This is a genomic window from Bacillus sp. LBA3-1-1.1 (assembly GCF_040676495.1).
Taxonomy (GTDB): Bacteria; Bacillota; Bacilli; order Bacillales; family Bacillaceae_G; genus Bacillus_A; species Bacillus_A nitratireducens.
Genome location: NZ_JBEGIB010000002.1, coordinates 55,438 through 170,780 on the forward strand (window position 1 = coordinate 55,438; position 115,343 = coordinate 170,780).

The 115,343-nt window shown below is 35.9% G+C and carries 123 protein-coding genes, 3 pseudogenes, 2 riboswitches and 3 other annotated features (1 of these 131 running past the window's edge); of the genes and pseudogenes, 43 read left to right on the forward strand and 83 right to left on the reverse strand.

Going from position 1 to position 115,343, the window contains the following annotated elements; all coding sequences use genetic code 11:
* Both MRBLBA3_RS03510 and MRBLBA3_RS03515 read right to left on the reverse strand, forming a co-directional pair.
* On the reverse strand, positions 1-297 hold the 5' portion of the coding sequence (locus tag MRBLBA3_RS03510) for a helix-turn-helix transcriptional regulator (protein ID WP_212088398.1). Its footprint begins 336 nt before the window's first position; only the first 297 of its 633 coding nucleotides appear in the window; it begins with the start codon at positions 295-297; its stop codon lies beyond the left edge, outside the window.
* A gap of 79 nt (positions 298-376) precedes the next feature.
* The gene (locus MRBLBA3_RS03515) at positions 377-817 is read right to left on the reverse strand and encodes a DUF86 domain-containing protein (protein WP_097809378.1); all 441 of its coding nucleotides are present in this window, start codon (positions 815-817) and stop codon (positions 377-379) included.
* A gap of 147 nt (positions 818-964) precedes the next feature.
* On the opposite strand from MRBLBA3_RS03515, the gene glpX reads away from it, so the two are divergent.
* The 3 genes from glpX to MRBLBA3_RS03530 all read left to right on the forward strand — a co-directional run bounded on the left by glpX (position 965) and on the right by MRBLBA3_RS03530 (position 3,090).
* The gene (gene glpX / locus MRBLBA3_RS03520) at positions 965-1,936 is read left to right on the forward strand and encodes a class II fructose-bisphosphatase (RefSeq protein ID WP_000439096.1); all 972 of its coding nucleotides are present in this window, start codon (positions 965-967) and stop codon (positions 1,934-1,936) included.
* Positions 1,937-1,952: 16 nt separating this feature from the next.
* The gene (locus MRBLBA3_RS03525) at positions 1,953-2,219 is read left to right on the forward strand and encodes a DUF3055 domain-containing protein (RefSeq protein WP_000392612.1); all 267 of its coding nucleotides are present in this window, start codon (positions 1,953-1,955) and stop codon (positions 2,217-2,219) included.
* Positions 2,220-2,592: 373 nt separating this feature from the next.
* Positions 2,593-3,090: a cytoplasmic protein gene (locus MRBLBA3_RS03530; protein WP_363379765.1), complete on the forward strand. Its 498-nt coding sequence runs from the start codon at positions 2,593-2,595 to the stop codon at positions 3,088-3,090.
* A 133-nt stretch (positions 3,091-3,223) separates the two neighbouring features.
* Here MRBLBA3_RS03530 and MRBLBA3_RS03535 read toward each other — a convergent pair whose 3' ends face one another.
* A complete protein-coding gene (locus MRBLBA3_RS03535) occupies positions 3,224-3,526 on the reverse strand; it encodes a YutD family protein (RefSeq protein WP_000435944.1) in 303 nt (100 codons plus the stop codon).
* 118 nt (positions 3,527-3,644) lie between these two features.
* Between MRBLBA3_RS03535 and MRBLBA3_RS03540 the strand changes: the two genes are divergently transcribed.
* Positions 3,645-4,223, forward strand: a complete 579-nt coding sequence (locus MRBLBA3_RS03540; RefSeq protein ID WP_363379768.1) for a YhcN/YlaJ family sporulation lipoprotein — start codon at positions 3,645-3,647, stop codon at positions 4,221-4,223.
* 30 nt (positions 4,224-4,253) lie between these two features.
* On the opposite strand, the gene MRBLBA3_RS03545 is transcribed toward MRBLBA3_RS03540, so the two are convergent.
* Positions 4,254-4,985, reverse strand: a complete 732-nt coding sequence (locus MRBLBA3_RS03545) for a MerR family transcriptional regulator (protein ID WP_016130789.1) — start codon at positions 4,983-4,985, stop codon at positions 4,254-4,256.
* Between the two features lie 108 nt (positions 4,986-5,093).
* Here MRBLBA3_RS03545 and MRBLBA3_RS03550 point away from each other — a divergent pair, with 108 nt between their 5' ends.
* The gene (locus MRBLBA3_RS03550) at positions 5,094-5,909 is read left to right on the forward strand and encodes a YhfC family intramembrane metalloprotease (RefSeq protein ID WP_363379770.1); all 816 of its coding nucleotides are present in this window, start codon (positions 5,094-5,096) and stop codon (positions 5,907-5,909) included.
* A gap of 23 nt (positions 5,910-5,932) precedes the next feature.
* On the opposite strand, the gene MRBLBA3_RS03555 is transcribed toward MRBLBA3_RS03550, so the two are convergent.
* Complete coding sequence (locus tag MRBLBA3_RS03555; protein WP_363379772.1) at positions 5,933-6,376, reverse strand: hypothetical protein; 444 nt, start codon at positions 6,374-6,376, stop codon at positions 5,933-5,935.
* A 133-nt stretch (positions 6,377-6,509) separates the two neighbouring features.
* On the opposite strand from MRBLBA3_RS03555, the gene MRBLBA3_RS03560 reads away from it, so the two are divergent.
* Together MRBLBA3_RS03560 and MRBLBA3_RS03565 are read left to right on the forward strand one after the other, a co-directional pair.
* On the forward strand, positions 6,510-7,064 hold the full coding sequence (locus MRBLBA3_RS03560; protein ID WP_363379773.1) for a histidine phosphatase family protein: 555 nt from the start codon (positions 6,510-6,512) through the stop codon (positions 7,062-7,064).
* Positions 7,065-7,147: 83 nt separating this feature from the next.
* On the forward strand, positions 7,148-7,627 hold the full coding sequence (locus MRBLBA3_RS03565) for a YbaK/EbsC family protein (RefSeq protein WP_363379775.1): 480 nt from the start codon (positions 7,148-7,150) through the stop codon (positions 7,625-7,627).
* Between the two features lie 19 nt (positions 7,628-7,646).
* Here MRBLBA3_RS03565 and lipA read toward each other — a convergent pair whose 3' ends face one another.
* Positions 7,647-8,543 (reverse strand): lipoyl synthase, encoded by an 897-nt coding sequence (lipA, locus tag MRBLBA3_RS03570; protein WP_000166375.1) that lies wholly within the window; start codon positions 8,541-8,543, stop codon positions 7,647-7,649.
* A 189-nt stretch (positions 8,544-8,732) separates the two neighbouring features.
* Between lipA and MRBLBA3_RS03575 the strand changes: the two genes are divergently transcribed.
* The gene (locus MRBLBA3_RS03575; protein ID WP_363379776.1) at positions 8,733-9,716 is read left to right on the forward strand and encodes a M23 family metallopeptidase; all 984 of its coding nucleotides are present in this window, start codon (positions 8,733-8,735) and stop codon (positions 9,714-9,716) included.
* Positions 9,717-9,760: 44 nt separating this feature from the next.
* On the opposite strand, the gene yunB is transcribed toward MRBLBA3_RS03575, so the two are convergent.
* The 3 genes from yunB to MRBLBA3_RS03590 form a co-directional block, all read right to left on the reverse strand.
* Positions 9,761-10,492, reverse strand: coding sequence for a sporulation protein YunB (gene yunB, locus MRBLBA3_RS03580; protein WP_363379778.1), 732 nt, complete (start codon positions 10,490-10,492; stop codon positions 9,761-9,763).
* 55 nt (positions 10,493-10,547) lie between these two features.
* Entirely contained in the window at positions 10,548-10,850 is a 303-nt protein-coding gene (locus MRBLBA3_RS03585; protein ID WP_000248472.1) for a YunC family protein, read from the reverse strand.
* Positions 10,851-10,915: 65 nt separating this feature from the next.
* Complete coding sequence (locus MRBLBA3_RS03590) at positions 10,916-12,331, reverse strand: bifunctional metallophosphatase/5'-nucleotidase (RefSeq protein WP_363379890.1); 1,416 nt, start codon at positions 12,329-12,331, stop codon at positions 10,916-10,918.
* 347 nt (positions 12,332-12,678) lie between these two features.
* On the opposite strand from MRBLBA3_RS03590, the gene MRBLBA3_RS03595 reads away from it, so the two are divergent.
* Positions 12,679-13,008 (forward strand): PadR family transcriptional regulator, encoded by a 330-nt coding sequence (locus MRBLBA3_RS03595; protein ID WP_363379780.1) that lies wholly within the window; start codon positions 12,679-12,681, stop codon positions 13,006-13,008.
* Positions 13,008-13,754, forward strand: coding sequence for a VanZ family protein (locus MRBLBA3_RS03600; RefSeq protein ID WP_363379782.1), 747 nt, complete (start codon positions 13,008-13,010; stop codon positions 13,752-13,754). Before MRBLBA3_RS03595 ends, MRBLBA3_RS03600 begins: the two co-directional genes overlap by 1 nt.
* Before the next feature lie 84 nt (positions 13,755-13,838).
* On the opposite strand, the gene sufB is transcribed toward MRBLBA3_RS03600, so the two are convergent.
* From sufB to MRBLBA3_RS03675, 15 genes are all read right to left on the reverse strand, one after another.
* Positions 13,839-15,236 carry a Fe-S cluster assembly protein SufB gene (gene sufB / locus MRBLBA3_RS03605; protein WP_001118829.1) on the reverse strand — a complete coding sequence of 466 codons (1,398 nt, stop codon included), beginning with the start codon at positions 15,234-15,236 and terminating at the stop codon, positions 13,839-13,841.
* Between the two features lie 48 nt (positions 15,237-15,284).
* Positions 15,285-15,716: a Fe-S cluster assembly sulfur transfer protein SufU gene (sufU, locus tag MRBLBA3_RS03610; RefSeq protein WP_002089369.1), complete on the reverse strand. Its 432-nt coding sequence runs from the start codon at positions 15,714-15,716 to the stop codon at positions 15,285-15,287.
* Positions 15,706-16,926 carry a cysteine desulfurase SufS gene (gene sufS, locus MRBLBA3_RS03615; RefSeq protein WP_001020757.1) on the reverse strand — a complete coding sequence of 407 codons (1,221 nt, stop codon included), beginning with the start codon at positions 16,924-16,926 and terminating at the stop codon, positions 15,706-15,708. The genes sufU and sufS overlap by 11 nt, the downstream gene beginning before the upstream one ends.
* Complete coding sequence (sufD, locus tag MRBLBA3_RS03620) at positions 16,926-18,218, reverse strand: Fe-S cluster assembly protein SufD (protein WP_000152177.1); 1,293 nt, start codon at positions 18,216-18,218, stop codon at positions 16,926-16,928. Before sufD ends, sufS begins: the two co-directional genes overlap by 1 nt.
* A 15-nt stretch (positions 18,219-18,233) precedes the next feature.
* Entirely contained in the window at positions 18,234-19,019 is a 786-nt protein-coding gene (gene sufC, locus MRBLBA3_RS03625; protein WP_000929162.1) for a Fe-S cluster assembly ATPase SufC, read from the reverse strand.
* 238 nt (positions 19,020-19,257) lie between these two features.
* Positions 19,258-20,064, reverse strand: a complete 807-nt coding sequence (gene metQ, locus MRBLBA3_RS03630) for a methionine ABC transporter substrate-binding lipoprotein MetQ (RefSeq protein WP_016130793.1) — start codon at positions 20,062-20,064, stop codon at positions 19,258-19,260.
* A gap of 80 nt (positions 20,065-20,144) precedes the next feature.
* Positions 20,145-20,957 carry a methionine ABC transporter substrate-binding lipoprotein MetQ gene (gene metQ, locus MRBLBA3_RS03635; protein ID WP_363379786.1) on the reverse strand — a complete coding sequence of 271 codons (813 nt, stop codon included), beginning with the start codon at positions 20,955-20,957 and terminating at the stop codon, positions 20,145-20,147.
* Positions 20,958-20,979: 22 nt separating this feature from the next.
* Positions 20,980-21,645 (reverse strand): methionine ABC transporter permease, encoded by a 666-nt coding sequence (locus tag MRBLBA3_RS03640; protein WP_002129754.1) that lies wholly within the window; start codon positions 21,643-21,645, stop codon positions 20,980-20,982.
* Positions 21,638-22,663: a methionine ABC transporter ATP-binding protein gene (locus MRBLBA3_RS03645; RefSeq protein ID WP_000601785.1), complete on the reverse strand. Its 1,026-nt coding sequence runs from the start codon at positions 22,661-22,663 to the stop codon at positions 21,638-21,640. Before MRBLBA3_RS03645 ends, MRBLBA3_RS03640 begins: the two co-directional genes overlap by 8 nt.
* A gap of 311 nt (positions 22,664-22,974) precedes the next feature.
* A riboswitch (SAM riboswitch) is annotated at positions 22,975-23,082 on the reverse strand.
* 125 nt (positions 23,083-23,207) lie between these two features.
* Positions 23,208-23,552, reverse strand: a complete 345-nt coding sequence (locus MRBLBA3_RS03650) for a hypothetical protein (protein WP_363379788.1) — start codon at positions 23,550-23,552, stop codon at positions 23,208-23,210.
* A 154-nt stretch (positions 23,553-23,706) separates the two neighbouring features.
* Positions 23,707-24,015: a thioredoxin family protein gene (locus MRBLBA3_RS03655; protein ID WP_080120005.1), complete on the reverse strand. Its 309-nt coding sequence runs from the start codon at positions 24,013-24,015 to the stop codon at positions 23,707-23,709.
* Between the two features lie 3 nt (positions 24,016-24,018).
* Entirely contained in the window at positions 24,019-24,363 is a 345-nt protein-coding gene (locus MRBLBA3_RS03660; protein WP_000640865.1) for a toprim domain-containing protein, read from the reverse strand.
* A 375-nt stretch (positions 24,364-24,738) separates the two neighbouring features.
* A complete protein-coding gene (gene gcvH / locus MRBLBA3_RS03665) occupies positions 24,739-25,122 on the reverse strand; it encodes a glycine cleavage system protein GcvH (protein ID WP_000026895.1) in 384 nt (127 codons plus the stop codon).
* A gap of 41 nt (positions 25,123-25,163) precedes the next feature.
* Positions 25,164-25,529 (reverse strand): arsenate reductase family protein, encoded by a 366-nt coding sequence (locus MRBLBA3_RS03670; protein ID WP_000218970.1) that lies wholly within the window; start codon positions 25,527-25,529, stop codon positions 25,164-25,166.
* 501 nt (positions 25,530-26,030) lie between these two features.
* Positions 26,031-26,558, reverse strand: coding sequence for a hypothetical protein (locus MRBLBA3_RS03675; RefSeq protein WP_000830433.1), 528 nt, complete (start codon positions 26,556-26,558; stop codon positions 26,031-26,033).
* A gap of 144 nt (positions 26,559-26,702) precedes the next feature.
* Here MRBLBA3_RS03675 and MRBLBA3_RS03680 point away from each other — a divergent pair, with 144 nt between their 5' ends.
* Entirely contained in the window at positions 26,703-27,350 is a 648-nt protein-coding gene (locus tag MRBLBA3_RS03680; protein WP_363379790.1) for a phosphatase PAP2 family protein, read from the forward strand.
* 55 nt (positions 27,351-27,405) lie between these two features.
* Here MRBLBA3_RS03680 and MRBLBA3_RS03685 read toward each other — a convergent pair whose 3' ends face one another.
* The 10 genes from MRBLBA3_RS03685 to MRBLBA3_RS03730 all read right to left on the reverse strand — a co-directional run bounded on the left by MRBLBA3_RS03685 (position 27,406) and on the right by MRBLBA3_RS03730 (position 38,495).
* Positions 27,406-28,419 (reverse strand): PTS transporter subunit IIC, encoded by a 1,014-nt coding sequence (locus MRBLBA3_RS03685; protein ID WP_000666164.1) that lies wholly within the window; start codon positions 28,417-28,419, stop codon positions 27,406-27,408.
* A gap of 22 nt (positions 28,420-28,441) precedes the next feature.
* On the reverse strand, positions 28,442-29,392 hold the full coding sequence (locus MRBLBA3_RS03690) for an L-lactate dehydrogenase (protein WP_002079696.1): 951 nt from the start codon (positions 29,390-29,392) through the stop codon (positions 28,442-28,444).
* 244 nt (positions 29,393-29,636) lie between these two features.
* A complete protein-coding gene (locus MRBLBA3_RS03695) occupies positions 29,637-29,885 on the reverse strand; it encodes a spore coat protein (RefSeq protein ID WP_002015950.1) in 249 nt (82 codons plus the stop codon).
* Positions 29,886-29,898: 13 nt separating this feature from the next.
* Positions 29,899-30,084 carry a hypothetical protein gene (locus MRBLBA3_RS03700; protein WP_002089398.1) on the reverse strand — a complete coding sequence of 62 codons (186 nt, stop codon included), beginning with the start codon at positions 30,082-30,084 and terminating at the stop codon, positions 29,899-29,901.
* 143 nt (positions 30,085-30,227) lie between these two features.
* The gene (locus tag MRBLBA3_RS03705; RefSeq protein WP_363379792.1) at positions 30,228-30,944 is read right to left on the reverse strand and encodes a CPBP family intramembrane glutamic endopeptidase; all 717 of its coding nucleotides are present in this window, start codon (positions 30,942-30,944) and stop codon (positions 30,228-30,230) included.
* A gap of 469 nt (positions 30,945-31,413) precedes the next feature.
* Positions 31,414-31,971, reverse strand: coding sequence for a TetR/AcrR family transcriptional regulator (locus MRBLBA3_RS03710; RefSeq protein WP_363379794.1), 558 nt, complete (start codon positions 31,969-31,971; stop codon positions 31,414-31,416).
* A 3-nt stretch (positions 31,972-31,974) separates the two neighbouring features.
* Positions 31,975-32,697: an MBL fold metallo-hydrolase gene (locus tag MRBLBA3_RS03715; protein WP_363379796.1), complete on the reverse strand. Its 723-nt coding sequence runs from the start codon at positions 32,695-32,697 to the stop codon at positions 31,975-31,977.
* A 137-nt stretch (positions 32,698-32,834) separates the two neighbouring features.
* Positions 32,835-34,619: an acyl-CoA dehydrogenase family protein gene (locus MRBLBA3_RS03720; RefSeq protein WP_088008554.1), complete on the reverse strand. Its 1,785-nt coding sequence runs from the start codon at positions 34,617-34,619 to the stop codon at positions 32,835-32,837.
* 300 nt (positions 34,620-34,919) lie between these two features.
* Positions 34,920-36,092 (reverse strand): acetyl-CoA C-acetyltransferase, encoded by a 1,173-nt coding sequence (locus MRBLBA3_RS03725; protein WP_001206340.1) that lies wholly within the window; start codon positions 36,090-36,092, stop codon positions 34,920-34,922.
* Positions 36,093-36,113: 21 nt separating this feature from the next.
* Complete coding sequence (locus MRBLBA3_RS03730; protein WP_363379799.1) at positions 36,114-38,495, reverse strand: 3-hydroxyacyl-CoA dehydrogenase/enoyl-CoA hydratase family protein; 2,382 nt, start codon at positions 38,493-38,495, stop codon at positions 36,114-36,116.
* Between the two features lie 237 nt (positions 38,496-38,732).
* On the opposite strand from MRBLBA3_RS03730, the gene MRBLBA3_RS03735 reads away from it, so the two are divergent.
* Together MRBLBA3_RS03735 and MRBLBA3_RS03740 are read left to right on the forward strand one after the other, a co-directional pair.
* Positions 38,733-38,879: a YuzL family protein gene (locus MRBLBA3_RS03735; protein ID WP_363379801.1), complete on the forward strand. Its 147-nt coding sequence runs from the start codon at positions 38,733-38,735 to the stop codon at positions 38,877-38,879.
* An 87-nt stretch (positions 38,880-38,966) separates the two neighbouring features.
* On the forward strand, positions 38,967-39,806 hold the full coding sequence (locus tag MRBLBA3_RS03740; protein WP_000831720.1) for a D-alanyl-D-alanine carboxypeptidase family protein: 840 nt from the start codon (positions 38,967-38,969) through the stop codon (positions 39,804-39,806).
* Between the two features lie 22 nt (positions 39,807-39,828).
* On the opposite strand, the gene MRBLBA3_RS03745 is transcribed toward MRBLBA3_RS03740, so the two are convergent.
* The 4 genes and pseudogenes from MRBLBA3_RS03745 to MRBLBA3_RS03760 all read right to left on the reverse strand — a co-directional run bounded on the left by MRBLBA3_RS03745 (position 39,829) and on the right by MRBLBA3_RS03760 (position 43,733).
* Complete coding sequence (locus tag MRBLBA3_RS03745) at positions 39,829-40,746, reverse strand: proline dehydrogenase (RefSeq protein WP_363379803.1); 918 nt, start codon at positions 40,744-40,746, stop codon at positions 39,829-39,831.
* Between the two features lie 310 nt (positions 40,747-41,056).
* Positions 41,057-41,302, reverse strand: a complete 246-nt coding sequence (locus MRBLBA3_RS03750) for a YusU family protein (protein ID WP_001290599.1) — start codon at positions 41,300-41,302, stop codon at positions 41,057-41,059.
* Positions 41,303-41,349: 47 nt separating this feature from the next.
* Positions 41,350-41,652, reverse strand: a complete 303-nt coding sequence (locus tag MRBLBA3_RS03755; RefSeq protein WP_001018862.1) for an MTH1187 family thiamine-binding protein — start codon at positions 41,650-41,652, stop codon at positions 41,350-41,352.
* Between the two features lie 79 nt (positions 41,653-41,731).
* Positions 41,732-43,733, reverse strand: a pseudogene (locus tag MRBLBA3_RS03760) (methyl-accepting chemotaxis protein).
* Positions 43,734-43,941: 208 nt separating this feature from the next.
* Here MRBLBA3_RS03760 and MRBLBA3_RS03765 point away from each other — a divergent pair.
* Entirely contained in the window at positions 43,942-44,700 is a 759-nt protein-coding gene (locus MRBLBA3_RS03765; protein ID WP_363379806.1) for a TrmB family transcriptional regulator, read from the forward strand.
* 34 nt (positions 44,701-44,734) lie between these two features.
* On the opposite strand, the pseudogene MRBLBA3_RS03770 reads toward MRBLBA3_RS03765, so the two are convergent.
* The 6 genes and pseudogenes from MRBLBA3_RS03770 to MRBLBA3_RS03795 form a co-directional block, all read right to left on the reverse strand.
* Positions 44,735-46,565, reverse strand: a pseudogene (locus MRBLBA3_RS03770) (SpaA isopeptide-forming pilin-related protein).
* Between the two features lie 551 nt (positions 46,566-47,116).
* Positions 47,117-48,361: an MFS transporter gene (locus MRBLBA3_RS03775; RefSeq protein WP_414645933.1), complete on the reverse strand. Its 1,245-nt coding sequence runs from the start codon at positions 48,359-48,361 to the stop codon at positions 47,117-47,119.
* Positions 48,362-48,412: 51 nt separating this feature from the next.
* Positions 48,413-49,726 carry an APC family permease gene (locus MRBLBA3_RS03780; protein WP_363379810.1) on the reverse strand — a complete coding sequence of 438 codons (1,314 nt, stop codon included), beginning with the start codon at positions 49,724-49,726 and terminating at the stop codon, positions 48,413-48,415.
* Positions 49,727-49,791: 65 nt separating this feature from the next.
* Positions 49,792-50,028, reverse strand: a binding site (T-box leader).
* 292 nt (positions 50,029-50,320) lie between these two features.
* The gene (locus MRBLBA3_RS03785; protein WP_363379812.1) at positions 50,321-51,136 is read right to left on the reverse strand and encodes a hypothetical protein; all 816 of its coding nucleotides are present in this window, start codon (positions 51,134-51,136) and stop codon (positions 50,321-50,323) included.
* Between the two features lie 129 nt (positions 51,137-51,265).
* Complete coding sequence (locus MRBLBA3_RS03790) at positions 51,266-52,048, reverse strand: membrane protein insertase YidC (protein WP_000920515.1); 783 nt, start codon at positions 52,046-52,048, stop codon at positions 51,266-51,268.
* A 28-nt stretch (positions 52,049-52,076) separates the two neighbouring features.
* Complete coding sequence (locus MRBLBA3_RS03795) at positions 52,077-52,361, reverse strand: hypothetical protein (protein ID WP_000394940.1); 285 nt, start codon at positions 52,359-52,361, stop codon at positions 52,077-52,079.
* A gap of 274 nt (positions 52,362-52,635) precedes the next feature.
* Here MRBLBA3_RS03795 and MRBLBA3_RS03800 point away from each other — a divergent pair, with 274 nt between their 5' ends.
* Together MRBLBA3_RS03800 and MRBLBA3_RS03805 are read left to right on the forward strand one after the other, a co-directional pair.
* Positions 52,636-53,529: a YitT family protein gene (locus MRBLBA3_RS03800; protein WP_000530031.1), complete on the forward strand. Its 894-nt coding sequence runs from the start codon at positions 52,636-52,638 to the stop codon at positions 53,527-53,529.
* A 342-nt stretch (positions 53,530-53,871) separates the two neighbouring features.
* Positions 53,872-54,258: a DUF3938 domain-containing protein gene (locus tag MRBLBA3_RS03805; RefSeq protein ID WP_212088439.1), complete on the forward strand. Its 387-nt coding sequence runs from the start codon at positions 53,872-53,874 to the stop codon at positions 54,256-54,258.
* Positions 54,259-54,308: 50 nt separating this feature from the next.
* Here MRBLBA3_RS03805 and MRBLBA3_RS03810 read toward each other — a convergent pair whose 3' ends face one another.
* From MRBLBA3_RS03810 to MRBLBA3_RS03825, 4 genes are all read right to left on the reverse strand, one after another.
* The gene (locus MRBLBA3_RS03810; RefSeq protein WP_000404198.1) at positions 54,309-54,449 is read right to left on the reverse strand and encodes a DUF3985 family protein; all 141 of its coding nucleotides are present in this window, start codon (positions 54,447-54,449) and stop codon (positions 54,309-54,311) included.
* Positions 54,450-54,545: 96 nt separating this feature from the next.
* Positions 54,546-55,628 (reverse strand): M50 family metallopeptidase, encoded by a 1,083-nt coding sequence (locus MRBLBA3_RS03815; RefSeq protein WP_363379892.1) that lies wholly within the window; start codon positions 55,626-55,628, stop codon positions 54,546-54,548.
* A gap of 13 nt (positions 55,629-55,641) precedes the next feature.
* Positions 55,642-56,355 (reverse strand): DUF3169 family protein, encoded by a 714-nt coding sequence (locus MRBLBA3_RS03820; protein ID WP_363379815.1) that lies wholly within the window; start codon positions 56,353-56,355, stop codon positions 55,642-55,644.
* Complete coding sequence (locus tag MRBLBA3_RS03825) at positions 56,339-56,560, reverse strand: helix-turn-helix transcriptional regulator (RefSeq protein WP_000776149.1); 222 nt, start codon at positions 56,558-56,560, stop codon at positions 56,339-56,341. Before MRBLBA3_RS03825 ends, MRBLBA3_RS03820 begins: the two co-directional genes overlap by 17 nt.
* Before the next feature lie 263 nt (positions 56,561-56,823).
* On the opposite strand from MRBLBA3_RS03825, the gene MRBLBA3_RS03830 reads away from it, so the two are divergent.
* A complete protein-coding gene (locus tag MRBLBA3_RS03830; RefSeq protein ID WP_363379817.1) occupies positions 56,824-57,516 on the forward strand; it encodes a hypothetical protein in 693 nt (230 codons plus the stop codon).
* Between the two features lie 42 nt (positions 57,517-57,558).
* On the opposite strand, the gene MRBLBA3_RS03835 is transcribed toward MRBLBA3_RS03830, so the two are convergent.
* Entirely contained in the window at positions 57,559-58,173 is a 615-nt protein-coding gene (locus MRBLBA3_RS03835; RefSeq protein ID WP_000455363.1) for a DedA family protein, read from the reverse strand.
* 414 nt (positions 58,174-58,587) lie between these two features.
* Here MRBLBA3_RS03835 and MRBLBA3_RS03840 point away from each other — a divergent pair, with 414 nt between their 5' ends.
* From MRBLBA3_RS03840 to MRBLBA3_RS03860, 5 genes are all read left to right on the forward strand, one after another.
* On the forward strand, positions 58,588-59,031 hold the full coding sequence (locus MRBLBA3_RS03840; protein ID WP_328022395.1) for a DUF3978 family protein: 444 nt from the start codon (positions 58,588-58,590) through the stop codon (positions 59,029-59,031).
* A 29-nt stretch (positions 59,032-59,060) separates the two neighbouring features.
* Positions 59,061-59,522, forward strand: a complete 462-nt coding sequence (locus tag MRBLBA3_RS03845; protein WP_000735646.1) for a L,D-transpeptidase — start codon at positions 59,061-59,063, stop codon at positions 59,520-59,522.
* A 359-nt stretch (positions 59,523-59,881) separates the two neighbouring features.
* Positions 59,882-60,547 (forward strand): response regulator transcription factor, encoded by a 666-nt coding sequence (locus MRBLBA3_RS03850; RefSeq protein WP_000148841.1) that lies wholly within the window; start codon positions 59,882-59,884, stop codon positions 60,545-60,547.
* The gene (locus tag MRBLBA3_RS03855; protein ID WP_363379819.1) at positions 60,525-61,967 is read left to right on the forward strand and encodes a sensor histidine kinase; all 1,443 of its coding nucleotides are present in this window, start codon (positions 60,525-60,527) and stop codon (positions 61,965-61,967) included. Before MRBLBA3_RS03850 ends, MRBLBA3_RS03855 begins: the two co-directional genes overlap by 23 nt.
* A 206-nt stretch (positions 61,968-62,173) precedes the next feature.
* Positions 62,174-63,076: an EamA family transporter gene (locus MRBLBA3_RS03860; RefSeq protein WP_363379821.1), complete on the forward strand. Its 903-nt coding sequence runs from the start codon at positions 62,174-62,176 to the stop codon at positions 63,074-63,076.
* Positions 63,077-63,119: 43 nt separating this feature from the next.
* Here MRBLBA3_RS03860 and metG read toward each other — a convergent pair.
* Positions 63,120-64,753, reverse strand: a pseudogene (gene metG, locus MRBLBA3_RS03865) (methionine--tRNA ligase).
* Between the two features lie 50 nt (positions 64,754-64,803).
* Positions 64,804-65,076, reverse strand: a binding site (T-box leader).
* Between the two features lie 115 nt (positions 65,077-65,191).
* Here metG and MRBLBA3_RS03870 point away from each other — a divergent pair.
* Together MRBLBA3_RS03870 and MRBLBA3_RS03875 are read left to right on the forward strand one after the other, a co-directional pair.
* On the forward strand, positions 65,192-66,010 hold the full coding sequence (locus tag MRBLBA3_RS03870; RefSeq protein ID WP_363379823.1) for a class I SAM-dependent methyltransferase: 819 nt from the start codon (positions 65,192-65,194) through the stop codon (positions 66,008-66,010).
* 474 nt (positions 66,011-66,484) lie between these two features.
* Positions 66,485-66,802 (forward strand): metal-sulfur cluster assembly factor, encoded by a 318-nt coding sequence (locus MRBLBA3_RS03875; protein WP_002124161.1) that lies wholly within the window; start codon positions 66,485-66,487, stop codon positions 66,800-66,802.
* 43 nt (positions 66,803-66,845) lie between these two features.
* Here MRBLBA3_RS03875 and MRBLBA3_RS03880 read toward each other — a convergent pair whose 3' ends face one another.
* From MRBLBA3_RS03880 to MRBLBA3_RS03910, 7 genes are all read right to left on the reverse strand, one after another.
* Positions 66,846-68,495, reverse strand: coding sequence for a M4 family metallopeptidase (locus tag MRBLBA3_RS03880; RefSeq protein ID WP_363379826.1), 1,650 nt, complete (start codon positions 68,493-68,495; stop codon positions 66,846-66,848).
* Positions 68,496-68,701: 206 nt separating this feature from the next.
* The gene (locus MRBLBA3_RS03885; RefSeq protein ID WP_016130809.1) at positions 68,702-69,400 is read right to left on the reverse strand and encodes a pirin family protein; all 699 of its coding nucleotides are present in this window, start codon (positions 69,398-69,400) and stop codon (positions 68,702-68,704) included.
* A 51-nt stretch (positions 69,401-69,451) separates the two neighbouring features.
* Positions 69,452-69,862 carry a MarR family winged helix-turn-helix transcriptional regulator gene (locus MRBLBA3_RS03890; protein ID WP_000642652.1) on the reverse strand — a complete coding sequence of 137 codons (411 nt, stop codon included), beginning with the start codon at positions 69,860-69,862 and terminating at the stop codon, positions 69,452-69,454.
* A gap of 114 nt (positions 69,863-69,976) precedes the next feature.
* Positions 69,977-70,411 (reverse strand): DUF3920 family protein, encoded by a 435-nt coding sequence (locus MRBLBA3_RS03895; RefSeq protein ID WP_000422809.1) that lies wholly within the window; start codon positions 70,409-70,411, stop codon positions 69,977-69,979.
* Between the two features lie 138 nt (positions 70,412-70,549).
* Positions 70,550-71,143 (reverse strand): DedA family protein, encoded by a 594-nt coding sequence (locus tag MRBLBA3_RS03900; protein ID WP_363379894.1) that lies wholly within the window; start codon positions 71,141-71,143, stop codon positions 70,550-70,552.
* Positions 71,144-71,224: 81 nt separating this feature from the next.
* Complete coding sequence (locus MRBLBA3_RS03905; protein WP_002129832.1) at positions 71,225-72,424, reverse strand: cation:proton antiporter; 1,200 nt, start codon at positions 72,422-72,424, stop codon at positions 71,225-71,227.
* Positions 72,425-72,922 (reverse strand): cation:proton antiporter regulatory subunit, encoded by a 498-nt coding sequence (locus MRBLBA3_RS03910; protein ID WP_001026076.1) that lies wholly within the window; start codon positions 72,920-72,922, stop codon positions 72,425-72,427.
* A 410-nt stretch (positions 72,923-73,332) separates the two neighbouring features.
* Here MRBLBA3_RS03910 and MRBLBA3_RS03915 point away from each other — a divergent pair, with 410 nt between their 5' ends.
* The 3 genes from MRBLBA3_RS03915 (at position 73,333) to MRBLBA3_RS03925 (ending at position 75,966) form a co-directional block, all read left to right on the forward strand.
* Positions 73,333-74,766, forward strand: a complete 1,434-nt coding sequence (locus MRBLBA3_RS03915) for an alanine/glycine:cation symporter family protein (RefSeq protein ID WP_363379829.1) — start codon at positions 73,333-73,335, stop codon at positions 74,764-74,766.
* A 193-nt stretch (positions 74,767-74,959) separates the two neighbouring features.
* Positions 74,960-75,400 (forward strand): Dps family protein, encoded by a 441-nt coding sequence (locus tag MRBLBA3_RS03920; protein WP_071734618.1) that lies wholly within the window; start codon positions 74,960-74,962, stop codon positions 75,398-75,400.
* A 368-nt stretch (positions 75,401-75,768) separates the two neighbouring features.
* Positions 75,769-75,966 (forward strand): hypothetical protein, encoded by a 198-nt coding sequence (locus MRBLBA3_RS03925; RefSeq protein WP_098777796.1) that lies wholly within the window; start codon positions 75,769-75,771, stop codon positions 75,964-75,966.
* A 106-nt stretch (positions 75,967-76,072) separates the two neighbouring features.
* Here MRBLBA3_RS03925 and MRBLBA3_RS03930 read toward each other — a convergent pair whose 3' ends face one another.
* The 3 genes from MRBLBA3_RS03930 to MRBLBA3_RS03940 all read right to left on the reverse strand — a co-directional run bounded on the left by MRBLBA3_RS03930 (position 76,073) and on the right by MRBLBA3_RS03940 (position 77,958).
* Positions 76,073-76,576, reverse strand: coding sequence for a DinB family protein (locus MRBLBA3_RS03930; protein WP_363379896.1), 504 nt, complete (start codon positions 76,574-76,576; stop codon positions 76,073-76,075).
* A 418-nt stretch (positions 76,577-76,994) separates the two neighbouring features.
* On the reverse strand, positions 76,995-77,276 hold the full coding sequence (locus MRBLBA3_RS03935; RefSeq protein ID WP_363379832.1) for a hypothetical protein: 282 nt from the start codon (positions 77,274-77,276) through the stop codon (positions 76,995-76,997).
* Between the two features lie 118 nt (positions 77,277-77,394).
* Entirely contained in the window at positions 77,395-77,958 is a 564-nt protein-coding gene (locus MRBLBA3_RS03940; RefSeq protein ID WP_363379898.1) for a TIGR00730 family Rossman fold protein, read from the reverse strand.
* An 88-nt stretch (positions 77,959-78,046) separates the two neighbouring features.
* Here MRBLBA3_RS03940 and MRBLBA3_RS03945 point away from each other — a divergent pair, with 88 nt between their 5' ends.
* The 3 genes from MRBLBA3_RS03945 (at position 78,047) to MRBLBA3_RS03955 (ending at position 80,247) form a co-directional block, all read left to right on the forward strand.
* Positions 78,047-78,370, forward strand: a complete 324-nt coding sequence (locus MRBLBA3_RS03945; RefSeq protein WP_000355746.1) for a MazG nucleotide pyrophosphohydrolase domain-containing protein — start codon at positions 78,047-78,049, stop codon at positions 78,368-78,370.
* Between the two features lie 53 nt (positions 78,371-78,423).
* Complete coding sequence (locus MRBLBA3_RS03950) at positions 78,424-78,930, forward strand: ferritin (protein ID WP_000949403.1); 507 nt, start codon at positions 78,424-78,426, stop codon at positions 78,928-78,930.
* A gap of 147 nt (positions 78,931-79,077) precedes the next feature.
* The gene (locus MRBLBA3_RS03955) at positions 79,078-80,247 is read left to right on the forward strand and encodes a DUF418 domain-containing protein (protein ID WP_212088458.1); all 1,170 of its coding nucleotides are present in this window, start codon (positions 79,078-79,080) and stop codon (positions 80,245-80,247) included.
* A gap of 43 nt (positions 80,248-80,290) precedes the next feature.
* Here MRBLBA3_RS03955 and MRBLBA3_RS03960 read toward each other — a convergent pair whose 3' ends face one another.
* From MRBLBA3_RS03960 to MRBLBA3_RS03975, 4 genes are all read right to left on the reverse strand, one after another.
* On the reverse strand, positions 80,291-81,472 hold the full coding sequence (locus tag MRBLBA3_RS03960) for a NupC/NupG family nucleoside CNT transporter (RefSeq protein ID WP_000706849.1): 1,182 nt from the start codon (positions 81,470-81,472) through the stop codon (positions 80,291-80,293).
* A gap of 501 nt (positions 81,473-81,973) precedes the next feature.
* On the reverse strand, positions 81,974-83,155 hold the full coding sequence (locus tag MRBLBA3_RS03965; RefSeq protein ID WP_000673865.1) for a NupC/NupG family nucleoside CNT transporter: 1,182 nt from the start codon (positions 83,153-83,155) through the stop codon (positions 81,974-81,976).
* A gap of 302 nt (positions 83,156-83,457) precedes the next feature.
* The gene (locus MRBLBA3_RS03970) at positions 83,458-84,900 is read right to left on the reverse strand and encodes an alanine/glycine:cation symporter family protein (RefSeq protein WP_097809415.1); all 1,443 of its coding nucleotides are present in this window, start codon (positions 84,898-84,900) and stop codon (positions 83,458-83,460) included.
* 333 nt (positions 84,901-85,233) lie between these two features.
* Complete coding sequence (locus tag MRBLBA3_RS03975) at positions 85,234-86,664, reverse strand: alanine/glycine:cation symporter family protein (protein WP_001022946.1); 1,431 nt, start codon at positions 86,662-86,664, stop codon at positions 85,234-85,236.
* Positions 86,665-86,966: 302 nt separating this feature from the next.
* On the opposite strand from MRBLBA3_RS03975, the gene MRBLBA3_RS03980 reads away from it, so the two are divergent.
* Positions 86,967-87,605 carry an NAD(P)-dependent oxidoreductase gene (locus MRBLBA3_RS03980; protein WP_097809416.1) on the forward strand — a complete coding sequence of 213 codons (639 nt, stop codon included), beginning with the start codon at positions 86,967-86,969 and terminating at the stop codon, positions 87,603-87,605.
* 41 nt (positions 87,606-87,646) lie between these two features.
* Here MRBLBA3_RS03980 and MRBLBA3_RS03985 read toward each other — a convergent pair whose 3' ends face one another.
* From MRBLBA3_RS03985 to MRBLBA3_RS03995, 3 genes are all read right to left on the reverse strand, one after another.
* The gene (locus MRBLBA3_RS03985) at positions 87,647-88,585 is read right to left on the reverse strand and encodes a thioester domain-containing protein (protein ID WP_098218726.1); all 939 of its coding nucleotides are present in this window, start codon (positions 88,583-88,585) and stop codon (positions 87,647-87,649) included.
* Between the two features lie 122 nt (positions 88,586-88,707).
* Positions 88,708-89,547, reverse strand: coding sequence for an aldo/keto reductase (locus MRBLBA3_RS03990; protein ID WP_414645931.1), 840 nt, complete (start codon positions 89,545-89,547; stop codon positions 88,708-88,710).
* A gap of 15 nt (positions 89,548-89,562) precedes the next feature.
* Positions 89,563-90,726, reverse strand: a complete 1,164-nt coding sequence (locus MRBLBA3_RS03995; protein WP_363379901.1) for an MFS transporter — start codon at positions 90,724-90,726, stop codon at positions 89,563-89,565.
* 394 nt (positions 90,727-91,120) lie between these two features.
* Here MRBLBA3_RS03995 and MRBLBA3_RS04000 point away from each other — a divergent pair, with 394 nt between their 5' ends.
* The 3 genes from MRBLBA3_RS04000 to MRBLBA3_RS04010 all read left to right on the forward strand — a co-directional run bounded on the left by MRBLBA3_RS04000 (position 91,121) and on the right by MRBLBA3_RS04010 (position 93,563).
* Complete coding sequence (locus MRBLBA3_RS04000) at positions 91,121-91,468, forward strand: winged helix-turn-helix transcriptional regulator (protein WP_002016005.1); 348 nt, start codon at positions 91,121-91,123, stop codon at positions 91,466-91,468.
* 431 nt (positions 91,469-91,899) lie between these two features.
* Positions 91,900-92,340: a DUF1641 domain-containing protein gene (locus tag MRBLBA3_RS04005; protein ID WP_001115309.1), complete on the forward strand. Its 441-nt coding sequence runs from the start codon at positions 91,900-91,902 to the stop codon at positions 92,338-92,340.
* Positions 92,341-92,384: 44 nt separating this feature from the next.
* Positions 92,385-93,563, forward strand: a complete 1,179-nt coding sequence (locus MRBLBA3_RS04010) for an NAD(P)/FAD-dependent oxidoreductase (RefSeq protein WP_000043193.1) — start codon at positions 92,385-92,387, stop codon at positions 93,561-93,563.
* A 265-nt stretch (positions 93,564-93,828) separates the two neighbouring features.
* Here the strand turns inward: MRBLBA3_RS04010 and tyrS are convergent, their stop codons facing one another.
* From tyrS to MRBLBA3_RS04030, 4 genes are all read right to left on the reverse strand, one after another.
* Positions 93,829-95,091, reverse strand: a complete 1,263-nt coding sequence (gene tyrS / locus MRBLBA3_RS04015; RefSeq protein ID WP_363379837.1) for a tyrosine--tRNA ligase — start codon at positions 95,089-95,091, stop codon at positions 93,829-93,831.
* Positions 95,092-95,143: 52 nt separating this feature from the next.
* Positions 95,144-95,360: a binding site (T-box leader), on the reverse strand.
* 107 nt (positions 95,361-95,467) lie between these two features.
* The gene (murB, locus tag MRBLBA3_RS04020) at positions 95,468-96,382 is read right to left on the reverse strand and encodes a UDP-N-acetylmuramate dehydrogenase (protein ID WP_363379838.1); all 915 of its coding nucleotides are present in this window, start codon (positions 96,380-96,382) and stop codon (positions 95,468-95,470) included.
* Between the two features lie 509 nt (positions 96,383-96,891).
* Positions 96,892-97,287 (reverse strand): SET domain-containing protein, encoded by a 396-nt coding sequence (locus tag MRBLBA3_RS04025; protein ID WP_000573656.1) that lies wholly within the window; start codon positions 97,285-97,287, stop codon positions 96,892-96,894.
* A gap of 202 nt (positions 97,288-97,489) precedes the next feature.
* Entirely contained in the window at positions 97,490-98,548 is a 1,059-nt protein-coding gene (locus tag MRBLBA3_RS04030; protein WP_033658549.1) for an endonuclease/exonuclease/phosphatase family protein, read from the reverse strand.
* 298 nt (positions 98,549-98,846) lie between these two features.
* Positions 98,847-98,906: riboswitch (Fluoride riboswitch) on the forward strand.
* 54 nt (positions 98,907-98,960) lie between these two features.
* On the opposite strand from MRBLBA3_RS04030, the gene crcB (MRBLBA3_RS04035) reads away from it, so the two are divergent.
* Positions 98,961-99,365, forward strand: coding sequence for a fluoride efflux transporter CrcB (gene crcB / locus MRBLBA3_RS04035; protein ID WP_000874015.1), 405 nt, complete (start codon positions 98,961-98,963; stop codon positions 99,363-99,365).
* A complete protein-coding gene (crcB, locus tag MRBLBA3_RS04040; protein WP_000606274.1) occupies positions 99,362-99,718 on the forward strand; it encodes a fluoride efflux transporter CrcB in 357 nt (118 codons plus the stop codon). Before crcB (MRBLBA3_RS04035) ends, crcB (MRBLBA3_RS04040) begins: the two co-directional genes overlap by 4 nt.
* A 32-nt stretch (positions 99,719-99,750) precedes the next feature.
* Here the strand turns inward: crcB (MRBLBA3_RS04040) and MRBLBA3_RS04045 are convergent, their stop codons facing one another.
* The 5 genes from MRBLBA3_RS04045 to MRBLBA3_RS04065 form a co-directional block, all read right to left on the reverse strand.
* On the reverse strand, positions 99,751-99,990 hold the full coding sequence (locus tag MRBLBA3_RS04045; protein WP_000980974.1) for a DUF3947 family protein: 240 nt from the start codon (positions 99,988-99,990) through the stop codon (positions 99,751-99,753).
* 133 nt (positions 99,991-100,123) lie between these two features.
* A complete protein-coding gene (locus MRBLBA3_RS04050; protein WP_044738054.1) occupies positions 100,124-100,333 on the reverse strand; it encodes a DUF3955 domain-containing protein in 210 nt (69 codons plus the stop codon).
* A gap of 172 nt (positions 100,334-100,505) precedes the next feature.
* Entirely contained in the window at positions 100,506-101,021 is a 516-nt protein-coding gene (speG, locus tag MRBLBA3_RS04055) for a spermidine N1-acetyltransferase (protein WP_000076836.1), read from the reverse strand.
* A 141-nt stretch (positions 101,022-101,162) separates the two neighbouring features.
* Positions 101,163-101,567 carry a phosphate-starvation-inducible protein PsiE gene (gene psiE, locus MRBLBA3_RS04060; RefSeq protein WP_000834468.1) on the reverse strand — a complete coding sequence of 135 codons (405 nt, stop codon included), beginning with the start codon at positions 101,565-101,567 and terminating at the stop codon, positions 101,163-101,165.
* A 71-nt stretch (positions 101,568-101,638) separates the two neighbouring features.
* A complete protein-coding gene (locus MRBLBA3_RS04065; RefSeq protein WP_000712644.1) occupies positions 101,639-101,995 on the reverse strand; it encodes a winged helix-turn-helix transcriptional regulator in 357 nt (118 codons plus the stop codon).
* Between the two features lie 164 nt (positions 101,996-102,159).
* Here MRBLBA3_RS04065 and MRBLBA3_RS04070 point away from each other — a divergent pair, with 164 nt between their 5' ends.
* From MRBLBA3_RS04070 to MRBLBA3_RS04080, 3 genes are all read left to right on the forward strand, one after another.
* Complete coding sequence (locus MRBLBA3_RS04070; protein WP_071734630.1) at positions 102,160-102,807, forward strand: nitroreductase family protein; 648 nt, start codon at positions 102,160-102,162, stop codon at positions 102,805-102,807.
* A gap of 96 nt (positions 102,808-102,903) precedes the next feature.
* Positions 102,904-103,143, forward strand: a complete 240-nt coding sequence (locus MRBLBA3_RS04075) for a DUF896 domain-containing protein (protein ID WP_000895223.1) — start codon at positions 102,904-102,906, stop codon at positions 103,141-103,143.
* A 296-nt stretch (positions 103,144-103,439) separates the two neighbouring features.
* Positions 103,440-103,997 carry a cysteine hydrolase family protein gene (locus MRBLBA3_RS04080; protein WP_001001096.1) on the forward strand — a complete coding sequence of 186 codons (558 nt, stop codon included), beginning with the start codon at positions 103,440-103,442 and terminating at the stop codon, positions 103,995-103,997.
* 41 nt (positions 103,998-104,038) lie between these two features.
* Here MRBLBA3_RS04080 and MRBLBA3_RS04085 read toward each other — a convergent pair whose 3' ends face one another.
* Positions 104,039-104,473: an Lrp/AsnC family transcriptional regulator gene (locus MRBLBA3_RS04085; protein ID WP_141534460.1), complete on the reverse strand. Its 435-nt coding sequence runs from the start codon at positions 104,471-104,473 to the stop codon at positions 104,039-104,041.
* 428 nt (positions 104,474-104,901) lie between these two features.
* On the opposite strand from MRBLBA3_RS04085, the gene MRBLBA3_RS04090 reads away from it, so the two are divergent.
* Positions 104,902-105,867: a DUF4822 domain-containing protein gene (locus MRBLBA3_RS04090; protein WP_363379843.1), complete on the forward strand. Its 966-nt coding sequence runs from the start codon at positions 104,902-104,904 to the stop codon at positions 105,865-105,867.
* Between the two features lie 271 nt (positions 105,868-106,138).
* Here the strand turns inward: MRBLBA3_RS04090 and MRBLBA3_RS04095 are convergent, their stop codons facing one another.
* Positions 106,139-106,570 (reverse strand): Lrp/AsnC family transcriptional regulator, encoded by a 432-nt coding sequence (locus tag MRBLBA3_RS04095; RefSeq protein ID WP_363379844.1) that lies wholly within the window; start codon positions 106,568-106,570, stop codon positions 106,139-106,141.
* Positions 106,571-106,737: 167 nt separating this feature from the next.
* On the opposite strand from MRBLBA3_RS04095, the gene MRBLBA3_RS04100 reads away from it, so the two are divergent.
* From MRBLBA3_RS04100 to MRBLBA3_RS04110, 3 genes are all read left to right on the forward strand, one after another.
* Complete coding sequence (locus MRBLBA3_RS04100; protein WP_000926490.1) at positions 106,738-107,319, forward strand: beta-class carbonic anhydrase; 582 nt, start codon at positions 106,738-106,740, stop codon at positions 107,317-107,319.
* Positions 107,320-107,350: 31 nt separating this feature from the next.
* Positions 107,351-107,800 carry a cyanase gene (gene cynS / locus MRBLBA3_RS04105; RefSeq protein WP_001081563.1) on the forward strand — a complete coding sequence of 150 codons (450 nt, stop codon included), beginning with the start codon at positions 107,351-107,353 and terminating at the stop codon, positions 107,798-107,800.
* A gap of 125 nt (positions 107,801-107,925) precedes the next feature.
* Positions 107,926-109,206: a purine/pyrimidine permease gene (locus MRBLBA3_RS04110; protein WP_098401644.1), complete on the forward strand. Its 1,281-nt coding sequence runs from the start codon at positions 107,926-107,928 to the stop codon at positions 109,204-109,206.
* A gap of 51 nt (positions 109,207-109,257) precedes the next feature.
* Here MRBLBA3_RS04110 and alo read toward each other — a convergent pair whose 3' ends face one another.
* From alo to MRBLBA3_RS04135, 5 genes are all read right to left on the reverse strand, one after another.
* Positions 109,258-110,796 (reverse strand): anthrolysin O/cereolysin O family cholesterol-dependent cytolysin Alo, encoded by a 1,539-nt coding sequence (gene alo, locus MRBLBA3_RS04115; RefSeq protein ID WP_363379847.1) that lies wholly within the window; start codon positions 110,794-110,796, stop codon positions 109,258-109,260.
* Positions 110,797-111,319: 523 nt separating this feature from the next.
* On the reverse strand, positions 111,320-112,072 hold the full coding sequence (locus MRBLBA3_RS04120; RefSeq protein ID WP_000590054.1) for an ABC transporter ATP-binding protein: 753 nt from the start codon (positions 112,070-112,072) through the stop codon (positions 111,320-111,322).
* Entirely contained in the window at positions 112,069-113,133 is a 1,065-nt protein-coding gene (locus MRBLBA3_RS04125; RefSeq protein ID WP_000631119.1) for an iron chelate uptake ABC transporter family permease subunit, read from the reverse strand. The genes MRBLBA3_RS04120 and MRBLBA3_RS04125 overlap by 4 nt, the downstream gene beginning before the upstream one ends.
* Positions 113,130-114,146, reverse strand: coding sequence for an ABC transporter permease (locus tag MRBLBA3_RS04130; RefSeq protein WP_000042059.1), 1,017 nt, complete (start codon positions 114,144-114,146; stop codon positions 113,130-113,132). Before MRBLBA3_RS04130 ends, MRBLBA3_RS04125 begins: the two co-directional genes overlap by 4 nt.
* Positions 114,147-114,165: 19 nt before the next feature.
* Positions 114,166-115,179 carry a siderophore ABC transporter substrate-binding protein gene (locus MRBLBA3_RS04135; RefSeq protein WP_000753449.1) on the reverse strand — a complete coding sequence of 338 codons (1,014 nt, stop codon included), beginning with the start codon at positions 115,177-115,179 and terminating at the stop codon, positions 114,166-114,168.
* Between the last annotated feature and the right edge of the window lie 164 nt (positions 115,180-115,343).

Genomic DNA, 115,343 nt, shown 5'->3' on the forward strand with positions numbered 1-115,343 from the left:
TATTTTTTCATCGCCCATTCGAGCTAAATCATCTAATATTTCAATAGCAAACTGCTTATATTCTTTCGGGAATGTATCTTCTCCCTTTTGACTTAGTCCATACAAATATGTTGGGCGTCCAACATGCTGCCTTACCATCTTTGAATAAATTAGCTCATCATTTTCTAGTTTACTTAAATGTCGACGAATCGCCATCTCTGTAATCTCTAAAGCTTCGGCTAATTCTGCTACAGTATGCTCGCCCTTCACCTTCAATAATTGTATAATTTCTTCTTTCGTAGTACGTGCTTCCCCCATAGCTCACCCTTCTCCCTTTTCTCTCTCATATACAATATAAGATCCCCAAAAAGTATTCCCGGGGATCTTATAAGCATAATTATTCTGGTACAAATGCAGATACAGGTCCTAATTCCTTTTCTAAATAACTGCGAATATTCGCTGGGTATTTCTCTACCACTGCGATATGTTTTTGAATCGTCTTATATAACTCATCATGATTCATTTGAATGTAATCTTGCGTAAGCATTTTTCGAAGAAGGATAACTTCCTTCATTCCTTTTCCTTCTTCTGCACTTATGACTCTCTCGTCAATTAAAATATCGATAATATCTTCGTAACTTCCTGGATCGCGCATAATAAATCCATCAATCATCGCATTTCCTACATCTAATACACAATCAATAATTAGATGAGCTATGCGCTCTAATGCGTAAAACTCAAACTCGGTTTCATATATCTTTTTCTCTTGAAATGTATTTGTTGCTCGTTCTAAACATACTAGCATTTGTTCTATTTTCTTTCTGTCTACAAAATACATGAATGTCACCTACCTGGAAATTAAAGCATTTACATTTTAATTGTAACGCTTTCTTCTGAAAAAATCGACAATTTTTCGAATTCACCTTTTCTCCGTTATTTGTTATAGTTATATTTGTATGATTTTTGAAATTGGAGGAATGCAATCTTGGAACGTGAACTCGCACTAGAAATTGTCCGTGTAACAGAAGCAGCAGCCTTAGCATCCGCACAGTGGATGGGCCGCGGAAAGAAAAATGAAGCAGATGATGCAGCAACTACAGCTATGCGTGATATGTTCGATTCAGTAAACATGGCAGGTACAGTTGTAATTGGTGAAGGAGAACTTGATGAAGCACCGATGTTATATATTGGTGAAGAACTAGGAACAGGTAACGGTCCAGAAGTAGATATCGCCGTTGACCCATTAGAAGGCACAAACATCGTTGCAAAAGGTCTTGCAAATGCAATGGCAGTTATTGCAATCGCGGATAAAGGAAACCTTCTTCATGCTCCTGATATGTACATGGAAAAAATCGCGGTTGGTCCAAAAGCAGCTGGTAAAATTAGCTTAGATGATCCAATTGAAAAAACAATTGAAATTGTAGCAGAAGCTAACAATAAAAAGATTCGTGATCTAACAGTTATCGTTCAAGAACGTGAACGTCATCAAGATATTATTGACCGTGTTCGTGCAAAAGGTGCACGCGTGAAATTATTTGGTGATGGCGATGTTGGTGCATCAATCGCAACAGCTTTACCTGGAACAGGTATCGACTTATTCGTAGGTGTTGGCGGAGCTCCAGAAGGCGTTATTTCTGCAGCAGCATTAAAATGCCTTGAAGGTGAAATGCAAGCTCGCTTAGTTCCAATGAACGAAGAAGAAGAAGCTCGTTGTCGTGAAATGGGATTAGAAGATCCTCGTCAACTTCTTATGTTAGATGACTTAGTATCTGGTGATGATGCAATCTTCTCAGCAACAGGTGTTTCTGCTGGTGAGTTATTAGACGGCGTGAAATTCCTTGGCGGAGATTTAGCTGAAACATATTCTATCGTTATGCGTTACAAAACAAGAACAGTACGTTTCATTAAAACGCATCACCATTTAGATCATAAACCACACTTAAACTTAGATATTTAATAAAGGAGCCATGTGTATGGAAGAACGTTTCTTTCTGTACGACGATACAGTCGCTACAAAAACTCGTTTCGTTAGCTTTATGGGGGAAAATGAGCGTCATGATTTAGCGCTTCTATACTCCGATCGTCATTACGGTAAAACGATAGTCCTTGATATGCAGAGCAACAAATTTGCTATCATCGGTCCTGACGATTTAAACGAACCAGGCTACTTAGAGCATGCATTTTCTATGTCTGAAGAAATTGCAGAAGAATTACGCTCATTTTTATTTGAACTTATATAATTTATCTTGTGCACCAGCTATTTTAGCTGGTGTTTTTTTATGGTTTATATTTTGAATTTTCAATCTTATATGTTATACTTATGAACAAATCTATTTGGATAGAAAGGACGTTATCTACGTATGCCAACATATACTTTGTAATGGACCAGCAATTGGATAGCATTACTCTCAAAAAAGCACCGTGCTTTTTCAAGGGAGTAGTCTGCCCATTCCCATTACAAAGGAACGTAACGCATCTGTAGTATGATGTTTACGGAGGTTCCTCTTGGGGGAACCTCTTTTTATTTTTGTCTACTTCTTATGTCTTCATACTACAAGATATCCAAATAGCTGTATTACGTTCCTTTACCACTAATATAAGAGGTGAAGGAAAATGCAGAAAGTACAACTTTCTTGGAGTTTATATGAAAACGAACTAGCAACAATCGAAAAATATTGTAAAAATTGCAGGCGTACTACCCTTTTTACCGACACGAACATTCGCAGGCATAACGCAAACGGAAAGAACATATACCGATTTGCAATTTATAAATGTCCGAAAAATCATACGTGGAATCAAAAACTTCATATTTATAAATCATTTACTGATCACGTCGAAACTGTCGATATGACTCAGCAAGAACAAACGGAAACAAGTACTACCATTTCCATTACACAATACAAAGAAAGTGGTATAGCCGGAATAACGATCGTATTAGACATAGTTTTCGGTTCCCACCGGATTGATAAAGTGTTATCCACATATATTTCAGATTGGAGCCGTGCACTCATTGTGGAGAAAATTAAAGATGGGTATATCCAATTGAATGGACAACAAATGAAACCAAACAAAACGCTTTCTGAAGGTGATCACATTTCAATTTGTTTGTAAGGAGGACTCCCATGTTAACGGTGAGAAAAGGTACGATTGATTTATTGAATGACTTAGATGTACTGTATACAGCCTCCTCATAATTGGTATAATTGCTATAAAAAAATCCTCTTACAATCGTAAGAGGATTTTTTTATTTCTTCACTTTTCGTAATACAAAATGTGCACAACCGAAGTTACAGTACTCGTATAAATACTCTGATAAAGTACTAATTTTCGTATCATATGTCGAACGTTGATTACTATCATCAAAGAATCCGCGCAATCTAAGTTGCTCATAACCCCAGTCTCCAACGATATAATCATATTTATTTAAAATTTCTGCATAGCGCTCTTTAAATGCTTCTTCACTAAAACCGTCACGAAAGTTTTTAATTACTTCGTACTGAACATTATTAACGCTCACCGTAGTATGAATCTCTTGCTTTTGCTCCATTATGAACTTCCTCTCTAAGCATTCTTCTTTTTATCGTATCACAAAGCATAACAACCAACAATTTCAAATACAAAAATTTGCAAATTAGTGCATGCTATGGAGAAGGAGGTGATACATCGTGAAAAAGCAAATTATACTCTCTCTCCTCACTCTTTCCTTATTTGCAGGCTGCCAATCAACTAATAAAGCCGAAATGGAGCGTGAAGAAGGAAGTCGTGTTCTTGTTTCCAATAAAAACGACATGTATCATACGGAAAATACAAATACACGGCTCACAAGGGTTGGCTATTCATCTAAACAAAAACATGAAGTATCTAACAAACAAGTAGGAGCAATTAACCGTGAGAAAGTCGCTGAAATGATTACAAGCATGACAGTTAAACTTCCTGACGTTGCAAATGCTGCTACGCTCGTTACTGACGACGAAGTATTCGTTGTATACCGTGCCAACACAACGGATCCGAAACTAGTAGCGGATCAAGTATATAAAACTGCTTTGTCCATCATTCCTCGCTATTATAAAGCATATGTATCAACAAACCAAAAGTTGATTTCTCAAATTCAAGGCCTTCAATCCGGTAGCTTAAACGATACAGAATATGAACAAAGTCTTGATATGTTAAAACGTGAAATGAGTAAAAACCCTCATTTGAACAATACAGGGGATCAAACTTTAAATGATATGATAAAAAAATAAAAAGGTGGAAAAAACCTCCACCTTTTTTTACTATTTCTTACGATCCGCATAAGCCTCCATCGCATCACACATAAACTGCGCTAAACCTTCACCAAACTTATCAATATTTTTCGTGAAGCGCTCATCAGCGACATACATTTGGCCTAGTCCTTTAAAAGCATCTAATGAATATTCACCAAAGTTTTGCAAGTAATCGTACCAGACTCCAATTGCTTCTTGCGCCTCTTTAGAATCAGGTGCTCCATTTCGAAGTGTTGCTAGCTTTCTGTAAATATTATTAAACTCCTCCTGTTTCTCTGTAGACATACCCTTCGCTGTTTTATTCGCTTTATCTACAGCCTCATCTCCCCATCGTTCACGTGCTTCTTCTTCGTATGGGTTATGACTAAAATCAAATCCTTCAAATTTCTCTTTGTTCGTCATTTCAATCTCTCCTTTTGTATGCTGAATTGTTTTATTAATCGTCGCTATCACCTTATCCAATCTAGCGCGCTTTTCAAGAAGCATTTTCTTATGAAGCTGTAATGCCTCTTCACGGTCGAATGAAGGACTCATGATAATTTCCTTAATTTTCTTTAAAGGGAAGCCAAGCTCTTTAAAAAATAAAATTTGCTGCAATGTTTCTAAATTTTCATTGGAATACAGACGATATCCAGACTCTGTCGTCTCATCTGGGGTTAACAACCCAATTTCATCGTAATGATGCAGTGTGCGCACACTAATTCCAACTAAATTAGCTACTTCTTTTACCCTCATTGTCATGCGTATCTCCCCCTCAATATATACGATAAAGTATGACGCAACGTTAGAGTCAACAAAAAATTCATTTATTTTTTGAAAGATTCATCTCTCCACATTCTCCTACATTTCATGCATAATATATATGTACATACATTAGAAAGCGGTGAAAGTATGGTTTCAAATACTGTAATTGCCAGCATCATATTTCAACTCGTTGTTTCGATTCTGGTCCCAATTATTGTACTCGTTTATTTCCGTAAGAAATATAATATTAATTTGAAAATAGTTGGCGTTGGTGTCCTTATCTTTATCGGGTTTACCCAAATTCTCGAAACACCATTCCAATTATTCATGCGTGGTAATCCCACAACAGCTGAGTTTTTAGAGAACCCATTTATCTTTTCGATTTTCGGCGGACTAACTGCTGGTATTTTTGAAGAACTAGGTCGTTTCGTTGCCTTTTACTACTTACTGAAAAAATATCGAGATTATAAAGACGGTCTTGCGTACGGAATTGGGCACGGCGGTATTGAATCGATTTTAGTCGGCGGATTTGCTGGGCTTCAAACTCTTACCTTTGCAACATCTATTAACAATGGTAGCTTCGCTCAAATGGTTGAACAATACCCACAGTTGAGCCATATCAAGGACTTGTTAATAGAGCAACCTGCCTATTTATACTTACTTGGTAGCCTAGAAAGAATTATGGCATTAGTACTGCAAATTGCCTTCACAATGCTTGTCGTATACGCGGTAAAACAAAAGAAATACATTTTCCTCGCATACGCTATACTATTCCACGCACTTGTAGACTTTTTCGCAGCACTTTATCAAACAAAAATGATTAACATCTTTGTCGCAGAAGGAATTACTCTTCTCTTCGCGATTGGTGGTTTCATTCTTATTCGTAAAATGAAAGAGAAATTATTGAGTATGCCAGAGTAAAAAATAACCCACCAATTGGTGGGTTATTTTTTATATAGATTGTCGTAGCGATGATAGCTCTTCCCCCCTCGCAGCTCCCTCTTTGTTTCTGCATCTATAACGATGTACTTATGAAACTCATCTACTTCATCTTGAGAAAAGGAACCAAAAAAATAAACTTGGCGATCTGGATGAACAAACGAATCTTGAATCACCACTCTACTACGACAGCCGACAGCTGTTTTTTGCCGGAAGGTAAATTCTGCATCTTGTACTTCTTTCCATAAAATTTTCTTTCGAACGCTATACGCCGCATTTTTGTATTCTTTATATACCTTCTTATCCAACTGTTTATAAAACACATCTTCATTCACAAACGATTTATTTCGATTGCTCGGATATTCTAATTTTTGATTTGATTGTGCATATGCTGTGGACAATTGTACGAGAAAACAAATACTGAATACAATACATATCATTTTTTTCATAATTGCACCTCGATTTTCTATTATCCACATTACTTTTCCACATACTTAGATCACTATGCCCTTTCCAAGAAAAAGGAATCTTTTCCACATTTGTCGAAGTATATATGGTCAACTTGAAAGATGGGGATGAAATATGAAAAAAATTATTGTAATACGACATTGTTCAGCAACTGGACAAGAGCGTGATGCCGAATTAACAAACGCAGGAAGAGACCAAGCAAACACCCTTGCTACATTCCTCATAGAAAATAATCTACAAATAGATCGTATTATTTCAAGCCCTTTTGTCCGCACTATCGATTCTATTCGGCCCTATGCACTCCAAGCTAATTTACCTATTCAAGAAGATGAACGGTTAGCAGAGCGCATATTAAGCAACGTTCCAATGGATGATTGGATGCAAAAACTAGAATCCACTTTTACAAACATAGATATTGCCTTTTCGGGCGGAGAGTCAACAAAACAAGCGATGGATCGCGCCATCTCACTTATTCAGGAAGTTTTAAAACTAGAGCATGACACAACATTACTCGTTACACACGGCAACCTACTCACATTAATTTTAAAGCACTTTGATCATACTATTGGCTTTGATGAATGGAAAACTTTAACTAATCCTGATATTTATGAAATTACACTTGATGAACAATCTATCATAAAACGATTATGGGAAGCGTCATCCAAGTAATATCCCTTTCCAATACATTCAGTTGACACTGCGAGAAGATATGGCAAGACTGCAGTAAAACATAGAGAGGGGTATCATTCAATATGTACGAAGACGTACTTTCTTTACTACATAAAACAAATGCTTCTTATGAAAAATTTGAACACGAACCAGTACTCGATTATGAGACAGATCGCATCGTTCGTGAAAGGCTCGGCTTACAAGGTACTCCAAGTAAAAGCCTATTTTTAAAATCAAAATCCAGGGAGTACTACGTATTCTTTACGTTAGAGGGAACTCGTCTCAACCGAGGAGAGATGAAAGAAATAACAGGAAAAAACTTATCTCTCTGTTCTCCTGATGAGCTAAGAGAAGAGACTGGCTGTACTCCAGGATGTGTAGCTCCTTTCGGTTATTCACAAGATGTAACGATTATTGTGGACAGTTCAATTTATACTTACAATAAAATTTTAATCACACCTGGTGTACCTGAATTTACAATTGAATTATCCACAGAGGAATTAAAAAGAATCTTATCAACATGTCAAAATACAGTTTTAGAGTATAAACAAAAAGAGAGCTAATATTAGCTCTCTTTTTTCATTATTTCGCTTCTGCTGTTTTTTCTTTTGCAGAACGTACTTGCTCGTCCGCATGGTAAGAAGAACGCACAAGTGGGCCAGCTTCACAGTGACTAAATCCTTTGCTAAGCGCAATTTCTTTAAGCTCTGCAAATTCTGCTGGTGGATAATATTTAAGAACTGGTAAATGCTTCTTAGATGGTTGTAGGTATTGTCCAAGAGTTAAAATATCCACATTGTTTGCACGTAAGTCATCCATTGCTTCAATTAAATCTTCTCTCGTTTCACCTAAGCCCACCATAATGCTCGATTTAGTTGGAATATCAGGCTGCATTTCTTTTGCTCGACGTAAAAACTCTAATGAACGGTCATATTTTGCTCTAGCGCGAACTCGGTTAGATAATCGACGTACTGTTTCAATGTTATGGTTCAAAATATCTGGTTTTGCATCCATTAACATTTTTAAGTTTTCTTCTACCCCACCCATATCAGATGGTAATACTTCGATTGACGTAAATGGATTTTTGCGACGAACAGCGCGTACTGTTTCAGCAAAAACAGCTGCTCCGCCGTCCTTTAAATCATCACGTGCAACCGCTGTTATAACAACGTGCTTTAAGCCCATTTGTACTACTGAATCTGCTACGCGTTCTGGCTCTTGTAAATCAAGCTCAGTTGGCAAGCCTGTTTTAACCGCACAAAAACGACAAGCACGTGTACAAACCGCACCTAAAATCATAAATGTTGCTGTTTTCCTTACAGCCCAGCATTCATGAATATTCGGACATTTCGCTTCTTCACAAACGGTATGAAGATTCTTAGAACGCATCATTTTCTTTAAGCCTGTATAGTTTTCATTCGTGTTTAACTTAATTTTCAACCATTCGGGCTTGCGCTTATACTCTGTTTGTTTTGTCATGGTTATCAACTCCGCACAATATGAAATAGTTTACCGTGTTCGCTTCTTTCAATGTAACATATCTATTCTAACGTATGAAAGCGATTTGCTCAAATGAAGATTCTAAGATTTTTTCCAATCGTTCCCTATAATGAAATACTCCGTATATCCCACACTAAAAAGAGTGATGTTGTGAAAGGAGTCTATTTCATGCTTCGAAAAATTTCTCTTTTGCTTTCGATTTGCTTTCTTCTCCACCAAAACATCGCTTACGGTGAAGATAATCAGCAAAGCATATATGAAAAGCGCATGGCACTATATAAAGAAACTGAGCAATCTTCAGGCATTCCGTGGTATTACTTAGCTGCAATGGATCAATACGAAAGAAACATACGGAGCGTAAGAAAGGATATTCCGAAAAAACCAGATGCCATCATTTCCCTTTATTTCAAACCTGAAATATGGGCTGGACCTGTTAATAGTAACGATACTCTCCCCCATACGATTTCTCTATTTGGCGGAATGGGTTTAGATGGTGACAAAGATGGATTTGCAAATTCAAATAACGACCGTGATCTTCTGCATACAGCAGCAACTATTTTAAAGAAACAAGGAACGTCAGAAGACCATATTAACATTATGCTTTGGGAATATTATAGACGTGCAAAAACAGTTGAATTAATTACAGAATACGCCCGAATTTATAAACATTATGGACGTATTAATTTAGAAGGAAATGCTTTCCCTCTCCCGATCCGCAGTGACAATAGCTACCGTAGTACTTTTGGAGCTGGAAGAAGTTTTGGCGGGAGACGAATTCATGAAGGAACCGATATCTTTGCCGGATATGGCGTACCCGTAAAATCCACTTGCTATGGCGTCATTGAAACAAAAGGATGGAATCGTCTTGGCGGATGGCGCATTGGTATTCGTGACCTTCATAATAATTATCACTATTACGCTCATTTAGGCGGGTTCTCTAAAGAAATACAGCTCGGACAAATTGTCGAGCCAGGAAAAGTAATCGGATTTGTCGGTAGTACTGGCTACGGTCCTCCTGGCACAGCTGGAAAATTCCCGCCCCACTTACATTTCGGCATGTATAAAGACAATGGCTACACAGAATGGGCTTTCGATCCGTACATGCATTTAAGCCTCTGGGAACGAAAAGAACGAGCAAATACAAAACGATAACCGTAGCGAATTGCTACGGTTATTTTTTTATTTTTTTATATTCGCTAACTATCCGTTTTCTTTTTATCTGGTACAACAACCCCGCCACTTCCGTAATAAGTAGGCACCTCACCTTGAACGATGCGCGTTGCAATCGGAATGTTTTGCTTCACCTTAATTTCTTTCGTGCGTAACGGAATCATAACTTGTAACGTCACTTCCACTTCCATAATAATTTTGATCGCTGTATTATTAATTCCTTGTGGCTCAACTAACTGTTTAATATCCGTATTCACATGACCAATTGGCGTAAAATTAATCGGAATATCCGGTCCTATATTACCAAGAAGCACATTATCAGTTATGCGCCCAAAAGGAACTGACATAGATACCCCATTCTCTTCAAAAATACCAAGTGCTTTCGTATCCCCTTTTTCTACTTGTTGTAAATATTTTTCTATGTATGCAGTAGTCGATGTTAATATTTCATTTACTTGTTTTGTATTTAGATCAATTGTAGATACCTTCCCGTTCCTATCCGTTTGTACTTTCATTAATGAATCTACATCAAACCCTTCATTAATTCTATCTTTTACCGCTTTCGTCATAACTGCTGTTGCCATTTTATGCGTCTCTGTTTCTCCATACTTAATTAATGTTGGCTGAATACTTTTATTTACAATCCATAAACCTTGAACTATCATTATGATAAAAATGATAAACGAAATAAGCAGTATATACCGAAAGGAAATCGGTCCCCTTCGAAACCGCGAATTTTTCGAACGAAATATGCCCATAAGAAAACCCTCCTTCTTATATTATTTCTATGCAAGAAAGAGGGACGATATATGCTTATCTCATTTTTAATAGTGCATCTTTTCCGATTGTGCCGGCCGTAATACCTAAAGCTTCGGCTTCAATCGTTACTGATTCTAGCGGTGCTTCAAGAAGCTGTTCAATCGTTCTTACACCAACCGCACGGCCAGCAATAATTCCTCGATCACCTAACTTCTCATTTAAAAGACCTACATCTAATGCACCGCACATAATATATCCTTTATCGCTCATTACAGCTAGCAAATTTGTCTTTGGAAGTTTGACGCTAACCGCAATAAACGTATAATTATTGATTATAATTGGCTCCACATTAACCATAGTGCACACTCCTCTCTTTCTTATCTGTATGACAAGAGAAAAATGAGTGTTACAAGTTAACTAGCCTATAGTTTGACGGAAGATGTATGAGTTATCAACACGTCTGTTAACACATCTCTAAGTAGTTCTGGCATATAATATTGTTTGTCAGAAAGTGTGGATAGCTCTGGGTATAAGTATCCGAATGTAAACATATCAATCGTTCCTACCGTATATATACGATCTAATTCCAGCGATTCCCCGTTAATCGATACATCTTCCAGTAAAATTTTATTCCCAGGAATCGTATCTGGAATAACTTCTACACCAGCGTAAATCATTTTCCCCATCACTTTTCCACGAAATCCGAATCCTTTTACCTCAAGGTTCTCCATATTCGGGCGACGTGCTTTCAAAATAACTTCTCTTAACGTTTTCCCTGGTACTTTTAATAAACATGGATTAATGGGATGTGGACAAATTCTGTGAATATCTCCGCGCGTCACAACACCTTCTTCTAATCCTTCAAGAAGTACCCCAGCGTTCACCATTCCAATCTCTGCACCGCACCACGTTTTCAGCGCATTTGCTAACATATGCGAAAACGATGTCTCCTGAAACCAATCGACCGGTAATGATTCCTTTAAATGAACGACAGGCTCTGCCATAATATGTTTACTTTCTTCCTGCAGCAATTCAATTGTGGATAACGGTTTGCTATAAGCACCTAAACGTTCGGTCTTAATCGCCCTACCGTCCTTTTTCAACAGCTTCTTCGTCTCTTTATCCACAGTGAGTTGAACGTGCCCAACGTAACGTCCCCACTTTTCACAACAACAAAGTAAAGTATTATTCATAAGAACACCACGCTCAAATAAATGATGCGTATGTGCCCCTAAAATAACATCTATATCATAATGCTCCGCCATATACTCATCCATGCTTTTTCCAAGATGAGAAAGGACGACTGTAATATGAGCCTCATCTCGCACTTCTTCTAAAATAGACTCTAAATGGATAAGTGGATCTTCAATATGCCAATCGAGCATATGATAAAACTCTGGATACGCAACCGTTAATCCGATAAAGGCAATCGTAATCCCATCTGTCGTTGTATGTAATTTATAAGGCTTTGCCCACGCTGGACGTACACCTTCTTTTTCAAATAAGTTCGCGACAAGCACCTCAAATCCAGCATCATCATATAGACGATTCAAATGCTCTTTCGCTAACGTAATTCCTTCATTATTTCCGATCGTTACATAATCATATAACGCCTCATTTAATAATTTTGTATTCCCAAGTCCATTTGTCGCCTCCGAAATACTATGAAAACGATCCACATGATCGCCAATATCCACAGTTAAAACAGTCTCTCCCGCTTCCTGTCTTCGCCTTTTCTCCCCTTGTACAAACCGAGAAATTTGCGGCCAATTTTCAAAATGACTATGTATATCGTTTGTATGATAAAGGTGGATGATTGTTTCTTTATTTATATTCAGAGAAAAAACCTCCTCTCAGTTCCTTACTGCCATTTACGCTATACGTACGCAATAATCCTGTAAATACTTTTCGTCTTTTCTTGCTATTTTACATTGTACTCGCATTATAAGAAAAAGCCAAAGATTGCCCTTTTAATATGGAAAACTTTATTTTTTCTAATCTGTGGATTAGTTGGAGGAGGATTTTCTTTGTAGTCGGTGGTGGGGACCTATTTGTCAGGAAGTTTGTTGGATTGATTGGCGAAGAGCTTTTTGCTGCCTCCTAGATGGAGTATTACCCTACACATATACCTTGTAATACGACATATGTCGTGTTACAATCTCATCATAAGGTGGTGAACCATAAAATGGATAAAGAGATATTAAAAGGAAGTATTGATATTTTACTTCTCTCCATCATTAAACAGCACGATACGTACGGATATGAAATTATTCAAAGGCTAAAAGAAAACAGCAATGATCTATACACAATGAGCCAAGGTACACTCTATCCAGCACTCAAACGTTTGGAACAAAAGGATTTAATAAATTCATACTGGGGTGAATCTGAAACTGGTATGAAACGAAAATTTTATCGCATTACTACGAACGGAAAGAAAAGTTTAGAAGAAAAACTAACAGCATGGGATTCAGTTACAGCTCTTATTAAAACTTGTCAGAAAGGAGCTTTAAATTAATGACGATTGAAGAATACATAAAAAGTATTGTTCAAAAAACAAACCTATCGCAATCTGATAGAGACGAACTATACTTTGAAATTTATGATCATCTTACAAGCTTAAAGCAAGAATTTCTCGATCAAGGAAAATCTGAAGAAGAAGCTACTACATTAGCCATTCAAAATTTTGGAGAAGCCTCTACTTTAGGAACTGAAATTGAAAAAGCGATGCAATCTTCCACGCAAAAATATGTACAGTGGATTGGCTGGGGATTATTTTTACCGTATTCTTTTATTTTATTATTTAAACTGTTGCTCGGGAGGCCAGCCGTTTACTTTGATAGTCTGAAGTACTTCTTTGAAACAGGCGACTGGCACTTTATACACGGCGGATTAATAAACTTAGTTCCGCTCAAAAGTACAATCCGCTATTTAAATGGATTCGATCTAACACATCTACTAGATCCTTATAATATAGACATCGTACTTATGAATACATTAGGAAACGTCATCATATTCATCCCATTCGGATTCCTTCTACCTTTATTATTTAAACAAATAAACAATGTAAAAATGGCATCCAAAATTTTTATTAAGTTTATTTTATTAATCGAATCGTTACAACTCCTTACTTTTAGTGGTATTTTCGATATCGATGACATCATACTGAATATGCTAGGTGCTTTAATTGGATATGGTTCTTTCGTTGGGATGAAACATATTTGGGAGCGTATTAAATCTGTGGATAAGGTGGATACGATTTAGGTTCGAGGGTATCCCAGCCTGCCCTGAACCCAGCACAACATAAAAAAGCGCCCCGCACAGCAGGGCGCTTTCTTCATACATATATTAGCCGATAGAACCTTCCATCTCAAACTTGATTAGGCGGTTCATTTCAACTGCGTATTCCATTGGAAGTTCGCGAGTGAATGGCTCGATGAAGCCCATTACGATCATTTCTGTAGCTTCTTGCTCAGAAATACCGCGGCTCATTAGGTAGAATAATTGTTCTTCTGATACTTTAGATACTTTCGCTTCGTGCTCAAGTGAAACGTAATCGTTTTTGATTTCGTTATAAGGAATTGTATCAGATGTAGATTGGTTATCCATGATTAACGTGTCACACTCGATGTTAGAGCGAGAGTTTTTCGCTTTTGGTCCGAATTGTACGATACCACGGTAAGTTACTTTACCACCATGCTTCGCAATCGATTTAGAAACGATTGTTGAAGATGTGTTTGGTGCTAAGTGAATCATTTTCGCGCCAGCATCTTGGTGTTGGCCTTTACCAGCAATCGCGATAGATAATGTTAAACCACGAGCGCCTTCGCCTTTTAAGATAACTGCTGGGTATTTCATCGTTAATTTAGATCCGATGTTACCGTCAATCCATTCCATCGTTGCGTTTTCTTCACAAACCGCACGTTTTGTAACTAGGTTATATACGTTGTTCGCCCAGTTTTGGATTGTTGTATAACGGCAATATGCATCTTTCTTAATGATGATTTCTACTACCGCACTGTGAAGTGAGTTAGTAGTGTAAACAGGTGCTGTACAACCTTCTACGTAGTGTACGTGTGCGCCTTCGTCTACGATGATAAGCGTACGCTCGAATTGTCCCATATTTTCAGAGTTAATACGGAAATACGCTTGAAGTGGTGTATCAACTTTAATACCTTTAGGAACGTAGATGAATGATCCACCAGACCAAACTGCAGAGTTTAATGCAGAGAATTTGTTGTCTGTTGGTGGGATTACTTTTCCGAAATGCTCACGGAAAATATCTTCGTTCTCTTTTAATGCGCTATCTGTATCTTTGAAGACGATTCCTAGAGCTTCTAGGTCTTCTTTCATGTTGTGGTATACAACTTCAGATTCGTACTGTGCAGATACACCAGCTAAATATTTTTGCTCAGCTTCAGGAATACCTAATTTATCAAATGTCGCTTTAATTTCCTCAGGTACTTCATCCCAAGACTTCTCAGATTTCTCAGATGGTTTTACGTAGTACGTAATTTCATCGAAATCTAAGTCGTTTAAGTCGCCGCCCCATTGTGGCATTGGCATTTCATAGAACTTATCCAGTGATTTTAAACGGAAGTCTAACATCCACTGTGGTTCTTCTTTCATACGTGAAATCTCTTCAACGATTTCTTTTGTTAAACCGCGTCCAGCACGGAAAATCGAAACGTCTTTGTCTTTGAAACCATATTTATAATCGCCGATATCTGGCAGTTGCTTCGCCATGTTGGTGTGTCCCTCCTTAGATAACCTCGTTTTTAGGAACCTTTAACATTACTTATCTTCGTTTAAGCCCTTTTCTAACGCTTTCCACGCTAATGTTGCACATTTAATACGTGCAGGGAACTTGCATACGCCTTGTAATGCTTCAATATCTCCTAAATCAATGCTGTCATCATACTCTTTTCCTAGCATCATGTCAGAGAAAATTTTAGAAAGCTTAAGAGCCTCTTCAATTTTCTTTCCTTTTACTGCTTGTGTCATCATTGAAGCTGAAGACATTGAAATTGAACATCCTTCGCCTTCAAACTTCGCTTCTTGTACAATACCCTCTTCTACTTTCATCGTAAGTTGAATACGATCGCCGCAAGTTGGATTGTTCAAGTTAACGGTAACACTATCTTCTAGCACGCCATGGTTACGAGGATTTTTATAATGATCCATAATAACTTGACGATATAACGTATCTAAATTATTAAATGACATTTGTGAAATACTCCTTTGTCTTGATTAGCGATTCAACAAATGTATCAATTTCTTCTTTTGTATTATATAAATAGAAGCTTGCACGTGCTGTAGAAGAAGCTTTTAGCCACTTCATAAGCGGTTGTGCACAGTGATGTCCTGCGCGAACCGCAATGCCTTCTACATCTAATACAGTTGCTACATCGTGAGGATGTACGTCTTCAATATTAAATGTAACTAGACCAGCGCGATGCTTTGGACCATAAATTGTAACGCCATCTACTTCTGATAGTCTTTCTAAAGCGTATTGCGCTAATTCATGTTCATGCTTTTCAATATTATGAAGACCGATTTCTTCTAGGAAATCAATTGCCGCACCAAGTCCGATTGCATTACCGATAATCGGTGTACCTGCTTCGAACTTCCACGGAAGCTCTTTCCAAGTAGACTCTTGTAAGTCTACGAAATCAATCATTTCACCACCAAATTCAATTGGTTCCATATTGTTTAGCAATTCTTTCTTACCATATAATACGCCGACACCTGTTGGTCCGCACATCTTATGAGCAGATAATGCGTAGAAATCACAGTTTAAATCTTGTACATCCACTTTCATATGAGGTGCACTTTGTGCTCCATCAACGATCATGATTGCACCGTTTTCATGTGCGATTGCTCCGATTTCTTTTACAGGGTTAATCGTTCCAAGTACGTTTGACACGTGCATAATAGAAACGATTTTTGTATTCGGTGTAACTGTTTGACGAACATCTTCTAAAGAAATTGTACCGTCTGGTTGAAGCGGAAGGTATTTTAAAGTTGCGCCAGTTTTCTTCGCAACTTGTTGCCACGGAATGATGTTACTGTGGTGCTCCATGTAAGAGATGACGATTTCATCGCCTTCTTTTACATTATCAAGACCATAGCTAGCTGCTACTGTATTTAATGCAGTTGTCGTTCCGCGCGTGAAAATAATCTCTTCCATTGATTTCGCGTTAATAAACTTGCGAACTTTCTCACGTGCACCTTCATACGCGTCGGTAGCTTTCGTACCGAGCGTATGAACACCGCGATGCACGTTAGAATTATATTCTTTATAGTAACGTTCTAACGTTTCAATGACTTGAATTGGTTTTTGAGAAGTTGCTGCACTATCGAAATAAACAAGTTGTTTGCCGTTCACTTTTTGATCAAGAATTGGAAACTGTTTGCGTATTTCATGAATATTCATTAGCGAACTTTCCTTTCAATTACCTCAACAAGCTGTGCTTTTACTCCTTCAATTGGAAGCTCATTTACTACAGGTGCTAAGAATCCATGGATGACTAAACGTTCTGCTTCGCGTTTTGGAATACCACGGCTCATCAAGTAGTATAATTGGTACGGATCTACGCGGCCTACTGAAGCTGCGTGACCTGCCATTACATCATCTTCGTCAATTAAAAGAATTGGGTTTGCATCCCCGCGAGCTTTCTCGTCTAACATAAGAACGCGAGAAGATTGTTGTGCATTTGATTTAGATGCACCGTGTTCAATCTTACCAATTCCGTTAAAGATAGATGTTGCACTATCTTTTTGTACACCGTGTTTTAAGATCCAACCTTCAGAGTGTTTACCGAAGTGAACAACTTTAGTTGTAAAGTTTTGTGTTTGGTTACCACGGCCAATTGTTACTGTTTTCGTATCAGCATATGAACCGTCGCCCATTAAGTTCGTAACGTTCTCTGAAATTGTGTTTCCATCATTCATAAGGCCTAAAGCCCAATCAATACGGCCGTCGCGTCCAACAACACCGCGGCGGTTAACGTAAGTTGTTACGTCTTTTGCTAATAGATCAACCGCACCGAATTTCACTTGTGCGCCTTGTTCCACGATTACTTCTGCTACGATATTTGCAATACCTTTAGCATTTTCATTTGCAACGTAGTTTTCTACATAAGTTGCAGTACTGTTCGCATCAGCTACGAATAATACGTGGTTATATACATTAGCTTCTTCGCCGTCTACTAAGAATACAGCTTGAAGTGGAGTTTCAAGAACAACGTTTTTCGGAACATATACGAATGCACCGCCGTTGATTAATGCAGCATGAAGTGCAGTTAGACGATGCTCGTCTACTTTCACGCCATCTTTCATTAAATACTTTTGTAATAATTCAGCATGCTCTGTTGCAGCTGTTACGATGTCTGTAAAAATAACACCTTTTTCTTTTGCTTCGTCTGCTAAAGAAACGAAAGCAGTTGTACCAGTACGTTGTACTAATACGCTGTTATTTTCATCAATTAAGTTTTTCACTGCTTCTGGAAGCTCTGTTAAAGAACTTACAGGCTCTTGCTTAGCAGCGTCGCCTTTTCCGATAAAGTCCCATTTTTCAATTTTCGTTTTATCAGGCGTTGGCATTGGAAGTTCAGTTGCTTGTGCAAGAGCTTGTAAGCGGAACTCAGTCAACCAAGCAGCTTCGTTTACTTCGCTTGCGCGCTGACGGATTGTTTCTTGATCGAAAGGTAATGTACCGATTGTCATGTTTATGCTCCTCTCTTACGCTTCTTGCTCTGCTGTTTCGTCTTCAATACCTAATTCTTTTTTAATCCAGTCGTAACCTTCAGCTTCTAGACGTTGTGCAAGCTCAGGGCCACCAGATTTAACGATACGACCGTTCATCATAACGTGAACGAAGTCTGGAGTGATGTAGTTTAATAAACGTTGGTAATGCGTAATCATTAGGCAACCGAACTCTTCGCCACGCATTTGGTTAATACCTTTAGATACAACTTTTAATGCATCGATATCAAGACCTGAGTCGATTTCATCTAAGATTGCGATTTTTGGCTCAATCATCATTAATTGAAGAATTTCGTTACGTTTTTTCTCTCCACCAGAGAAACCTTCGTTTAAGTAACGTTGTGCCATTTCTGGATCCATTTCTAGGAATTCCATGTTTTTATCTAAAGTACGGATAAATTTCATAAGAGAAATTTCATCGCCTTCTTCACGACGTGCATTAATTGCAGAACGTAAGAAGTCCGCGTTTGTTACTCCACTAATTTCACTTGGATATTGCATTGCTAAGAATAGACCTGCTTGTGCGCGCTCGTCTACTTCCATTTCTAATACATCTTCACCGTCGATGATGATGCTACCTTCTGTTACTTCATACTTTGGGTGACCCATAATTGCAGAAGATAAAGTTGATTTACCTGTTCCGTTAGGTCCCATAATTGCGTGGATTTCTCCACCTTTTACTTCAAGGTTTACACCTTTTAAAATTTCTTTACCGTCGATTGATACGTGTAAGTCTTTAACCGTTAATGTAGAACCAGCCATCTCAATACCTCCATTAATCCTCTATATACATTTTAAAAATTCCTAAAACGTTCATATTCTCATTTTATTCTCATTCTAATTTTATATCAAATAAAATGATATCGCAAACGACGAAAAAAAGTAACAATTTTTTCACAAATGTATATAAGTATTTCCCTTGCATCCTTATATGATACACCTTTCTTCTTATTTATATAAAGAAAAAAGGACTGGTAATTTTCCAGTCCTTCCCTTACATTTATTCACTTACCGGAAGTACAGCACCTTTATATTCTTTATTAATAAAGTCCTGAATTTCTTTTGAATGTAGTACTTCTACTAGTTCTTTAATCTCTTTTTTCTTCTCGTCACCTTTACGAACTGCGATAATATTTGCATAAGGAGAGTCTGATCCTTCAATTGCAATTGCATCCTTTGTTGGATTTAATTTCGCATCAATTGCGTAGTTTGAATTAATAAATAAAGCATCACCTTCATTGTTTTCGTACAGCTTCGGTGAAAGTCCAGGCTCTACATCTGTTTTAAACTTTAAATTTTTCGGGTTTTCTACAACATCTTTTACTGTTGCCTTAACAACATCTACACCATCTTTTAATTTAATAACGCCGCCTTTTTGTAATAACGCTAACATACGGCCACGCTCAGCTACGTTATTACTCATAATAACTGTTCCGCCATCTGGCAAATCTTTTAAGCTTTTATATTTCTTAGAATAAATGCCCATTGGCTCTAAATGAATCTTTCCTGCATTTACAATTTTGTATCCTTTTTCTTGAATCTCTTTATCTAAGTAAGGAATGTGCTGGAAGTAGTTCGCATCAATTTCTTTATCCGCTAACGCTTTATTCGGCAGAACATAGTCCTGGAATTTTTTAATCTCTAATTTAATACCTTTTTTCTCTAATATCGGCTGTGCTTTCTCTAAAATAACAGCGTGCGGTACGTTAGAAGCTCCAACGACAAGCTTATTCTCCTCTTTCCCCCCGCAGGCAGCTAATGTAAATACAGATAGCGCTGTAACAACTGACAGTATAATCTTTTTCATATGATGTCCCCTTCTCCCCTATAGTTATGTAGTTATAGTTAGAAAAAAGAGCCGGCGTAGACCAGCCCTTCTTCAAACAATTATTCTTTTACAGGAATAACTGCCCCTTTATATTCTTTGTTAATAAAGTCTTCAATCTCTTTAGAATGTAGCACTTCTACAAGAGCTTTAATCTCTTTTTTATCTTTATCACCTTTACGAACAGCTACTACGTTTGCGTATGGAGAATCATCGCCTTCAATTGCAATTGCATCTTTTTCTGGATTTAATTTCGCATCAATCGCATAGTTAGAGTTAATTAAAACAGCATCGCCTTCTTTATTGTTATACACTTGTGGCAATAGACCCGGCTCGATATCTGTTTTGAATTTTAAGTTTTTCGGATTATCTGCAATATCTTTTGGAGTTGCTTTAACTGGCTCTACTCCGTCTTTAATTTTTAAAATGCCTTCTTTTTGTAAAATTGCTAAACCACGACCATGATCAGTAACAGAATTACTCATAATAATTGTCGCCCCGTTTGGAAGTTCTTTTAAGCTCTTATATTTTTGAGAATACACACCAATCGGTTCTAAATGAATTTTTCCTGCTATTTCAAAATCATATTTCTTATCTTTAATTTCTTTTTCTAAATACGGAATGTGCTGGAAGTAGTTCGCATCTAATTCTTTATCTGCTAACGATTTATTCGGTAACACGTAGTCTTGGAATTTTTTAATCTCTAACTCAATTCCTTTTTTCTCAAGCAACGGTTTTGCCTTTTCTAAAATTTCAGCGTGCGGTACGTTAGAAGCACCAACAACAAGTTTCTTTTCATCTTTATCTTTCCCGCCACAAGCAGCTAATCCAAAAATTGAAGTTGAAATAAGTGCTGTAAGTAATAATTTTTTCATTTGAAATATCCCCCTGTTTTCATTATCTTTTATCTATTCGAGTCGTTAAACTATCACCAATCCACTGAATTAAAAATACAACGAGTAATACACAAATTGTCGCAACGATTGTTACATCGTTATTTCCTCTCTGGAACCCCTCTAAATAAGCAAGTGTTCCAAGGCCACCAGCACCAACAACTCCTGCCATTGCTGTATAGCCTACTAAAGCAATTGTTGTAACCGTAATACCAGATACTAACGCTGGTAACGATTCTGGAATTAACACCTTCAAAATAATTGTGCTTGTTTTTGCTCCCATCGCTTTTGAAGCTTCAATTACACCTTTATCAATCTCGCGAAGCGCGATTTCAACCATTCTCGCGTAAAACGGTGCTGCACCAATAATTAAAGCTGGCAGCGCTGCGCTTGCTCCGAGTATTGTTCCAAGAAGAATCTTTGTGAACGGGATTAATAAAATAATTAAAATGATGAACGGTATAGAACGGAAAATGTTTACGAACGCTCCAATCACCGTGTTAATTGCTTTGTTTTCCCATAAATTATCTTTCGCTGTCATAAAGAGTAATAGTCCTAAAATAAGTCCTAAAACAAATGTGGCAAGCGCTGCGATTGCCGTCATATATAACGTTTCACCAGTTGCTTCTAACATTTGATTCCAATCAATATTTGCGATTAACTTATCCATGTGCAATCACCTCCAGCTCTACTTGATCTTGATGAATTCCTTCTATCGCTTGCTGGATCGCTGTTTCTTCGCCATTTAAATGAACGACTAAACTACCGTAAGAACCGTTATTTGTTTGTGCGATATTTCCTTGCAAAATGCTAACTTCTATATCACCGCGCTGCATTAACCTTTGAAGTACCGGTCTTTCTACGGCTTCACCGATAAACTGCAAGCGAACCACTTTTCCATCTGGATATTTTTCTATTAAACTTTCAATCGTTTCATTCGTATCTTCAGAATCAGTTAATTGCTGTACGAAGCGTTTTGTAATGTCCTGCTGTGGGTTACGGAATACGTCAAGTACTGGACCTGTTTCTACGATCTTCCCTTTCTCCATTACAGCAACTCGATTACAAATCTTCCGAATCACGTGCATCTCATGTGTAATTAATACAATTGTTAAGTTGAGGCGCTTATTAATGTCTAATAATAAATCTAAAATTTGATCCGTCGTTTCTGGATCAAGAGCTGACGTTGCTTCATCACATAAAAGTACTTGTGGATTATTTGCTAACGCTCTTGCAATCCCAACGCGCTGCTTTTGTCCACCACTTAACTGAGATGGATATGCGTCTCCTCTTCCTTCTAATCCAACGAGATGAATTAACTCATCAACACGTTTTCTTCTCTTCGCCTTATCCACACCCGCAATTTCAAGTGGGAATTCGATATTTTCGCGTACAGTTCGTGACCAAAGTAAGTTGAAGTGCTGAAAAATCATTCCGATTTCTTGTCTTGCCTTACGAAGTTCACTTCCTGTAATTGCTGAAATTACACGATTTGCGATTGTAATTTGACCAGACGTTGGTTTCTCTAACTGATTAAACAATCTAATTAAAGAACTTTTCCCAGCGCCACTATATCCGATAACACCAAATATTTCGCCTTTCTCTATTTGTAAGTTGGCGTTATCTACAGCAGTGACATCACCGCTTTTTGCCTTATATATTTTCTTTACATTTTCTAATAGAATCATGGTGTATCACCCCTTTTTTAAATAAAAAGCGCAAGCGGCTCGCTTAGAACAAGAGGGCGTTGGAATCCCAGACGTAGAGACGCTTTTTGCCTCATAGGAAGGGATGAAACGACCGACTGTTCTAGCCGCTGGAGCTAGATTTCATAAAACTTTGGATAGACTCCGCAATTTTTTTATTTTTGATGCGTGTAGTCCATCGGTATAGCTCCTCTTATTATTTGAATGTCCTCCACATTCAAACAACAAAAAAACCTTTCCGCTTTTAGAGAAGCAGAAAGGTTTATATGCGTATATAACAACATTATCCCTCTCTCTCATCTCTCAAAGCATTTGCTTTGCAGGAATTGGCACCATTTCAACATAAGTTGACGGTTGCCGGGCTTCACAGGGCACAGTCCCTCCACCTCTCTTGATAAGAGAAATCAGATTAAATTTTCGTCTGATTTGTAATTTATTAAATTGTCTATATTTTATGAATTGAATTGTATCAATATCCATACGCCATGTCAACAGAAATTTTCGTAAAAAAAGAAACTTCAGACTTTTAAGCACCTACTGACATCGGTTTACATATATGAAACATCGATTCGACTACTAGCATCGTTCGATACGTTCCCGAATATTGTACACGTCCATCATTCATTAACATTTGCAATCGTACATTTCCGTTCACCAATTGTTTTACATCTTCCTCATCTACACAAACGATTTGTTCTGTTCCTCTTTCCTCTTTCAAAAGTTCAATATAATCCCTTGAAATTTGTAATGAACAGCATTCATCTCCAAAACGAAAATTAACAGTTCTTTCTCCTTGTCTTAAAAGCGGTTCTAAATGATATTGACCATTAGCGTAATTTACAAATGATTGTAGCAAAGAATATAATTTCACCCTAAATCACATCCTTCATATCACTTTCTATTACACATACCATTCCCTCTCACTAAAGAGCAATCCTGTAACTTTCGCTCGACAAATACTGTAACCACCCTGCATCTCGACATATTTCCCAAGAAATATGTCGAGGCGGCAAAAACTTTGCCGCCTACTTTAATTCCGTATATAAATATTCAACCGAATGAAATGCATATATCTTCTTCATCAGTGTCCCATTTTCAAAAATAAGTAAACACGGCACACTTTCGATTCCATACTCTTTCGCTAAATGCGGAGCATAATTTAAATCTAACATTCCAATTTTCAAATCTTCAATCGTCATCTCGACAACCGTTAACATCTTTTTTGCTAATTGGCATGTTCCACACATTGGTGTATATACATATAGCACTGTTTTTTCTTCGTTTTCTATTAGAGCTGTAGCTTCGGTACCTGTCCAGTCAATCACTTCTATCATTCCTTACCGTAAATATTCTGTATAAACGTCAATGTCAGCTCCCCATAATACATTTGCTAAATGTGAAGAAGGCGCAGTCGCCACCTCGCGATACGAGCGATCAATATAAATATGCTCTGCTTGCGGAAATTCTTTTCGAAATTGTTTCCTTAACTTTTCCCCTGCATCATCAGCATCCACTAGCACATATACGTCCTTATCAAAAAATTGATCAATGAGCTCATCCATTTTCGACAAACCAATTGTACCATTTGTACAAACAATTTCCACCGGTTCACGAATAATAGATTCAATCTTTCTTCTGTCTGACTTACCTTCTACAATAATGACTTTTTCCACATAAATCATATGTCATCACCCGATCACCATATACTATACAACCTTTAACTTAGTATATAGTATATTCGTTATTTTCATGTTGTTTCCTGTTTATTTTTGCAAAAGAAAAGCGCAAGCGGCTTGCTCAGATTGTGAGGGGGATGGAGCTTCTGACGTAAAGGCGCTTTTTGCCTTGTAGGAAGAAGCGAAGCCACCGAACAATCTAGTCGCTGGAGCTGGATCATAACGAAAAGCAGAACCCGCTCAATCAACATGAAACATCTGCGAAAAAGTTTCTCAAAAATCTTCTCCTATATGATAATTAATATATATGTGCTTTCAAATTCATTATGTAACACAACATAAAAAAGGACAGCACAAAGGCTGTCCTTTAGTCGACTATAATTAGTCTTGGTTTGTCATTTCTGCATATTTTTCTGCAGTTAATAACTTCTCAACTTGGCTTGCATCAGAAAGTTCAACTTTAACCATCCATGCACCCTCGTATGGAGATTCGTTAACAAGTTCTGGTTGGTCACTTAATTCTTCGTTTACTGCTACAACTTTACCACTTACAGGTGCGTATAATTCAGAAACTGTTTTAACAGATTCTACGCTTCCGAATGGCTCGTCAGCTTGGATTGTTGCACCTACTTCAGGAAGTTCAACGAATACGATATCGCCTAACTCACCTTGCGCAAAATGAGTAATACCGATAACAACCGCATTACCTTCTGTTTTTACCCATTCGTGTTCTTCAGAGTAACGTAAATTATTTGGAATGCTCATGACTGTACCTCCAGTGAATGTATTAATTATGTAAAAATACCTTATTGGTACTTTTTCCACACACTTTCAAACTGCTCTTCGTTAAAACCAAGTGTTACACTCGTTCCATTTGTTACAATTGGACGTTTAATTAACATGCCATCAGATGCTAAAAGCTCGTACATTTCGTCTTCGCTTGCATCCTTTAACTTATCTTTTAAACCAAGTTCGCGGTAACGCATTCCACTTGTATTAAAGAATTTTTTTAATGGCAATTCACTTTTCTCATGTAAATTACGTAAATCTTCTTTTGACGGTGGATTTTCAACAATATGAATCATCTCATATGCTACATCATTTGCCTCAAACCATTTTTTTGCTTTTTGACATGTGCCACACTTTGGATATGAATAAAATGTTACTGTCATAAATTCACCTACTTTTTTACTTACCTTTACCTTTATCATATAGAAAACGTTTTATTATTTCAAACGATTATTCGCTAAACTTTTACTTATTTCGTGATAATTTTTAATAATCCTGCTAATTTTTCTTATTTTTCCGCCATTTGTTAAGAAAAAATAAATATATAAATTTTTTAGATTCTTCTCTCATCACCCGCCTAACATATATCTTAAACAAACGTTTGATTAACTACCTATTTTTCTTTGTTAGCCCTTGAGCTGTATCGGTTTCTTCTTACCGAACATACATCTTAAACAAACGTTTGATTAATTTCCTACTTTTCTTTGTTAACCTTTGAGCTGCATCGGTTTCTTCCTACCGAACATACATCTTAAACAAACGTTTGATTAATTCCACATTTTTCTTTGTTAACCCTTGAGCTGCATCGATTTCTTCCTACCGAACATACATCTTAAACAAACGTTTCTTAAAAAAATAAGAAGCCTCGTTTACAGGCTCCTTCATCATCTATTCAAATAATCTGCAATTGTTTGAAATACTACGATATACATATTATGAATACTTTCTTCTGTATTTCCACCATTCGATAAACCAACTGCCCATTGTTGTCCTTCACCACTTCCGATATTTGCAAAACCTTGCGTATACATAGCATTTACATCTTTTCGTGCACTGTTATACTCTATCCCTTTTGTAATAAAAGTTGAATATGATTTATCTTGTAAACCAATAAAAAATACTGGTTTCTTTAGCGATGAAAATACATCTTTATACTGCTCTGTTGAGGCTTCTTGAAAGTGATTTTTCATTATTAGAAAACCATCCACTTCCTTAGATTTCTTTTCCAATTCCTCTAACTTCACGTTTTCAAACTTTATATTTCTAAACGTATCTTTCGGCTTTTCACCAACAACTCCAATTACGAGTGCTCTCCCGTTGTATTCTAATTTCTCTCCTTCTTTATCCTTTGCACACCCAGTACTCACTAGGCATAACAATATAAAAACTAAGAAATAAAATGAACGCTTCATTTAGCACCCTCTCCCTCTTTTAAGTCAAGTGACAAAAATGTAAGGTAAATTCAAGAAAATGTAAGTGAAATCGATAGCCCAATTGGATTTTCTATATTATAATCAATTGAATTTACTTACATTACTAAAACATAGGAGCTTATCATGAAGAATTTTAAACTTTCATCTTTTCTTCCGTTAAGTTATATACTTCTACTCGTGCTCGTAAGTCCCCTTTACGATGTATTAAATAAATCCACTGTTCACGCAGTGGATGTCACAACTGTAGTAGATGATTGGATTCCATTTGTGAAAGCATTTATTATTCCTTATTTACTTTGGTTTCCTTACTTATACGGCGCACTTATTTATTACTGTTTTGCTGATCGAAAGCAATATTATGTCACTTTAAGTAGTGTAATTCTTGGAAAACTTGCTTGTTTTTCTATTTATTATTTTTGGCAGACAACTGTACCACGTCCAACAGTCGTTGGAACGGACGTATTTTCCGAACTAGTCCGCTATATTTATAGTATTGATCAACCAGTAAACTGTTTCCCAAGCATTCATGTCCTTACCACCTTTATAATTATGTTAGCTGCCTTTAGACGTAGAGAACAACATGCTTTTGAGTATTACATCCTTACGTTCTTCGGTACGCTTATTATTTTATCAACGCTATTTACAAAGCAACATGCTTTTGTAGATGCTATTTCTGGAATGACGCTTGCAAGCATACTTTACTTCGGCGTTCAGTTATTATTAGCAAAAGAAACCGTACGTGTTCCAGTAAAACAAAATCAAAAAATGTAAAAAGCAGACTGTGGCTTCCAGTCTGTTTTTCTCTATATAAAAGGAGATTTTCAATTTAAGATTGCGGTACAGTCATATCACCAGAATGAATACGACCTGCTTTTTTAAGAGCAATGTAAAGTATATAAGAAACAGCTACTGGAATGATGATATAAGTGATTACCATCGCTGGGACAACTTCCCATCCTTGGCTGGAAATTAAATTAATTGGTGCGATAAGAGAACTTAATCCAAGACCTGCAATTTCTTTCCCTGCTTCCAGTTGGAAAATTAATGCTGATACTGGGCCTACTATAGCGCTGGCGACGACAGTTGGGACGAGAATCATTGGATTTTTAGTAATGTTCGGCAATTGTACTTTTGGAGTACAAAGTGCCTGAGCTAATATTCCACCTAAATTATTTTCTTTCGCTGAGATAACAGAGAATCCGATAAACTGAGCAACACATCCTGCAAGTGCTGCACCTCCTGCAACACCATCTAAGCTAAGTGCTATCGCTAAAGCAGCTGATGAAGCTGGAGAGATAAGTAATAATCCCCAAACTACAGCAATCACGATAGAAGCGACGAACGGGCTACCAGCTGAACTATCTTTAATGAATGCTCCAACTGCATTTAAAACTGGGCTAATATTTTGAGCTAACCAAATACCGACTAAACCAGAACCTAATATTGCTGCAAATGGAACGAGCATCATATCTAAAGCAGTTTTTCCGCTTAATCGTTTACCAATATAAACTGCTAAAGTCGCTGTTAATAACGCACCGATTGGTTCACCTGTTTTAATAATGAGACCAGCTTCAGTAATTGAAATGGAACCTGCTCCAATTGCTCCAGCTACCATTGCTGAGAAAATTACGAGTCCGTTTGCACCAAGCATAAAAGCAATTCCTGCTCCAATTGCTGGTGCCATAAGTGATTTTGCAACAACTCCGATTGTAATAAGTAATGGGATATCAACAATTCTTCCTATATTTTCGATCAGTAAACCAATTCCAAGGGATACGAAAATACCCTGTGCGATTCCGGCAGAAGCTTTAAACACACGAGACATTATATATTCCTTCATTTGTTTCACCTTCTCCTATAATTTAGTAACCAATTGTCTTCATATAATCGCGTAAAACATCGTTTGATTTCGCAAAGCGGCTTTCTTCATCTTCTAATAAATTCAGTTCTACCACTTCTCTTACACCGTCTCTAGTAATAATTGCTGGTACTCCTGTACAAATATCGTATTCGCCATATTCGCCATCTAAAATAGCTGAAACAGCGATAACACGGTGATCATCATTGAAGATTGAGCGGGCAATATATGCTAGGGAATTTCCGATTCCGTAATAAGTAGTTCCTTTACGCTTATAAATTTCCCATCCAGCTTTTGCAGTCTTCTCAACAATTTCATCTAAATCTATTTCACCAAATCGTTCTTTTTGTTCCTCTAAAATTTGCAGAATTGGCTTTCCACCAACAGTTACGTGAGACCAAGCAACCATTTGAGAATCACCATGCTCTCCTAATGAATACCCATGAATACTACGAGGATCTACATGTAACATTTCAGATAAAATTGTTCTTAAGCGAGAAGAATCTAGTGATGTGCCAGTACCAAGTACACGATTTCTTGGTAAACCAGATAATTTCCAAACTTGATATGTAATAATGTCAACTGGGTTCGATGCGATTAAGAAAATGCCATCAAATCCACTTTCCATTACGCCATTCACAACACTCTCCATAATCTTAGCGCTTGCTCCTAAAGTGTCTAAACGACTTTGTCCAGGCTTCGGCGCTGGTCCTGCTGTAATAATTACAATGTCCATATCTTTGCAGTCTTCATAGCTTCCTGCATATACTTTTGTTCTTGTATTTGTAAAGTTAATGCAGTGTGATAAATCCATTGCTTCCCCAACTGCACGTTCATGATTTATATCAATTAATAATAGCTCTTCGCAAATGCCTTGATTGACAATAGAATATGCACAACTTGATCCAACTAATCCAGTACCGATAATTGCAATTTTTCTTGTATTTCGTTTCATAGCAATCTCTCCTAATTGATCATATAATCTATTTCTTTTGTTCTTTACACCCCTAATTATATAGATTCCCACGATAGAAACCATGGATACTTTGTGAAACATTGAACAAACTTTTGTCCTTTTTGTGAATGGTTATATTCCATTTTCGTCATATTTGTTACAACTGGAAAAATATTTATTATATATTTATTGACATGTACAAAAAGAAAACGAGCGAATGGATTCGCTCGTTTTCTTTTTCTTACTATTCCGCACTTAATTGACTTTTTAATTGCTGTACAATCATTGGATTCGCAGGTGCTGCCGGTTTGTAATAACTCTTTTGCTTTGCGTATTCATACATATTACGTTGACGCATCTCATCTTGATTACGAATTTGAATTAACGTTTGATGTAACTGTTCATTATCAGACTGAGAAATATAATTTGCATAACTTGTTAAACTTGAATTTAATCCTGCTAAATAATCATTTACCATATCTTTTTCATTCATCTGTCGCTTCCTCCTATCCTAGGAAAGTCATTAATTGCTGTTTCGTATTTCGCGCATCTTGCGCATCCTTCTCAAGCATTTGCTTTAGCTGTGGGTCCGTACAAGCTTGTGCATACTGTTCCAATTTGTTAATAATCGTCGCATGTCCACCAATTAAATGACGTAAGTTTTCTACTTCAAGCTCTGTTAAATTTTGCATATAACATACCCGCCTTTCTTTGTTTATTCATCATTAGTATTTGGTTCTTTTTGGATTGTATTCATTAACTTTTCCCACATATAAACAAAATAAAAGATGAATAGCTAGGCCATTCATCTTTTCTGCTAAATATTCATTCAATTTTATAAAGAAACAATCATACTTATACTCACAAGTAGGTTCCATACAATATGTAAAATGATGCTAGGTACAATAGATTGTGTTTTCTTATATAACATAGCAAATACAATTCCCATAATCATTGCCGTAACCGGAAAACCACCATGAAGAATCCCAAAGATGAAGGAAGAAATAATGATACCAACTAGAAAACTATATTTCTTTTCAAAAAATCGATACAAAATACCTCTATATAAAATTTCTTCTTTAATTGGTGTAATTATAGCAACACTTAACACATATATAATGCTTTGTATCAAACTATTTTGAAGTGCCTCTCCCCCTAATTGATCTCGTTGCTGCTCTGCACTTTCAAAGCTAAACAACTCTAACATTACATACTGAGTTAATGCAATGATGATAAAACCTATTAATAAATACAAGTAGGTTTTCCCATTTTTTAAAACAGATACATCCCAAATGTTCTTAATAAAATGAAGCACTGGTTTATAAGCAAATAAAACAATAGTAACAACAGCTGCATCAAATAGAAGTAAATAATATCCCTCTAAATTAGCACGTAATACCTCTTCTCCAAAAATTCCAAGGGCTAAAGCAAGGAATAATCCCCCTAAGAGTGAGAACCCTAGAATGCTTGCAATCGTTACCACTAGATTTTTATATGTTATGTTATCTACTTCTCTTTCTGCATTATACGCGTCTAATACTGTTTTTCTCATACTATTCCTCCATTTGTTTTCATTACCTTAACAAAAACCCTTTAATACAAATATATAGATAATATAACAAAATTTTCAAAAAGAATAATATACAATTTTACATATCATGAAAGCTTTGTATTATATAGTTTTTGGAATTAGATTACTGTAGAATAATTATTAGATGAAATTTCAAAAATTCCTTATCTATCCACCATAACCCTCGCATCATATAAAACTTATTAATTAAAGGAGAAATGAACATGAAAACACATGACTTCCTTACAGAAATCCAGAAGGGCTCTGAACCTAATCCCTATCAAGATCCTATTGCATTTATTTTCGTTTGCTTTTCCTTAGCCATATACACATTTTTCAAACCTGCAAAATAATATCATTTAATGAGAAAAAGCCTACTGTTCTTTTGGAATCATATGCACTAAAAAACCTTAGAATCACTTCTAAGGTTTCAGGTTGTCTCACTTCCTATTCAATCTTTCATTACATGTAATCCTTTAATAAACGTTTCTAATAATACATGTAAACTTTTATCTAAATCTAGCGGCAAACCAAATCCACCCTGCTGTTCAATCGACGCAAATCCATGGCAAATACTTCTGAATCCACGTGTCGCATGAAGTGCATTCTCTCCCTCTAATCCGTATTGTTGTAAAATCTGAAGACAAAGCTTTACAATTCCGTCACCTGCTTTTCTTACTTCTTCATCTCGTAAAAAGGTTGCTTCATACAACCCAGGATGTTTGCGGACGAATGCTACATACGCTTCTCCTAAAGCATGAATTGCTTCATCCATACGGTTATCCTCGGCCACTTCTTCCAGTCTGTTATGCAGCTGTTTTATTCCGTAAATACCAAGATTTTTCCGTACATCTTGTAAACCTTTCACATGATTATATAGAGAGGGCGAACGTATCCCCAACCTTTGTGCTAATGATGCTAATGTTACTTCTTGTATCCCATTTTCATCTGCAATTTCTGCCGCTGTTTCTACAATTTTTTGTAATGTAAGTCCGATTCTCGGTGACATAAATTAACCTTCTTTCATACTTTCTATATTCCGCTTAGCTTCCTTAATAGCAAGTTCTATGGCAGCGTCTGGATCTTTTATCATTTTTCCATGTCCCGCTGCAAGCAAGGAAGGCTCATATTCTCTTAGCTTCTCTGCACTTTGTAATGATATTTCTTTGCTCCACGTTGCCATTGCAGGAAACGGAAACCAAAATTTCATTTGTCCCGAAACAGCCATACCCCCTCTTGTTTGGAAGGCATCCCCGACAATAAGAGCTTTATTTCGTACATCAAGAAACGACATGGATCCTGGCGTATGTCCCGGTGTCATAATCGCAAGAAGCGATCCAACTCGGTCGCCATCTTCCAATAAAACATCAGGTACCGTTTTTACCTTTTTAGGTACACCGCCTTTTATTGGTATATTTGGTTCATCCTTTTGTAACGACGTATCTCCTTCTAACAGCTTTGCGTCCCGCTTAGAAATATAGACTGGAACATTAGGAAGTACTTCCTTTAATGCGTCTAGTGCACCGATGTGATCATCATGCGCATGTGTTAATACAATCTTAGTAATTGGTTTCCCTATTTTCTCAGCCGCCTGTAAAATACCTTTTGCGCTATATGGCAAAGCCGCATCAATTAAAGTTAAACCATCTTCTTCCTCCACAAAGTAACAATTCACAGGAAACACTCTTGGTAAAAATGACAATTGATATACCGTTTTTTCATGTATCATTCTCATATTTCCAGCTCCCTTTCCGAAAAAACTAATGCTATTAGTTTTATTATACTAACGGAATTAGTTTTATGTCACTAAAAATTTCATTTTTTCAAAAAAAGAACAGTAGTCGTATAAACGACTACTGTTCTTTACAGCTATTAAACTGTGTAACGCTCATCTTCTAAAATTTTCGCAGCAATTTCACGCTTCTTCGGAATTACGTTAAGTGGTGTGTGGCGAGTTAATTTGCGTAATGATGATAACATCATTCGCAGCATGTCACCATTTTCAACTGCAATAAGTGTTTCTTTCGCATCTGCTTCGATTTCGTTGAATGCTTCTTGGCAGAATACTTCAGTGTATAACACTTTTTGTTTATTCTTTTCAAGACCAGTTGTTTTAATTGCCTTTTCTGTACGAAGAACAGCTGACTCCATTGCGTATAGGTTGCTTACGATGTCAGCGATATTCACAAGAATTTCTTGCTCTTTATCTAATGCTTTACCGTATTTTTGAGCAGCTAATCCAGCTACCATTAAACCGATTTTCTTCGCGTTAGTTACTAAATATTTTTGAAGTGCTAATGGCTCATCGCCTACTTCTTCTGGCATCATCATCATTAACTCTTCTTGTAATTTTTGTGCTTTTTGAAGAAGTGGTAATTCACCTTTCATCGCTTTACGTAAGAACGTACCAGGTACGATTAGGCGGTTAATTTCGTTCGTTCCTTCGAAAATACGGTTAATACGAGAGTCACGGTACATTCTTTCAATCTCGTACTCTGCCATAAATCCGTAACCACCGTGAATTTGAACACCTTCATCTACTGTATAATCTAGTACTTCAGAACCGAATACTTTATTTAAAGAGCACTCAATTGCATATTCAGCGATAGAAGCTGCTACTGCTTTACCATCTTTTACTTCTTCTTCAGATAATGTGCTCATGCGGCTTTCGAATAAACCTACTGTACGATATACAGAGCTTTCAGCTGCATATGTTTTTGCTGCCATATTCGCAAGTTTCTCTTGAATTAATGGGAAGCGAGCGATTGGTTGTTTGAACTGTTGACGTTGATTTGCATATTGTGCTGAAATTTCTACTGCACGTTTCGCAGATCCAACTGTACCAACACCTAATTTATAACGACCGATATTTAAAATGTTGAACGCGATAATATGACCTTTACCGATTTCACCAAGTAGATTTTCTTTCGGTACTAATGCATCTTCTAAAATTAACGTACGAGTTGAAGAACATTTAATACCCATTTTCTTTTCTTCTGGGCTTGTAGATACGCCTGGATACTCTTTCTCTACGATAAATGCTGAGAAGTGCTCACCATCTATTTTGGCATATACAACAAATACATCAGCGAATGCAGAGTTTGTAATCCATTGTTTTTCACCATTTAATACGTAATGTGTACCTTCAGCATTTAAACGTGCAGTTGTTTTTGCACCTAATGCGTCAGATCCTGAACCTGGCTCTGTTAATGCGTATGCAGCTAATTTTTCACCAGTTGCAAGTAGTGGTAAATATTTTTTCTTTTGCTCTTCGTTACCGAATAATACGATTGGTAACGATCCGATACCTACGTGAGCACCGTGAGTAATTGCAAAGCCACCTGCGCGAGAGAATTTCTCTGCGATTAACGCTGAGCTTACTTTATCAAGACCAATTCCGCCGTACTCTTCTGGTACGTCAGCGCCTAGTAAACCAAGTTCACCAGCTTCTTTTAAAAGACGCACAGAACGATCAAACTCGTGTTGCTCTAAATATTCAAGCTCCGGAAGAACCTCATTTACGATAAAGTCCTCTGTCGTTTTTGCAATCATTTTATGCTCAGATGAAAAATCTTCTGGCGTAAACACTTGATCAATCGTAATCTCATCTACTAAAAAGCTACCGCCTTTAACCGCACTTCCTACTGTTTTTTCCATGAAAATTTCCTCCTTCATATTTTCATAAGCCGCTTCTCTCATTTTGAAAGAAGCTGGCTCTCCCGTTTATTTTTTATAAACCTTTGTTGCTTCCATTCTTTGCTTTAGCTTCGTCTCGTTCTGAACGAGCCAACTGCACTTTTTTATATAATCCAGTTCCAGCGGCTAGAATGTTCGGTGGCTTCGCTTCTTCCTCACATTCTGAACGAGCCGCTTACACTTTTTTTATAATCTAGTTCCAGTTGCTAGAACAGTCGGTCGTTTCACCCCTTCCTGTTCTGAGCAAGCCACTTCCACTTTTTATAGTAATTCAAACACTCCTGCTGCTCCCATTCCGCCGCCGATACACATTGTTACGATACCGAATTGTTGATTGCGGCGTTTCATTTCGTGAATAAGAGATAGTGTTAGTTTTGCTCCTGTACAGCCAAGTGGATGTCCAAGTGCGATTGCACCGCCGTTTACGTTTACTTTTTCCTCATCTAAACCAAGTTCACGAATAACTTGGATAGATTGAGAAGCGAATGCTTCGTTTAGTTCGAATAGACCGATATCAGATAGCTCTAAGCCAGCTAATTTTAACGCTTTTGGAATTGCAGCGATTGGACCGATTCCCATTACTTCTGGTGGTACGCCAGCTACTGCAAATGAACGGAATTTTGCAAGTGGCTTCATGCCATCGCTCACTGCTTTTTCACGATCCATTAATAGTACAGATGCTGCACCGTCACTCATTTGTGAAGAGTTACCAGCTGTTACAGAACCGCGAACGTTAAATGCTGGACGTAATTTACCTAAAATGTCTAGCGACGTTTCTGCTCTTACACCTTCGTCTTGTGCGAAAATGATTGTTTCTTCTTGCAGTTTATTGTTTGATCCAACAGTACGTAACGTTACATCTACAGATACTGTTTCATCAGCAAAGTTCCCTGCAGCTAATGCTTTCGCAGCACGTTGATGACTTCTTACTGCAAATGCATCTTGTTCTTCACGAGAAATTCCATATTTCACAGCAACTTGCTCTGCTGTATGTCCCATACCCATATAATATTCTGGAGCTGCTTCTACGAGGCGACTATTCGGACGAACAACGTGTCCCATCATTGGAACTAAACTCATTGATTCCGCTCCGCCTGATAATACAGCTTCAGAGTGTCCAAGCATAATACGCTCTGCTCCGTAAGCGATACTTTGTAACCCTGAAGAACAGTAACGGTTAATTGTAATAGCTGGAACATCATAAGAAAGTCCTGCTAGTCCGCCGATATTACGAGCCATATTTAATCCTTGCTCTGCTTCTGGCATCGCACAACCGAAAATTAAATCGTCGATTGGTCCTTCATAATTCGCACGCTTTAACGTTTCCTTTACTACTAACGCCCCTAGATCGTCAGGACGAACTGTTTTTAATGAACCCCTCTTTGCTTTTCCAATTGGTGTTCTTGCTCCCGCAACAATGACAGCTTCTCTCATGAACGATATCTCCCCTCGTTATTAGTTACGTAATGGCTTTCCTTTTACAAGCATGTGCTGCATTCTTGCTTGTGATTTCATCTCACTTACTAAGCTAATAAATGCTTCACGTTCTACATCTAATAAATACTGCTCATCAACTTCTGTTCCGTACGGCACTTTTCCGCCCGCAATGACATATGCAAGTTTCTTCGCAATGTGAAGATCATGTTCAGAAATGTAACCTGATAAATGCATTGCTTCTGCACCAAGTACAAGAGTTGCATATCCTGTTTCACCAACAACTGGTATCTTTTTACGGATAGGTGCTTTATAACCCGCTTCATATAAAGAAAGTGCTTTTTGTTTCGCATCATATAGTAAGTGATCACCATTCACACTAATACCGTCTTTATCGCCTAAGAAGTTGTTCGATACAGCTTCTTGTGCTGATGTAGAAACTTTCGCCATCGCTACAGATTCAAATACTTTATTCGCAACTTTTTGCAGATCAAACTCTACACCGTTTGGCATTTTATTTAAGTGTTTAATGTATAGCTCTTTATTACCGCCTCCGCCAGGGATTAAGCCAACACCTACTTCTACTAAGCCCATATAAGTCTCACTAGAAGCTTGAATGCTAGCAGCTGGTAAGCAAACTTCCGTACCGCCGCCAAGCGTCATACCATATGGTGCTGCTACGACTGGCTTAGAAGAGTACTTAATTTTCGTCATTGCATCTTGGAAGTTTTTTACAACCCACTCAATTTCGAAGTAGTTGTCGTCTTGTGCTTCCATTAAGATCATTGCAAGGTTCGCACCAACGCAGAAGTTCTTCGATTGGTTTCCGATAACAAGACCTTTATAATTCTTCTCTACTTCATCAACAGCGTAGTTAATCATTTGCGTAATATCCATACCGATTGCATTGCTCTTCGAATGGAATTCTAAGCAAAGGATGCCGTCACCTAAATCAATTAAGCTCGCTCCGCTATTTTTCTTTAATACGCCATTTTTCGCTTTTAATTGCTTAAGGGAAATTGCCTTTTTATTACGTTCGATTAGCTTATATTCGCCATTATCGTAATAGTAGCTATCTCCGTTATCATGTTTGTAGAAAGTAGTGAAACCTTTCTCTAACATTTCTTTCACCCAAGTCGGAACAACTGCACCGTTTTCTTCCATCTTTTGAACGGACTTTTCAACGCCAATTGCATCCCAAACTTCAAATGGTCCTTGCTCCCAGCCGAAGCCCCACTTCATCGCTTGGTCAATTGCAACGATATCGTCAGCAATTTCTTTATGAAGTTTTGCAGAGTATAAAAGAGTCGGTGTAATGATGTTCCATAACAACTCTCCTGCGCGGTCTTTCGCGTATACAAGCGCTTTCAATTTATTCGATAAACCTTTTTCTTGTTTACTTAACTCGATAGATGCAGCTTTTAATTTTTTGCGAGCTTCGTATTCCATCGTTTCAGGATTTAGTTCTAAAATTTCTTTTCCTTGTTTTAAGAAGAAGCCTTGACCTGTTTTGCTTCCAAGCCATTTTTTATCAAGCATGTCATGCATAAAAGCTGGTACTTTAAATACATCACGCTCTTCTTCTTGTACGTTTTCATATACGTTATTTGCAACGTGTACGAATGTATCTAAACCAACAACATCTAATGTACGGAACGTTGCGCTCTTCGGACGACCAATAAGTGGGCCTGTTACAGAATCAACTTCCCCAATGCTATAGCCGCGTTTTACCATCTCTTGAAGAGTTACAAGTAAACCGTACGTACCGATGCGGTTTCCAATAAAGTTTGGTGTGTCTTTTGCGATAACAACGCCTTTTCCAAGAACGTCTTCGCCAAATAGTTTCATGAAGCTTAATACTTGCGGATCAGTTTCTTTCGTCGGTATTACCTCTAGAAGTTTTAAATATCGTGGTGGGTTAAAAAAGTGTGTGCCTAAGAAGTGTTTCTGGAAGCCGTCTGAACGACCTTCTGCCATTTTTTCAACTGAAATGCCTGACGTATTCGAGCTTACAATAGAACCCGGTTTACGAACAGCATCTACTTTTTCAAATAGTTTCTTTTTAATATCTAAGTTCTCAACTACTACTTCAATAATCCAATCTACATCAGCTAGACGCTCAAGATCATCTTCTAAGTTACCTGCTTCAATCAGTGCTAAATTTCCTTTCACTGTCAGAGGAGCTGGTTTTTGCTTTAATAGTTTTTGCACAGCCGTATTACTAAAACGATTTCTCACACTTTTATGTTCTAATGTAAGTCCCTTCGCTTCTTCTTCTTTCGTAAGCGCAGGTGGTACAATATCAAGCAATAATGTCGGAATACCAATATTAGCTAAGTGTGCCGCAATTCCTGAACCCATTACGCCTGAACCTAGAACAGCAGCCTTTTTAATTTGGAACATCCATTTCTCCCCCTATTCTTGAATGAATGCTCATTCAATTTTTCGACATAAGTCGCAATCAATGAGTGAGCCTCTACTAATAAATATATGATACAGTTTGAATTTTCGCAATATATTTATTGATAAAATTTTCTGAAATAAATATATTTCTTTCATTTGGCTATGCTATACATGTGTATTTTCTTCATTAAAATGCACTTTTCCTTTTTATAATCTGACGAAACTGGAGGAATATATATGGCAAAACTTAAGAAGGACCCTTCAAAAGCTGGAATTAGCGCAGCAAGCGTAACTGGAAATGCAGGCCCGCATAATCAAGGTGTTGAAAAAGGGCGTCAAGGTAATAACCAACAATATAAGAAGCATAATATGGGCGAAAAATAACGCTATATTTTTGGGCAGAGAACGTGGCATAATGATTAATGGCTGCTTTTTCTGCCCAATTTATTTGGAACAAAAGAGGGAATTATAATGAAACGAACAATGGTTATGATTGTAATGATTGCTACACTATTTACAGGGATGATTTTCTTCTCTTATGCTCACAGACAACAAGCCGTAAGAGCGGATCAACCTAGTATTACTGGGCAATTTGGAATTACAATCGATGCAGACACAGGTGAAATTTTGTATGGAAAACGCGAGGATGAGCGCTCTTATCCGGCTAGTATAGCCAAAATGATGACAACTCTTCTCTTACTTGAGAATGTTAAAGAAGATGAAGAAATTACAGTTACAGAAAACGCAATAAAAACAGAAAGCCAAAGTAAGAAGATTAAGCTTCGCGCTGGTGAAAAATTAAAACGTGATGAGGCATTAAAACTTATGCTTATCATTAGTGCAGACCCAATCGCTGAGTCAATTGCAGAACATATCGCAGGATCAAAAAATGAGTTTGTGAAAATGATGAATGCTAGGGCGAAGGAACTTGGGACAAAACATGCGACTTTCAAAAACGCAAGCGGTGCTGATGCACTTGGAAATAAAGTATCACCATATGACATTGCTATTATTACGAAAGAAGCATTAAAGTATCCAATTGTTTTAGATTATATGAATTCAACACATACTACTCTACATACTTCAGAGCGCTCTCCAAAAATTGCAAACTATGGACGAGAAGAACTATATGACGATCCATATGCGATTGGAAGTAAAAGTGGTTTATCAGCACTCGGAAAATACACAGTCGTAACAGTTGATAAAAAAGACGGTAAACGCGTCATTAACGTCGTGTTATCTTCTACTCGTACGCAGCTATACCCTGACACGAAGAAAATGGCGCACTACGCATTTCAGCAATTAAAATAACCAAGGAGTATTTTCTCCTTGGTTATTTTTTAACCATACCTTTTAATACGAACGCAACGTTTGCTGGACGCTCTGCTAGACGGCGCATGAAATAGCCATACCAGTCGTTTCCATAAGGCACGTAAACACGCATTTTGTAGCCTTCTTTTACTAGCTCAAGTTGACGCTCATTACGAATACCATATAACATTTGGAATTCAAATTGATCCCTTGGAATATTGTGTTCTTCGGCAAATTTTTTCGTATATTCAATAATCGCTTCGTCATGTGAAGCAATTGCAGTATAATTTCCATTTAATAAGTGCATTTTAATAATTTTTTTATAATTGTCATCTACATCTTTCTTGTCCGGGAACGCTACTTCTTCAGGTTCCTTATAAGCCCCTTTTACAAGACGTAAATTAGGATTATAAGCATTTAAATCTTCCATATCTTTTTCTGTACGATAAAGGTAAGCTTGAATAACTGTACCAATATTATCGTATTCAGATTTTAACTGTTTAAAGATATCAATTGTCTTCCCGCAGCGTGTATAGTCTTCCATATCAATTGTAACAAACACACCATTTTCTTTTGCAGCTTCTAAAATACGGCGCATGTTGTTCATTACGATTTCATCAGAGATATCTAATCCCATAGAAGTCATCTTTAAAGAAAGTTGTGAATCAAGACCTTCTCTTCCAATTGCACGGATCGCTTCAATCGATTGGGTAGCCATTTCATTTGCTTCTGCTTCATTATCAACGAATTCACCTAAATAATCGATTGTTACACAAAGCCCTTGCTTATTTAATGATTTAATTGCAGCTGTCGCTAATTCAATCGTCTCCCCTGCGACAAAGCGACCCGCGCCAAAGCGTAAACCGTACTTTTTAGCCAGTTTTGTTAGCGCTTTATTTTTTGATAAAAAAAGAAACGAATTGCGCATTAATTGTTCCATGTAATTCACCCCTATGACTGTTCTTTATCTGTTTTTTACCCCTCTTCAAAATTATATCACTGTTTAAAATTATTTGATACAAATAATTATTTAGATAATTTATAAAATACTATAAAAATATTTAAAACCCCATATTCTCGCTTACAAATATGCCGGAAATATTTTTCGACATTTATAAAAAACGGGTTTACTAGGCAAAAAATAAGCATGTCGAAAATATTCGACATGCTTATAAAACCCTTTATATTCCATGTAAATTATATGAGGATATTAATGTAGAAAACTTAAGGTAACATTGTCTCAAGCTTTTTTACTTCTCATTTCGCTTCTCATCATTCAACTTTTTAATATTCGTAATTAACTGCACCATCTCTTCCTTTGCATCTGGATAAGTCTCATTCCAATGTTTCACTAAAGCTGGCATCGTCTTAGCCATATAAGAATAAAGCGCCCATTTTTGCACCTGCTCTTTTCGCTCTTCGTTGCTCTCTCCAAGCAATAGCTCCGTGTATTTCTCTAGTAATCCATCAAATTGCTCGTTAAACTTTTCACTCATCTTATTTCCTCCTATATGAAAAAAGCAGCGAAGATCGCTGCTTTTTCTTATAATTTTGATCGAACAGAGTTTAATTTCTTCTCCATTGTGCTTACTTTATCACGGCGATCATCGATACGAATTGTTGTTGCAACACGTTGTGCACCTTTCGTATATGGAACTTCATGCATTTGTTGAATTACTTCTAGAATGACAGGAAGATCTCCTTCAATAACCGTATTCATCGGTGTTAATTGATACTTCACGCGATCTGCATTTTTCTCTAGCACCTTTTGTACTTCTGCTACATATTCACTAACACTTGGATTACCTGTTCCTACTGGAATAATCGATACGTCAACAATTGCCATAGTAGTCTTCCTCCTATTAAATCGCTTCTTATATATCCATTATCTATTTTACCAAAATTTTTATCATTTTAATAATTTGTTATTCGTCTACTTTAAACTGCTCAACCAATCTTTCTAAGTCCTGCATATTCTCTGTCAAACTTTCCATTGTATGACCCACTTTTTCTAAATGATTAACTTGTGACTCAGTCGCTGCATTAACCTCTTCAGAAACAGCTGCACTCTCTTGGCTTGTACTAGCAATTGTTTGCATAACTTCTGTAATTTCTTCTTGCTCATGACCTATATTTTGCACTTCCGCTACAATCTTTTCGACTGAAGTACTAATTGTGCTTACAACTGACATAATTGTACGGAATTCTGCCTCTGCCTCCGTCGTAACTTTATTTTGTACATCTGCAATATCTTTTAATTTACTTACAACTTCTACAACTCCTTTTACCTCTACTTGTACATCGCCAATCATCGTTGCGATTTCTCCTGTTGCCTCTTTTGATTGTTCCGCTAACTTTCGAACTTCTTCAGCAACAACAGCAAAGCCCTTACCTTGCTCACCTGCACGTGCTGCTTCAATCGAAGCGTTTAAAGCTAGTAAATTCGTTTGATCCGAAATACCCTTTATAAGCTCTACAACATTTTGAATGGATCCAACTCTTTTCTCTAACTTACTGGATGCTTCTTCCGTATGAACAACGATAGAAGATGATTGTGCTCTTGTACGAACTAAATTCCGCATCGTATTTAATCCTTGCTTAGACGCTTCTTCCGCCTTGCCAGTCACTCCCTTTATTTCACCAACGGAACCATTCATTTCTTCCATCGATTGCGCCATATTTTCAAGTTGCGCTGAAACCTTATCTACAACTATTAGCAAGAGTAGACGCACCTCCGCTCACATCATCCATTGCACCTGAAACTTCTCTACTAGCTGCTACAGTTTCATTCGTTAAATAATGCAGATTGTGAGTCGATTGCTGTACTGTCGATACACTATTTTTAATTTCACTTACCATTTCATTCATTTGCTCAACCATATGATTAAAGTGAGTCGTAAGCGTACCAACCTCATCTTTACTTGTCACCTTCATTTGGAGTGTTAAATCACCTTCCGCTACTTTTTGAACGTGATTTGTTAATAGTTGTAATGGTCTTGCTAATCTTCTTGAGAATATATATGACGCAACTATTCCAATTAATAAACTTATACACGCCATTAAAATAACCGTATTTCTTGTTTCTACAAATAAATTATCAATTTCCTCTTTCGGATATACAATCCCTACCTTCCAGTTCATCTTATTAAAGGTTTGACTATACGCAACTACATCATTCTTATCTAGTGTCGTTACTGCAAATCTCGTTTCACCTTTATTTAAACTTTTCACAAGTGGTTCTTTCGAAACATCTTTCCCAACTTTCCCCGGATATACAAGGGCAATATTTTTATCATTTACAATAAACATTTCCCCGCCATTGTTATATTGAATATTATGGAGTAGTTTTTGAAGTGTCCCTAGCGATACGTCCATTGCCATAACTCCTAATACTGAGCCATCTTGACCAACAATAGCCTTTGAAACTCCGATACTTAGCTTGCCTGTCGCAACTTCATAATGTGTTTGTCCCCAAATAATAGAATTCGTATCTGCTTCTGCCGCTTTATACCAAGGGCGACTCGTCGGATCATATCCTTCTGGAACCGTCCCACCATCTGCAATATTTGCACTTAATGTCTTTTTATCTTTCGTCCCAATATATACGTCTAAAATATCGGGGTGGGATTTTTTAAAATAGGAAAACTCCTTTAATATAGAACTTTCTTCTTCTGGTGTAACTCCATCTTGTAACATATTTTGAATGCTATAATGGCTCCCATAATACCCCATGCCCTCTTCAATTTGCTGCATAAATGCATTTAATTGCTCTGTCACAAGGTCCATCGTATTTTTAGAATACTGGTCTAAGGAGTGCGTTTCTTTTTCTTTTTGTAATTGATACACAGCTGTACCTAATATTACAAACATCATAGAAATAAGCACCGAAAATACTACTGCAATTTTTAAACTTAAACTTCTCAACATCTTCCCTCAAGCATCTCCTTCTCGATGAATTTAAATTCTATTAATCACTATATTAAGTATAATAGATAAATATAAAAGCTCAATCTATATAGTATAAAAAATTAAAATTTATTCTCATTTCAATCAACTTAGTTATTATCTCAACACTTGTGCAAAAACAAATAGTTCATTATCCTTAACATATAATCTCATTCGTTCGGAGGGAACTATGCTACAAAAATTCGGTTTCTCACAATATGAAAGCCAGGCCTATGAAGTTGTCGTATCAAGCAACGAACCATTAGATGCAACAACTATCGTTAAACATTCAGGTGTTCCAAAAGCAAAAATATACGAAGTGTTAGCACGCCTCATTGATAAAGGGATGGTAATGGATTCTGTTTCAGAAAAGAAAAAGTTGTATACAGCATTACCACTCAAGCTAGCAATTGAAAAATTAACGACAGAATTCCAATCTAATATTAAAGAACTTGAAAATAATATTTCTAAAAAGTCATTTACAGATGACCGCGTTTGGAGCTTAAAAATGCAGTCTTCTATTAAAGTACAAAGTAGGCAACTTATAGAAGATGCAAAAGAATCTATACGCATATCCGCATGGAACGATACCCTTTTAGAATATCTTCCTTTACTAGAACAACAAGCAAACCAAGGCGTCCAAATCGAGTCCCTCATCGTCGGGAAAGTAGAAACAAATTTAGAAAACATGCATTTTCTAATCCCAGCTGAAGAACCTAACGCATTAGAGCGCTACTTACTACTCATCGTTGACGATCGTGAAATTTTATTTGCTGGTGTAGAGCAAGAATCATGGCAAGCGATGAAAACAATGTCACAGCCTTTCGTAAAGTTCTTTACAGAATTTTTCTATCACGACGTTGCACTTGCAAAGATTACCCAGAAACACCATAATCTCTTTATGGAAGATGAGGAAATTAAGAGCTTGTTGATGAAGTTGAGATACTAAAAAAAAAAACGCCTCTATTTCAAGGCGTTTTTTTCTACATTTCTTTTCTATTTTTCATCCTTAACACATAAGCACCAGCAATAATAAAACCAATTCCTAAAACGAATAAAGACGTAAATTCATTACCGACGCCGCCAGTAGCTGGTAAACGAACTTCATTATGAATATTAGGTTGTTTTACCGGCTTCACATCAGTGGAAGGTTTCACTTCTCCACTCGGTGTTGGCTTATTTGGCTTAGAAGGAAGTGATGCCTTTTCTTCTTTCTTATTTTTCACAATATGTTTAATAATTTCTCCATTCTCTTTTATTTCAAATGCGAATGTCTCTTCATTTATTACATATCCATTCGGTGCTAATTTTTCTTTATACGTGTACTTTCCGTATGGTAGTTTGAATTTCGCTATACCTTGCTCATTTGTTTTTCCTTTTACTACTTCTTTTCCTTGTTCGTTATAAATTGTAAACTCTGCATTTGGCAGTTTCGTATTTCCATCCGCTACATCTACTTTCGTTATTTCTAACTCGCCTTCTACCTTCTTATCTTGGACAATATGTTTAATAATTTCTCCACTCTCTTTTATTTCAAATGCGAATGTCTCTTCATTTATTACATATCCATTCGGTGCTAATTTTTCTTTATACGTGTACTTTCCGTATGGTAGTTTGAATTTCGCTATACCTTGCTCATTTGTTTTTCCTTTTACTACTTCTTTTCCTTGTTCGTTATAAATTGTAAACTCTGCATTTGGCAGTTTCGTATTTCCATCCGCTACATCTACTTTCGTTATTTCTAATTCACCTTTTATATTTTCATTTTTCAACTCTAATACAGCAGTTTCACCAGTTTTCACTTCAATTTTTTAACACTTCCGTCTAACACATATCCAGCTGGTGCTTGAATTTCTTTGACGCTATATATACCGATTGGAAGATTACCTAGCTCCGCAATCCCCTTATCATTTGTAGTAACATTTTGTTTAAAGTTTTCATTAGAGACTTCAAACACAGCTCCTTTTAATAATTCCTTTTTTTCTCCTAATTTCATAATCTTTAAAGAGCCTACTGATTCCCAATTTACAGCTAAATCTGTACTGATTTTCTCACTATTTCTTTGTAACAATACCGTTGTATTTTGAACTTTTCCCGAGCCTTTAAAAGCTATTGCTTGTAAATTTGTTAAAGTAGACTTCACTTTCATTTTAAAATTTCCACTACTCGTATCTTTCGGGATTAATATTTTAAATTTTTCGTTAATTGGTAATGTACTTTTCTCTTCTCCATTTTCATTTACAATTCGAAGTCCTTTAGGAGCATTTTCAGGAAGAATTGTATAAGAGCCAGAAACCGCATTTGTTTGCACTGCATAAAATCCTGTTTCTAAATAATCACCTTTTTGTGTAGCAGTTTGTGGATCTACAGGATTAACTTTTTCATAAGATTATGTACTCGTTCATTTTTTGCAACTAAATCTTCTTCCGTTAATTCATTTGCTGCAATCCATACTGCTAATTGTGTCGCATAATGCGCTTCTTCTACTGTCGCTACACCTAATTCAGATGGGCTTTTTTGAGGATATCCATTTAATAAAACACGGTATACAGCATCAGATGTTTTCCCCATTTCAGGCAAATCATCCCCATTGTGAGAACGTAAATCAGGCGTTAAACAATACGCAATACTACCCGAAGCCGTTTTAATTATCTCTGTCTTTATTTCACGATGTTTCGAATTACTATAGCTCCAATCCATTTTATATGTTTCTCTGTTCATTACTTCTGCCTTCACTTGTGGCATTGCAATTCCTAATAAAATAATAAGAGCACTTAAAAAACTAAACCATTTCCCTACCATCTTTCGTTTCATTCTCTCCACCACCATATACAAATTTCCACATGAAGCAATCTTACTGTTTCATTGTACTTATAGTGAAAAAAAGAGAATAGGTGGTTTTTTTGTAGTATCTTGTCGAATTGTTGAGAAATTTAAATGGATAAACTGCGAATTTTGAATTTCTCATTCTCATTCTCATTTGACTATTGATAAATAAAGATAATTTGTGCTCAGCCCTTTAAACATAATAAAAGGCACTTTCAAAAGTACCTTTCAAATTTGCTAAAATTATTTTTCTTTATATCCGTATATAATTATTTTCAAAATAACTACTATTACTTATTCTTCTCCTTTATCTCCATCAACAGTTCAATAATTTTCTCATTTTGCTCCACTTGTTTCTCTGAATTTTGATAGATGAAACGAACCCATCTAAATATAAAAATTACAAGAAAGAATGGTATGATCGTAAATAGAAAACCAATTATTGAAAAATTTGAATACATGTACTATCACCTCGCTATATACACCCTTCTCTCCGCTCCTGCTAAACCCTTCAATTTTTTCAAAATAAAAAGAACCTATCAAACGATAGATTCTTCTTTCGCAAACTGATTCGAGCGTCCTCTCGTAATTGAGAAAATCGCACAAAACAGCGCCAATATAATAAAACCGCCGCCTACCCAAGCGTTATATATAACAGATGATTTCTCAATAACAACTCCGCCCACTGTTGAACCGAGCGCAATCCCTAAATGAAGTGCAGAGTTATTTAAACCTTGCTGAATACCAGCTGATTCTGGTGCAATTTCAATTAAATAGTTTTGCTGTGCTGGCGAAATCGCCCAGCTCAGCATACTCCAAAGTCCCATCATAATAATGAACAGCGGGAATGAGAATGTCATCATTGGCAATATGAAGATAGCACACGCAAATACGATAATAATTGAGATAATACTTTTCTTCGATCCCCATTTATCCGCAAGCCAGCCTCCAAGGCCGCCTCCAAGTACCGCTGCAATTCCGAAAATAAAGTAAAACACACTAATCCAGTTCGCTTCCACATGCATCACATCTTTTAAAAATGGTGTTAAGTATGCATACAGTGTTAAATGACCTGTTAAAAATAAAAATGATGTTAACTGTGCACTCACAATTTTTTTATCTTTTAACGTAGCGATTTGCTCTCTTATCGATAGCACTGATGTTGGTGGTACTTTCGTTAAGAATAATAAAATACAAGCAATCGCCATAACCGTTAACATTGAAATTAACACAAATGGCGTACGCCATCCATATGCATTTCCTAGCACAAGACCTAGCGGTACTCCAAGTACGAGTGATCCACTAATCCCCATGAAAATGATTCCAATCGCACGCGCACGAAAATGCGGCTCTACTACACTAGAAGCAAGTGTTACCGATAGTGCAATAATAAGCGATCCACTCGCTGCACAAATTACCCTTGAGAACATTAACATCCCGTAATTCATACTAAATGCCGAAACGATATTTCCAATTAAGAAAATTGATAATGCCACAACATACAATTTCTTTCTTTCAAACTTGCCTGTTAATGCTAATAAAACTGGACCTGATAGAGCGAATACTACTGAAAATATTGTAATAAGCTGACCAGCTGCACTAATCGACACACCTAAATCATTGGCAACTAAATCAAGCGTTCCTCCTATAATTAGCTCAACCGTTCCGACTACGAAAGCCGCAATAGCTAAAATATATACACGAAAATTCAAGTCTTTCCCCACACTTTCCATTTTGGTTACTACGACTATAGTAACTAAAACGGAAAGTGTAAGCAAGTACAATTTTTTTACAGTAAAAAAGGGTAGGCGTATTATACGCCTACCCTTCAATCATTACACTTCAGTTTTGTTCCTCTTATTTAAATACCAATACACCGGAAGTCCAGTAAATACCATTCCAATCGATAAGAAACAACTTACCGGATCGTTAATAATCGCACTTCCAAGTACAAACGATGACCCTAAAATTGCAACGATTGGTACAATCGGGAATAACGGTACACTATATGCACGCTCTTTATCCTTGTTACGTCTTCTTAAAATGAAGACACCAATAAACGTCATTACGTAGAAAATATAAATAATGAATACGGAAATCTCAGATAGCTTATTCGGATCACTAATAAGCATTAAAATAATTCCTAATATGATTTCAACAGTAATCGCATTCGCTGGTGTTTTAAATCTTGGGCTTTCCTTTGCAATAAACTTAGAAAACGGAAGGTGTCCACGCTCTGCCATCGACATCGGAATACGTGGGAATGTTAAGATCTTTCCATTTAAACAGCCGAAAATAGAAATGATAATACCGATACTAATAATTTTCCCGCCATATTCTCCAAGTAACATGCCCGCAGCTGTCGCTGTTGCATTTTCTCCAAGATCTACAATTTTCGCTGCTGGTAATACATTTAATAACGCTAAGTTAATTAATACGTAAGCAGCTGTTACAATTAAAATCCCAACTGTCATTGCCTTCGGTAATAATTTTGTTGGGTTCTTCATTTCTCCGCCAATAGAAGCGAGTAAAATCCAACCATCATAAGCAAATAAAGTTGCCAAAATTGCCATCCCGATACTTTGATTTTCTGATATCGGTACAACTACGTTGAAGATATCACTATTCCCTTTCCAAAACCCTAACACAACAATTAATATAATTGGAATCATCTTCCCAACTGTCGTAACGGTTTGAACGATGCCTCCATATTTTGTTCCCATACTATTTATAACGCCTAGGAACACAACTGTTCCAATTGCAATTGGTAAATTCCAGACTTTATCTAAATAGAAAAAATTAATCATTAAAGAACTAAAGTACAAACCTAACGTTCCAATAATAGCTGGACCATATACAATCGTTTGCATCCAGCCAGATAAATACCCCCAAAAGCTTCCGTAAATCTCCTCTAAATACGTATACAACCCACCATTTTTCGGAATCTGCGCTCCAATTTCGGCTACTGTTAAACCACTTGCTAACGTCAACAGACCACCAATTATCCAAGCCCAAATAGCCATATTAGAACTCCCTGAGTAATCTAATACGCTCCCTGGTTTCATAAACACACCAGACCCAATAATAGTTCCTACTACGATAGAAAGTGCCACTGTTAAACCAATTTTGTTTTTCTCATCATGATGCATGCTGCGTATCCTCCTTCCAATTCTAGTGTGATGCAAAAATGAAATAAAAAAACACTCCTCCCTAAAAAAGGGACGAGTGTTGTATTCGTGGTTCCACCCTTGTTTCAATTCGCAAAGTGACACACTTCACCAATTTCTCAAGTATAAATAACGGTTTTTGCCGGCAAGCAATTACTAGATATCCGTTCACTGCTGCAGTTCAGAGGGGGTAATCGATTTTCCCGTATTAGGAAGCTCACAGCCAAAGGCTTCCCTCTCTGAGAATCGTAAAAAATTGATCATGTCCTCATCATCACTTCTTGATGTCGAATTTTGTAGTTATTTCCCATTATATTGAATTGTTAGAAAAAATCAATATATTTTTTATATAACATAAGAAATATTTCTCTTCTTATATTATAACAGAAGCTGCTTTATTTCTCTAAACTCCTCTTCCACGAACGCCATAAGATCGTAAATGAAATTATATCGATAATTCGACAAAAAGGACAACGATAGCACGCACTCTAAATACTAAAAGGAGGCTGTTCCAAAGACAGCCTCCTCGCATACGTACCTTTCGGTTGCCCACACGAAAGATACGACATAGTTCAATTATTTATCTTCTTTTTTCATAAAAAACTTATGGTGCGGTAAATCAACATTCAATTCCTCTAATTGTTTCTTTTCATTTTCTAAAATTGCTTTCGCTTTTTCTTTTGTTGCCTCATCTAATCCAGTAAAGATGTCTTCATGCTTCTCTTTCTCTGGAAGTTTTACACCTAGCTTTGTTAATTCTTCTTTTGCTTGCTCATGTGTTAATTTCCCTGACTTTTCTTGTTCAAAAATAGTCTTTGCTTTTTCTTTCGCCTGATCATCTAAGTCAGCAAGCATATCTTTACGCTTACCCTTCTCTGGAAGATTTACTCCCAACTCTTTCAATTTCTCTTTCACTTGCTCACGTGTTAATGTTCCGGACTTTTCTTGTTCTAAAATCGACTTCGCTTTTTCTTTCGTCGCTTCATCTAGGTTCGCGAACATTTCCTTATGCTTACCCTTCTCTGGGAATTTCACACCTAGTTTTGTTAATTCCTCTTTTGCTTGCTCACGTGTTAATTTCCCAGATTTCTCTTGCTCTAAAATCGATTTCGCTTTTTCTTTCGCCTGATCATCTAATCCCGCAAACATATCTTTACGTTTTTCTTTCTCTGGAAGCTTTACACCTAGCTCCTCTAACTGTTTCTTTGTATCATCCATAATCGTTTTTACTTTTTGTTTTGTAGCGTCATCTAAATCCTTCTTCGCCGTTTTTGTAGGTTGCTCAGCCGCCGGAGTATTCGTTGCCGCAAATGCTGGTATACCCACTCCTCCTATAATTCCAAATGATAAAGCACCTGCAATTGCTAAATACCCAACTGTTTTCTTCTTCATAGGAAATTTCCTCCTTCATATTTCTAAAGCATGTACACTTTCGTATACAATGCCAATAGTAATGTTGGTTTCTTAAAATTTCCTTAACGATGTAAATAAAAAACACCGCTCATCATGAGCGGTGTTTCTCTATGCATTTTGTAATTGTACTTCTTCACGTTCCATTACTTTTCTTAGCACAATTGTTTGTGTCATTGTAAATAAATTACCTGTAATCCAATACAGCACAAGTCCTGATGGCGCCGCAAATCCCATAAATAGAATCATTGCAGGCATCATAATTTGCTGTATTTTTAGCATCTGTACTTGCTCTCCAGGCGTTATATTTGATTGGAACACCTTCATTTGAATAAATGTTGTTAACGCTGCGATAATCGGTAATATATGATATGGATCTGCATGTCCTAGGTTCACCCATAAAAATGAAGATGTACGAATCTCTTCAGTTCGGCTAATCGCATAATACAAAGCAGAGAAAATCGGCATTTGTATAAAGATTGGCCAGCACCCAGCTAACGGATTCCAACCGCCTGATTTCATTAGTTCTGACATTTCTTTTTGATACTGTTTTTGTTTTTCAAGATCTTTACTCACATCACCGTGTTTCTTTTTCAGCTTCTGTAATTCAGGTTGCATCTTTTTCATTTTCATTTGACTGCGATATTGCGAAACAGCTAATGGAATCATCGCTGAACGAACAACTAGCGTAATAACAATGATAGCAATCCCGAAACTTCCACCAGGTATATGATGAGCAACAAATTGAATCATAAACGAGATTGGATATACGAAATAATGGTTCCAAATTCCCGTACTATGTGAATCGATTGTGCCTGCATTACTGCAGCCGGATAAAACAAAAACAAGTAATAATGATAAACTAATGAGCGCAGCTCGGTATGATTTTAACATGTTCATTCCTCCAATGTTTCGTAATTAATTAGCGAAACATTGGTGTATACGGACCTACCTCGTCACTCTCTCCGCTCGATTCTTGTCTACGGACAGAACGAATCATTCCATATTTATAAAAAATAGAGAAAAGCGGTACATTTCCTATACCCTCTTCACACGTATCAACTAGTTTAAAAGCTCTCTGTCTACCGCTCGATGCTTGCTGACGTACGAAACGAGACACATTAGCAAGAAAAAAGACTTCTAATACACAAAGCGCTGTCGTTACAAACGATATATATAGAATTGCATCCTGCAATAAAAATTCCATCGCTTCACATCCTTAATAAAGTCATTTTAGCATATTCAGCAAACATTCTCTATTTCCTTTTGTTCTCAAAAGTTTTTTTGCATATTTTCTCAAAAAATTATGCTAGAAAACCAATGTATTCGCTTTCTTTAGTATATTCACACGTATCTTTGAATAGGTTTAATTTGTTAGAAATTTATAAAATTTTTGCATTATAATAAAACTATTGCCAGTTTTTGAAAAAAGCTTTATTCTCTTCTTGTAATCAAAAATGAATATGGAGATGAAACATACTATGGGTCAACTAGGAGACGCCGATTACGTTCCCGACACCGCCTTTTTATCCTTCCCAGCAGCTAAAACATTTCATTTAGAATTTATCATACAGTTAGTTGTTATTTTTATAGCTTCTATTTTGTATGCAATTTCTATGAATATGTTTTTTATCCCGCATAATATGATTAGCGGTGGATTCGCTGGTGTAGGGATGATTATCGGTTATTTAATGCACTACAATATCGGAGCACTTATCTTTTTACTAAACATTCCGCTTCTTATTTTAAGTCACTTTTACTTAGGTAAGAAGACAACCTTTTTAACAGCATACTTTGTGGCTGTATCATCTTTAGCGATGAACATTATCCCAGTACACCAAGTTTCAGACGATATTTTACTGTCTTCTGTATTCGGTGGTGTCATCTGCGGTGCTGCCTCAGGAATCATATTCCGATTTGCTTCTTCAACAGGTGGTTTTGATGTTGTTGGATTGATTGTAGCGAAACATCGCGATGTTTCAATTGGAGCAATCATCTTTGGATTCAACTTAATCTTACTTGTTGCAGCAGGATTTATTTTCGGATGGGATATTACACTTTATACGTTAATTAGTCGGTTTGTAGTCAGCAAAGTAATTGATGCCGTGCATACAAAACATATTAAATTAACGATAATGACAATTACAGAAAAAGGTGAGGAAATAAAAAGCTCACTATTACATCACGGCATACGCGGGGTGACAATGGTAGATGCTGTCGGCGGCTATACAAACCATAAGAAAAAAATGATTTACACTGTCGTAACTCGCTACGAGTTGGGCGAAATGAAACGTATTATCCGCCAAGTGGATAATAAAGCATTTATGAACATTACTGAAACAGTTGAAATTGTCGGCCGTTTCAAACGTATATAAAAAAGCGCAAGGAACTACAATTCCTTGCGCTTTTTATTTTTTACACTTATTACAAAATCAGATAATTCTATTATTGTGGCGCTAAATATGTTATAATAAAAGTAGACTTACAAAAAAAGAGTATATAGACTTGGAAGTTTCTCTTCTTTTTACAAGCAAAAAGAAACGAGAAGTCGGGTATATTTCAGACACCATACACGTAACGGTTAAAAAAAACCGATCATCTTAGTTATTCTTCACTGATCTTTTTATAAAAAGATGCGTACAAATAAAATCCACTTCAATATACTATACCTACCTTTTTGACTTCCAAATCATCTTATTACATAGGGAGATGAACATATGAATCAATATATACGATACACAATAGCTGTCCTGTTTGCCATTATCGGCGGTGCGATTTGCTTCTGGACAAACACTCAGCTTGGAGAGAATATCATTTTTAATGGAATCGAAACCCTTGTAAGCGCTTCAATTTTAGGCGGATACATTTACTTCCTCTTCAATCCAGAAGAAAATGCTCAAAAAACAATGTTATTAACAATGATCGGAATCGTTGGCGGATGTATTTCCTACTCAATGACAAACTATACATTACCACTTCAATTAAGCTCAGCTTTCTTCCACGGTCTTTGGACTTGGTTCATTGCATTCTGCCTAGCAGATGTATTCAACCTATTACAAGATCACGAAGAAGAGAATGGTCAACAAATTGAAAGCAACTCTTAAGCTGGAAGATATTCTTCCAGCTTTTTTGTTTGCTATCTTGCTCACATACCCTATCCCCCAAGCAGCTTACTGCCGAACTCTACAATTAAAAAGATAATTAATAGGATTGCGAGTATCTTTACTGCTACATATGCCACTTTAAAAATTACATAAATAAGTAAGACGAGCAAAATAATCGCTAAAATTTCCATATATAACTCCTCCAGACTTTGCTCTTCTTACCTCATTTTACTCGCCCTAAGCTTTTTACGGAACGGCATAAGATTACATACAGAAAAGAGGATACCTCACCCATCGTAAGATACCCTCTCCTTCAACTGCTCCAACCACACTCTTTCTAATTGTAAATATCCCATTTCACTCTTCTCAGCGGTCTTCAACTCTTTGTCTGCTTTCTTCATATAAATATGGCATGCTTCCATGTCTTGCTCTAAATATTTGATAATTCCTTGTGCGCGGTAATACCCATGTAAGTCCAGCCTTGTAATTGTCTTTGCATGATTCTTCGCTTCTTGCAAGTAAAGATTTTCCTTCTGATAAAGTACCCTATATAAAAGATACCAACTATGAAAACTACCGACAAAATATTTATTTTCTTTCGTCACAGGTAATTGTACAGTTCGTTCTAAATACGATATCCCTTTTTCCAGTCCCTCTTGATCTGAGCGAGCGAAAAAGACGAGCATAAGCCCACTCATTATGTTTCTTATATCTTTATCCTCTTTTATTTTTTCTTCACTAATTTCTACTAATCTCTCATCCCAATCTTTCGGCCTTTTGTAACTTAATAATTCACTCGATACTTGAATGTTGTATAAATGCTCTCTAGCCCTTTCATCATCTTTAATTAAAATGAGAAATTGCATACCATCACTTAATAGCGTTCCCTTTATTGGAATTGCTGTGACGACAAAGATTGCAAGATGTAACACAGAAAAGTATAAAAGCATGTGGTAATAACTCACCATATATATGTAACCTGATACAATACCAAATACTAAACTCGTTAATGGTCCGCTTAAAGTCATCCAGGCCCATTTTTTTGAAAGGTTCGGTGTGGGGGGGGAAGGCGGCACTAACATTGCAACGCCACCAACATACATCCATATTTTATTTTCTCGAATTCGTATTTTCCCCTTTTCTTTTTGAACAGTAATAGGTCCTACTGTCATAAACTTAAATTTCAAACCACCCACCAAACCGAATATTACATGCCCTAATTCATGAATAGCTAACACTAGCAATGCAATCCCGAAAAAGGCCCATATTTCTATAATTTGCTGTACTTTTTCTATTCGAATAAGCCCATATAAAGCGGAGCAAACGAAAGCAACGAACATTGAAAAAGCAGGTCTTCTTAAAATGTCCACCATTTTTCTCCCCTTAATAAATCATTTTTTTATGCATTTCGTACATATATGTTCCAACATGTAATACCCAAACGAACGAAATCATAATGACCATAAAGAAGTCTTTTCCATCTAAAATTGCATACGCAATCGCCGCCAACCACGCACAAGCAAGTGTCATATTTGTATATTGATATGCCTTATATCCCGCTTCCTGAACAATTTGCTTTTGCCCTTCATCTGCATTCTTTGCCCACATTTCCATTGACTGAGAATACGTAACACTCTGTTCTGGATATAAAGCGTTATACCTTTTCCTCATTACAGATCCTAACCAAGTTATAGCAATAAAGCACACTGTAGATACCACAATACTTACACTAACAAAGAACAAGCTTCCCTCACCTGTATACGTTCGATAAAAAGAAATAATCGAGCAAACAAACCATGATGGAATAACAATTTCCATTACTCGAAAATAAATAAGCGCTATCCCTAATCTTCGTCCCTTAACATTTTCTTCTTCATCTTTCGTTTGTGCGAGCGCTCTTGTACGCTTCCAAATATAATATATAATAGCTACGCCAAATACACTCATCATAACAACGCTAATAACAGGAGATATTTTACTAGTTCCCTCTGTTGCAATATCCCCTACTACATACCCTATAAACCCACCAAAAATTGCTCCTACTAACAACTTCAATATAGCCGTCATTTTCCCATTCCCCTTACTCCCCATCTCCATCTTCCCCCTCCACTAACATAAATATCTCCTCCACCGGCGCTCCAAAAATTTGTGCGATTTTTAGCGATAACACAATAGATGGCGCATAATCCCCACGCTCAATTAAACTAATGGTTTGCCGTGATGAGCCAATCGCTTTACCTAACTCACCTTGTGATAAACGATGCTTTGCTCGAAATTCTCTCACCCGATTTTGAAGCTTCATATTTTACCTCTTTTTCTTTTATTTAATTAGAATTGTAAATGATATCCTGTTAAATGTCAATTATCATTGTCATTTTGACGTAGATACATGTCAAAAATACATATATATTATACTAGATATAACGTATATAATAATTTTTAAGAACTACATAATTGAGGTGTCTCATGGATAAAAGAATGGTCTTTCCTTGCGCTCTTATTAAATTTTCAGCGGCCTGTTCTCTCTTTTTTTCTTTTTTATTATTTTTCTTTATAGGAAGTGATATGAACTTCTTTAAAACTTCCGCATACTTAACTGGATTTTTATGTAATTTTTGGTTTTACCTTCTTTTCTTCTACGCGATTTTATGCTCGCTTGTAATTGACAAATTAAGTTCAAAACATAATAGCACGCCAAGAAAAGTTTTGCTTTATATTCTATCTGGTTACTTATTCTTTCTTCCATTGCATATATACAATGGGGGAGATATTATCCTAACTCTCATAATAGGATCTGTAGGAGCAATTTGTTCACTTTTCTTTTATTTATGTACATGTATAGCAAATAAATCAAAATGGTTTCGATATGCGACCGCTATTATCATTCCTATTTTATTCATCGTAATATGCTCTATTGATTTTACAAAAAAAGAAAACTGGGTTGAGCACAGTACAAAAAATGCATTCGAAGCGGAATTCTCGTTTTTTAACGGCACACATAAAATACCCGTTTATGTAAAAAAGGGAGAAACACTTGAAGTTAACGTAAACTTCCTTATTACTGAAAATAGCGCCTATCAAGGTTATAGCACTTACTTTTCTAGTGAATTTAATAAATATGAACCCCTTTCCGAACTAAACGACGATACGTATGAACTTTCCCCTAGTAAAACGGGAACATATTATATAGTAGTGACCGGTTACGGTATCGAAGGAAAAATAAAAACAAACTGGAAAATAAAAAAGGCAGTGCCCTAAAGCACTGCCTTTTCTAAAATCTGACATAGAATGGATTCCATATTAACTTGCGTTTTGTAAAAATACTCGTTTTAATTGCTTGCGGAAACGAACACTTAACGTAATTGCTACAATGACAATAGCTCCGAAAATGATTTTGCCGATATGATCTTCCAATAATCCGAAAATATCATGTAAGTTACCACCTAACCAGTAGCCACCGATTAAGAAGAATGATACCCAGAATAAAGCACCTGAATAAATTGTAATCGCAAAACGGCGAAACGGTAAGTTAATGATACCTGCAAAGTATCCTGTAAAATGACGTACTCCAGGAATGAAGAAACCGATAAAGATAAGGAAATATCCGTATTTATCAAACCACATTCTCGTTAAATCAATTTTTCTTTGTGTTAAAAATACATACTTCCCATACTTTTGAACAAAAGGCATACCAAGCTTATTCCCTAAAAAGTATTGAATCGTCATTCCTACACTTGTCCCAATAAAGGATAGGATAATTAAAATAGGTAAGCTTAGATCACCCTTCTGTGCTAAAAATCCCGCATATGCTAATGTTGGCTCTCCCGGAAACGGAAGCGCAATATATTCTAACAGCAAGCCTACAAGCACTACATAATACCCGTATTGCTGAAATAATTCATGAACCCATTCCATGTCATCTCTCCTTTCAATCACGTACAACTTCTTACTATATATTGTATAAAAAAATTGTCGAAATAACTATCACAATAGCTTACATTTTTATTACATTTTTGTAAGGCTCACACTAACGTTTCTGTTCTTTATTTAATTATATAAATTATCGCCTTGAAACGAGATGACACCTATCTATTACACTGGATAGGGACATTAATATACAAAATTTATCCAGTTTTTAACACTCGGAAATCGCCTCATTTTGTTCTCTATAAAAAACCATAACAAACTCATACTAACTTCATATTAGCTTCATATACGTATTGTAAGATTATATCGGAATTTGTTGAATACTTTTACTACCATATTACCTAAACATTAAATTTAATAAATATAAATCGCTTTCTGAAAATGAAAAAAGGGAGAATAGGAATGGAAGCTTATAAAATGCACGATTTTATTAATACCAATATTGAATCTCATCCAAATGAAACGATTTTTAACTTACACATATGTAAAACAAATGAATTTGACGTAAGTTTAACAAAATCTACAACGCTATCCTTTATCATTTCTAGAAAGAATATTAAGATTGTCACGAAAAAATGGATTAATTCTAATCACGAAGGCATGATTGGAAAAAGTTATATCATTCCAACTAAAGCCTTTCATTATTTCTTACCTATCATTTCTGAAACAGAAGATGAAATGAACATTCAAGTACAGAGCTTTGGGCTATACGGCGAGCTTCTACTAAATGAAAGATTACTTATTGATAAAAATAACAAATATAATGCAAAAATCGCCAATTTTTTTGAATCACTAAATGAAAACGTACATCAAGCATTACGCGGATTACAAATTCGATGTATATAACACTACTAAAATAGTAAAAGGAGAATATAATGAAAAAATTACTAGTAACTATAATGTTATCGTTAGGTTTTTTAACTGTTCCATATATGTCTGCAGAAGCAGCTTCAACTAACGAACAGCTTATCGTTGACACGAAATTAAATAAAATGGATTTCTATCAAAATGGAAAGTTTATAAAAAGCTTCTCTGTCGCTACTGGCAAAGTTGCAACGCCTACACCGAAAGGTACTTTTCAAGTGGTAAACAAAATTAAAAACCGTCCTTATTATAAAGGACATATTAAAGGCGGCGATCCACGTAATCCACTCGGTGATCGTTGGCTCGGATTAAATATGGCAGGAACATACGGAACAACGTATGCAATTCACGGCACTAACAATAATCAAGCGATTGGTAAAGCTACAACACTTGGCTGTATTCGCATGTATAACAATGATATACATTGGTTATTTGAACGTATCCACGATCGTGCCACTGTCACTGTAAAATAACATATGAACCAGATTTACATGTAGCCAAGAATTTTATATCTTGGCTTATTTTATATATTCATTTACAGTAGCGAAACAACTATACTTGCATATATAATGAAAGTATACTGCACTAAATAGTATCGAAACATCGATACGCATGGATATTAAAATTAAACAGTTATAATGTTTTATAACTTTTACATTACACACTATAATAGAACTACTGTGATTCTGAAATATTCAGTTCCAATAAACAATTCCCCTTGCTACTTTTATGATTACTTTATAGCGGGGGCTTATTATATATATAACCTGAGTCATCCAAAAATGAAGAATTCGAATATTGCAGTAAAAAGCGTTATTTAGGAGGTGTTACTATGACGCATATACTGGTGATTGAAGACAACCCAGATATACAAGAACTTATTCGTGAATTTTTAACTGCCCAAAATTTTACCGTTGATGTGGTTGGCGCTGGAACGGAAGGAATTCTTCTTTTCCAAAAAAATTCATACGACCTTGTCCTCCTTGATGTAATGTTACCAGATATAGATGGTTATAGTATTTGTAAAATTATGCGAGGACAGTCTGATGTACCAATCATTATGTTAACAGGCTTACATAATGAAGAAAGTGAAATTAAAGGGTTTGAGTTGGGCGTTGATGACTATATTACGAAACCGTTCCATTACACGGTATTTATTAAACGTGTAGAAGCTGTATTAAGAAGAACAACAACGAAGGAAACCGAAACTGCAACTATACTACAATTCCATGAATTGATGTTAAATTCTACAGCATATGCGGCTTATGTTCATGGCAATCAAATTGAACTAACAACTAAAGAATTTGAGATTATATATACTTTGTTACAAAATCGAGGAAAAGTATTATCAAGAAGTGATTTGTTAAATAAGGTATGGGGCTATGAACATTATGGTGATGTAAGAGTTATAGATACACATATTAAAAATTTAAGAAAAAAATTGGGGATCCCTTATATTAAAACGGTGAAAGGCATTGGCTACAAAATCGAAGCATAGCAAGGATAACATCACCAAAAATATTTTCATCAAAACCTTATTGTTTTGTGTTCTTTTATCACTTTGCCTGTATCAAATTATTTATTTTCTAGCTTTAAACTATGATAAAGAGCGTTATGCGCAAAACCATGAAATTCAAACTGTGGAACATGCGGATTCAGTTACGAAAAATGAACAAAATAATAGAGAAGAAAATAAAGTTGTTTCAGAGGGTAGCATCTCAAATTTCCAGTCATCTATTATAGATTTCAAAACACTCTCTACAGCTATTAATCATCTTTTGCAACCTAGCCAAGCTGCAACTGCAAAAGAAAATGCAGCAAATCTTTCGGGGGAAAGTAACAAAACTGAATCACATACTAAAGCGGAACAAACGGCCGCTAACACTACTTCCTTACATACACAAAATGCAGAAAAGAAAACAAATGAAACACATGATAGTCCAAGTTTAGCAGATGCCTTGCAACACTTAGCTCCAAATATTGGTGCAACAATGCTTGCATTATCTCTGCTCGGTTCTTTAATTTATGCCAAACTAATTGCCAAACCTTTTCAATATATAAGTGATACTTTAAAAGATATTATAAATCTGGACTTTTCAGATAAACAATCACCTAACAAAAATACAGATCAAACAGATTTCAATTTGCAAGTAGCGGCTTCACAAGTCCCAACTATTGTGAGGAATCTACACGAAACAAATAAAGATTTACGAAATGAGCTCAAGAAAGAACAACAATTAGAACAATCTCGTAAAGAATTTATGTCTATGGTATCCCATGAATTAAAAACACCTATCGCAGCCGTTATGGGACAACTAGATGGCATGATTCACGGAATCGGTGCATACCAAGATAGAGACAAATATCTAAAACGATCCTATGAGATGATGCAAGATATTAACGTACTAATGGAAAAGATGTCAGAATTATCCAAAATACAAAATCCTCAATTCAAACCGAATATAGAAGTTATTTCACTATCTAACATCATTGAGGACGTTATGAGGAAAGTAGATTATTTTATATCTGTAAAGCAATTAACTGTTCAATCTAACATTAAACAAGATGTAACAATTTTAGCTGATCCTAAATTTATTCAAACTGCTATTTTTAATATTATTTCAAATGCAATTCACTATACAATCGATCATCAGTATATATATATAAAGCTTTATGAAAAACCGAACGGTTACGCATTAGAGGTTTTAAATACAGGTTCACAAATAGATGAGGACAAACTCGCTCATCTATTTGAGCCTTTCTATCGCGCTAATTCTGGAAACAATGGTTTAGTACAAGGTAGCGGTCTTGGATTATATATTGTAAAACAAATACTAGATAAACATCAGTTTCCTTATGGAATACAAAACACACCTCAAGGTGTAAAATGCTCAATTGTCTTTCCAAAAGCAATGTAAACTACTACTATAATTTCATAACCCAAACTCATACTTCGTATGAGTGGCGGAATTTTGTAGAGTCTCTTACTCTGTTTCGTTCGCCCGTTGTCCTTATTAGGATAACGGGCGTTTTTTATTTATCCCGATTGGTGCGGGCTAATAATCAGTGAGGGATGAACACCCCCCACTGATTAAAGTTTCACTTTATATAAGGAGGTTTTCTCATGGAAAAATTTAAGTATTCATTATTAGTTTTATTCGGCGCTTGTAGCTACGGCGTACTTTCAACTATTTTTAAGCTTGGATTCATCGATGGATTTTCAGCACACCAACTACTAGGAGGACAATATGTCTTCGGATGGATTGGCCTACTTTTACTTGTCCTTTTCTTTTCACGTCATAAAGCATCAAAAAAACAATTCTTTTCGTTACTAACAGTCGGCACCACAATGAGTATGACAGGTATTTTCTATGCTATTTCGGTAGAAGAACTGCCAGCCTCTATCGCTGTCGTTTTACTCTTTCAGTTCACTTGGATTGGTGTAGTCATCGAAGCGATTGCCAACCGAACATTCCCAAGCCGTGAAAAAGTTATATCTATTATTATTTTGTTTACTGGTACATTGTTTGCTGGCGGAGTATTTGAAGGACTTGGACAAAACTTTTCGGCGAAAGGTATTATCTTCGGGCTATTAGCTGCCGTCTCTTTCTCATTCTATGTATTTGCAAGCGGGCGCGTCGCTACAGATGTTCCGCCTTATACGAAAAGCTTTCTTATGACAACAAGTGCTACTCTTATTGTATGTTTATTTTTCCCGCCTACCTTTTTAACGGACGGCGCTTTACAAGCAGGCCTATGGAAATATGCTTTCTTCCTTGGACTGTTTGGAGTTATTGTACCTGTCATTTGTTTTTCAATTGGTGTACCGAAAGTCGGAACGGGGCTTGGGACAATATTAGGTGCAGCTGAATTACCAACAGCAATTATCGCTTCTATTACACTTGTGCATGAAGTCGTAACATTCATGCAGTCGATTGGGATAATCTTTATATTGCTTGGGATTTTCACTCCTCAGCTACTTACGTATAGAAAAGGAAAAAAACATAATCATGTGCATAGCGCATAGAAAAAAGACCTTTCATTTACTTGAAAGGCCTTTTTTCTATATCTCACTTTACCGCTCCATATAACTTCTCTATCTCATGCTCAATTTGTTTTACATCAATTCGTTCAAATAATGGCTGCACGCTATCAATTCTATTCGGCAACGTATTTTGAGGTTCCCAATTTCGTTTAACAATCGACAATGTGTTTCTAACTTTCTCACTTGAAAATGGTAAAAACGGTTCAAGGAGATTTGCAAAATTAGCGATAAGATAAACACAATTATAAATCGTTTCTTCACATGAAACTGGGGCATCTTCTCTTTGTTTCCAAGGCCGCTGTTCATCAAAGTATTTATTTGCAAAACGTACTGCATCAAATATTGTCTCTAATGCCACCTTAAATTTTGCTTGCTCAATCAATTCCCCTACATTTTTATATAATCCTTCTATCTTCTCCTTCAGCTCTACATTAATAATTCCCTTCGGCACAATGCCATCATAATACTTTTCAATAAACTTTAATGTTCGGTTCACAAAGTTCCCATATGCACCTAACAATTCACTATTATGACTGTATATAAATTCACGCCATGAAAAATCAGTATCACGATTTTCTGGTGCATTTACTGTTAAAAAGTAACGAATAGAATCTGGATTATATCTTTCTAATATATCAGGTACCCATACTGCCCAGTTTTTACTTGTCGATAGCTTTCTTTTTTCAACTGTTAAATATTCATTCGAAACGATATAACTTGGGGTTGCTTCCTCTCCTATCCCAAGTAATACCGCTGGCCAAATGATGGAATGAAACGGAATATTATCCTTTCCGTGCACATAATATGTTTTCGCTTCTCTATCCCAAAACCCTTGATCAGCTTTCCCTGTTTCTTCAGCCAATGTTTACTTGCTGAATAATATCCTGTCACCGCTTCAATCCATACGTAAACCTTCTTATCTTCGTATCCTGCTACTGGAATTGGAACCCCGATTGGTAAATCACGCGATACGGCCCTATCTTGTAACCCTTCCTTTAAATATCTTTCTGTTAGTTGAATCGCATTGTCGCGCCATGTTCCTTCTTGTTTTGCAATTTCTACAGCCGCTTTAATTTGCTGCTGAAATTTATGCAATGCAAAATAGAAGTGCTCTGTTTCCTGTACTGATGGCGTACTACCACATAACTTACACTTCTTTTCTAACAAATCGAGTGGATCTAAGATGGCAGAACAAGCATCGCATTGATCTCCTCTTGCTGCCTCATGACAATGTGGACAAAGGCCTTCTACATAACGATCTGGTAAAAATTGCGTACACGTTTCGCAATAAGCTTGTTCAACTACTTTTTTATAAATATAGCCTTCTTCTAATAAACGCAAAAAGACTTTTTGAACAGTTTCATGATGGTGCTCACTATCTGTACGTGTATAGCAATCATAAGTAAAACCAAGGCTACGAAAACATCGCTTAAACTCTTCGTGATACTTATCAGCAACTTCTTTCACCGTCACACCTTCTTGTTTTGCTCTAATTGTAATCGGTGTTCCATTACAATCACTTCCTGAAACATACAACACATGCTCACCTTTCGCCCTATAATAACGTGCTAAAATATCTCCTGGTAACAAACTAGCAATGTGTCCAAGGTGTAACGAACCATTTGCATACGGCCAAGCGCCTCCAATAAAAATACTCATCTTATATTCCTCCTTTAAAATATAAAAAGCCCCGCCCTTATCTTAAAAAAGATAAGGGCGGGGCTGTATAAACAGTCGCGGTACCACCTTATTTCGTCAGTCATTCGCATAACTAACCTTAACAAGTACGGAGCAATTCATGCTCGTATACTGTGGTTTTGATAACGAGTACCAACTCTCGTCGCCGCCTACTATTATCATTTGATAAGTTCAGGACGAAGCTCAAAGGCCATTGTTCAAATGAATATTCTTGCTTCTTCTCAGCTACCGAAGCTCTCTGGAAAGAATGGTTCCATTCTACTTTTCCTTTTCAACGCTTTTATGTATAAAACGTATTTTACGACTTAACAACAGAAAAATCAAACTTTAATTCAAAAAAGAACAGGAAACCCCACTCACTCACCGAATAACTATATGTTCACAAAAGGAGTGATAAAATTGAATCAAAAACAACTAAGCACGATTAATGAAAAAAGCTGGAATGCAGCTGCTTACGAAGCTTGGACGAATCGTCATGGCAAACCGACAGAATATGCAAAAAAACTCATGCAAGATCCTGTTCATGAAGTCTCCTACTATTTACCTTACATACAATCTCCAAAAGGAAAGCGTATTATTAATTTACTCGGATCAAAAGGTAACAAAGCAGTTGCTCTTGCTCTTTTAGGAGCCGATGTAACAGTTGTAGATATTTCAGCAAGTAACGAAAAATATGCAACCGAACTAGCCGAGGCTGCTGGCGTCTCTATTCAGTATATCGTTTCCGATGTACTAGATCTAAATCTATCTCAGTCATTTGATATCGTGTTACTGGAACTTGGCGTGCTCCATTACTTTTTAGACTTAAAGCCACTCTTTCATATAATCTCCCACTTACTAAAACAAGATGGGACATTTATACTGCGTGATTACCATCCCGTTTATACAAAATTATTAGGAGTAGATCATCCATCATTTCGAGCAAATGAAAATTATTTCGATGAAGAACTTATTGAAGATGACGTAGCTTATAGTATCCTCCTTACGGAATCGCAGAAAGCTGCTGTACCGAGAACAAAAATTAGGCGCTGGACACTAGGAGAAGTTATTACAGCAATGGCAGAAGCAAATTTCAAGATTGAAAAATTAATTGAAGAACACGGATCTCATCAAAGGTGGGTCTTCCCTTCTACTTCACCGGAAGGAATTGAAGAACGTATACCCGGGCTATATACATTAATTGCGACAACATGCAAAAAAGGATCCCTTCACGGATAGGATCCTTTTTTTTGCATGCTTACGCATATAAGTTGAGGTTGGAGATTACCATAATTCTGTAGAATAGGACACAAGATATTTCAACATTCGTCTCTGACTTACGTCGTCAAAAAGGGGTATGACCAACATAACGAAGAGTAATGTTTTAGTTGATAGTGATAATCGTTATCAACTAATTAGAAGTATACATGATGTTATTTCGAATTACAATAGGATTTCTTATTTTTATTTAAGAATTTTTGATATATAAATGTATACATTTTAATAACATTCACTTATACTCATCTGCCCTTTTCCATTATCCGCTATAATTTTCATTGAATAGATTAATAATCTTTAAAATAAAGAGGGATTACTTTTTTAACCCCCTTTTGTCATTTACAACTTTCAGCTTTAAGAGGTTATTTACTGCACTTATCCCGCATATCCGTTATAATGAGAAACGATATCATTAATATTTAGGGGGTGCTACGCATGTCACAACAAGCCTTTGAAGAAAAGTTATATGCCAACTTAGAAGCTGTTATTGACCCTGAACTAGGTGTTGATATTATCAATCTTGGATTAGTTTATGACGTTACAGCAGATGAAAATAATAATGCTGTCATTACAATGACAATGACTTCTATCGGTTGTCCAATGGCTGGGCAAATCGTATCAGACGTTAAAAAAATATTATCAACGAACGTACCCGAGGTAAATGAAATAGAAGTAAACGTTGTATGGAATCCGCCCTGGACAAAAGAACGTATGTCACGTATGGCGAAAATCGCATTAGGTATTCGTGACTAAATAAAGAAAAGACCTGACAATCCAGTCAGGTCTTTTTCTTTTATTATTTTACTCCTACAGCATCATAAGCTTTCGTTACAGCTTGTACAGCTTTAGAGTTTTTACCGTATAAATCCTCTGCTGATTGAAGTGCAGCTTGGCGCATCATTTTAAAGTCAGAGTTTGCAGTTAAATATTTTGTAAGAGCACGATAGTAAATTTTTTCTGTCGCTTCACGACCTACTCCAGTTACTTTCACACCGTAATGTGTGCCGCCCTCAGACACTAAATACGCTGCCTTATTGTTAATACTACTGTTAATATGAACGCCGCCATTATCAGCTGTTCCAGTATAACGTTTATTATAGTGATCTGGGTAACCCTCACCTGGTTTTAATGGGTTTGGAATAGATGCTGGATCCTTCAGAGAACGAAGTGCATCACCAGGTTTACCAGGTGTATAAATATCAGCACCTAAATCCCAGCTCTTCTTCTCAACCATGACACCCATAATGTCAGATAACGATTCATTTAACGCTCCTGACTCATCTTTATAAACAAGATTTGCTGTATGTTCAGTTACAGCATGCGTTAATTCGTGGCCGATAACATCTAGTCCAGCAGATAATGGAATGAATGTCTTACCATCGCCATCACCATACATCATCTGAACACCGTTCCAAGCTGCGTTATTCCAAGATTCACCTACGTGAACAGTAGAAATAAGTCTCGCACCTTTATCATCGAAAGAGTTACGGTTAAATGTCTTTTTATAGTAATCATATACTTTTCCTGCATTCACATGCGCATCAACTGCCGCTTTATCTTCGAAGAACTTAGATTTACTTACAACTTCTTCTCCTGTATATCCAAGAATTTGTGAGAATAAATTAAACCAGTTTTCATCCATATTCTCTGCATCAAATGTATGGACACCTTGTCCTCGTGTACCATCAAATAAGTTGAACGCTCCTGTTTTCGTATCTTGAGCAATTTCAAATGATTGTCTAGCGCCTAATACTCCGTAACCAAATCCAGTAATGTGATCTACAGCATTATATTTCTCAATAACATTTCCATTTGTTGCATCAACAAAGTAATGCCAATATCCTGGAGCTGGTTTTGAAACCGATGCTTTTACAAGATATGCAAGATAGTATTGACCATCTTTTTCATACACATATAAATCTTTTTTCACACCATCATAATTCTTTACCTTGCCAATTTCTTTCTCAATATTAGCTTTTGCAATCGTTTCTGCTTGTTCTGCACTAATACTTGCAGATGAAGGAATATTTTTATCATCTAAACTCGGAATAACTTGTCCGAAAAATGCTTTTACATTATTCTCTTTATCAAGCGTAACCGTTTGATCTGAACCATACACAGGAATGTTATTATGCTTCTCAACTAACTTCACATGTGTTGTACCAGACTCAGCATCTTTTTCTTCACCAACGATATTGAAATGTTTGTCAATATTTCCCGCTAGTTTAAACATATCCTTTTTACTCTCTAAATATTGAAAGACCGTCTCTTTTTTATCTAATCCTTCCGGCGCTTTCCATTCTTCACCTATGTAAGCTGGCGTTTTAAACTCTTGGTGATACTGGATTTTTTGCTCTTCTGCTTTCGTCGTAGTTGCTCCAAATGCCCCAAACCCACTTGCGATAACAGTTAATGCTAATGCTGATGAAATTACTTGCTTTTTCAATCTAACACTCCCCATTCCCCTAAAAGTTTTTAACACTTTTATAAAATTCTGAATAACTCTCCTGATACCTGCTTCCAAAAATTGAGAAAGTTTTTTCTGTTAATTTAACTCACACAAAAAAGGATATCGTTTCCGATATCCTTTATCCTATAACTTTTCATCCCACTATTCACATACTTAAAACCACCATGGATTAAAATTTCACTTTATTCCATTTTCATTTCAATCGCTAAGTAATGAGAGTTTTCTTTCGCTTGAATGCGAATATCTTCTTCTACAGCCTCCGCTGCATCACGCGTTACGAGTGTTTCACCATTCACAACACTGCTACCTTCAATTTGTACAAGGTATAATTGACGCCCTTCTTGAACAGGAAACTGAATTTCTTTACCAGCCTCTAATGATAAAGAATATAAATTTGCATCTTGGTGAATATGAATTGGTGCATCTCCATCAGAAGGAGATACCATATGGAACCACTCATTTTCACGTTTACTCCAATCAAATTTAAACTCACCATAGTTCGGTTTATGACCATCACGGTCCGGTAAAATCCAAATTTGTAATAAACGCAATGTTTCATTTCCTAAGTTATGCTCACTGTGAAATACACCAGTACCTGCACTCATATATTGAACATGCCCACGCTCAATTGTCCCTCGGTTCCCCATACTATCTTCATGTGTTAATTCACCATCTATAACGTAAGAGATAATCTCCATATCACGGTGCGGATGCATATCAAAACCAGTTTGTGCCGCTATTAAATCATCATTCATAACACGTACTGCTCCAAAATTCATATTGTTTGGATTATAATAATTTGCAAAAGAAAAATGAAAATGTGTATTTAACCACCCGTGATTTGCTCTTCCCATATTTTTATGATCAACTTTTCTAAACATATCCTTCACCTCACATTATCTCGAAGTCGAGATAATTATTTTTAATTTTTATCACTGCAACTTCTTCAGTAATTCTAATAATTGTTTTTGTTCTTCTCTATTTAACTTATCAAATTGTTCTGCTTGAAATGTTTCTTGCGGCGGGACTATTTCTTCATATAGAACCTTTCCCTCTTCTGTTAAGGAAATATATTTCGTGGTGCCTTCTTGTTCACGCTGAATCCAATCGAGTTGCTCCATCTTATTTAAAAGTTGAGTAACATTTCCTTTCGTAACAAATAACTTATTTCCAAGCTCTTGCTGCGTTAAACGATCGTGTCCTCCAACTTGAACTAATACATCAAACTGAGCAGCAGATACATTCCACTTTTTCAAATGCTGATTCGTCTCACGAATACTTCTATTATAAAAGCGTGATAAACGAAACCATAATAGTAATCCAAGTCTTTCCTCTGCTTTCATTCCATCACCTCGCTCATTTGATACTATTAGTTTAGAACTAAACTTAATAAAGGTCAACAACTTATTTTTAATTAGCGACAAAACAAAAGCACAGCGACCTTTCTCCACTATGCTTCAGATTAAATTTCTATTTTTATATTCATCTAGCTTCCTCTCCGCGAAATGCCTCGCATCCTTCTCGATCCATCTTTCTTCGTATAGTTCATTTCCAACATATAGTACATCGTCCTTATGCTGCATCGCATGCCTAAATTCATGCAATAGCGTTTTGAGCACTTGTTCATACTCTTCCCACATACAAACGAAAATTAATTGCTTTTCTTTATGATAAAAACCACCTACTGGGAATAAAAATTCTTCTTCTTCTTCTCCTAATGCTAAAAGTACATGATTCGCATCACACGTATCACAAAAAATAACTGGCGTTGTACTTATTTCAATAAGAGAAAATAAATCATTTCTTAACTTTTTGACATCCCAAGGAAGCTCCGAATCCAACACATACCAATTTTCAACTTGTTGATATACATTTTGAAACTGGAGTTCCATTTCTCTATAATCCCCTTTCCAAACACCCTTTTCCTATATGTATGCCACAATATGGTAAATATTAAACATACTCTTTCTCACCCTTTAAAAAATGACAATAAAAAAGAATCTATGTCAGCATAGATTCTTTTTCCGTAATCACTTTTTTTTCATCATTTTCTTTAATATAAAATAACCAATTGCACAAACAATAGCAGCAAGTGAAAAGTATTTCACATATGGCCCAGCTACTTTATTAATACTTTCCCACTCTGTTCCTAATTTAAAACCTAAATATACAAATACAATTGACCATGGAATAACAGCTAGTGTAGTTAGCGTAATAAACTTAGCGTGTGACATTTTCGCAATACCCGCTGGTATCGAAATAGCATGACGCACAACAGGAATAAAGCGCGCTGTAAAAATAACACCAGTTCCGTAACGATTAAACCACGCTTCAGCATAATCAATATGTTTCTTCTGAATCAAAATATATTTTCCATATCGCTCAAGAACAGGTCTTCCTCCGTATCGACCGATCCAATAAATGAATAGTTGTGCGATTACACCACCAATTGTACCGAACGCGACAGCACCCCAAAATGTAATGCTTCCTGTTGATACTAAATAACCTGCATAAGATAATACGATTTCACTTGGGATAACCTCTAGCATTAATCCAAGCATAATTCCCCAATAACCAAGTCCTTCTAAAAAAACTAAAACTGAATGAATCAACTCTCCTAACATCATTTACCTCTCTTTACTGTTTTCATTGCAAAAAATAAAAGTACAAGCAGTAAATATCTTGTACTTTTATTTTTTTAAAATTTATCTAGTCTTCGTATCCCACTTAAAGATTTTATTTAAAAATTTATATACATTCTTTGACTCTTTCGTCAGAAGTGGACCTAAGATGGATAGTATAAGCACGTATAGTGCTGAGAATGGTTTCAGTACTGACATTAAACCACCGGCGATACCGATATTAGCCATAATAATGGAGAATTCTCCCCTTGAAACAATTGTTAATCCAATATTTGTGGACGCCTTATGCGATAATCCAGCTTGTCGTCCTGCAATCATCCCTGCTACAAAATTTCCGATTATCGTCAGAAGTACAGCACCTAACGTTAACCATATCGCCCCGCCTAATGAAAACGGATCGATACTTAATCCGAAACTGAAGAAGAAAATAGCTCCGAAAAAGTCTCTAAATGGAACAACGAGATGTTCAATTCTGTCACTATGCTCTGTCTCAGAGAAAACTAATCCTAAAAGAAGTGCTCCAATTGCTTCGGCAACGTGAATTGTTTCCGAGAAACCTGCAATAAAGAATAACGAAGCAAATACTACAATAATGAAAATTTCATCTGAACTAATATTGAGCAATCTATTTAATAACGGCGTAGCCTTTCTAGCCACAATAAAGAATAGAAGCATGTATCCTAAAGCAATTCCAATCGAAGTAAGAGCACCTAAGAAGGAAGCATGATCCCCTAGAACTAAACCAGAAACAACTGATAAATATACAGCAAGGAATATATCTTCAAACATAATAATTCCTAAAATTAATTCGGTTTCATTATTACCAGTTCTTCTTAAATCGACTAATACTTTTGCAACGATAGCACTAGAAGAAATCGTAATAATACCCGCAATAATTAAGATTTCAAGTAACGGGAAGCCCATTATAAATCCGTATAATAATCCAAGTGAAAAGTTAATTAAAATATAAATCGTTCCGCCAATCGCAATAGAACGTCCAGATTTAATTAGTTTTTTCATCGAAAACTCTAGCCCTAGATAGAACAGAAGGAACAGAACCCCAATCCTTCCAAGGAAGGAAATTACACTTGCACTTTCAATAAATTTGAGATCGATAACACCTATTGTCGGCGCATGCGGTCCTACTAACATGCCAAGAACAATTAGAAAAGGTATTACTGAGAATTTAAACTTTCCAGCGATTACTGCCGCAATTGCTACTAAAACTAAAGCTGTACCAACTTCAAAAATTAAAGTATCCATCTAGTCAGTCCCCCTATTCGAAAGTAACTCATTAATAATTTTTTTAATTTCTTCTCTCTCACCCGAAACTACAAGCATATCTCCTTCTTCAATTACTGTTTCTGGTCCTGGATTAAATAGCTTTTTCATATTCTTTTTCATAACTGCAATGATCGTTACGCTATATGTTTTTCTTATTTCAAGATCACCGATTGTTTTTCCGATCGCTGGAGCTGTATTCTCTACTTTAAACCACTCAATCGCTAAACCTTCAAAGACCATTTCAACATTTTCTAATGCCCTAGGCTTATATACCATTCCACCTAATATTGCTGCAATTTGTCTTGCCTCTGAGTCACGTAATGAAATACTTGAGATGCTTTCTTCATGGTCTGAATCAAAATGATACATTTCTCTACGCCCATCATCATGAATGACAATCACCATCTTTTCGTTACCTTTCGTAACGATTTGAAATTTGTAACCAATACCCGGAAGTTCACTTTCTCTAATATTCATATTTAGCTCCTCCACAACGATTTTTATTTGAATTTTCTGTTTTTCAGTCTTTTATTCATCCAATCCATTTTAGAAATTCTAACCATTCAGGATACCTGTGATTTGGGAATTTTTTATTGTAATAATAAGTGGCTCCTAAAAAGATACTTAAAGATGTAATGATAAAAAATAAATTACTTCTCATTTTCAAACTCTTAAGACTTACTTTCAATAAAGATTCTTCTTTCAAATTATCCCCTCTTTTTCGCTTTAAATTTAGTTTTTTAAAATGTAAATAATTCTAAAAATATTACGATGTAACATAATCATAACATAAAATACATTTAAGTAACGTGATTTTTTAGAAAAATTGATTCTGGTATATTTTTTGCATATAATTTTCTTATTACGAAAAAAAGGAAGTGTATTATATGATTGATATCTTTAGCAGATTCCTTGAGGTAACGAATAATATTTTATGGTCATATATTCTTATTGCAATGCTAATCGGCTTCGGTCTTTATTTCTCTTTCAAATTAAAATTTGTCCAAATTACTCATTTCGGTGAGATGGTCAGTTTAATTAGTAAAGGATTTAACCGAAAAGAAAAAAAGAAAGATAGCATCTCTCCATTCCAAGCATTTTGCTTAAGTGCAGCGGCACGTATCGGTATCGGAAACTTAGCTGGTGTAGCATTAGCCATTTCAATGGGTGGACCCGGCGCAATATTTTGGATGTGGTTTATCGCTATCCTTGGAGCAGCTACTAGTTTCGTAGAATGTACGCTCGCGCAAATTTATAAAGTAAAAGATGGAAGCAGGTTCCGTGGTGGACCAGCATATTACATGGAAAAAGGATTAAACAAACGCTGGATGGGTGTTTGGTTTTCACTTCTTATTACAGTTGCGTACGGATTAATTTTCAATTCTGTACAAGCAAATACAGTAACAATAGCGTTTGAAAATGCTTTTGGACTAGAGCGAACGATTGTAGGAGCTCTATTAGCTTTATTAGTTGCAGTTATTATTTTTGGTGGTATCAAGAGCATTTCACGTATTACAGAAATGATCGTTCCGCCAATGGCGATCATTTATATTGGTGTGGCTATTTTTGTCGTAATTAACAACTTCAATATGTTACCAAGCATTTTCACAGAAATATTTAACAGCGCATTCGGTTTAGACCAAGCTATCGCTGGTGGTATTGGAGCAGCAATCAAATTCGGAATTCAGCGCGGTTTATTCGCGACAGAAGCAGGTATGGGTAGCTCCCCTAACGCAGCAGCAACATCAGATGTATCTCACCCTGTAAAACAAGGACTTGTTCAAGCATTAGGTGTTTTCGTAGATACATTCTTAGTATGTACATCAACAGCGTTTATCGTATTATGTTCTGGACTTTACAAAGGATCAAATTTAGAAGGTATTGAATTAACACAACAAGCATTAAGTTCACAAATTGGACCGTGGGCAAGCACTTTCTTAGCGATTATTATTTTCCTATTCGCTTTCAGTTCTTTACTAGGAAACTACTATTATGGTGAAACAAACATCGCATTCATTAAAGAAAGCAAAACATGGTTACTGATTTATCGTGTTGCAGTTGTCGGAATGGTGTTCTTCGGATCTATCGCTGCCCTTCAAACGGTTTGGAGTTTAGCTGATTTCTTTATGGGACTAATGGTATTTACAAACTTAATTGCCATCTCATTCCTTAGCAAGTTCGCCTATGCGGCATTAGTAGACTATATAAAGCAAAAGAAACAAGGAAAAGATCCTGTTTTCGTTGCAAGTTCTATCCCTGGCTTACAGAATACAGAGTGCTGGGATGGACAGGATATAGAAGAGAATAAAAAAGCAGTATAATAATTAAAAGCAGAATCTATATATCAAACAAAATCCCTATTACTTCACAGTAATAGGGATTTTTATTTACAACAGTTCATAATTTGTTCAAATTAATTCCAGCAAAAGGGTTGATTTATACAAATTACTAGATTACAATAATTATAAATTAGTAATTGATATAACATAACAACTCAAAAGGAGATTGATCATAATGAACAAACAAGTAATCGAAGTATTAAACAAACAAGTAGCAAACTGGAGCGTTTTATTTACAAAACTACACAACTTCCATTGGTACGTAAAAGGACCTCAATTCTTCACATTACACGAGAAATTCGAAGAGCTTTATACAGAATCAGCTACTCACATCGATGAAATCGCAGAACGTATTTTAGCAATTGGCGGCAAACCAGTAGCAACAATGAAAGAATACTTAGAACTATCTTCTATTCAAGAAGCAGCTTACGGAGAAACTGCAGAAGGGATGGTCGAAGCAATCATGAAAGACTACGAAATGATGCTAACTGAACTGAAAAAAGGCATGGAAATCGCTCAAGAATCTGACGACGAAATGACATCTGACCTACTACTAGGCATCTACACAGAACTAGAAAAACACGCTTGGATGCTACGTGCGTTCTTGAATCAATAATATATTAAAAGCGGAAGCGGCTTGCTCAGAATGTGAGAGGGATGGAGCTTTTGACGTAGAGGCGCTCTTTGCCTCGCAGGAAAAAGCAAAGCCACCGAACATTCTAGCCGCTGGAGCTGGATAATACTTAAAGCGGAAGCGGCTCGTTCAGAGGCGCTTTTTTTATGAAGTAATCGTACTGAAATTATATCAGCGATTTTTCTAATGTACCGACAAAACACGACAATATTAGCACTCATCTTTTCTACTTTTATCAATATATCACAATCCCTTTTATGTTAAAATATAGGAAACACCCTTTAGTAAAATAGATCCAAAAAGCTTTTCCATATTCATCATTTACTACTTAAATGGCGGGAGTGGTTCAGTTGAAAGACTACTTAATTAGAGCATTTTTTGCGTTAATAACAGTTGGGATTGTCTTACTTATAGCTAATATTTTCAATATACGTGTCGAGGTTAAAGACTATGCTTTCCTCGTTGTTGTAGCGATTGGTGGCGGCTGGGGTGGCTGGTACCTGTATAAAAAACAAAATAACAATAACAATAAAGGCATTCCGAAATAATATGGAATGCCTTTATTCTATATTGCATAATTAAGCTTAAACCATTAATAAAAGCAGTCCCCAAAAACATCATAAAAACCCATATTCTATGGTAAATAAAAAGAATTCATTTTGAATATAGAAATAGTCCAAAATCTTGCATAACAGAGGTATGACCCATTTGCCGCAACATTGTGGCTATATTCCCACGGTGATATGCTCCGTGGGTGACGACGTGTAGTATTGTTTCAGAAACCGTCGTATCCAGGAGCCCAGCATATGGATTATCAACCTCAAACACTTTTTCATAATTTTGTTGACTACTTAAAAGTTCTTTATATCGTTTAGATAATTCATAAAAACTAGTTTCCATTTCCTCAATATTTTTTGTTTCCAGCTGTTCTTTCAATTGGTCTGTTTGTACCATTGCATCACTCATGCTTTTACCAGAAATAATCTCAAACCAGGCTAAATCTGTGAGGTAGATGTGAGACATTACTTTTGCCACCGAAGAAAAACCACTCTTAACTTCCTTATGGAAAATGTCTTGCGGTAGTTCTTTTAAGCGATTTAAAATAACTTCATTTGCCCATAAGTGGTAGTTATACATTTTTAATACAGAACGACCCATGCTCATTTCTCCTCCAATTTTCATTTTAATGATTAGATTATGATGCATAGCTGATTAAAAATTCCCAAAGGATTACATCTATAAAATTTATTCTGATTTCGATTAAAAAAACCTCTATTAACTTCATAAAAACATTCGCTATCTTCCACAATCTGACCCTTTAACGGAACAATTCTATGTCACTCAATAATTCCTTACTCACCTTTTATTCAGATCTTCTTTTTTTTAGTCATCAAAACATCCCTCCATCTACTTCCCCTCTTCGAACGATTTCACATCTCTCTATCAATATATTTAACCAAATTAAAAACACATGTCTTTTTAAAATAAACTTACATGTGTTTCCAAAAATCTATATAAAAAACAAGGTAATCAAAATGATAAAAGCATTCCAAAGTAATATGGAATGCCTTCCTTGTTATTTCCGTCTATAGTAAATAATGAAATTCAAGCCACTGATCAAACCAATCCCAATAAACATATTAAAAGATTGCACATCGCCACCTAGATTATACTCATCAACGATAAATCCAGACATAAACAACATTATCGCTGATACACCTATACACAATATCGAAATAAACCAAAGCGAAAATTCATTAATTAGCTCTTTCTTCTGTGTTGAAACAATTAGCATAACCAAAATAGATGCTGCTAAAATACTTTTAAAAACAGGACGTAAATGCAAAAACTCCTCCATCTATTTCTCCTTTTCAAAAAACATTATATCTCAACATTAATATATTTAACCAAATTAAAAACACATGCCTTTTCAAGATAAAATGACATGTGTTTCCAAAAATCTCTATACAATTGTATTATGATAGTTGCTTCCACTTCGTCCCCAAAACCGGACGCTCGTAATTTTGAATTTCATGAATTAATTTATCTGCCGTATCAGCTGCAACGATTAACTCTTTATTCGATGGGTTCATAAATCCCTCTTCAGCTGCACGTTCGACCATTTGCAGAATTGGTCCGTAAAAGTCTTTAATGTTCAATAAACCAACCGGCTTATTATGTATACCAATTTGTGACCAACATACAACTTCAAATAGTTCTTCAAAAGTTCCATATCCGCCTGGTAGTGCAATGAAAGCATCCGCAAGCTCTGCCATTTTCGCCTTGCGCTCATGCATCGTTTCTACTTCAATTAATTCTGTTAATCCTGTATGCACAATCTCTCCTCGAAATAGACCGCGCGGCATAACACCTGTTACACGCCCACCTAAGCGAAGAACTTCATTCGCTACTTCTCCCATTAAACCAACGCATGAACCACCGTATACAAGCTCATAATCGTTTTCAACGAACATTTTTCCTAACTGGATTGCCTGTTCTTTAAACTCTGGTCTTTCCCCTAAATTTGAACCTGCAAACACACAAATCTTTCTCATCCCTACACCCCAAAACTATATATTGTTATGATACAATGAACATTGTACAACATATTGAAGGGATGAGGAAGAAATGGATATCGTTGCATTTCAAAGATGGGTTGAGGAATTTTACGAAAAACGAAGCTGGTCACAGTATAATGCCTTTATTCGCTTAAATTTCTTAACTGAAGAAGTTGGGGAAGTATCACGAGTTGTTCGCGCTATTGAAATCGGCCGCGATCGTCCTGATGAAGATGCGAAAACAGAAGAAGAGCTAAAACAAGAACTAAAAGAAGAACTTGGTGATGTACTATCTAACCTTATTATTCTTTCGCAAAAATATGATTTAGATTTACAAGACATTATGGACGCACACGTCACAAAGCTTTCGAAAAGGTTCGAAGCATCCAAATGAGAATATTATCAACTATGGTATAATATTCTTGTCACAATAATAAGGGGGATTTTATGTTATCTAAAAAATTGCACGACGCATTAAATGAACAAATGAACTTTGAGTTTTACTCTGCCCATGCTTATATGGCAATGGCTGCTTACTGTACAGCCGAGAGCTATGATGGATTCGCTAACTTTTTCCTTGTACAAGCTGAAGAAGAACGTTTCCACGCAATGAAGCTTTACAACTATATTAATGACCGCGGCGAGCGCGCTATTATTACTGGATTTGATAATCCGAATAACGAATATGAATCTGTATTAAACGCTTTTGAAGTGGCACTTGAGCACGAGCGTGAGGTAACAAAACGTATTTACAACTTATCTGATATCGCTTGGGATGAGCGTGAGCATGCAACAATTACATTCTTAAAATGGTTCGTTGATGAGCAAGTAGAAGAAGAAGCTTCATTTGATAGCATCATCCAAAAATTAAAACGTATTACAAGCGATTCAAACGCACTATTTATGCTAGATGCTGAATTAGAGAAACGTACATTTACGCCTCCAGCTGAATAATATTTTAATCACCTTAATGAATGTATTAAGGTGATTTTTTATTTTCTCTCTAGCTTAAAATCACCTTAAAATTCCTCGTATTTGTCATAGCACCAGTAAAAAAATGGTATTATTTTCAATATAAAACAATATACGAGGAGAGAAAAAATGAACCAACGTGTAGAAGCTGTTGACGCCATTCGTGGTTTCGCTTTATTTGGCATTTTACTTGTTAATATGACATTAATCCAATTCGGGTTATTCGCTAATGAAAAACCCACTTATATTTTCGGAAAACTCGATGAAAGTGCTAATTGGTTTATTCAATTTTTCGGCACGCAGAATTTTATTTCCCTATTCTCTTTTTTATTTGGGCTTAGCATTGTTTTGTTACAAAACAGTATTATCGCAAAAGGAAAAAAGTTTTTCCCTACATATATAAGGCGTATTAGCATTCTTTTACTACTAGGTTTCATTCACGGCACCTTTGTTTGGTCCGGAGATATTTTATTTGCATACGGGCTTATCGGGATTTTCTTAATGATGTTTATAAATAGAAAACCAAAAACATTATTGATTTGGGCAACTATTCTACTCGCACTCATTGCACTTATGTCTTATCAAACTGATCCAAATACAAATATTAATGATTTTGCTCCTTATATTGAAAAAGAGCATAAAGTTCATGAAACTGGAAGCTATATGGATCATGTCAACTTTAGATTAACTGAAAATCCTTTCGAGTATATTGGGATTAACGGTTTCTTCGGACTAGTTTTCATATCAATTTTCGCAATAATTTTTATGTCCCCACTTTTCTTACTCGGAATGTATGTAGGAAAAAAGGGCTGGCTATTTGAGATTGATAAACACATACCTTCTATCAAAAAGATTTGGCTTATCACTGGTATTTTCTCTTTTACAATTAAAATCTTAGCCATGTTCGTAAAGCATCCAATTTTAATTATGTTACAAGATGGCCTTACATCAGTAACCATGACAGTCTTTTACGGAAGCACAATTATTTTATTATTCCATTACAAAAAAGCATCGCGCTTACTAACATATATGGCGAATACGGGGAAAATGTCGGTTAGTAATTACTTAGCTCAATCCATTATCGCAACAACAATTTTTTACGCTTATGGCTTTGGCTTATTCGGTAAAATCGGATACTTCTTCGGTATTCTTTTAACCATCGGAATTTATACGATTCAACTATTGGTTAGCACATATTGGCTACGGAAATATCGAATGGGGCCTGTTGAATATGTATGGAGACTGGGAACTTATTTAGAGAGACCACGATTTAAAAGAAGTTTGGATAAAGCAAGTTAAACAAAAAAAGCAATGAGCCCAATGCTCATTGCTTTTCTTATTATTAAAGCATAACCCCAACGATAATCGCTGATAATATACTTACTAACGTTGCACCGTATACAAGTTTTAGTCCGAATGATGATACAACATTTGCTTGTTTGCCATCGATACTCTTCGTTGCACCTGCGATAATTCCGATAGATGAGAAGTTCGCAAATGATACAAGGAAGATAGATAAAATACCTACTGTACGAGCTGATAACTCACCAGCTACTTTTCCAAGGTCAAGCATTGCAACGAATTCGTTCGTTACTAATTTTGTTGCCATAATTTGTCCCGCTGCTAGCATCTCTGATGTTGGAATACCCATTACGAATGCTAATGGTGAGAAGATATATCCTAAAATACTTTGGAATGTGATTCCGAAAATTGAATCGAATACACCGTTAATTGCTGTAATTAATGCTACGAAACCGATTAACATCGCCGCTACTGTTACAGCGATAGAGAAACCAAGCATAATATATTCGCCTAACATTTCAAAGAATGTTTGTTTTTTATCTTCTTGTAATTCTAAAATGTCGTCTTCTTCTTTCACGTCATATGGATTAATAATATGAACGATAATGAATCCGCTAAATAAATTTAGTACAAGTGCTGTTACTACATATTTTGGATCAATCATTTTCATATAAGAACCAACGATTGACATCGATACTGTTGACATTGAAGATGCACAAAGTGTGTATAAACGATTTTTTGGTAATTTGCTTAATTGATCTTTTACTGTAATGAATACTTCACCTTGACCAACAATTGCAGCTGCTACCGCATTATATGATTCAAGTTTTCCTAAACCATTAATTTTACTTAATACGAAACCGACTGCACGAATGATAATCGGTAAAACTTTAATATGTTGCAGGATCCCGATTAATACTGCTAAGAAAATAATCGGTAATAATACTGTTAAGAAGAATGGTGCTTGTCCATCGTTCGCTAAACCACCAAATACGAAATTAACCCCAGCTTCCGCAAATTTTAAAATAGCGCCAAATCCATCTGCAATCCCTTTTACTAATACAAATCCGACCTTTGTATTTAGTAAGAAATACGCAAGTACCAATTGAATGACAAGCATAAGTGCAATTGGTTTATATTTAATTTTCTTACGATCTGAACTGATAAGGAAACCTAGTACAAATACTACAAGTAAACCGACTAGAAACATTACTATTTTCATATGTGAATCCTCCACTTCTCCCACGAGTTATTGGTCGTATAACGTATAACGAATGACGTCTGACCATTGATGTTAAAAAAATTTAAAACCCCTAAATACTATTCAACTGTTTTCTAAAATCAGTAAGCGTTTACATAAATTGCAATTTATAAAAGGTAGCTTCTTCTCTCCTACCATACTTGAAAGTCTGAAATTGATACCACCTACAAATCAAATTGTAAGCGTTATCTAACCGAAATGCAATATAAATTTTAAAAGATTTTTATATGTTAATATATTCCTAAATAATTGGTTTTTTCATGCAAATTTACCATAAAAAATAGCCCTAGCTATGAGCTAGGACCACCCTTTTTTATCCCGCATTAACGGGCAGTAAGATCCCCACCTCAAAATGCAGCGAAAGCAAAGAAGTTAGGTGAGGGATCAACTGCCCGTAAATGCCCGATTGGTTCAACTAATAATCAGTGGGGGATGAACCCCCCCACTGATTAAAGTTTCACTTTATAACATAACACCAACGATAATCGCCGATAAAAGACTTACTAATGTTGCACCGTATACAAGTCGTAATCCGAATGATGAAACAACGTTTGATTGGTTTTCATCGATCCCTTTCGTTGCACCTGCAATAATTCCGATAGATGAGAAGTTCGCAAATGATACAAGGAATACAGAAAGAATACCAACTGTACGAGCTGATAAATCACCAGCTACTTTTCCTAGATCAAGCATCGCAACAAATTCGTTCGATACTAATTTCGTTGCCATAATTTGTCCCGCCGTTACCATTTCGGATTGCGGGATACCCATTACGAATGCTAATGGTGAGAAAATATAACCTAAAATAGCTTGGAATGTAATACCGAACATTGAATCAAACAAGCTATTGATTGCTGTAATTAACGCTACGAAACCAAGTAACATTGCTGCTACTGTGATCGCAATCGTGAAACCAAGCATAATATATTCGCTTAGCATTTCAAAGAATGACTGCTTTTTCTTATTTTCTAACTTCAATGTATCTTCTTCTTCCGTAATATCGTACGGATTAATAATATGAATAATAATGAAACCACTAAATAAATTTAATACAAGTGCTGTTACTACATATTTTGGCTCAATCATTTTCATATAAGAACCAACAATCGACATCGATACTGTCGACATGGAAGATGCACATAGTGTATATAAACGATGTTTTGGGATTTTACTTAACTGATCTTTTACTGTAATAAATACTTCTGCTTGTCCAACAATTGCAGCCGCTACTGCATTATATGATTCTAATTTTCCTAAACCATTTACTTTACTTAGCAAAGTACCAATGGCACGAATAAATATCGGTAAAATTTTAAAGTGTTGCAGAATTCCAATTAAAACGGCAAAGAATACGATTGGTAATAAAGCTGTTAAGAAGAATGAAACCTCCCCTTTATTAACAAGACCACCAAATACGAAAACGATTCCAGATTCAGCATATCCAAGAAGCGCTCCAAATCCATCTGAAATTCCTTTTACTAAAATATAACCAATTGGCGTATTTAATAAGAAATACGTTAACGCTAGCTGAATAACAAGCATAATCGCGATTGGTTTATACTTAATCTTCTTACGATCAGAACTTATAAGAAAACCTAGTACGAATACAACGAGTAATCCTACAAGAAACATAACAAACTTCATTAATAAAATCCTCCATTTAACTCTTCATTAACGTTGAACGTCTGACTACTCAAAACAAGAAATAATCCGAACTTTCCATTTCTCCTCCAAAACCTTCAATTCGATATGAAAAACCATAAAATCTCTTGTTTCAAAGCCATTTTCCATTCTAACATAAATTACAACTCACATCTGCAATTTTCTCAAAAAAATCACATTTTATTATAAACACCTCATTAATGTTCGTCTTTTCTCCCTTTCCCTTGTTCATTACTATAAAAAAAACGAGCATCAAATTTCTCTGATGCTCGTTCCATCTTTTATTATACAGCTTTTTCTTTATCTGCTACTGCTGGCTTGTCCCAACACTCTGTATTGTTTAAACCTGGAATAGAATCCGCATAAAAGACTGGATCTTTTCCTTGTTTCTTTTGCTTTACGTAATCTGATAATGCCGCGAAAGCATACTTAGAAAGGAATACAATCGCAATTAAGTTAATAACAGCCATAATACCCATGAATAAATCTGCTAAGTCCCAAACAATTTGAATTGTTGCTACAGAACCTAACATAACCATACCAAGTACCGCAATTCGATAAACATTTAGTAAAACTTTACTCCCATTTAAAAATTCAATATTTGTTTCACCATAGTAGTAGTTACCTACCAATGAACTAAATGCAAATAAGAAGATTGCAACTGCTACAAATATAGAAGCCCACGGTCCGATATGTTGACTTAATGCTTGTTGCGTTAATTGAATTCCGTTTAAATCAGCCGCTCCAGGCACATCTGATAATAAAATAATAAATGCTGTACAACTACAAATTAATAATGTATCTGTAAATACCCCTAAAGTTTGAATGAAACCTTGTTTAACTGGGTGCGTTACGTTAGCCGTTGCCGCAGCATTTGGCGCACTACCCATACCAGCTTCATTTGAGAATAATCCACGTTTTACCCCTAGTAAAATCGCAGCTCCTAATCCCCCACCTACTACTTCTTTAATTCCGAAAGCATGTAAGAAAATTTCTTTAAATACATACGGAATTGCCGTAATGTTTGTTACAACAACGAATAATGCAACTGCTACATATATAATTGCCATTACTGGAACAATCATTTCAACCGCACGTGCAATTCGCTTAACCCCGCCAAAAATAATGATTGCAAGTAAACCAGCCATAAACAGACCTACAAACTTACCATCTGTTTTAAATGCTCCATCAAAAGCCGCCGCTACTGTATTTGACTGCACGGCATTGAAAATTAATCCGAAACTAACTGTTATTAGAACAGAGAAGACAACCCCTAGCCAGCGTTTCTTTAAACCTTTTTCCATATAATACGCTGGGCCACCGCGGAATGCATTCCCATCTTTCACTTTATAAATTTGCGCTAATGTGCTCTCTACAAATGCAGAAGCTCCTCCGATTACCGCGATTAACCACATCCAAAATACAGCTCCTGGTCCTCCTGCTGAAATCGCAATTGCCACACCAGCTAAATTACCAGTTCCTACACGAGATGCTGTACTCATACAAAAAGCCTGGAACGATGATACACCGCTCTTCTCTTTTTGTGCTTTCCTCGTTTTCGAACTTGCCCCATCCCCAAGCAATCGAATCATTTCACCGAAGTAACGAACTTGGACAAATTTCACACGAAATGAAAAATAAAGCCCTAACCCAATTAACATCGCAATAATGATATATGACCAAAGGACATTATTTACATCCCCAATTAACTTAACTAAAAAATCCATAATTGCATTGCCCCCCTCTTCCTAACAATAAGAAAATTATATTCTAAAAACTTTTAGTAATCAAGAATTTTATGTTAGGTTTTATAACATGGATATGTCAAAAATCCTAACATATATGTTTTTTTACGTGAAAATATAACCAGTACGTACATTTATCCAATACTCAATCACTCATCCCATTCGACCAGTCATACTTTTAAGACAGTACGTTTCCTACAAATAACGAGAGGAATGAACAAACAAAAATTATATTAACAATTACCTCTCACCCTTTTCATCATTTACTACAACAAAAAAAACGAGCATCGAATTCATCTCGATGCTCGTTTTTCCTTATACTGCTTTTTCTTTATCTGTTACCGCCGGCTTATCCCAACACTCTGTGTTCGTTAAACCCGGGATAGAATCTGCACTGAAGACTGGATCTTTTCCTTGTTTCTTTTGTTTCACATAGTCCGCTAATGCTGCATATGCAAACCGTCCAAGAAGTGTAATCGCAATTAAGTTTGTAATTACCATTAGACCCATAAATAAATCTGCCATATTCCATACAACTTGAAGCGTCGCAACAGAACCGAATAATACCATTCCCACTACCGCAATACGGTAAATCGTTAACCAAGTTTTACTTTGTTTAATAAATTCAATATTCGTTTCACCATAATAATAGTTTCCTAGAAGTGAACTGAAAGCAAATAAGAAAATGATAATCGCTAAGAAGCTACTTGCCCACGAACCGATTTGTGAACTTAACGCCACTTGCGTTAATTCAATCCCCTCTAAATTTGTTGCCTTATACGCACCAGAACATAGTACGATAAATGCTGTTGATGTACATACTAAAAATGTATCTACTAATACTCCAATTGTTTGAATAAATCCTTGTTTAGCTGGATGTGTTACATCCGCTGTTGCAGCCGCGTTTGGCGCACTACCCATACCTGCTTCATTCGCAAATAATCCGCGCTGAATACCAAACTTCATCGCAGCACCAATACCGCCACCTACAGCTGAATCTAAACCGAATGCACCTTTAAAGATTTCTGTAAACATATCCGGTATTAAATAATAATTTTTAATAACAACGAAAATAGCTACTGCAATATAAACAATTGCCATCGGCGGAACAATCATTTCTGACATACGCGCAATACTTTTCACACCACCAAAAATAATAACCGCAACTAATACCGCTAATACGATTCCAACAACATAACGCTCAATACCAAATGCATTTTTAAATGCTAATGTAACTGTATTTGCTTGTACTGAGTTGAAAATTAGACCGTAACTAATTGTAATAAGGATAGAGAACCAAATTCCCATCCAACGTTTATTTAAACCTTTTTCCATATAATAAGCAGGACCACCACGGAAGCCACTGCCATCTTTTATTTTATAAATTTGCGCAAGCGTACTTTCTACGAAACTTGAAGACGCCCCGATAATCGCAATAACCCACATCCAGAATACTGCTCCAGGTCCGCCCATAGAAATAGCTAACGCTACACCAGCTAAGTTTCCAATACCAATACGAGCTGCTGAACTCATACAGAAAGCTTGGAATGATGATACACTGCCTTTTTTACGTGTCTTTCCAGTTAAACCATCACTCATTAATCGAACCATTTCCCCTAAATGAGTAATTTGTACGAATTTTAATTTAATAGAAAAATAAAGCCCTAAACCAATTAACATTGCAATAAGAATATATGACCAAAGAATTGTATTCGTTGATGAAACGAATTGTTCCAAAATATTCATACAATTAACCCCTCCTTTTCTCCATAAATCGAATTATATTCAAAAAATATTCAAAAATCAACATTTTTCGACACCTTATATCTTCCAAATATTAGGTTTCCATCACCAATACAATATTCTTTTATGATTTTACTTTCAGTCGCTGCACATACTAAACAAAAATAATTTCATAAAACAACACCATTGACAAAAATATCAACCTGTAACTATAATGATTACAACAGGTTGTAACAAACCTAATTACAATACATTCATTTACTTTCAGATATACACTTTAACAAAACACTTTGGAGGGATTTATTATGAAAATCGGAATCGTCGGAGCAACTGGTAAAGCAGGAAGTCGTATTTTAAAAGAAGCATTAGATCGCGGACATGAAGTAACTGCAATCGTAAGAAACGCTGCAAAAATTACAGAAGAAAATGTAAATGTTTTAGAAAAAGATGTATTCGCTCTTACATCTAATGACCTACAAGCATTTGACGTAGTTGTAAATGCATTCGGTGCTCCAGCAGGACAAGAACACCTTCACGTAGATGCAGGAAACGTACTAATTGAAGCTATGAAAGGTGCACCTAATACAAAATTACTTGTTGTTGGCGGCGCTGGTAGCTTATTTGTAGACGCAGAAAAAACAACACGTGTATTTGATACACCAGGTTTCCCAAATGAATACCTTGCAACTGCTCAAAACCAAGGTAAAAACTTAGAAATCTTGCAACAAACAAACGATATCACTTGGACATTTATCAGCCCTTCTGCACTATTCGCATTAGGAAAACGCACTGGCTCTTATACAGCTGGCAAAGACAATCTTCTTGTTAACTCAAAAGGTGATAGCTACGTAAGTTACGAAGACTTCGCGGTAGCAGCACTTGATGAAATTGAAAATCCAAAACACGTAAATGAACGCTTCACAGTTGTTTCTGAAGCTGAGTAATAGAAAAAGCTCGTAAACATAATGTTTACGAGCTTTTTTTATCATCTGTTATATTGATTCGGTTTATGTGGTTCATTTGGTGTATAGGGTTTATTTGGTTTATTATCATGACCATTTGCTTTTTTCCAACTTACCGCCAACTCTGGACTTGTTTTTTCTTCACTACGCTCAAGTAACACAACCGCATTTTGAATCGTTGGTGTTCCTTTATGAGCAATTCCTTGTAATTTCGTTAAATTTCCTGATACTTTAAAGCTAAATCCACCCGCTGGTGTTTGTTTCGGAATTAAAATGCGGAATTTTTCTCCTACATTAAATTCAGTTTTTGCTTCGCCTTTTTCATTTACGAACTTCGCGCCTTCTGGTGCACCTGTTGCTTGCACTTTATACGTTCCACTTTTCGCGTTTGTTTCTACTGTATATAATCCTGTTTCAAAGAAATCATTTTTCAATACTGCTTGTTGTTCTTCTGATGGTACTACACTCATCGTAATTTCTTGTAGTTCCTCACTAGCGCTTGCTTTTGCAACGATATCTTTCGTTACTTTTTCTACATTTTTATTACGGAAATCTAAATCGTTAATATCAATTTGTTTTAAAGCATTCCATACCGCAAGCTGCGTTGCGTAATGTGCCTCTCTCCAATCGGAAACACCTAATTCTTGTGGACTCTTCTGCGGATACCCGTTTAATAGTACACGGTATACGTTAATATCTACTTTACCCATTTCAGGTAAGTCTTGACCGCTCGGAGATTTCAAATCTACATTTAAGCAAAATGCAATTTTTCCATCTGCCGTTTTAATAAGCTCTGTTCGAATTGGTTTCTTCTTTGACCTACTATAACTCCAATCCATTTGATACTTCGTATGATCCATAACTTCTGCGAATGCTTTTTGAAGCGGGAATAATAAGTTCGCAAATACAAATAAAACACTCAAAAAAGCGGCCATTATCTTGAACGATCGTTTTATATTCATGTCTACAACCCCTTATAAAATAACAAATTTAATACTGTTTATTATTTAGTTAGAAACTTTTTTTATGCATAAGCAAAACAAAAAAGAGTGCAAACTATTTGCACTCTTTGAACTTACCTCTATTAGAAATCAAAGTTATCAGGGTCTGGACCGACGCGGTGGTTTTGATTTAAAGCATCAATCTTTTCCATGTCTTCTTTTGTTAATTCAAAATCAAATATACTTGCATTCGCAATAATACGATGTTCTTTCGTTGACTTCGGAATTGTTACAACTTCATTTTGAAGATCCCAACGTAAAATGATTTGCGCTGTTGTTTTACCGTACTTATCAGCAACTTCTTGTAATGTTTCATTATCTAATAACTGACCTTGCATAAGTGGTGACCATGCTTCCATTTGAATACCTTGCTCTTTACAGAAAGCTTGTAATTCTTTTTGTGTTAAACGAGGGTGATATTCCACTTGATTAATCATCGGTTTAATTTCTGCATCTTCCAATACGTCTTGCAGATGGTGAATTTGGAAATTACTTACGCCAATTGCACGCACGCGTTCTTCTTTACAAAGTGTTTCTAACGCTCTCCATGTATCTTTGTATTTCCCTTCAACAGGCCAATGAACAAGATATAAATCTAAATAATCTAGTTCTAACTTTTTTAAACTCTCTTCATATGCAGCAAGTGTTGTTTCGTATCCTTGATCCGAATTCCACACTTTTGAAGTGATAAATAAATCTTCTCGAGAAATCCCCGCTTCTTTTATACCAGCGCGAATTCCTTCTCCGACTGTTTTTTCATTCCCATAAATCGCAGCTGTATCGATACTGCGGTATCCTTCTTTAATCGCCACTTTCACGGCCTCTACAAGTTCTGGTCCATCTTCTACTTTAAATACACCTAAACCGAACCAAGGCATTTCTACACCGTTATGCAATGTTGTTTTACTTTGTAAATTTTTCATTATATTTTCTCTCCCTTATTTCACTTGATCTCTTTTTTCTAATGTCATACTCCACGCTGTTAAAATAACAGCCCCTGCTACCATAATGCCGCCTACCCAAGCTGTATGAATTAATCCTAACGAGTTCGTTACAATACCGCCTAAGTAAGCACCAAGAGCAATTCCTGCGTTAAATGCTGCAATGTTAATCGCTGATGCCACATCAACAGCACTTGGAACAAATCTCTCAGCCAATATAACGACATACACTTGTAGCCCTGGAACATTCATAAATGCAAATAATCCCATAAAAATAATTGTGACTAAACCAGCGACTTTAAAGGGTGCTGTAAATGTTAAAACGAATAATACAATCGCTTGAATAAAGAACATGTAAAATAGCGCTCGAATTGGATTATGGTTCGATAATTTTCCGCCGACCATATTCCCAATCGCAATTGCAATCCCGTACACTAATAAAATGACTGTAACGGTACTTGATTTAAATCCCGTTACTTCTTGTAGTAGCGGAGATAAATACGTAAATGTTACGAATGTTCCCCCGTATCCTAATGCAGTAATAATGAAAACAAGTAATAACCTTCCGTTCGTAATCAGTTTAAATTGATCACGAAATGATACGGATGTACCTTTTTTCAAGTTAGACGGAATCAGCATACTATTGGCGATGAAAGCAACAATTCCAATCGCAACAATTACCATAAAGGAAGCTCTCCAGCCAAACTGTTGACCAATGAACGTTCCAATCGGTACACCTGTAATCGTCGCAACCGTTAAACCAGTAAACATAAAGGCAATTGCACTAGCTCGTTTATTCTCTGGTACAAGTGCGGCCGCAATTGTAGATCCGATTGACATAAAAACGCCATGTGCGAAAGCAGATACAACCCTAGCGATAAGTAACACAGTAAAACTTGTTGCTACCGCTGCAATCCCATTACCAATAATGAAAATAATCATAATCCACATTAATAATGTCTTTCGCGACATACTAGCTGTTAGCGAAGTTAAGACAGGAGCACCGAATGCTACCCCTAATGCATATAAAGAAACCGTTAAACCCGCTGTTGTAACGGAAACATGTAAATCTTCTGAAATAGATGGTAATAATCCGACGCTAATAAACTCGGTTGTACCAATTCCAAATGCACTAATTGCTAGTGCTAATAACGCAAACATACTTCTTCGATTCGTCTGAACTTCCGAAGATGATACTGTATATGAATTCAATTGAACTCCTCCTTAATACGAGAAATCCAATCATAATAGTATGATAAAAAGGCCTTTTTATCTTCTACAAAAATAATGTTACTGCTGATATATGCTATTATGAATGGCTTCACTCTTTTTTTGAAGAACGCACTTTAAAGTACGATAGGTACCAAAAAGTAACATAGGCACTTTTTAGTACCGTACTACTCATTCCCCTCTTACGTATGCTATTATGAAACATATTCAACACGATAAAAAGTACGTACTTTAAAGTGCTATAGGCACTAAAAAGTAACATTTAACTTATTTAGCTTCTTTCGTTGAAGAACTGAAATTTACATTCATCAAAGGAGATTTTTATATGAAGAAATATAATATTCCTGTCGAGGCGACTTTAGAGGTCATCGGTGGAAAATGGAAAGTCGTTATTCTTTGCCATTTAACGAAAGGTACAAAGAGAACGAGTGAACTAAAACGTTTAATGCCTGGTATTACACAAAAGATGTTAACACAGCAATTACGCGAGTTAGAAGTAGACGGGGTTATTCAAAGAAAAGTATACAATCAAGTACCACCAAAAGTAGAATATTCCCTTACTGACTACGGATGGTCTTTAGAATCAATTCTCGATTCTCTTTGTACTTGGGGCGAATGCCATCTTGAAAAAAGTGGTAACACATCGATGCTAATTACAGAGGATGAACAATAAGAAAAAGGAAAAAATGAACATAAATTTGTCCATTTTTTCCTTTTTCCCTTTATATATATGTACATTTCTAATTTAAGCAAAATAATTTATGCGCTTTCATGCCTTGTCAGTACTAGGTTATACGCTCAATATCAAATAATTAGGAATCATTTTTATGTTAACATACGTGTATATAGTATATAATATAGGATATATATTATATACACTTTCCGATAAAGGACCTTTCCATTATGCGGACAAGCCATGTATCGGACAGTTCATAAATAATAGGTAGGACATTATGGTTTTGGATTTATGATTTCAGCTTACTTGCTATCATAAATTTAAAGGCATTTTATTGTGCTTTGTGAAACTTTGTATAAAGTTTCGCAAACGTTTACTATCTTACCTATCAAAAATAAGAGTATTGCTATCGTAAAGGAGAATTGGAGATGCCAGAAACTATGACTCAAACAAAGCCAGAACAAGAAACTGTACAAATTTCTGCTAGCCAAGGACAACTTGATGTACTTGATCAGTTGTTAAAACCTGAGGTACAAGAATCATTAACTACACTAGTAGAACAGCTTCCAAAATTAACTGAGCTTGTTAATATTTTAACTAAGTCTTATGACTTCGCTCAAACTGTTGCTACTGATGAAGTATTAAAAAGCGACACTGTTGGTGCAATCACAGAGCTTGTAGAACCTGTAAAAGATACAGTGAAAAGCATGGCTGCTACTGCAATCGAAGCGAAAGATCGTGCTGACGAAAGCAACGAAGTTATCGGCCTGTTCGGTCTATTAAAATTATTAAAAGACCCACAAGCGCAAAAAATGTTCCGCTTTGTGAACGCATATCTTCAAATTAGTGCAGAACGTAACAATAAATAAGTTAACTTATAACAACAATTAGTAAAGACGGGGGATATCATACTATGTCAAAACAAATTGTCATCTTAGGCGCTGGTTATGGCGGTCTTCTTGCCGCTTTAAACGTACGTAAATATTACAGCAAATCAGAAGCACAAGTTACAGTGATTAACCAATACCCAACACACCAAATCATCACTGAACTACACCGCCTTGCAGCTGGTAACGTTGCTGAGCAAGCAATTGCAATGCCACTTACAAAGCTTTTCAAAGGTAAAGATATCGATCTTAAAATCGCAACAGTTGAGTCATTCTCAGTTGATAGCAAAGAAATTAAACTAGCTGGTGGCACTACTTTATCTTACGATGCACTTGTAGTTGCTTTAGGAAGTAAAACTGCTTACTTCGGTATTCCAGGACTAGAAGAAAACAGCATGGTATTAAAATCTGCTGCTGATGCTAACAAAATCTACAAACACGTTGAAGACCGTATTCGTGAATACGCTAAAACGAAAAACGAAGCTGACGCTACAATCGTAATCGGTGGTGGCGGATTAACTGGCGTTGAGCTAGTTGGTGAGCTTGCTGACATTATGCCTAAACTTGCAAAAAGCCACGGCGTAAATCCAAAAGAAGTTAAACTTCTTCTTGTTGAAGCAGGTCCAAAAATCCTTCCAGTATTACCAGACCACTTAATCGAACGTGCAACTACTAGCCTAGAAGCACGCGGTGTTACATTCTTAACAGGTCTTCCTGTAACAAACGTTGCTGGCAATGAAATCGACTTAAAAGACGGTCAAAAACTTGTTGCTAACACATTCGTTTGGACAGGCGGCGTACAAGGTAACCCATTAATCGGTGAATCAGGTCTTGAAGTAAACCGTGGCCGTGCAACAGTTGATGCACACCTACAATCTACTTCTCACAAAGACGTATTCGTTGCTGGAGACAGCGCTGTTGTCTTTGCTGAAGACGGTCGTCCATACCCACCAACTGCACAGATCGCTTGGCAAATGGGTGAGTTAATTGGATACAACTTATACGCAGCACTAGAAGGCAAAGCATTCGAAGAGTTCGCACCTGTAAACTCTGGAACACTTGCTAGTCTAGGACGTAAAGATGCTGTTGCTACAATCGGAGCAAGCAATACTCCGCTTAAAGGTTTACCAGCATCATTAATGAAAGAAGCAAGTAACGTTCGTTACTTATCACACATTAAAGGTCTATTCAGCTTAGCTTACTAATCTGAATATAAGCCCGAATCATGCCCTGCATGGTTCGGGCTATTTTTATCCCGATTGGTGCGGGCTGATAATCAGTGGGGGATGAACAAAACCCCCACTGATTAAAGTTTCACTTTATCCGTAATTTTCTCTAATTTATTTATTCGGCAGCAGAATCATATAACCCTCTTTAATTATCAAAATATACTGACTCTTTTATGTCAAAATTGTGTATATGAAAAAAGCGGGAGTAGATATCTTCCCTACTTCCGCTCTTTCACAAAAACTATTCTCCCAATTTCACTAAGCTGTAGTTCTTCTTCCCTTTACGAATAATAATAAATCGTCCATCAAATGAATTTTCTACAGTAACATCCGTAGCTACATCCGTTACTTTTTCACCATTCATAGATATAGCTCCATTATTAATGTCTTCACGTGCTTGTCTTCTAGATGGCTCAATCCCTAAATCAACTAGCCACTCTACGATATTTTTCTTCTCTTTTGAAGACTCAAATGTCGGCATCTCTTTAAAGCCTTGCTCAATTTCATCAGCTGTTAACGATTTAATATCTCCACTAAATAACGCTGCTGTAATTTTCACAGCTTGCAAAAATGCCTCTTCTCCGTGAATGAATTTCGTCATTTCTTCCGCTAATACTTTTTGCGCTTCACGTTTATGCGGCTCAGTTTCTACCTTCGCTGCCAATTCATCAATTCGCTCTTTCTGTAAGAACGTAAAGTATTTCAAGTATTTAATTACATCACGGTCATCTGTATTCACCCAGAACTGGTAAAATTCAAACGGTGTTGTTTTTTCCGGATCAAGCCAAACCGCACCACCTGCTGATTTACCAAACTTCGTACCATCTGATTTTAATAATAATGGAATCGTTAATCCAAATACTTTCGCTTCATGACCTTCTAACTTACGAATTAAATCTAAACCACTCGTAATATTTCCCCATTGGTCACTACCACCAATTTGCAGTTGAACATCTTCTTTTGTGTATAAATGATGGAAATCCATCGCTTGCAAGATTTGGTACGTGAACTCTGTGAAAGAAATTCCAGTGTCCAAACGACTTGCTACAATATCTTTTGCTAACATGCTATTTATGCTAAAGTTTTTGCCGTAATCACGTAAAAATTCGATGATGTTTATCTCATGTGTCCAGTCATAGTTATTTACCATCTTCACTTCGCTATTGCCGCCGAAATCAAATAGCTTTTTCATTTGTGCTGTTAACGCATCCACATTATGCTGGACTACTTCTAACGTTTGCAGTTGACGCTCTGATTGACGTCCACTCGGGTCACCAATTGTTCCTGTTGCCCCGCCAATTAAAATAACAGGATGATGACCAGCTAATTGGAATCTCTTCATCATCATAAATGGAATCAAATGTCCGATATGCATACTATCACCAGTCGGATCCACTCCGCAGTATAGTGAAATCTTTTTCTCTTCTACTAGCTTACGTAAACCTTCTTCGTCCGTTTGTTGATTAATGGCGCCGCGCCATTCTAATTCATCAATGATATTCATCTTTTGTCATCCCCTTTATTTTTTGAAAAACAAAAAGCCCCTATGTCTATGACATAGGGACGATTATTCACCGTGTTACCACCCAGTTTGTATAAATAGCATAGCTACTCATACCACTCTTAGCAATAATATCGATTGCCAATCCGCTTAGCATTACCTAAGATACTCCAGAGTGTAATTCACAAGTTTGTTTGTGCTAGGTTCCAGCAACCCCTAGCTCTCTTTAATAACAGTGACAAACTGCTACTGGGCTCTTTCAACGTATATTATTTGTTAAATTATTAGCCATTATATTGAATTGAAAACAAAATGTCAACAATACCCAAATATTATTTCGAAATAATTCATACTTTATACGCTTTTTATTCAAAGATTATTATAGATCTTCTCCAATAATCCTTACTTCTCGCTCTAATTTCACACCGAATTTCTCTTCAACAGTTTTTTGTACGAAATGAATTAAATCGATATAATCTTGTGCAGTTCCGTTATCAACATTCACCATAAATCCAGCGTGTTTTAAAGAAACTTCCACTCCGCCAATTCGCTTACCTTGCAGTCCTGATTCTTGAATAAGCTTACCTGCAAAATTATTTGGTGGACGCTTAAATACACTACCACATGAAGGATATTCTAACGGTTGTTTTGATTCACGCTTAAACGTTAAATCATCCATTTTTTCTTTAATTTCTTCACGCACACCTTCTTCAAGTTCAAATCTCGCTTCAAGAATAATGTAATGGTTGTTCGCAAATACACTCTTACGATATCCAAATTCAAATGCTTCTTTCGTTAAAGTACGTAGCTCTCCATCACCTGTCATTACGACAGCTTCTGTTAATACAAACGAGACTTCACCGCCGTAAGCGCCAGCATTCATATATAACGCTCCGCCAACTGAGCCTGGAATACCACAAGCAAATTCAAGACCCGTTAAATTATGATCTAATGCAATACGTGATACATCAATAATTGCTGCACCACACTGTGCTACAATCGTCGTTCCTGTTACAGTAACACCTGTAATATGAATTAAACTTACTGTGATCCCGCGAAGACCACCGTCTTTAATAATAACATTCGATCCGTTTCCTAAAAACGTAACTGGAATATTATATTGGTTAGCATACTTTATCACTTCTTGAATCTCATCATAATTAGTAGGCGCAACAAATACATCTGCTTTCCCACCCACTTTAATGTGCGTATGATCTTTTAGCATTTCATCTTTCTTTACATGACCTTCAGGCAATACCGTACTTAAATATTTATAAACCTCTTGCATATTCATTTTACGATTCCTCTATTTCTATAATCTTTTTATCCCGCTAGCAACGGGCCCATAATATCCCCACATAAAAAATGCAATACAAATCAAAAGCTAAAGTGGTGGATACAGTGTACCTAAAATCAATTCGAGACACCTATAAACCTCTTAAATTATAAGAGGTGCCATTCATATTAAAATATATATCGCATAATAAAGCAACCCAAATGGGCTACTAAACTCGACATGTAACCATATAGACAACAATTTGTAAAATATATAGGTTTTACAAAGCAATATCCTTCAGTATCTTACTATACCACACGAAAAGGAAGTGGTATTTTTTTGTAATCTTTACTTTATTTTCTTCAATAAAAAAGATGCTCTTACCTACGTAAGAGCATCCCTTTCATTTCTTTTTAACTAATTTCATCTCGTCCACCTTCCTTTCACTTATTAGATAATCCGCGATACCTTTTATTTCATACAAAAGAGCACATCCAACAGAATGTGCTCTTTTTATACTCTTTAATTTATTTTTCGTTCTCTTCTTTTTCCTTATCAAACCATAACAGCTCATCATCATCAACTTCACCATTATAATTGATTAGAATCTCTTCTCCCGCTTTTATATCTTTGTAAGCAAAGAAGTTAAACGTATGATTCTCAAAGACAATATCATACGTTGCATTCGGCTTATATGAATGATTAAATAACATGCCGTATCCTAAAAGGAATGCTGTATGATTTACCCCATACTCAAATGCGTAGTCAGCAAGTAACGTTTTCTCAATGTGTTCATGCTGTTCATTCGGATAAGAGATAACTGGTGCTGAGTGTATCAACTCACCCTTTTTAATATCACGAGTTGCAAATACACCTCTATTAAATTCTCCATCACTAAGTTCAGAAGTCTTAACTTCAATCATATGCGTCACCTATATATTTCTTTCTTCGAAGTATTTTTCTCCTTAAGCTTGGCAGAAAACGAAGAGAAAAGCAATTAAATTCCTACCAAGTATAAAAAGAGCACATTATTTGTGCTCTTCTTAGGTGATATTATTTTTCTAGAATATCTTATAACGACAACTTCACCCGTTAGAAGATATTCTATGAAGTCCCACGTATCAATTACTTCAATTTAAATACCGCACTAACTGGGTTATGATCACTGTTTTCAAACTTTAAGTCTTTCCCTTGTACATTTACAATTTCAACATTCGGTGAAACGATAAAGCCATCAATAATAGTGACAAAGTTTTCACCTTCCACATATTTCTTCACATCATCCCTTACCGTCATAACAGATGGATCTACAGCCCATTGGAATCCTCCATCGGCGAAGTCCTTCGGTAACTCTACTAGCCATTCAGGACGCTCTTTCACAAACTTAGGATCACTTAGTTGGACATTAGAAAGTAACTGGTTCCAATCTCCACCTAATATTACGTAATCACCGTTTTGATAACACTTGTTCATATATTCTTTTAAATACTCTGCTTGTTGCTTTCTAATTTTGCCGCCCTCATCATAAGCAGATAAATGTATGTTTACGAGCCTAACATACTTCCCATTATCAACAGGGATTTTATGTTCAACAATCGCACGATCTAAATCGAATAAACGCTTCGGCCAAGGCTCCATTCCTGGTAGTTGGAACCGCGTTGCTGTTTGAACTGTATATTTAGAAAATGTACTTAATCCACCCTCAGCATATCCCATCGGCTTTGTGACTGGGACAGGAACCCACTTAGTATCATAGTTCTTCCCAAATGACGAAGCATAATTAGGTAATCCTTTTTTCAAAAACTCATGTTCATTTACATCAAATGATCGGTGGGATTTTATATCAACTTCTTGCAATAACGTAAAATCACTATTCTCATTTTGTAAAAATGAAAGCATCTTCTTTAAATTTACTTCAGTCTGTTCTTTACTACTCGAACCAGAACCCTTTCCCCCGTCCATAAAGAAGTCTTGGTCCTTATCTAATCCAGCGTACCCAATATTAAATGTTGTAACTTTAAATTCATTTCCTGGCTGCAGTACGCGCTCTTTGTTGTTTTCAACCTTTACGTCTAAAACATTCGCTGGCTGTTCTTTTGTAAGTGTCATATAAGCTAAAAAGCCACCTAGAATACCAGCTATTATTAAAATACATATTAATACTATTTTTAAAAATTTCTTCAACACACATGACCCCTTTTTATTAAATAATATTTTATTTTTCTGTATTTTCAGTTAAATAAAGATAGATTAAAGACACAAGAAATATTTTACCATAAAGAAAACTTGATATCATTATATTTAGCTAATAAATAATCGTTGTATCCCTCACTGCAATTATCTTGAAATTCAATCATAGCATTTAAGAAGGCACGACTGTAACGTAATTACACTTTCGGAGAATATAACAAATCCTACTTTCTGAACTTTTCATTAACATATTTATTGGTAATCCAAAATAATATTTAGTACACTATAAAGTGAACTTATAGGCGATGGAGTTCGCCATAACTGCTATGTAGCTAATGACTCCTACCAGTATGACTACTGGTAGGAGTCTATTTTTTTTGAGTAAACTATTAGAGAGGTGAAGAAATTGAAATATATTATTGTTGGCATAGCCGGTATATTAGGAGCTCTTTCCCGTTATTACTTAGGTTTTACTATCGATACGATTTGGCATCATTCATTACCAATTGCTACATTAACGATTAACTTAATTGGCTGTTTCTTACTCGCTTTGTTGACCACCTATATCGCTCGGTTAAACGTCTTATCTTCTGAAGTTATTACAGGGATTGGAACTGGGTTTATCGGTTCATTTACGACCTTTTCAACATTCAGCGTCGAAACTGTACAGTTAATCAATCACTCACATTTTGGTATCGCATTTTTATATGTATCATGTAGTATGCTAGGCGGTCTAATGATGTCTTTGCTTGGCTATACACTTGGAGATTTTTTACTACAAAAACACCTTGAGGAAGGTGAACCATCATGATTAATGCTTTATTAGTAGCAACAGGAGGATTCTTCGGTGCTATTACACGATTTGCAATTAGTAATTGGTTTAAAGAAAGAAATAAAACTTCATTTCCAATTGCTACATTCCTCATTAATATAACGGGAGCATTTTTACTCGGATATATAATTGGAACTGGGATAACTACAAGCTGGCAACTATTATTAGGCACAGGATTTATGGGGGCCTTCACTACATTTTCAACTTTTAAATTAGAATCTGTTCAGCTTTTTAAGAATAAAAAATTCGGCATACTACTTCTATACTTAAGTGCTACTTATATAATCGGTATCACATTCGCATTCCTTGGGGTGAAATTAGGCGGAATATAAAAAAGAAAGCGACGCTTATCATTCGCTTTCTTTCATAAAAAGTATGTTGCCCCATATGGAATTGAAAATAAACCAGCTGGATACACATCATAATGTATACTTTGCACAGGAAGCTGTGAATACGACATATACTGGCTCTGCATCATTTGCGCTACTTGTGCTTGTTGCTGCATTTGAATAGCCTGATGCACTGCCTGAATTGTCATCTGTGCCCCGGCCAATGTAATAGCTGGCCCTACTTGCCTTCCAGTGTAAAAATAATGGTTCATCATTATTCAGCTCACTTTTTATTTTTCTTCCCTATCGTATGTTTCCATTTCATAGTAAGTGTTTTATCTCGATTGGTGAAAGCTAATACTCAGTAGGGAATAAACACTCCCCCCACTGATTAAAGTTTCAATTTATCTATTGCTGTTTTTTCAACTTTGAAGTAATAAATCCAAATAGCGACACACCAATGCCACTAAAGAACAGTAAATAACTTATTGGTACTAGGAAAAAGAACGGTTCTACAAGCAAACCATTTTCCTCCACTTTACTAGTTGCACCATGTATTAATAAACAAGTAACTCCTAACGATATCAGTACGATAGCTACTAAGTATTTGTTTTTCATAATATATTCTCCTTTAACTTCACAATTAATTTTTTATATTCCTTCGACTACCATCATAATAAGCCCCGCCACATTATAAATCAACAACTTTTTATTGTTTTGCGATAAACAGTTATTGATTTGTATAACAAAAAGGCTATAGACAATCATTGTCTATAGCCTCTTCACTCAATTATTTCACTCTAAAATATTCTTTTTGGAACATACACATTCTTATCGCATTATGGTAGTTGCCATCAACGAAGAACTCATCTTGAAGCTCACCTTCCACTATAAATCCGACTTTTTTATAAACGTGTACAGCTTTTTCATTCTCTTTATCAACAACTAAATATATTTTATGCATATTTAATACGGAAAAAGCGTAATCCATTGCTAAACGCGTTGCATCAGCTGCATAACCGTAACCTTGGTAACTCGGATCAATAATAATTTGGAATTCAGTTCTACGGTGAATATAATCGATTTCTACTAATTCGACCAATCCAACCATCTCACTATTTTTCTCAACAATAAATCGGCGCTCACTTTGATCATGTATATGTTTATCATATAAATCCTGCAGCTCCACAAATGCCTCATACGGCTCTTCAAACCAATACGACATAATATGCGCGTTATTATTAAGTTCGTGTACAAACTTTAAATCTTCTCGTTCTAAAGGACGTAACTTCAATTCTTGACTCATTTCTATAACCTCCAAGTAAAAGAAACCTCTTCACTTAATTTCTCATTTTTTTTCGATTTCAAACGCCCTAGTTACATTGTAAACTTTCAAGTAACTTGAAGGTCAAGGTGTAAAAAGTAGCACAAACAAAAGTCTGCACTACTACCCTTTCTTCAAATCCCTCATATTCGATATGTATAAAGCAATAACTAAAATAAGAATTGCCCCTGCGTATAATAACGTCTCCATTGGTTCCTCATGAGACACGATAATTAAACGAATTAACGCCGTAATTCCGATATAAATAAAATAACGTAACGGGAAATGATAATTCGACTTAAAATACTTAATAATTAATGCGATGAACTCGAAGTATAGGAAATAGACGATGATACTCTCAACTAATTTATACGATGTATACTTCTTTGCTGAAAATATGTATTGAATAAAAGTAATTGTTTCGTTAATTAAAAAAACCGATAAAACAATGGACAATATGATTAACGCTATATTTAATATCCACTGTAAAACACTAGCTATAAAATGATCGATATCAAATGACTTCATTTTCTCTTTTAGCTCCCCTTCGTATAAGTACTTATTTATTATAGCAAAATTATACTTACAGAAGTGTTAAATCAAATATGATCGTCCTCTTTCACTATCACTTCACCATTCGGATATTTATGCTTAATATAGTCGCTTCCCCAATCACAAAGTACTTTTAAACCTTGTTTTAATGATTGTCCCTGTTCTGTAAGAGAGTATTCAACTTTCGGCGGCACTTGATTATATACTTTTCTAGATACAAGTCCATCCTTTTCAAGCTCTTTCAATTGTTCAGTAAGCATTTTTTGTGTAATACCGGTTACCAATCGTTTTAACTCACCCGTTCTTGTCGGTCCGCTTGTTAAATGATATAAAATGTGGGATTTCCACTTCCCCCCGATTACATCCAAAACGACTTCAATTCTATTGTTATACTCTTTTTTCATATTGAACTCCTTCTGTATTTTGATAGGCACTTTCTCGTGCCTATGTCACGAGATGGTGTCTATATCACGGAAAAGTGCGTACTTTTCATAGTACCTGTACTATACCATAATGATGCATGTAAGCAACTTATAACAGAACATCAACTTAGTGGAGGTATTTTAAAATGACAAAAGAAAATCGTACTACAAATTTTTATGATGTGATTCGTGAACGTCGTTCCGTTCGCTCTTATGATCCTTCAGTTACAATCTCTGATGAAGAAATTAAAGAACTTTTAGAGGAAGCAATGCTAGCACCAAGTAGTTCTAACTTAAACCCATGGCGTTTCATGGTAATCACAGATCAAGATTTAAAAGAAAAGCTTCATCCAATCGCATTAAATCAACCACAAGTGTTAGAGGCATCGGCTATGATCGTAATTTTAAGCGAAAATAACGCCCATGAATTCGAACATATCAATAAAGTGAATGAGCGTGCAGTAGCTGCTGGATTCATGACAGAAGAAATTAAAACCAGACTAAACAACAGTATTCGTGAGTTTTATGCACCTGTAAGTGAACAAGGAAAAAGAGAATGGCAAATGCTTGACGGTGGTTTGCTAGCTATGCAATTTATGCTTGCTGCAAAAGCGAGAGGATATGATACCGTCCCAATGCTTGGCTATAACGTTGAAGAATTCCGCAAAACATTTAACGTTCAAGAAAACTTAACTGACGTTTTAATGATTGCATTAGGCAAAGCAAAAGAGCCAGGATTCCCATCAGTTCGATTAACTGTAGATGAAGTAACGTCTTGGAATGGCGAGTTTTAATCACCGTGTTTATCGTACTTTTGGAATGAAAGTACGATAAACTCTATTAATTAAACTATGATCAACTACTTGCACAAAAGAAAGGCGGAGAAAACAATGCTTGAAGTTTTAAATCGAATTAATGAATTAGCTAAAAAACAAAAAGAAGACGGTTTAACAAAAACAGAATTACATGAGCGTAAAGCATTACACGAGGAGTACCTTCAAATTATTCGCGGTCAAATCAACACCACTGTTACAGGATTAAAAATATTAGATCCTTTAGGAAACGATGTGACACCTGAAAAATTAAAAGAACAACAAAAGCTATCACTAAACGCAGATAACAATGCATGAAAATACCGAGACTTTTTGTTACTTAATGATTCATCTAAGTAAACAACATACGATTGGATGAATCATTAAGTTAACATCTACTTCCCCATCCACTTTCTATTTCTAAATCAAAAACCCACAAACAAATTATTCCCATCTTTTCTTTGTATCCTTTAGCTTTTTCACAATGAAACTATATACGTCAAAATCGTTTCATGATGTTATTACTTCCACATAGTTGCAATTTATATAATAGCGGTACAGTACAAATAACGTGCTGTATAAAGTGAAACTTTAATCAGTGGGGGGATTTAATAATGAACGAAGCGTTACTATTAGTCGACATACAAAATGATTACTTTGAAGGCGGCAATATGGAATTGCATCAACCTAAAAGAGCCGCACAAAAAGCAAAGGAAATATTGGAAGTGTTTCGCGAAAAACATAAAACAGTTATTCATGTACAACATATTGCAAACAATGAAGGGGCTACTTTCTTCTTACCTGGGACAGTAGGAGCTCAAATTCATGATGACGTACAACCGATTGCCAACGAAAGAATCATACAAAAACATCACCCTAACAGTTTTTTAAGAACAAATTTATTAGAAATATTAAAAGAAGAGAAAATAGACCAACTAGTCATTTGCGGTATGATGACTCATGTATGTATTGATGCAACAGTACGTGCTGCCAGTGATTTAGGATTTCAATGTATTGTAATTGAAGATGCTTGCACAACAAAGGATTTAGAATTCCAAGGAAATCTAATCCCAGCAGTACACGCTCATCAATCGTTCATGAGTGCATTAGAGTTTGGTGATATTTACGCAAAAGTCATGCCATTAAGCTGTTTTATAAAAAAAAGCAAATAAAGAATTACAGTTCCATATGAAAAAAAGAAAGAATAAATCTCTTATTCTTTCTTTTTTTCAATTGTCTTAATGACAGTATTTATACGATAATCACCATAATGTAAAACATCTGCAAGAGTCTCTTCTAATTGCTGATGCGAAGATGTGTGAAGAATCATAATATAACACCCGTCGCCACTTATACGATACATTTCAGTAATTACGTCCGTTTTTTCGAAAAAGGTCTGAATTTGATTATGATAATGTGGTGCATGCAAAAATAGTGTAACAAACGTCATAATAGACCCTTCTAGCTTAGCCCTGTCGATATCTATCGTATATTTTTGAATGACACCTGCCTCTTCTAATTTATTAATTCGTTTCCCAACAGCCTGCCCAGTCAAATGTACTATCTCTCCGATTTCCTTCCAATTCATCCTAGCGTTTTCTTGTAGTAATTGTATAATCTTAAAATCTGTTGAATCAAACATAGCCATCCCCTTCCTATAAGAATCACCTTCTATAAGGTCTTCATTTCCCCTACAATTCATCTTAAAAGCTTTTACAATACACTCGATTAACTCTATTAAGAATTACATTACTGTTAACGGCTTTCCTTCTTCCCAACTATGTATTTTTGGATTACTCGTAGTATCAGGAACAAATTTGGTAAGTATTCGAAAGAGCCATGCTGCCAAATAGGAATTGTTTTTTATAAATATGAAAATTTTTTAGGAATTAGTTTATCTTTTTTTAATGATTTATTTAGAGGGAGTTTATACTCGGGGATTAACATGATAAACGTAGTAACTAAGTTCATTGCTCCCACCTGAGTCTTTTCATATAACAAAAATTTAGAAGGAAGAACTGCTACTATAATCGCAAACCGTACTAACTAAAATCATACAATAAGGAGACGATAAAAATGAACAAAAAAACAAAAGCACTATCATCCATACTGCTAGGATTCACATTAGCATTAACAGGTTGCGCTGGTACGAAAGCGGAAGAAAATCATAGTAAACAAAAACAAGAACAAGCTGCGAAAGATACTAAAAAGGAAAATAAATTAACTAAAGGACAAAAAATGGCTAATATTCTTAGCGAGACAAATTGGCAAGGTACAAGAGTGTATGACAAAGATAAAAATGACTTAACGAAAGAAAATACAAACTTCATTGGTCTTGCGAAATATGATGCGAAGTCAGGAAGATATGAATTTTTTGATGCTAAGACTGGTGCAAGTCGTGGTGATAAAGGAGCTTTCTTTGTCACAAATGATGGGAAGAAGAGAATATTAATTTCAGAATCAATGAAGTATCAAGCTGTTGTTGACATGACAAAGCTAAATAAAAATGTATTTACCTATAAAAGAATGGGGAAAGATGCTAACGGTAAAGATGTAGAAGTCTTCGTTGAACATGTTCCATATAAAGAAGAAGAGCTTTCTTTCACGGATCCGGATAAGCAGCTAAACTCTACTACAGGTGCTATCGTTAAAAACGTTGATGGAGATAAAATTTTAGGCGGAACCCTTTGGTATGGAACAAAGGTATTAGATGAAGCCGGTAATGATGTAACGCAGTTTAATTTGAATTTTATAAGTCTAGCAAAATTTGATGACAAGTCTAATAAATACGAGTTCTTCAATAGCGAAACAGGTCAAAGCCGCGGTGATTATGGCTACTTCGATGTTGTACACGAAAATAAAATAAGAGCTCATGTTTCAATTGGAAATAATAAATACGGTGCGGCTCTTGAACTTACTGAACTGAATAACAAGAAATTTACGTATAAGAGAACTGGTAAAGACCAAGCGGGTAAAGACATAACTATATTCGTTGAACATGAACCTTATACAGGTGATATGAAACCACAATTTAACTTTTAAAAACGTTTGATTACAAATCCTGTACTGAGCTACAGGATTTTTTTTAAGGAAAAATCATTTATGATTCCCTTGAAAAAAATTGTCTTATATCCCCCTCAACAATTCAGCCCGATTGTTGAATATAATATCTCTCATTTTTTAACAGCTTTAAAAAGCCTTACTACACATAAATTGTAGTAAGGCTCCGACTATTTAAGATAAAAATTTTATTATCTCTATACAAATAAGGTTTAGCAAATAATGTTACTATCCCCTCCAAAGAAAAGAAACCTTATTTCAACTTTCCTATTGATAAGTTAACACGATAGTTCCCGTATTTTAATAGTCGTCCTAGAAAATTATCTAAGCCTTCATTGGAAGCAAAATGTGTTTTTAATAAATAACACCCCTCACCACTTATACGGTGTACTTCAGAAATCCCTTCTTCTCCTTGAAAGAAATTCATAAATTCTTGGTGATTAGCTGTTGTTACGAACAAAGTAACAAATGCAGTTACTACTTGTCCTAATTTGATTCGGTTTATTGCAATTGTATATTGTTCAATAATCCCTAAATCCTCTAATCTTCGAATTCGATTTCCTACGGCCTGCCCCGTCATATGTATTTTTTGACCAAGTTCTTTCCATTGTATTCTTGAGTTTTCTCCTAATAATTTCAGTATCTCAAAATCTGTTTGATCAATGATATAAACCAATCCTTTCACCGTGAAAGTAGAAAGCCCGAAAGTGTTTCGCCAACTTATTCTGCTTATCGATACAATTCACTATACTTAGTCTATCCTCTTACATCACATTATTTATCAGTTATATTTACTTATAACACAGAGGACGCAACAAAAAAATACATCTAGATTTAAAGGAGGTTACAAATATGTTATTACAAGAAATTCTATCGTTCAATGAACAATTTGTAGAAAATAAGGAATACGCTCCCCGTGAAGCGACAAAGATGCCTAAAAAACGTATGGTTGTTGTTTCTTGTATGGATGCTCGTTTAATTGAGCTACTTCCAAAGGCTTTAGATATACACGATGGTGATGCAAAAGTTATCAGAAATGCAGGTGGTAAAATTGCTTCTGCTTTCGATAGTGTTATGCAAAGTGTTGTAGCGTCAGTATACGATTTAAATGCAGATGAAATCTTCCTTATTGGACACCATAGATGTGGCGCGAGCCAAACTAATCCAAAAGGAACACTTCAAAAAATATTAGATCGTGGAGTAGCTTCAACAGAAATTTTATCAGCTATTGAATATGCTGGTGTTGATCTTGAAAAATGGTTATTTGGATTTGATGATGTCTGCGATTCAACTCAGGCTAATGTTGATTTAGTAAGAAATCATCCACTTATTCCAAAAGATGTTCCTGTACATGGTTTAGTTATTGATCCTCACACAGGTAAATTAGATGTAGTGGTTGATGGATATAAAGCATTAAATGGTATGAAAAATTAATTATTACTTAAATGAAGGGAAGTTATTAGATATGAATAGACAAGAAGCTACCAAAAAAATTATGGAAGCAAAAATTGCAAAAGGTTTAACATGGGAAGAAATTTCAAAAGTAAGTGAGCACTCTGAGACTTGGGTTGTAACAGCGTTATTAGGACAAGCTACAATGACACGTCCAGAAGCAGAAAAAATCGGTAAACTATTAGAATTAGATGAAGAAGTAGTTCAAGCATTAACAGTAGTTCCACTTAGAGGTCAAGTAATGCAAATGCCTCCTACTGACCCAATCTTATATCGATTATATGAAATGATGTTACAATACGCACCAACTCTTCGAGAATTAATTCTAGAAAAAGCTGGCGAAGGTGTAATGAGTGCAATTAACTTCAATCTAGGTGTGGACACACAAGAGGATCCAAAAGGTGGCGATCCTCGTATCGTGATTACACTTAACGGGAAATTCTTACCATTCCGTACATGGTAATTAATTAAAAATCCATCTATATAATTAAAATAATTTTATAGACCTAAAAGACCATCCTTTTTAATCTAACTGTATAAAAGGATGGATTTTTACTATGAAATTCTTTTTCGGCAAAGGAGACTAATATGAATAAAAAATACTTTGATACGAGCTTTAGTATTCTACAGTGGTTTGTGTTTTTATTAGCAAATGCAATTGCATTGCCTATAATTATTGGTGGCATATTCCATTTATCAATAGAAGATATCTCAACATTAATGCAACGAACTTTTTTAGTTGTAGGAGTAAGTTCATTTATACAAGCATGGTTTGGGCATCGCTATCCCATAGCGGATGGGCCAGCAGGTTCATGGGTAAGTATATTTGTCATATTGGGACAAGTCGCTATGCATCAGGGACAAAGTGCAAAGGATGTATTACAACTTCTAGAAGGCGGATTAATTATTGCAGGTATATTACTCTTCGTCCTTGGTATAACAGGGCTTGTTCATCGAATCTTACGTTTATTTACACCGTTAGTTACAGGAACTTTTCTTTTAATCTTAGCACTTCAGCTTAGTGGTGTGTTACTAAAAGGAATGATGGGATTACAAGGATCTGCAACCCATCCTGACTATACAACAGCTACTATTGCGCTCTTTGTTTTTGCCCTTATTACTTTCTTATCAATCAAAGGGAAAGGATGGATGAAAAGTTACGCTGTATTACTTGGAATTTCATGTGGTTGGCTTTTGTATGCTTTATTAGGAAAATCATCTCATATGCCTTCACACACACCGTTAGTTAAGTTACCCGAGATATTTGCTTGGGGCACACCTAGATTCGATATCGGAATGACTCTAACTGCAACTTTATTTACCTTTCTTTTAGTTGCAAATACAATTGCTGCTATTTCGGCTGTAAAGCAAGTGGCCCCGTTATCTAAAGAAAATGAAAAGCAAACACTGAACCGTGGTGTATGGGGCGGCGGTGTATCACATATTATCTCGTCGTTGTTCTCTACAATTGGAATTGTACCATTACCTGCATCAGCAGGATTTATTCAACTAACAGGACAAAGAAAAGTGAAATCGTTCCTTATAGCAAGTCTTATATTAGCAGGTATTTCTTTTATCCCCTCAATTGTAAACTTTATATCCTTGCTACCAGGTCCTATTGCTAATGCTGCACTTTTAGCAACATTTGTCCAAGTAATAGGCGTTTCATTTCAATCCATTTTACGTGAAGAATTAAATCAACGCCGATTAACTATATTAGGAATTTCATTATTAATCAGTTTGGGAATAATGTTTCTTCCAGAAAGTGCATTTAGCGGAATTCCTTCTTCCTTACAATATGTTTTAAGTAATGGATTACTTGTGGGTACCATGCTTGTCATTCTATTGGAACAGTTTTGGAAAGAGTAAAATTTGTGACTAAGTAAAAAAGCGCCCTGCTTACAGGGCGCTTTTTTATACCTAATGACTAATACTAGCAGTTGGGTATAATGTTGTTCCTCCAATTGAAACTTTTATTTCATTTGTTAATGGAACATTTTGTTCATTAATAATTGTTCTCCACCATTCCCATGCAAGACCAGTACATTCTCTTGCTACGATTTTTATATTTTTTGAATTTGGTGGAAGAGGGATAACTGTAGAGTAATGAGCCGTTTTGTCTCTGCCGCTACCATCCCAGGTTTTATGTGTTAGTACTTCTTTCCCATTTTGATCAAATGTGAATTCATCCCAAGATACATCAAATTGTGCAACGTAAGCACCGTAATGATCAAGTGTCATTTTAGCACTTGAATATTCTGTAGTTGTCGTCTCAATATAATCTGTATTGTTATGAACAGCAGCAGTTGCATTATCTTTTAAAAAAGTGCTTGTATATGAAATTGGATATGCTGGATTTTTAAGACTTAATTCAGCATTATCTTTAATGATATTTCGGATTTCATTGAAATCTTTAGTAACAACCTTGTTATGCTCTTTCGCATCTCCGCCTAATACTACAGCAGTAAAGGTACTTTCTTCAAAAATATCTTTATACTGTCCACTCGTTTCGACGCTGTTATTCTTAAGTAAGGCTTTAAAAGCAGCTTGTACATCTTTACTCTTAGATGTTGTTTCTAATTTTACATAAACAGTTCTACCATAAGCTACATTTGAGACCATAACAGGTGGAGCCGAATTACTTACACCTTTACGAGTTAACTCACCAAAAGTAACACTATTATCAAAAAGATCGGATGGATTGTTAGGTAGTTCAGCACTTACGGTATAAAATATTTGCTTATATGCCGCTACCATCACTTTTTTCTCTCCATTTGCAACCGCATTAAAATCAATATTTAGACTGTTATCAAGATATTTGGCGTTAACGTTAAGGGCACTTGCGATTTGTGATTTACTATACACCATAGATTCTGTATACTGCATTCTTGCAGGTAACGTATGTGTTTTAGAATACTTTTCATTCCAAGTAGATACTAAATCATCTACTGCTCCAGCCACATTACCATATATCGGATTTTGGACAGTAATTGTATTTTCTTTTCTCATGCCAGGTAAGTCTATACTAATATTCAAAGGTTTTCTCTTAGCCACTAATAAACTAGGTTGATTATCTGCAAAAGCTTTATTTGCAAGTTGTACTGCTCCTGGATATGTACGATTAGCCACAGAATCAATAATCGAAATATCGACTGGTGAAGTTGTAAGTGATTTTTTCTCGCGTTCCACTACTACAAATTTACCATTTGAATTGATACTTTCTTTCGGAACAAAACTCTCTACCTTATCACCATTTACAGCTAAAACCTCTTGATTATTATATTTAAGATTTGCTATACCAGTATCAATGCCACTAGCATTTTTGGTCACATCAGTTGCATTACCTACTTGTGTTTCTGCGAAGGAAATAGATGAATAATTAATAGTGCATAGACTAACTAATAAACACGCAAGGAACTTTCTTCTTTTAGTGTTTTTCTTAATATTCAGAAAAATCACCCCGTTCTTTTTTAGTAAGATATGATAATGATTGATAAATGATAGCTAACTAATAAACCTACATAAATGCTTTTAAAAGTTCTTGAATTAACGGGATTACGCCACCTACAAATTTCAAAACTGCCATTGCGATTTCCATATTATTTCCTCCTTTTTTATTGCTACGAAAATGTGATTTATCTTTATGCCCTCATTATAGTGACCCCTTACACTTTTATCAATACACTCTGATATGCAATATTACATATAAAAAACAAGCTGAATTCTTTTAAAAAGTTATACAGAGATATTTTTTTCGCTTGGTAGATACTTGAAAAGGTGAAGCATTCCTTTGCATTTTATGAGTAATTTACAAGTTTATTGTTGGAAACGTCGCAGGACTGGAAGTAATGAAATACCCGTGGGACTGTTACCAACAACCAGAAACATTAAGAGTTATCATGGGCAATCGCATAAAAAAAGCTGCTGCCTATAAAATACAGACAGCAACTTTAACTAGAGTATACAATTTGATTTTCTATAACTAATAAACAGCAATTGGACCATAAGGACCATTGAGAATTTCTATTTTTGTTTCAAAAATATCTGTCAAAATTTTTGGGTCCATAACCTCTTCTACTGTTCCAAAAGCAGCAATTTGACCATCTTTCATAGCACAAATTTTATCAGAGTATTTGGCTGCAAAATTTATGTCATGCATAACAGTCAAAATTGTTCTTCCAAATTCATTAGCCGCACGTCTCAAATGTTCCATCATTTGAACAGAACGGGCAACATCAAGGTTATTCAGAGGCTCGTCTAAAAGTACATATTCAGTCTCTTGGCACAATACCATCGCTACATATGCCCTTTGTCTTTGACCACCAGAAAGCTCATCTAAATATCTATTCTCTAAACTAGTTAAATCTAAGAAATCGATATATTTAGAAATGATAACCTCATCTTCTTTAGTTAATCTTCCCTTTGAATAAGGAAAGCGCCCAAATCCAACTAGTTGTCTAATCGTAAGCCTCGTTACAAAATGATTTTCTTGTCGCAATATAGTCAAAATTTTCGCTAAGTCTTTTGATTTGGATTCAGAAACATCCATATTCGCTACCTGAATTTGCCCTTCATCCATATCTAAAAGTCTTCCAATCATCAATAGTGTCGTAGACTTTCCAGCGCCATTTGGTCCAATTAAAGAAGTAAAGCCCGCTTTTGGTATTTCAATATCCAAAGGTCCTATTTTCACCTTATCAGTATAGAACTTTTTAACATTATCAATTTTTATCATAAAGCCCTCTTCCTTAAAACTATAGTTAAGAATATAATTCCACCAAATAATTCAATAATAACTGAAACTACACCTTGAGCATTGAATACATGATACATTAAAAAGTATGCACTCGTCATTATTAAAAATCCTATAGCAAAAGCCATTGGGAAAATATATCTATGATCATAAGTTGATGCCGCCTGATAACTCAAAGTTGCTACTAAAAAGCCGTAGAACGTAAGTGGCCCAATTAGAGCTGTTGAAATGGACATCAGAATTGCAACCAATACAAGCGTATAAATTACACTAGGTTGATATTTAACCCCAAAGGAAGTAGCAACATCCTTTCCTAGTGATAAAATATTCAACTTCTTAGAATGAGCAAAAATTAATACTGCTACAATTATAATCATAGGAATTACAACAGGAAAATATGCAGGATCTGCATGATTAACAGAACCAAATAATTTCGCTTGTAAAATATCAAACTCTGAAGGCGCAAGTAGCTTTCTCATAAAAGTTGATACAGAATTCAGTCCAGTACCAATAATAATTCCAACTAAAAGCATAAGTTGTAAATTCCCGTATTTACCGGAAAGTAACCATCCATAAAGTATCAAACTCATCAAGACCATAGCAACAACTTGGAATAAAAATGATCCAATTCCATTAAAGTTTATTAATGCACTAGCACCAAAGAAGAATATTGTACTCGTATGAATTGCTGAATAAAGTGATTCGAAACCTAAAAGCGAAGGAGTAATAATCTTATTGTTCGTAATAGATTGGAAAGCAACTGTCGACAAGCTATGGCAAACTGCAGCAATAATCATCGCAACAATAGCTATTATCCTTCTCTTAACAACTGGGATAAAAGAAGGTGAATCTATCGGAACTGGATTGTTATAAACTAAAAGTCCATATGAAGAAAGGAGACCTAAAGCAATCAATGTTATCAGTACAATCCAATAACGTCTTGCTTCCTTCTTAGAACGAAAAGCACTAGCTGATCTACTTTCATTATGAAGGCTAGAATCGATTTCGACATTTTCTTTATTTTTATAGTCTAATGTGATCATCGTAGCCTCCTTGGTTTTCTTCGTCTCAATAAAATAGTAATAAACACGACTGCTCCCACTGTTGCAAGTATTAAAGAAACAGGCACTTCAAAAGGTTTTATAATTGTTCGAGAAATGATGTCACAGGCAGTTATTGTCCCCATTCCGATCACACATACCCAAGGTAAATTACTCCTAAGATCATCTCCCCTAAACATTGAAACAATGTTTGGAACAATTAATCCCAAGAAAGGTAAGTTTCCAATAACAGCTGCAACAATTCCAACTGCAACAGAGATAAGGCCAGTCCCAAAAAGAACAATTCTATTGTAATTAACTCCAAGGCTTGTTGCGACATCTTCTCCTAGTCCAGCTAAAGTCAATCTATTAGCATACATAAAAATAAGAAAAGTAACGATAACAATCAGCCATAAATATTCATATCTTCCCACCTGAACGGTAGCAAATGAACCTACGAACCAAGTTTCAATACTTTGCGTCATTTGAAAAAGGAGTCCCAAAAAAGTAGACACTGCAGAAATAACTGCTCCAAGCATCAATCCAATAATCGGGACAATTAAAGACGAACGAAGTTTAACTCTTCTTAAAAATAGAAAGAAAATCATAGTTCCTATAAAAGAAAAAATGATTGCACCAGTCATTCTTTGAACTAACGTCGGGGCAGGAAATAATAAATATACAAAAAGCAGGCCTAAGCCTGACCATTCAATAGTCCCCGTTGTAGTAGGTTCAACAAAACGATTCTGTGTAATTAATTGCATTACGAGCCCTGCCATCGCCATTGCAGCTCCAGTAAGCATTAATGCAACTGTTCTCGGAACACGAGTGATGAAAAACATCTCCATTCCGTCCTCTTGTCCACGTATATCATAAACTCCAGTAAACAGTGATATAATCCCTAAAATTATAACAACTATAATCGCTATTATAAAAGGTTTTGTCCATATTTTATTGTGATTATAAAACTGGGGTTGAGAAATATTCTCAACCCTAGAAATCATATTTTTTGACACTGTTTCGTACTCCTTTACACTACTTAGCTAAAGTTTTTGCGATATTTCCAAATAACTCTATATAAGTCTGAATTGATTCATTTGTGTAAGTATCTGCTGGTGCATAAACAACTTGTTTTTTAGAAACAGCAGTTGTGTTTTGAAGAGCTGGTGATTTAGAAATAACATCTTGAGCAGGAGCTGAAGTAGCAGCATCAGATGTTGCAGCATCACGATCTAATACGAAAAGCCAATCGGGATTTGTTTGTGCAATAGCTTCAACAGAAACGTCATCACCTTTATGACCTGCAGTAGAATTAGCAACTTCTAGTGCTGGAGTCCAACCGAAAATTTCATACATTGGTCCCCAAACGCGACCAGAATGTGGAGCAGCAAAACCAATATTTCCACCAGTAACAATAACACTCATAACTTTATCTTTTCCATTATAAGCAGATTTTACTTTTTCAATAGATTTATCAAAATCAGCTACTACTTGTTTAGCTTCTTTATCTTTATCAAAGATTTTCCCTAAAGTAATTGTAGAATCCTTAAGTCCTTTTACTAAGTTTTCACCAGGCTTAGTAGCTTTCTCAGAAACATCAACATTAAGATCAATAACAGCTGCATTTGGCACTAATTTTTTGATTTCTTCGTAATGACCAGCAAATCTTTGACCAACGATTACAAGTTCAGGGTTTGCCGCTGCAATAATTTCAAGATTTGGTTCGCGGTGATTCCCAATATTTTTAACTGAATCATCTTTTACATATGCTGAATCTGCAGGCATTACATCCTTTGGAGCAGCCGCTAATTTAATTCCCCAATCAGCTAAAGTTTCAAAAGTTCTATTATCTAAAGCAACTACATTCTTTGGATTTACAGGGACTTTAACAGTTCCATGTGCATCAGTGATTTCAACCGTTTTTTGCTTATCACTACTATCACCTTTATTAGCTTTCGAAGTTTCCTTACTTGAATCTGAGCAAGCTACTAACATTAAAGTGAAAATTGCTAGAATACTTACTAATTTTAAAAGCATAGTTTTTTTCATACGTATACTCCTTATTATGTAATTTAGTTCGAAAATGATGACGTCCATAGATTGAATTAGATAGTAACTACTATTCACCTAAACCAATATTGATAATCATTTTCATTTGAATATCCTGTTAATTAGTATAGTCGTTAATTCTGTGAAAATCTTGTGAATGGTGT

Excerpts from the sequence above, each read along its gene's own strand:
- MRBLBA3_RS03515 (WP_097809378.1), bottom strand. The coding sequence starts at position 817 with ATGTATTTTGTAGACAGAAAGAAAATAGAACAAATGCTAGTATGTTTA.
- MRBLBA3_RS03525 (WP_000392612.1), top strand. The coding sequence starts at position 1,953 with ATGGAAGAACGTTTCTTTCTGTACGACGATACAGTCGCTACAAAAACT.
- MRBLBA3_RS03530 (WP_363379765.1), top strand. The coding sequence starts at position 2,593 with ATGCAGAAAGTACAACTTTCTTGGAGTTTATATGAAAACGAACTAGCA.
- MRBLBA3_RS03535 (WP_000435944.1), bottom strand. The coding sequence starts at position 3,526 with ATGGAGCAAAAGCAAGAGATTCATACTACGGTGAGCGTTAATAATGTT.
- MRBLBA3_RS03545 (WP_016130789.1), bottom strand. The coding sequence starts at position 4,985 with ATGACAATGAGGGTAAAAGAAGTAGCTAATTTAGTTGGAATTAGTGTG.
- MRBLBA3_RS03550 (WP_363379770.1), top strand. The coding sequence starts at position 5,094 with ATGCATAATATATATGTACATACATTAGAAAGCGGTGAAAGTATGGTT.
- MRBLBA3_RS03555 (WP_363379772.1), bottom strand. The coding sequence starts at position 6,376 with ATGAAAAAAATGATATGTATTGTATTCAGTATTTGTTTTCTCGTACAA.
- MRBLBA3_RS03560 (WP_363379773.1), top strand. The coding sequence starts at position 6,510 with ATGAAAAAAATTATTGTAATACGACATTGTTCAGCAACTGGACAAGAG.
- MRBLBA3_RS03565 (WP_363379775.1), top strand. The coding sequence starts at position 7,148 with ATGTACGAAGACGTACTTTCTTTACTACATAAAACAAATGCTTCTTAT.
- lipA (WP_000166375.1), bottom strand. The coding sequence starts at position 8,543 with ATGACAAAACAAACAGAGTATAAGCGCAAGCCCGAATGGTTGAAAATT.
- MRBLBA3_RS03575 (WP_363379776.1), top strand. The coding sequence starts at position 8,733 with ATGCTTCGAAAAATTTCTCTTTTGCTTTCGATTTGCTTTCTTCTCCAC.
- yunB (WP_363379778.1), bottom strand. The coding sequence starts at position 10,492 with ATGGGCATATTTCGTTCGAAAAATTCGCGGTTTCGAAGGGGACCGATT.
- MRBLBA3_RS03585 (WP_000248472.1), bottom strand. The coding sequence starts at position 10,850 with ATGGTTAATGTGGAGCCAATTATAATCAATAATTATACGTTTATTGCG.
- MRBLBA3_RS03595 (WP_363379780.1), top strand. The coding sequence starts at position 12,679 with ATGGATAAAGAGATATTAAAAGGAAGTATTGATATTTTACTTCTCTCC.
- MRBLBA3_RS03600 (WP_363379782.1), top strand. The coding sequence starts at position 13,008 with ATGACGATTGAAGAATACATAAAAAGTATTGTTCAAAAAACAAACCTA.
- sufB (WP_001118829.1), bottom strand. The coding sequence starts at position 15,236 with ATGGCGAAGCAACTGCCAGATATCGGCGATTATAAATATGGTTTCAAA.
- sufU (WP_002089369.1), bottom strand. The coding sequence starts at position 15,716 with ATGTCATTTAATAATTTAGATACGTTATATCGTCAAGTTATTATGGAT.
- sufS (WP_001020757.1), bottom strand. The coding sequence starts at position 16,926 with ATGAATATTCATGAAATACGCAAACAGTTTCCAATTCTTGATCAAAAA.
- sufD (WP_000152177.1), bottom strand. The coding sequence starts at position 18,218 with ATGACAATCGGTACATTACCTTTCGATCAAGAAACAATCCGTCAGCGC.
- sufC (WP_000929162.1), bottom strand. The coding sequence starts at position 19,019 with ATGGCTGGTTCTACATTAACGGTTAAAGACTTACACGTATCAATCGAC.
- metQ (WP_016130793.1), bottom strand. The coding sequence starts at position 20,064 with ATGAAAAAGATTATACTGTCAGTTGTTACAGCGCTATCTGTATTTACA.
- metQ (WP_363379786.1), bottom strand. The coding sequence starts at position 20,957 with ATGAAAAAATTATTACTTACAGCACTTATTTCAACTTCAATTTTTGGA.
- MRBLBA3_RS03640 (WP_002129754.1), bottom strand. The coding sequence starts at position 21,645 with ATGGATAAGTTAATCGCAAATATTGATTGGAATCAAATGTTAGAAGCA.
- MRBLBA3_RS03645 (WP_000601785.1), bottom strand. The coding sequence starts at position 22,663 with ATGATTCTATTAGAAAATGTAAAGAAAATATATAAGGCAAAAAGCGGT.
- MRBLBA3_RS03655 (WP_080120005.1), bottom strand. The coding sequence starts at position 24,015 with ATGATAGAAGTGATTGACTGGACAGGTACCGAAGCTACAGCTCTAATA.
- MRBLBA3_RS03660 (WP_000640865.1), bottom strand. The coding sequence starts at position 24,363 with ATGATTTATGTGGAAAAAGTCATTATTGTAGAAGGTAAGTCAGACAGA.
- gcvH (WP_000026895.1), bottom strand. The coding sequence starts at position 25,122 with ATGAGCATTCCAAATAATTTACGTTACTCTGAAGAACACGAATGGGTA.
- MRBLBA3_RS03670 (WP_000218970.1), bottom strand. The coding sequence starts at position 25,529 with ATGACAGTAACATTTTATTCATATCCAAAGTGTGGCACATGTCAAAAA.
- MRBLBA3_RS03675 (WP_000830433.1), bottom strand. The coding sequence starts at position 26,558 with ATGAAGCGTTCATTTTATTTCTTAGTTTTTATATTGTTATGCCTAGTG.
- MRBLBA3_RS03680 (WP_363379790.1), top strand. The coding sequence starts at position 26,703 with ATGAAGAATTTTAAACTTTCATCTTTTCTTCCGTTAAGTTATATACTT.
- MRBLBA3_RS03685 (WP_000666164.1), bottom strand. The coding sequence starts at position 28,419 with ATGAAGGAATATATAATGTCTCGTGTGTTTAAAGCTTCTGCCGGAATC.
- MRBLBA3_RS03690 (WP_002079696.1), bottom strand. The coding sequence starts at position 29,392 with ATGAAACGAAATACAAGAAAAATTGCAATTATCGGTACTGGATTAGTT.
- MRBLBA3_RS03695 (WP_002015950.1), bottom strand. The coding sequence starts at position 29,885 with ATGAATGAAAAAGATATGGTAAATGATTATTTAGCAGGATTAAATTCA.
- MRBLBA3_RS03700 (WP_002089398.1), bottom strand. The coding sequence starts at position 30,084 with ATGCAAAATTTAACAGAGCTTGAAGTAGAAAACTTACGTCATTTAATT.
- MRBLBA3_RS03705 (WP_363379792.1), bottom strand. The coding sequence starts at position 30,944 with ATGAGAAAAACAGTATTAGACGCGTATAATGCAGAAAGAGAAGTAGAT.
- MRBLBA3_RS03710 (WP_363379794.1), bottom strand. The coding sequence starts at position 31,971 with ATGTCACCGAGAATCGGACTTACATTACAAAAAATTGTAGAAACAGCG.
- MRBLBA3_RS03715 (WP_363379796.1), bottom strand. The coding sequence starts at position 32,697 with ATGAGAATGATACATGAAAAAACGGTATATCAATTGTCATTTTTACCA.
- MRBLBA3_RS03720 (WP_088008554.1), bottom strand. The coding sequence starts at position 34,619 with ATGGAAAAAACAGTAGGAAGTGCGGTTAAAGGCGGTAGCTTTTTAGTA.
- MRBLBA3_RS03725 (WP_001206340.1), bottom strand. The coding sequence starts at position 36,092 with ATGAGAGAAGCTGTCATTGTTGCGGGAGCAAGAACACCAATTGGAAAA.
- MRBLBA3_RS03730 (WP_363379799.1), bottom strand. The coding sequence starts at position 38,495 with ATGTTCCAAATTAAAAAGGCTGCTGTTCTAGGTTCAGGCGTAATGGGT.
- MRBLBA3_RS03735 (WP_363379801.1), top strand. The coding sequence starts at position 38,733 with ATGGCAAAACTTAAGAAGGACCCTTCAAAAGCTGGAATTAGCGCAGCA.
- MRBLBA3_RS03740 (WP_000831720.1), top strand. The coding sequence starts at position 38,967 with ATGAAACGAACAATGGTTATGATTGTAATGATTGCTACACTATTTACA.
- MRBLBA3_RS03745 (WP_363379803.1), bottom strand. The coding sequence starts at position 40,746 with ATGGAACAATTAATGCGCAATTCGTTTCTTTTTTTATCAAAAAATAAA.
- MRBLBA3_RS03750 (WP_001290599.1), bottom strand. The coding sequence starts at position 41,302 with ATGAGTGAAAAGTTTAACGAGCAATTTGATGGATTACTAGAGAAATAC.
- MRBLBA3_RS03755 (WP_001018862.1), bottom strand. The coding sequence starts at position 41,652 with ATGGCAATTGTTGACGTATCGATTATTCCAGTAGGAACAGGTAATCCA.
- MRBLBA3_RS03765 (WP_363379806.1), top strand. The coding sequence starts at position 43,942 with ATGCTACAAAAATTCGGTTTCTCACAATATGAAAGCCAGGCCTATGAA.
- MRBLBA3_RS03780 (WP_363379810.1), bottom strand. The coding sequence starts at position 49,726 with ATGCATCATGATGAGAAAAACAAAATTGGTTTAACAGTGGCACTTTCT.
- MRBLBA3_RS03785 (WP_363379812.1), bottom strand. The coding sequence starts at position 51,136 with ATGAAGAAGAAAACAGTTGGGTATTTAGCAATTGCAGGTGCTTTATCA.
- MRBLBA3_RS03790 (WP_000920515.1), bottom strand. The coding sequence starts at position 52,048 with ATGTTAAAATCATACCGAGCTGCGCTCATTAGTTTATCATTATTACTT.
- MRBLBA3_RS03795 (WP_000394940.1), bottom strand. The coding sequence starts at position 52,361 with ATGGAATTTTTATTGCAGGATGCAATTCTATATATATCGTTTGTAACG.
- MRBLBA3_RS03800 (WP_000530031.1), top strand. The coding sequence starts at position 52,636 with ATGGGTCAACTAGGAGACGCCGATTACGTTCCCGACACCGCCTTTTTA.
- MRBLBA3_RS03805 (WP_212088439.1), top strand. The coding sequence starts at position 53,872 with ATGAATCAATATATACGATACACAATAGCTGTCCTGTTTGCCATTATC.
- MRBLBA3_RS03810 (WP_000404198.1), bottom strand. The coding sequence starts at position 54,449 with ATGGAAATTTTAGCGATTATTTTGCTCGTCTTACTTATTTATGTAATT.
- MRBLBA3_RS03820 (WP_363379815.1), bottom strand. The coding sequence starts at position 56,355 with ATGGAGATGGGGAGTAAGGGGAATGGGAAAATGACGGCTATATTGAAG.
- MRBLBA3_RS03825 (WP_000776149.1), bottom strand. The coding sequence starts at position 56,560 with ATGAAGCTTCAAAATCGGGTGAGAGAATTTCGAGCAAAGCATCGTTTA.
- MRBLBA3_RS03830 (WP_363379817.1), top strand. The coding sequence starts at position 56,824 with ATGAACTTCTTTAAAACTTCCGCATACTTAACTGGATTTTTATGTAAT.
- MRBLBA3_RS03835 (WP_000455363.1), bottom strand. The coding sequence starts at position 58,173 with ATGGAATGGGTTCATGAATTATTTCAGCAATACGGGTATTATGTAGTG.
- MRBLBA3_RS03840 (WP_328022395.1), top strand. The coding sequence starts at position 58,588 with ATGGAAGCTTATAAAATGCACGATTTTATTAATACCAATATTGAATCT.
- MRBLBA3_RS03845 (WP_000735646.1), top strand. The coding sequence starts at position 59,061 with ATGAAAAAATTACTAGTAACTATAATGTTATCGTTAGGTTTTTTAACT.
- MRBLBA3_RS03850 (WP_000148841.1), top strand. The coding sequence starts at position 59,882 with ATGACGCATATACTGGTGATTGAAGACAACCCAGATATACAAGAACTT.
- MRBLBA3_RS03860 (WP_363379821.1), top strand. The coding sequence starts at position 62,174 with ATGGAAAAATTTAAGTATTCATTATTAGTTTTATTCGGCGCTTGTAGC.
- MRBLBA3_RS03875 (WP_002124161.1), top strand. The coding sequence starts at position 66,485 with ATGTCACAACAAGCCTTTGAAGAAAAGTTATATGCCAACTTAGAAGCT.
- MRBLBA3_RS03885 (WP_016130809.1), bottom strand. The coding sequence starts at position 69,400 with ATGTTTAGAAAAGTTGATCATAAAAATATGGGAAGAGCAAATCACGGG.
- MRBLBA3_RS03890 (WP_000642652.1), bottom strand. The coding sequence starts at position 69,862 with ATGAAAGCAGAGGAAAGACTTGGATTACTATTATGGTTTCGTTTATCA.
- MRBLBA3_RS03895 (WP_000422809.1), bottom strand. The coding sequence starts at position 70,411 with ATGGAACTCCAGTTTCAAAATGTATATCAACAAGTTGAAAATTGGTAT.
- MRBLBA3_RS03900 (WP_363379894.1), bottom strand. The coding sequence starts at position 71,143 with ATGTTAGGAGAGTTGATTCATTCAGTTTTAGTTTTTTTAGAAGGACTT.
- MRBLBA3_RS03905 (WP_002129832.1), bottom strand. The coding sequence starts at position 72,424 with ATGGATACTTTAATTTTTGAAGTTGGTACAGCTTTAGTTTTAGTAGCA.
- MRBLBA3_RS03910 (WP_001026076.1), bottom strand. The coding sequence starts at position 72,922 with ATGAATATTAGAGAAAGTGAACTTCCGGGTATTGGTTACAAATTTCAA.
- MRBLBA3_RS03915 (WP_363379829.1), top strand. The coding sequence starts at position 73,333 with ATGATTGATATCTTTAGCAGATTCCTTGAGGTAACGAATAATATTTTA.
- MRBLBA3_RS03920 (WP_071734618.1), top strand. The coding sequence starts at position 74,960 with ATGAACAAACAAGTAATCGAAGTATTAAACAAACAAGTAGCAAACTGG.
- MRBLBA3_RS03930 (WP_363379896.1), bottom strand. The coding sequence starts at position 76,576 with ATGGGTCGTTCTGTATTAAAAATGTATAACTACCACTTATGGGCAAAT.
- MRBLBA3_RS03935 (WP_363379832.1), bottom strand. The coding sequence starts at position 77,276 with ATGGAGGAGTTTTTGCATTTACGTCCTGTTTTTAAAAGTATTTTAGCA.
- MRBLBA3_RS03945 (WP_000355746.1), top strand. The coding sequence starts at position 78,047 with ATGGATATCGTTGCATTTCAAAGATGGGTTGAGGAATTTTACGAAAAA.
- MRBLBA3_RS03950 (WP_000949403.1), top strand. The coding sequence starts at position 78,424 with ATGTTATCTAAAAAATTGCACGACGCATTAAATGAACAAATGAACTTT.
- MRBLBA3_RS03955 (WP_212088458.1), top strand. The coding sequence starts at position 79,078 with ATGAACCAACGTGTAGAAGCTGTTGACGCCATTCGTGGTTTCGCTTTA.
- MRBLBA3_RS03960 (WP_000706849.1), bottom strand. The coding sequence starts at position 81,472 with ATGAAAATAGTAATGTTTCTAGTCGGTTTACTTGTAGTATTTGTACTA.
- MRBLBA3_RS03965 (WP_000673865.1), bottom strand. The coding sequence starts at position 83,155 with ATGAAGTTTGTTATGTTTCTTGTAGGATTACTCGTTGTATTCGTACTA.
- MRBLBA3_RS03970 (WP_097809415.1), bottom strand. The coding sequence starts at position 84,900 with ATGGATTTTTTAGTTAAGTTAATTGGGGATGTAAATAATGTCCTTTGG.
- MRBLBA3_RS03975 (WP_001022946.1), bottom strand. The coding sequence starts at position 86,664 with ATGAATATTTTGGAACAATTCGTTTCATCAACGAATACAATTCTTTGG.
- MRBLBA3_RS03980 (WP_097809416.1), top strand. The coding sequence starts at position 86,967 with ATGAAAATCGGAATCGTCGGAGCAACTGGTAAAGCAGGAAGTCGTATT.
- MRBLBA3_RS03985 (WP_098218726.1), bottom strand. The coding sequence starts at position 88,585 with ATGAATATAAAACGATCGTTCAAGATAATGGCCGCTTTTTTGAGTGTT.
- MRBLBA3_RS03990 (WP_414645931.1), bottom strand. The coding sequence starts at position 89,547 with ATGAAAAATTTACAAAGTAAAACAACATTGCATAACGGTGTAGAAATG.
- MRBLBA3_RS03995 (WP_363379901.1), bottom strand. The coding sequence starts at position 90,726 with ATGTTTGCGTTATTAGCACTAGCAATTAGTGCATTTGGAATTGGTACA.
- MRBLBA3_RS04000 (WP_002016005.1), top strand. The coding sequence starts at position 91,121 with ATGAAGAAATATAATATTCCTGTCGAGGCGACTTTAGAGGTCATCGGT.
- MRBLBA3_RS04005 (WP_001115309.1), top strand. The coding sequence starts at position 91,900 with ATGCCAGAAACTATGACTCAAACAAAGCCAGAACAAGAAACTGTACAA.
- MRBLBA3_RS04010 (WP_000043193.1), top strand. The coding sequence starts at position 92,385 with ATGTCAAAACAAATTGTCATCTTAGGCGCTGGTTATGGCGGTCTTCTT.
- tyrS (WP_363379837.1), bottom strand. The coding sequence starts at position 95,091 with ATGAATATCATTGATGAATTAGAATGGCGCGGCGCCATTAATCAACAA.
- murB (WP_363379838.1), bottom strand. The coding sequence starts at position 96,382 with ATGAATATGCAAGAGGTTTATAAATATTTAAGTACGGTATTGCCTGAA.
- MRBLBA3_RS04025 (WP_000573656.1), bottom strand. The coding sequence starts at position 97,287 with ATGATTGAAGTTAAGACTTCTGAACTTAGTGATGGAGAATTTAATAGA.
- crcB (WP_000606274.1), top strand. The coding sequence starts at position 99,362 with ATGATTAATGCTTTATTAGTAGCAACAGGAGGATTCTTCGGTGCTATT.
- MRBLBA3_RS04045 (WP_000980974.1), bottom strand. The coding sequence starts at position 99,990 with ATGATGAACCATTATTTTTACACTGGAAGGCAAGTAGGGCCAGCTATT.
- MRBLBA3_RS04050 (WP_044738054.1), bottom strand. The coding sequence starts at position 100,333 with ATGAAAAACAAATACTTAGTAGCTATCGTACTGATATCGTTAGGAGTT.
- speG (WP_000076836.1), bottom strand. The coding sequence starts at position 101,021 with ATGAGTCAAGAATTGAAGTTACGTCCTTTAGAACGAGAAGATTTAAAG.
- psiE (WP_000834468.1), bottom strand. The coding sequence starts at position 101,567 with ATGAAGTCATTTGATATCGATCATTTTATAGCTAGTGTTTTACAGTGG.
- MRBLBA3_RS04065 (WP_000712644.1), bottom strand. The coding sequence starts at position 101,995 with ATGAAAAAAGAGTATAACAATAGAATTGAAGTCGTTTTGGATGTAATC.
- MRBLBA3_RS04070 (WP_071734630.1), top strand. The coding sequence starts at position 102,160 with ATGACAAAAGAAAATCGTACTACAAATTTTTATGATGTGATTCGTGAA.
- MRBLBA3_RS04075 (WP_000895223.1), top strand. The coding sequence starts at position 102,904 with ATGCTTGAAGTTTTAAATCGAATTAATGAATTAGCTAAAAAACAAAAA.
- MRBLBA3_RS04080 (WP_001001096.1), top strand. The coding sequence starts at position 103,440 with ATGAACGAAGCGTTACTATTAGTCGACATACAAAATGATTACTTTGAA.
- MRBLBA3_RS04085 (WP_141534460.1), bottom strand. The coding sequence starts at position 104,473 with ATGGCTATGTTTGATTCAACAGATTTTAAGATTATACAATTACTACAA.
- MRBLBA3_RS04090 (WP_363379843.1), top strand. The coding sequence starts at position 104,902 with ATGAACAAAAAAACAAAAGCACTATCATCCATACTGCTAGGATTCACA.
- MRBLBA3_RS04100 (WP_000926490.1), top strand. The coding sequence starts at position 106,738 with ATGTTATTACAAGAAATTCTATCGTTCAATGAACAATTTGTAGAAAAT.
- cynS (WP_001081563.1), top strand. The coding sequence starts at position 107,351 with ATGAATAGACAAGAAGCTACCAAAAAAATTATGGAAGCAAAAATTGCA.
- MRBLBA3_RS04110 (WP_098401644.1), top strand. The coding sequence starts at position 107,926 with ATGAATAAAAAATACTTTGATACGAGCTTTAGTATTCTACAGTGGTTT.
- MRBLBA3_RS04120 (WP_000590054.1), bottom strand. The coding sequence starts at position 112,072 with ATGATAAAAATTGATAATGTTAAAAAGTTCTATACTGATAAGGTGAAA.
- MRBLBA3_RS04125 (WP_000631119.1), bottom strand. The coding sequence starts at position 113,133 with ATGATCACATTAGACTATAAAAATAAAGAAAATGTCGAAATCGATTCT.
- MRBLBA3_RS04135 (WP_000753449.1), bottom strand. The coding sequence starts at position 115,179 with ATGAAAAAAACTATGCTTTTAAAATTAGTAAGTATTCTAGCAATTTTC.